Origin of the sequence: Bacillus sp. RC242 (genome assembly GCF_044908245.1) — a bacterium.
Lineage (GTDB): Bacteria > Bacillota > Bacilli > Bacillales > Bacillaceae_G > Bacillus_A > Bacillus_A mycoides.
Genome location: NZ_JBIYCZ010000002.1, coordinates 1 through 115,343 on the forward strand (window position 1 = coordinate 1; position 115,343 = coordinate 115,343).

Annotated in this window: 117 protein-coding genes, 13 pseudogenes and 1 riboswitch (1 of these 131 running past the window's edge); of the genes and pseudogenes, 36 read left to right on the top strand and 94 right to left on the bottom strand. The window is 34.1% G+C overall.

The annotated features are described in order from the left end of the window. Window positions 1–501: 501 nt before the first annotated feature. Together ABH957_RS03690 and ABH957_RS03695 are read left to right on the top strand one after the other, a co-directional pair. On the top strand, window positions 502–984 hold the full coding sequence (locus ABH957_RS03690; RefSeq protein WP_002013525.1) for a DUF2975 domain-containing protein: 483 nt from the start codon (window positions 502–504) through the stop codon (window positions 982–984). A 10-nt stretch (window positions 985–994) separates the two neighbouring features. Next, window positions 995–1,210, top strand: a complete 216-nt coding sequence (locus ABH957_RS03695; RefSeq protein WP_002084833.1) for a helix-turn-helix domain-containing protein — start codon at window positions 995–997, stop codon at window positions 1,208–1,210. A 42-nt stretch (window positions 1,211–1,252) separates the two neighbouring features. Here the strand turns inward: ABH957_RS03695 and ABH957_RS03700 are convergent, their stop codons facing one another. The 9 genes and pseudogenes from ABH957_RS03700 to ABH957_RS03740 form a co-directional block, all read right to left on the bottom strand. Then, window positions 1,253–1,564, bottom strand: coding sequence for a hypothetical protein (locus tag ABH957_RS03700; RefSeq protein ID WP_404447195.1), 312 nt, complete (start codon window positions 1,562–1,564; stop codon window positions 1,253–1,255). 106 nt (window positions 1,565–1,670) lie between these two features. Continuing rightward, entirely contained in the window at window positions 1,671–2,057 is a 387-nt protein-coding gene (locus tag ABH957_RS03705) for a DUF3887 domain-containing protein (protein ID WP_404447198.1), read from the bottom strand. Further along, window positions 2,054–2,737 carry a YhfC family glutamic-type intramembrane protease gene (locus ABH957_RS03710; RefSeq protein WP_404453347.1) on the bottom strand — a complete coding sequence of 228 codons (684 nt, stop codon included), beginning with the start codon at window positions 2,735–2,737 and terminating at the stop codon, window positions 2,054–2,056. Before ABH957_RS03710 ends, ABH957_RS03705 begins: the two co-directional genes overlap by 4 nt. A gap of 89 nt (window positions 2,738–2,826) precedes the next feature. Beyond that, the gene (locus ABH957_RS03715; protein WP_404510654.1) at window positions 2,827–4,143 is read right to left on the bottom strand and encodes a GHKL domain-containing protein; all 1,317 of its coding nucleotides are present in this window, start codon (window positions 4,141–4,143) and stop codon (window positions 2,827–2,829) included. After that, a complete protein-coding gene (locus ABH957_RS03720; RefSeq protein ID WP_404453341.1) occupies window positions 4,143–4,877 on the bottom strand; it encodes a response regulator transcription factor in 735 nt (244 codons plus the stop codon). Before ABH957_RS03720 ends, ABH957_RS03715 begins: the two co-directional genes overlap by 1 nt. Window positions 4,878–5,055: 178 nt before the next feature. Continuing rightward, window positions 5,056–5,634, bottom strand: coding sequence for an HAD-IA family hydrolase (locus ABH957_RS03725; protein WP_404490876.1), 579 nt, complete (start codon window positions 5,632–5,634; stop codon window positions 5,056–5,058). Window positions 5,635–5,669: 35 nt separating this feature from the next. After that, window positions 5,670–6,256: pseudogene (locus tag ABH957_RS03730) on the bottom strand (kinase). Further along, window positions 6,256–6,798 (bottom strand): GNAT family N-acetyltransferase, encoded by a 543-nt coding sequence (locus ABH957_RS03735; RefSeq protein WP_404453334.1) that lies wholly within the window; start codon window positions 6,796–6,798, stop codon window positions 6,256–6,258. The pseudogene ABH957_RS03730 and the gene ABH957_RS03735 overlap by 1 nt, the downstream one beginning before the upstream one ends. 15 nt (window positions 6,799–6,813) lie before the next feature. Next, window positions 6,814–7,197, bottom strand: coding sequence for a VOC family protein (locus tag ABH957_RS03740; RefSeq protein ID WP_404453331.1), 384 nt, complete (start codon window positions 7,195–7,197; stop codon window positions 6,814–6,816). 282 nt (window positions 7,198–7,479) lie between these two features. On the opposite strand from ABH957_RS03740, the gene ABH957_RS03745 reads away from it, so the two are divergent. Further along, window positions 7,480–7,728 (top strand): hypothetical protein, encoded by a 249-nt coding sequence (locus ABH957_RS03745; RefSeq protein ID WP_002013535.1) that lies wholly within the window; start codon window positions 7,480–7,482, stop codon window positions 7,726–7,728. A gap of 166 nt (window positions 7,729–7,894) precedes the next feature. Here the strand turns inward: ABH957_RS03745 and ABH957_RS03750 are convergent, their stop codons facing one another. After that, window positions 7,895–9,004, bottom strand: coding sequence for a lactonase family protein (locus ABH957_RS03750; protein WP_404510656.1), 1,110 nt, complete (start codon window positions 9,002–9,004; stop codon window positions 7,895–7,897). Between the two features lie 191 nt (window positions 9,005–9,195). On the opposite strand from ABH957_RS03750, the gene ABH957_RS03755 reads away from it, so the two are divergent. Beyond that, entirely contained in the window at window positions 9,196–9,492 is a 297-nt protein-coding gene (locus ABH957_RS03755) for a hypothetical protein (protein ID WP_404453326.1), read from the top strand. Window positions 9,493–9,609: 117 nt separating this feature from the next. Here ABH957_RS03755 and ABH957_RS03760 read toward each other — a convergent pair whose 3' ends face one another. Next, window positions 9,610–10,146, bottom strand: coding sequence for a DUF2812 domain-containing protein (locus ABH957_RS03760; RefSeq protein ID WP_404453323.1), 537 nt, complete (start codon window positions 10,144–10,146; stop codon window positions 9,610–9,612). A gap of 7 nt (window positions 10,147–10,153) precedes the next feature. Continuing rightward, window positions 10,154–10,471 (bottom strand): PadR family transcriptional regulator, encoded by a 318-nt coding sequence (locus tag ABH957_RS03765; protein WP_000991891.1) that lies wholly within the window; start codon window positions 10,469–10,471, stop codon window positions 10,154–10,156. A gap of 198 nt (window positions 10,472–10,669) precedes the next feature. On the opposite strand from ABH957_RS03765, the gene ABH957_RS03770 reads away from it, so the two are divergent. The 3 genes from ABH957_RS03770 to ABH957_RS03780 are packed head-to-tail and all read left to right on the top strand — an operon-like array spanning window position 10,670 to window position 13,843. Next, window positions 10,670–11,599, top strand: coding sequence for an AAA family ATPase (locus ABH957_RS03770; RefSeq protein WP_012261180.1), 930 nt, complete (start codon window positions 10,670–10,672; stop codon window positions 11,597–11,599). Next, entirely contained in the window at window positions 11,596–12,759 is a 1,164-nt protein-coding gene (locus tag ABH957_RS03775; protein WP_404453320.1) for a DUF58 domain-containing protein, read from the top strand. The genes ABH957_RS03770 and ABH957_RS03775 overlap by 4 nt, the downstream gene beginning before the upstream one ends. Further along, complete coding sequence (locus ABH957_RS03780; protein ID WP_404453317.1) at window positions 12,734–13,843, top strand: DUF4018 domain-containing protein; 1,110 nt, start codon at window positions 12,734–12,736, stop codon at window positions 13,841–13,843. Before ABH957_RS03775 ends, ABH957_RS03780 begins: the two co-directional genes overlap by 26 nt. Window positions 13,844–13,911: 68 nt before the next feature. Here the strand turns inward: ABH957_RS03780 and ABH957_RS03785 are convergent, their stop codons facing one another. Together ABH957_RS03785 and ABH957_RS03790 are read right to left on the bottom strand one after the other, a co-directional pair. Further along, entirely contained in the window at window positions 13,912–15,363 is a 1,452-nt protein-coding gene (locus ABH957_RS03785) for an MFS transporter (RefSeq protein WP_012261183.1), read from the bottom strand. 303 nt (window positions 15,364–15,666) lie between these two features. Continuing rightward, window positions 15,667–16,884: an aspartate aminotransferase family protein gene (locus tag ABH957_RS03790; protein ID WP_404510658.1), complete on the bottom strand. Its 1,218-nt coding sequence runs from the start codon at window positions 16,882–16,884 to the stop codon at window positions 15,667–15,669. A gap of 271 nt (window positions 16,885–17,155) precedes the next feature. Between ABH957_RS03790 and ABH957_RS03795 the strand changes: the two genes are divergently transcribed. After that, window positions 17,156–18,535 carry a catalase gene (locus ABH957_RS03795; RefSeq protein ID WP_404447228.1) on the top strand — a complete coding sequence of 460 codons (1,380 nt, stop codon included), beginning with the start codon at window positions 17,156–17,158 and terminating at the stop codon, window positions 18,533–18,535. Between the two features lie 122 nt (window positions 18,536–18,657). Here ABH957_RS03795 and ABH957_RS03800 read toward each other — a convergent pair whose 3' ends face one another. From ABH957_RS03800 to ABH957_RS03845, 10 genes are all read right to left on the bottom strand, one after another. Further along, a complete protein-coding gene (locus ABH957_RS03800) occupies window positions 18,658–19,179 on the bottom strand; it encodes a hypothetical protein (protein WP_404447230.1) in 522 nt (173 codons plus the stop codon). 113 nt (window positions 19,180–19,292) lie between these two features. Then, window positions 19,293–21,047 (bottom strand): adenine deaminase C-terminal domain-containing protein, encoded by a 1,755-nt coding sequence (locus ABH957_RS03805; protein ID WP_404510660.1) that lies wholly within the window; start codon window positions 21,045–21,047, stop codon window positions 19,293–19,295. A gap of 329 nt (window positions 21,048–21,376) precedes the next feature. Further along, window positions 21,377–22,543 (bottom strand): serine hydrolase domain-containing protein, encoded by a 1,167-nt coding sequence (locus ABH957_RS03810; protein ID WP_404447235.1) that lies wholly within the window; start codon window positions 22,541–22,543, stop codon window positions 21,377–21,379. A 452-nt stretch (window positions 22,544–22,995) separates the two neighbouring features. After that, the gene (locus ABH957_RS03815) at window positions 22,996–23,502 is read right to left on the bottom strand and encodes a DUF3902 family protein (RefSeq protein WP_404447238.1); all 507 of its coding nucleotides are present in this window, start codon (window positions 23,500–23,502) and stop codon (window positions 22,996–22,998) included. 349 nt (window positions 23,503–23,851) lie between these two features. Then, window positions 23,852–24,589 carry a signal peptidase II gene (locus ABH957_RS03820; RefSeq protein WP_404490873.1) on the bottom strand — a complete coding sequence of 246 codons (738 nt, stop codon included), beginning with the start codon at window positions 24,587–24,589 and terminating at the stop codon, window positions 23,852–23,854. 15 nt (window positions 24,590–24,604) lie between these two features. Next, window positions 24,605–25,714: a DUF58 domain-containing protein gene (locus ABH957_RS03825; protein WP_404510662.1), complete on the bottom strand. Its 1,110-nt coding sequence runs from the start codon at window positions 25,712–25,714 to the stop codon at window positions 24,605–24,607. Continuing rightward, window positions 25,711–26,667 carry an AAA family ATPase gene (locus ABH957_RS03830; RefSeq protein ID WP_265324634.1) on the bottom strand — a complete coding sequence of 319 codons (957 nt, stop codon included), beginning with the start codon at window positions 26,665–26,667 and terminating at the stop codon, window positions 25,711–25,713. The genes ABH957_RS03825 and ABH957_RS03830 overlap by 4 nt, the downstream gene beginning before the upstream one ends. Before the next feature lie 122 nt (window positions 26,668–26,789). Next, window positions 26,790–27,083 carry a putative quinol monooxygenase gene (locus ABH957_RS03835; protein ID WP_002142306.1) on the bottom strand — a complete coding sequence of 98 codons (294 nt, stop codon included), beginning with the start codon at window positions 27,081–27,083 and terminating at the stop codon, window positions 26,790–26,792. A 46-nt stretch (window positions 27,084–27,129) separates the two neighbouring features. After that, complete coding sequence (locus ABH957_RS03840; RefSeq protein WP_404453306.1) at window positions 27,130–27,768, bottom strand: nitroreductase family protein; 639 nt, start codon at window positions 27,766–27,768, stop codon at window positions 27,130–27,132. A gap of 18 nt (window positions 27,769–27,786) precedes the next feature. Next, entirely contained in the window at window positions 27,787–28,215 is a 429-nt protein-coding gene (locus ABH957_RS03845) for a MarR family winged helix-turn-helix transcriptional regulator (RefSeq protein ID WP_000204160.1), read from the bottom strand. A 264-nt stretch (window positions 28,216–28,479) separates the two neighbouring features. Here ABH957_RS03845 and ABH957_RS03850 point away from each other — a divergent pair, with 264 nt between their 5' ends. After that, the gene (locus ABH957_RS03850; RefSeq protein WP_404453303.1) at window positions 28,480–30,423 is read left to right on the top strand and encodes a GTP-binding protein; all 1,944 of its coding nucleotides are present in this window, start codon (window positions 28,480–28,482) and stop codon (window positions 30,421–30,423) included. Between the two features lie 47 nt (window positions 30,424–30,470). On the opposite strand, the gene ABH957_RS03855 is transcribed toward ABH957_RS03850, so the two are convergent. Together ABH957_RS03855 and ABH957_RS03860 are read right to left on the bottom strand one after the other, a co-directional pair. After that, window positions 30,471–31,115: an alpha/beta hydrolase gene (locus tag ABH957_RS03855; protein ID WP_404447251.1), complete on the bottom strand. Its 645-nt coding sequence runs from the start codon at window positions 31,113–31,115 to the stop codon at window positions 30,471–30,473. A gap of 21 nt (window positions 31,116–31,136) precedes the next feature. Further along, window positions 31,137–31,604, bottom strand: a complete 468-nt coding sequence (locus ABH957_RS03860) for an NUDIX hydrolase (RefSeq protein WP_404447254.1) — start codon at window positions 31,602–31,604, stop codon at window positions 31,137–31,139. 190 nt (window positions 31,605–31,794) lie between these two features. Here ABH957_RS03860 and ABH957_RS03865 point away from each other — a divergent pair, with 190 nt between their 5' ends. Further along, on the top strand, window positions 31,795–32,586 hold the full coding sequence (locus tag ABH957_RS03865; protein WP_404453300.1) for a DUF4240 domain-containing protein: 792 nt from the start codon (window positions 31,795–31,797) through the stop codon (window positions 32,584–32,586). A 59-nt stretch (window positions 32,587–32,645) separates the two neighbouring features. Here the strand turns inward: ABH957_RS03865 and ABH957_RS03870 are convergent, their stop codons facing one another. From ABH957_RS03870 to ABH957_RS03900, 7 genes and pseudogenes are all read right to left on the bottom strand, one after another. After that, a complete protein-coding gene (locus ABH957_RS03870; RefSeq protein WP_404453297.1) occupies window positions 32,646–33,683 on the bottom strand; it encodes an SDR family oxidoreductase in 1,038 nt (345 codons plus the stop codon). 182 nt (window positions 33,684–33,865) lie between these two features. After that, window positions 33,866–34,538: pseudogene (locus ABH957_RS03875) on the bottom strand (ABC transporter ATP-binding protein). Further along, window positions 34,538–35,803 carry an ABC transporter permease gene (locus ABH957_RS03880; protein WP_404447266.1) on the bottom strand — a complete coding sequence of 422 codons (1,266 nt, stop codon included), beginning with the start codon at window positions 35,801–35,803 and terminating at the stop codon, window positions 34,538–34,540. Before ABH957_RS03880 ends, ABH957_RS03875 begins: the two are co-directional and overlap by 1 nt. Window positions 35,804–35,805: 2 nt before the next feature. Continuing rightward, window positions 35,806–36,891, bottom strand: coding sequence for an FtsX-like permease family protein (locus tag ABH957_RS03885; RefSeq protein WP_404453294.1), 1,086 nt, complete (start codon window positions 36,889–36,891; stop codon window positions 35,806–35,808). A 65-nt stretch (window positions 36,892–36,956) separates the two neighbouring features. After that, entirely contained in the window at window positions 36,957–37,328 is a 372-nt protein-coding gene (locus tag ABH957_RS03890; RefSeq protein ID WP_404447272.1) for a hypothetical protein, read from the bottom strand. A gap of 130 nt (window positions 37,329–37,458) precedes the next feature. Further along, window positions 37,459–37,729, bottom strand: a pseudogene (locus tag ABH957_RS03895) (hypothetical protein); the annotation flags it as partial. 289 nt (window positions 37,730–38,018) lie between these two features. Further along, window positions 38,019–38,777: an SDR family oxidoreductase gene (locus tag ABH957_RS03900; RefSeq protein ID WP_159146809.1), complete on the bottom strand. Its 759-nt coding sequence runs from the start codon at window positions 38,775–38,777 to the stop codon at window positions 38,019–38,021. A gap of 146 nt (window positions 38,778–38,923) precedes the next feature. Here ABH957_RS03900 and ABH957_RS03905 point away from each other — a divergent pair, with 146 nt between their 5' ends. Further along, window positions 38,924–39,490, top strand: coding sequence for a TetR/AcrR family transcriptional regulator (locus ABH957_RS03905; RefSeq protein ID WP_404510664.1), 567 nt, complete (start codon window positions 38,924–38,926; stop codon window positions 39,488–39,490). A gap of 22 nt (window positions 39,491–39,512) precedes the next feature. Then, window positions 39,513–40,268 (top strand): CPBP family intramembrane glutamic endopeptidase, encoded by a 756-nt coding sequence (locus ABH957_RS03910; RefSeq protein WP_159146811.1) that lies wholly within the window; start codon window positions 39,513–39,515, stop codon window positions 40,266–40,268. A 211-nt stretch (window positions 40,269–40,479) separates the two neighbouring features. On the opposite strand, the gene ABH957_RS03915 is transcribed toward ABH957_RS03910, so the two are convergent. From ABH957_RS03915 to ABH957_RS03930, 4 genes are read right to left on the bottom strand one after another with little or no spacing between them, the layout of a single operon-like run. After that, window positions 40,480–41,421 carry a serine hydrolase domain-containing protein gene (locus ABH957_RS03915; RefSeq protein WP_404490840.1) on the bottom strand — a complete coding sequence of 314 codons (942 nt, stop codon included), beginning with the start codon at window positions 41,419–41,421 and terminating at the stop codon, window positions 40,480–40,482. A gap of 24 nt (window positions 41,422–41,445) precedes the next feature. Then, window positions 41,446–42,336 carry an AraC family transcriptional regulator gene (locus tag ABH957_RS03920; RefSeq protein ID WP_404453287.1) on the bottom strand — a complete coding sequence of 297 codons (891 nt, stop codon included), beginning with the start codon at window positions 42,334–42,336 and terminating at the stop codon, window positions 41,446–41,448. A 47-nt stretch (window positions 42,337–42,383) separates the two neighbouring features. Then, a complete protein-coding gene (locus tag ABH957_RS03925) occupies window positions 42,384–42,854 on the bottom strand; it encodes a GNAT family N-acetyltransferase (RefSeq protein WP_002066078.1) in 471 nt (156 codons plus the stop codon). A gap of 17 nt (window positions 42,855–42,871) precedes the next feature. Continuing rightward, window positions 42,872–43,279 (bottom strand): DUF3980 domain-containing protein, encoded by a 408-nt coding sequence (locus ABH957_RS03930; protein WP_404453284.1) that lies wholly within the window; start codon window positions 43,277–43,279, stop codon window positions 42,872–42,874. A gap of 96 nt (window positions 43,280–43,375) precedes the next feature. On the opposite strand from ABH957_RS03930, the gene ABH957_RS03935 reads away from it, so the two are divergent. Beyond that, the gene (locus ABH957_RS03935) at window positions 43,376–43,843 is read left to right on the top strand and encodes an NUDIX hydrolase (RefSeq protein WP_002066073.1); all 468 of its coding nucleotides are present in this window, start codon (window positions 43,376–43,378) and stop codon (window positions 43,841–43,843) included. Between the two features lie 18 nt (window positions 43,844–43,861). On the opposite strand, the gene ABH957_RS03940 is transcribed toward ABH957_RS03935, so the two are convergent. Further along, window positions 43,862–44,773 carry a DMT family transporter gene (locus ABH957_RS03940; protein ID WP_404453280.1) on the bottom strand — a complete coding sequence of 304 codons (912 nt, stop codon included), beginning with the start codon at window positions 44,771–44,773 and terminating at the stop codon, window positions 43,862–43,864. A 124-nt stretch (window positions 44,774–44,897) separates the two neighbouring features. Between ABH957_RS03940 and pdxR the strand changes: the two genes are divergently transcribed. Then, a complete protein-coding gene (pdxR, locus tag ABH957_RS03945; RefSeq protein ID WP_404490839.1) occupies window positions 44,898–46,340 on the top strand; it encodes a MocR-like pyridoxine biosynthesis transcription factor PdxR in 1,443 nt (480 codons plus the stop codon). 80 nt (window positions 46,341–46,420) lie between these two features. Beyond that, window positions 46,421–46,861, top strand: a complete 441-nt coding sequence (locus ABH957_RS03950) for a YaiI/YqxD family protein (protein ID WP_002084774.1) — start codon at window positions 46,421–46,423, stop codon at window positions 46,859–46,861. 86 nt (window positions 46,862–46,947) lie between these two features. Here the strand turns inward: ABH957_RS03950 and ABH957_RS03955 are convergent, their stop codons facing one another. Further along, a complete protein-coding gene (locus tag ABH957_RS03955) occupies window positions 46,948–47,268 on the bottom strand; it encodes a DUF3892 domain-containing protein (RefSeq protein ID WP_201031315.1) in 321 nt (106 codons plus the stop codon). Between the two features lie 231 nt (window positions 47,269–47,499). On the opposite strand from ABH957_RS03955, the gene ABH957_RS03960 reads away from it, so the two are divergent. After that, entirely contained in the window at window positions 47,500–47,697 is a 198-nt protein-coding gene (locus ABH957_RS03960; protein ID WP_033712249.1) for a hypothetical protein, read from the top strand. A gap of 340 nt (window positions 47,698–48,037) precedes the next feature. On the opposite strand, the gene ABH957_RS03965 is transcribed toward ABH957_RS03960, so the two are convergent. From ABH957_RS03965 to ABH957_RS03975, 3 genes are read right to left on the bottom strand one after another with little or no spacing between them, the layout of a single operon-like run. After that, window positions 48,038–49,141 carry a Ger(x)C family spore germination protein gene (locus ABH957_RS03965; protein ID WP_002168107.1) on the bottom strand — a complete coding sequence of 368 codons (1,104 nt, stop codon included), beginning with the start codon at window positions 49,139–49,141 and terminating at the stop codon, window positions 48,038–48,040. Then, on the bottom strand, window positions 49,138–50,238 hold the full coding sequence (locus tag ABH957_RS03970; RefSeq protein ID WP_061688485.1) for a GerAB/ArcD/ProY family transporter: 1,101 nt from the start codon (window positions 50,236–50,238) through the stop codon (window positions 49,138–49,140). The genes ABH957_RS03965 and ABH957_RS03970 overlap by 4 nt, the downstream gene beginning before the upstream one ends. 4 nt (window positions 50,239–50,242) lie before the next feature. Further along, window positions 50,243–51,778, bottom strand: a complete 1,536-nt coding sequence (locus tag ABH957_RS03975; protein ID WP_002120381.1) for a spore germination protein — start codon at window positions 51,776–51,778, stop codon at window positions 50,243–50,245. 69 nt (window positions 51,779–51,847) lie between these two features. Between ABH957_RS03975 and ABH957_RS29445 the strand changes: the two are divergent. After that, window positions 51,848–52,115: pseudogene (locus tag ABH957_RS29445) on the top strand (IS4 family transposase); the annotation flags it as partial. A gap of 63 nt (window positions 52,116–52,178) precedes the next feature. Here ABH957_RS29445 and ABH957_RS03980 read toward each other — a convergent pair. Continuing rightward, window positions 52,179–52,886 carry an alpha/beta hydrolase family protein gene (locus ABH957_RS03980; RefSeq protein ID WP_061688486.1) on the bottom strand — a complete coding sequence of 236 codons (708 nt, stop codon included), beginning with the start codon at window positions 52,884–52,886 and terminating at the stop codon, window positions 52,179–52,181. Between the two features lie 319 nt (window positions 52,887–53,205). On the opposite strand from ABH957_RS03980, the gene ABH957_RS03985 reads away from it, so the two are divergent. From ABH957_RS03985 to ABH957_RS03995, 3 genes and pseudogenes are all read left to right on the top strand, one after another. Next, entirely contained in the window at window positions 53,206–53,343 is a 138-nt protein-coding gene (locus ABH957_RS03985; RefSeq protein WP_000283272.1) for a hypothetical protein, read from the top strand. 526 nt (window positions 53,344–53,869) lie between these two features. Then, window positions 53,870–54,138, top strand: a pseudogene (locus ABH957_RS03990) (hypothetical protein). A gap of 857 nt (window positions 54,139–54,995) precedes the next feature. Then, window positions 54,996–55,106 carry a helix-turn-helix domain-containing protein gene (locus ABH957_RS03995; RefSeq protein ID WP_157380763.1) on the top strand — a complete coding sequence of 37 codons (111 nt, stop codon included), beginning with the start codon at window positions 54,996–54,998 and terminating at the stop codon, window positions 55,104–55,106. A 41-nt stretch (window positions 55,107–55,147) separates the two neighbouring features. Here the strand turns inward: ABH957_RS03995 and ABH957_RS04000 are convergent, their stop codons facing one another. The 3 genes and pseudogenes from ABH957_RS04000 to ABH957_RS04010 all read right to left on the bottom strand — a co-directional run bounded on the left by ABH957_RS04000 (window position 55,148) and on the right by ABH957_RS04010 (window position 58,842). Then, window positions 55,148–55,645 carry a DM13 domain-containing protein gene (locus tag ABH957_RS04000; RefSeq protein WP_002120388.1) on the bottom strand — a complete coding sequence of 166 codons (498 nt, stop codon included), beginning with the start codon at window positions 55,643–55,645 and terminating at the stop codon, window positions 55,148–55,150. A gap of 76 nt (window positions 55,646–55,721) precedes the next feature. Next, window positions 55,722–55,867: pseudogene (locus ABH957_RS04005) on the bottom strand (sensor histidine kinase); the annotation flags it as partial. Window positions 55,868–56,436: 569 nt separating this feature from the next. Continuing rightward, window positions 56,437–58,842 (bottom strand): PAS domain-containing sensor histidine kinase, encoded by a 2,406-nt coding sequence (locus tag ABH957_RS04010; RefSeq protein ID WP_404510666.1) that lies wholly within the window; start codon window positions 58,840–58,842, stop codon window positions 56,437–56,439. 118 nt (window positions 58,843–58,960) lie between these two features. Between ABH957_RS04010 and ABH957_RS04015 the strand changes: the two are divergent. Beyond that, a pseudogene (locus tag ABH957_RS04015) lies at window positions 58,961–59,223 on the top strand (hypothetical protein); the annotation flags it as partial. Between the two features lie 288 nt (window positions 59,224–59,511). On the opposite strand, the gene ABH957_RS04020 reads toward ABH957_RS04015, so the two are convergent. The 9 genes and pseudogenes from ABH957_RS04020 to ABH957_RS04060 form a co-directional block, all read right to left on the bottom strand. Next, the gene (locus ABH957_RS04020; protein ID WP_404490838.1) at window positions 59,512–60,513 is read right to left on the bottom strand and encodes a sensor histidine kinase; all 1,002 of its coding nucleotides are present in this window, start codon (window positions 60,511–60,513) and stop codon (window positions 59,512–59,514) included. Further along, window positions 60,510–61,181, bottom strand: a complete 672-nt coding sequence (locus tag ABH957_RS04025) for a response regulator transcription factor (RefSeq protein WP_003190126.1) — start codon at window positions 61,179–61,181, stop codon at window positions 60,510–60,512. The genes ABH957_RS04020 and ABH957_RS04025 overlap by 4 nt, the downstream gene beginning before the upstream one ends. 34 nt (window positions 61,182–61,215) lie before the next feature. Then, complete coding sequence (locus tag ABH957_RS04030; RefSeq protein ID WP_003190124.1) at window positions 61,216–62,202, bottom strand: alpha/beta fold hydrolase; 987 nt, start codon at window positions 62,200–62,202, stop codon at window positions 61,216–61,218. A gap of 107 nt (window positions 62,203–62,309) precedes the next feature. After that, a complete protein-coding gene (locus tag ABH957_RS04035; protein ID WP_061688489.1) occupies window positions 62,310–63,134 on the bottom strand; it encodes a DUF2785 domain-containing protein in 825 nt (274 codons plus the stop codon). A 275-nt stretch (window positions 63,135–63,409) separates the two neighbouring features. Continuing rightward, a complete protein-coding gene (locus ABH957_RS04040; RefSeq protein ID WP_002127972.1) occupies window positions 63,410–63,952 on the bottom strand; it encodes a GrpB family protein in 543 nt (180 codons plus the stop codon). Between the two features lie 43 nt (window positions 63,953–63,995). Beyond that, window positions 63,996–64,663: pseudogene (locus ABH957_RS04045) on the bottom strand (P-loop NTPase fold protein). 144 nt (window positions 64,664–64,807) lie between these two features. Next, window positions 64,808–65,551, bottom strand: coding sequence for a metallophosphoesterase family protein (locus ABH957_RS04050; protein WP_404490837.1), 744 nt, complete (start codon window positions 65,549–65,551; stop codon window positions 64,808–64,810). A 13-nt stretch (window positions 65,552–65,564) separates the two neighbouring features. Beyond that, complete coding sequence (locus ABH957_RS04055; RefSeq protein ID WP_404453264.1) at window positions 65,565–66,503, bottom strand: aminoglycoside phosphotransferase family protein; 939 nt, start codon at window positions 66,501–66,503, stop codon at window positions 65,565–65,567. 14 nt (window positions 66,504–66,517) lie between these two features. Continuing rightward, window positions 66,518–67,315 (bottom strand): VOC family protein, encoded by a 798-nt coding sequence (locus ABH957_RS04060; RefSeq protein WP_016120448.1) that lies wholly within the window; start codon window positions 67,313–67,315, stop codon window positions 66,518–66,520. Window positions 67,316–67,522: 207 nt separating this feature from the next. Between ABH957_RS04060 and ABH957_RS04065 the strand changes: the two genes are divergently transcribed. Then, a complete protein-coding gene (locus tag ABH957_RS04065) occupies window positions 67,523–68,425 on the top strand; it encodes a sulfite exporter TauE/SafE family protein (RefSeq protein ID WP_061688490.1) in 903 nt (300 codons plus the stop codon). A 40-nt stretch (window positions 68,426–68,465) separates the two neighbouring features. On the opposite strand, the gene ABH957_RS04070 is transcribed toward ABH957_RS04065, so the two are convergent. After that, window positions 68,466–68,915, bottom strand: a complete 450-nt coding sequence (locus tag ABH957_RS04070) for a GNAT family N-acetyltransferase (RefSeq protein ID WP_061688491.1) — start codon at window positions 68,913–68,915, stop codon at window positions 68,466–68,468. 384 nt (window positions 68,916–69,299) lie between these two features. After that, a riboswitch (Lysine riboswitch) is annotated at window positions 69,300–69,492 on the top strand. Between the two features lie 112 nt (window positions 69,493–69,604). On the opposite strand from ABH957_RS04070, the gene ABH957_RS04075 reads away from it, so the two are divergent. The 3 genes from ABH957_RS04075 to ABH957_RS04085 all read left to right on the top strand — a co-directional run bounded on the left by ABH957_RS04075 (window position 69,605) and on the right by ABH957_RS04085 (window position 72,301). Continuing rightward, window positions 69,605–71,071, top strand: a complete 1,467-nt coding sequence (locus ABH957_RS04075; RefSeq protein ID WP_404453260.1) for an amino acid permease — start codon at window positions 69,605–69,607, stop codon at window positions 71,069–71,071. 120 nt (window positions 71,072–71,191) lie between these two features. Beyond that, the gene (locus tag ABH957_RS04080) at window positions 71,192–71,497 is read left to right on the top strand and encodes an iron-sulfur cluster biosynthesis family protein (RefSeq protein ID WP_404453258.1); all 306 of its coding nucleotides are present in this window, start codon (window positions 71,192–71,194) and stop codon (window positions 71,495–71,497) included. Window positions 71,498–71,530: 33 nt separating this feature from the next. Further along, window positions 71,531–72,301 carry a DNA alkylation repair protein gene (locus ABH957_RS04085; RefSeq protein ID WP_404510668.1) on the top strand — a complete coding sequence of 257 codons (771 nt, stop codon included), beginning with the start codon at window positions 71,531–71,533 and terminating at the stop codon, window positions 72,299–72,301. Between the two features lie 64 nt (window positions 72,302–72,365). Here the strand turns inward: ABH957_RS04085 and ABH957_RS04090 are convergent. Next, a pseudogene (locus ABH957_RS04090) lies at window positions 72,366–72,857 on the bottom strand (DUF2716 domain-containing protein). 197 nt (window positions 72,858–73,054) lie between these two features. Here ABH957_RS04090 and ABH957_RS04095 point away from each other — a divergent pair. Continuing rightward, window positions 73,055–73,819, top strand: a complete 765-nt coding sequence (locus ABH957_RS04095; RefSeq protein ID WP_404510670.1) for a class I SAM-dependent methyltransferase — start codon at window positions 73,055–73,057, stop codon at window positions 73,817–73,819. Between the two features lie 82 nt (window positions 73,820–73,901). Here the strand turns inward: ABH957_RS04095 and ABH957_RS04100 are convergent, their stop codons facing one another. Then, on the bottom strand, window positions 73,902–74,426 hold the full coding sequence (locus ABH957_RS04100; protein ID WP_404453249.1) for an NUDIX hydrolase: 525 nt from the start codon (window positions 74,424–74,426) through the stop codon (window positions 73,902–73,904). Window positions 74,427–74,611: 185 nt separating this feature from the next. Here ABH957_RS04100 and ABH957_RS04105 point away from each other — a divergent pair, with 185 nt between their 5' ends. Further along, on the top strand, window positions 74,612–75,235 hold the full coding sequence (locus tag ABH957_RS04105; protein ID WP_080220981.1) for a cephalosporin hydroxylase family protein: 624 nt from the start codon (window positions 74,612–74,614) through the stop codon (window positions 75,233–75,235). A gap of 10 nt (window positions 75,236–75,245) precedes the next feature. Here ABH957_RS04105 and lepB (ABH957_RS04110) read toward each other — a convergent pair whose 3' ends face one another. The 12 genes from lepB (ABH957_RS04110) to ABH957_RS04165 form a co-directional block, all read right to left on the bottom strand. Continuing rightward, the gene (lepB, locus tag ABH957_RS04110) at window positions 75,246–75,767 is read right to left on the bottom strand and encodes a signal peptidase I (protein WP_404510672.1); all 522 of its coding nucleotides are present in this window, start codon (window positions 75,765–75,767) and stop codon (window positions 75,246–75,248) included. A 93-nt stretch (window positions 75,768–75,860) separates the two neighbouring features. Further along, window positions 75,861–78,035 (bottom strand): peptidoglycan D,D-transpeptidase FtsI family protein, encoded by a 2,175-nt coding sequence (locus ABH957_RS04115; protein WP_404453246.1) that lies wholly within the window; start codon window positions 78,033–78,035, stop codon window positions 75,861–75,863. A 226-nt stretch (window positions 78,036–78,261) separates the two neighbouring features. Next, window positions 78,262–78,987 (bottom strand): NAD-dependent protein deacylase, encoded by a 726-nt coding sequence (locus tag ABH957_RS04120; RefSeq protein ID WP_404453243.1) that lies wholly within the window; start codon window positions 78,985–78,987, stop codon window positions 78,262–78,264. Between the two features lie 75 nt (window positions 78,988–79,062). Further along, on the bottom strand, window positions 79,063–79,710 hold the full coding sequence (pcp, locus tag ABH957_RS04125) for a pyroglutamyl-peptidase I (protein ID WP_404453240.1): 648 nt from the start codon (window positions 79,708–79,710) through the stop codon (window positions 79,063–79,065). Between the two features lie 16 nt (window positions 79,711–79,726). Continuing rightward, window positions 79,727–80,689 (bottom strand): DUF979 domain-containing protein, encoded by a 963-nt coding sequence (locus tag ABH957_RS04130; RefSeq protein WP_002137085.1) that lies wholly within the window; start codon window positions 80,687–80,689, stop codon window positions 79,727–79,729. Window position 80,690: 1 nt separating this feature from the next. Next, the gene (locus tag ABH957_RS04135) at window positions 80,691–81,386 is read right to left on the bottom strand and encodes a DUF969 domain-containing protein (RefSeq protein ID WP_002127994.1); all 696 of its coding nucleotides are present in this window, start codon (window positions 81,384–81,386) and stop codon (window positions 80,691–80,693) included. Between the two features lie 34 nt (window positions 81,387–81,420). Then, window positions 81,421–82,194, bottom strand: coding sequence for a 5-oxoprolinase subunit PxpA (gene pxpA, locus ABH957_RS04140; protein WP_404453237.1), 774 nt, complete (start codon window positions 82,192–82,194; stop codon window positions 81,421–81,423). Window positions 82,195–82,212: 18 nt separating this feature from the next. Next, window positions 82,213–83,202, bottom strand: coding sequence for a 5-oxoprolinase subunit C family protein (locus tag ABH957_RS04145; RefSeq protein WP_404447343.1), 990 nt, complete (start codon window positions 83,200–83,202; stop codon window positions 82,213–82,215). Then, entirely contained in the window at window positions 83,193–83,906 is a 714-nt protein-coding gene (gene pxpB / locus ABH957_RS04150; RefSeq protein WP_404447346.1) for a 5-oxoprolinase subunit PxpB, read from the bottom strand. The genes ABH957_RS04145 and pxpB overlap by 10 nt, the downstream gene beginning before the upstream one ends. A gap of 14 nt (window positions 83,907–83,920) precedes the next feature. After that, window positions 83,921–84,673, bottom strand: coding sequence for an IclR family transcriptional regulator (locus ABH957_RS04155; RefSeq protein ID WP_002128000.1), 753 nt, complete (start codon window positions 84,671–84,673; stop codon window positions 83,921–83,923). A gap of 157 nt (window positions 84,674–84,830) precedes the next feature. Next, the gene (gene lepB, locus ABH957_RS04160; RefSeq protein WP_002013664.1) at window positions 84,831–85,382 is read right to left on the bottom strand and encodes a signal peptidase I; all 552 of its coding nucleotides are present in this window, start codon (window positions 85,380–85,382) and stop codon (window positions 84,831–84,833) included. Window positions 85,383–85,405: 23 nt separating this feature from the next. Next, entirely contained in the window at window positions 85,406–86,083 is a 678-nt protein-coding gene (locus tag ABH957_RS04165; RefSeq protein WP_404453233.1) for a copper homeostasis protein CutC, read from the bottom strand. A gap of 187 nt (window positions 86,084–86,270) precedes the next feature. Between ABH957_RS04165 and ABH957_RS04170 the strand changes: the two genes are divergently transcribed. Continuing rightward, a complete protein-coding gene (locus ABH957_RS04170) occupies window positions 86,271–86,696 on the top strand; it encodes a hypothetical protein (protein WP_404453230.1) in 426 nt (141 codons plus the stop codon). A gap of 188 nt (window positions 86,697–86,884) precedes the next feature. On the opposite strand, the gene ABH957_RS04175 is transcribed toward ABH957_RS04170, so the two are convergent. Further along, window positions 86,885–87,592 (bottom strand): ArsR/SmtB family transcription factor, encoded by a 708-nt coding sequence (locus ABH957_RS04175; RefSeq protein ID WP_404510674.1) that lies wholly within the window; start codon window positions 87,590–87,592, stop codon window positions 86,885–86,887. Window positions 87,593–87,661: 69 nt separating this feature from the next. On the opposite strand from ABH957_RS04175, the gene ABH957_RS04180 reads away from it, so the two are divergent. Further along, complete coding sequence (locus tag ABH957_RS04180) at window positions 87,662–88,132, top strand: DinB family protein (protein ID WP_404453227.1); 471 nt, start codon at window positions 87,662–87,664, stop codon at window positions 88,130–88,132. A gap of 198 nt (window positions 88,133–88,330) precedes the next feature. On the opposite strand, the gene ABH957_RS04185 is transcribed toward ABH957_RS04180, so the two are convergent. The 6 genes from ABH957_RS04185 to ABH957_RS04210 all read right to left on the bottom strand — a co-directional run bounded on the left by ABH957_RS04185 (window position 88,331) and on the right by ABH957_RS04210 (window position 92,697). Beyond that, window positions 88,331–89,479 (bottom strand): acyl-CoA dehydrogenase family protein, encoded by a 1,149-nt coding sequence (locus ABH957_RS04185; RefSeq protein WP_404453224.1) that lies wholly within the window; start codon window positions 89,477–89,479, stop codon window positions 88,331–88,333. A 154-nt stretch (window positions 89,480–89,633) separates the two neighbouring features. Beyond that, on the bottom strand, window positions 89,634–90,266 hold the full coding sequence (locus ABH957_RS04190) for a YdcF family protein (protein WP_002128006.1): 633 nt from the start codon (window positions 90,264–90,266) through the stop codon (window positions 89,634–89,636). Between the two features lie 322 nt (window positions 90,267–90,588). Further along, on the bottom strand, window positions 90,589–91,176 hold the full coding sequence (locus ABH957_RS04195) for a GNAT family N-acetyltransferase (RefSeq protein WP_404453220.1): 588 nt from the start codon (window positions 91,174–91,176) through the stop codon (window positions 90,589–90,591). Window positions 91,177–91,336: 160 nt separating this feature from the next. After that, complete coding sequence (locus ABH957_RS04200) at window positions 91,337–91,717, bottom strand: VOC family protein (RefSeq protein ID WP_002033018.1); 381 nt, start codon at window positions 91,715–91,717, stop codon at window positions 91,337–91,339. A gap of 90 nt (window positions 91,718–91,807) precedes the next feature. Next, complete coding sequence (locus ABH957_RS04205; RefSeq protein WP_404449153.1) at window positions 91,808–92,323, bottom strand: SRPBCC family protein; 516 nt, start codon at window positions 92,321–92,323, stop codon at window positions 91,808–91,810. 29 nt (window positions 92,324–92,352) lie between these two features. Further along, the gene (locus ABH957_RS04210) at window positions 92,353–92,697 is read right to left on the bottom strand and encodes an ArsR/SmtB family transcription factor (protein ID WP_012261209.1); all 345 of its coding nucleotides are present in this window, start codon (window positions 92,695–92,697) and stop codon (window positions 92,353–92,355) included. Window positions 92,698–93,155: 458 nt separating this feature from the next. On the opposite strand from ABH957_RS04210, the gene ABH957_RS04215 reads away from it, so the two are divergent. After that, a complete protein-coding gene (locus ABH957_RS04215; RefSeq protein WP_002128009.1) occupies window positions 93,156–93,548 on the top strand; it encodes an MFS transporter in 393 nt (130 codons plus the stop codon). Window positions 93,549–93,615: 67 nt separating this feature from the next. On the opposite strand, the gene ABH957_RS04220 is transcribed toward ABH957_RS04215, so the two are convergent. The 5 genes from ABH957_RS04220 to ABH957_RS04240 all read right to left on the bottom strand — a co-directional run bounded on the left by ABH957_RS04220 (window position 93,616) and on the right by ABH957_RS04240 (window position 98,476). Further along, the gene (locus ABH957_RS04220) at window positions 93,616–94,944 is read right to left on the bottom strand and encodes a YjiH family protein (protein ID WP_404453214.1); all 1,329 of its coding nucleotides are present in this window, start codon (window positions 94,942–94,944) and stop codon (window positions 93,616–93,618) included. 124 nt (window positions 94,945–95,068) lie between these two features. Next, window positions 95,069–95,947, bottom strand: a complete 879-nt coding sequence (locus tag ABH957_RS04225; RefSeq protein ID WP_404453211.1) for an aminoglycoside phosphotransferase family protein — start codon at window positions 95,945–95,947, stop codon at window positions 95,069–95,071. A 23-nt stretch (window positions 95,948–95,970) separates the two neighbouring features. Continuing rightward, on the bottom strand, window positions 95,971–96,432 hold the full coding sequence (locus tag ABH957_RS04230) for a DUF2691 family protein (RefSeq protein ID WP_404453208.1): 462 nt from the start codon (window positions 96,430–96,432) through the stop codon (window positions 95,971–95,973). A 232-nt stretch (window positions 96,433–96,664) separates the two neighbouring features. Continuing rightward, a complete protein-coding gene (locus tag ABH957_RS04235) occupies window positions 96,665–97,099 on the bottom strand; it encodes a ferritin-like domain-containing protein (protein WP_002084692.1) in 435 nt (144 codons plus the stop codon). Window positions 97,100–97,294: 195 nt separating this feature from the next. After that, window positions 97,295–98,476, bottom strand: a complete 1,182-nt coding sequence (locus ABH957_RS04240) for a YhgE/Pip domain-containing protein (RefSeq protein ID WP_404453205.1) — start codon at window positions 98,474–98,476, stop codon at window positions 97,295–97,297. 170 nt (window positions 98,477–98,646) lie between these two features. Between ABH957_RS04240 and ABH957_RS04245 the strand changes: the two genes are divergently transcribed. Beyond that, window positions 98,647–99,264, top strand: coding sequence for a TetR/AcrR family transcriptional regulator (locus tag ABH957_RS04245; protein ID WP_002084688.1), 618 nt, complete (start codon window positions 98,647–98,649; stop codon window positions 99,262–99,264). Window positions 99,265–99,321: 57 nt separating this feature from the next. Here ABH957_RS04245 and ppsA read toward each other — a convergent pair whose 3' ends face one another. Both ppsA and ABH957_RS04255 read right to left on the bottom strand, forming a co-directional pair. Further along, complete coding sequence (gene ppsA, locus ABH957_RS04250; RefSeq protein ID WP_404453203.1) at window positions 99,322–101,928, bottom strand: phosphoenolpyruvate synthase; 2,607 nt, start codon at window positions 101,926–101,928, stop codon at window positions 99,322–99,324. Window positions 101,929–102,058: 130 nt separating this feature from the next. Further along, entirely contained in the window at window positions 102,059–102,367 is a 309-nt protein-coding gene (locus ABH957_RS04255; protein ID WP_404490831.1) for a YolD-like family protein, read from the bottom strand. A gap of 293 nt (window positions 102,368–102,660) precedes the next feature. On the opposite strand from ABH957_RS04255, the pseudogene ABH957_RS04260 reads away from it, so the two are divergent. The 3 genes and pseudogenes from ABH957_RS04260 (at window position 102,661) to ABH957_RS04270 (ending at window position 104,876) form a co-directional block, all read left to right on the top strand. After that, window positions 102,661–103,175 (top strand): annotated as a pseudogene (locus ABH957_RS04260) (hypothetical protein). Window positions 103,176–103,263: 88 nt separating this feature from the next. After that, the gene (locus ABH957_RS04265; protein WP_375371240.1) at window positions 103,264–104,037 is read left to right on the top strand and encodes a sulfite exporter TauE/SafE family protein; all 774 of its coding nucleotides are present in this window, start codon (window positions 103,264–103,266) and stop codon (window positions 104,035–104,037) included. A 41-nt stretch (window positions 104,038–104,078) separates the two neighbouring features. Continuing rightward, entirely contained in the window at window positions 104,079–104,876 is a 798-nt protein-coding gene (locus ABH957_RS04270) for a sulfotransferase family 2 domain-containing protein (RefSeq protein ID WP_113935831.1), read from the top strand. Window positions 104,877–105,036: 160 nt separating this feature from the next. On the opposite strand, the pseudogene ABH957_RS04275 reads toward ABH957_RS04270, so the two are convergent. Further along, window positions 105,037–105,515, bottom strand: a pseudogene (locus tag ABH957_RS04275) (Y-family DNA polymerase); the annotation flags it as partial. A 178-nt stretch (window positions 105,516–105,693) separates the two neighbouring features. Here ABH957_RS04275 and ABH957_RS04280 point away from each other — a divergent pair. After that, on the top strand, window positions 105,694–106,068 hold the full coding sequence (locus tag ABH957_RS04280; protein ID WP_404449179.1) for a YxeA family protein: 375 nt from the start codon (window positions 105,694–105,696) through the stop codon (window positions 106,066–106,068). 126 nt (window positions 106,069–106,194) lie between these two features. On the opposite strand, the gene ABH957_RS04285 is transcribed toward ABH957_RS04280, so the two are convergent. The 8 genes and pseudogenes from ABH957_RS04285 to ABH957_RS04320 all read right to left on the bottom strand — a co-directional run bounded on the left by ABH957_RS04285 (window position 106,195) and on the right by ABH957_RS04320 (window position 114,049). Then, a complete protein-coding gene (locus tag ABH957_RS04285; RefSeq protein ID WP_404510676.1) occupies window positions 106,195–106,905 on the bottom strand; it encodes an alpha/beta hydrolase in 711 nt (236 codons plus the stop codon). A 275-nt stretch (window positions 106,906–107,180) separates the two neighbouring features. Continuing rightward, a complete protein-coding gene (locus ABH957_RS04290; protein WP_002013627.1) occupies window positions 107,181–108,023 on the bottom strand; it encodes a polysaccharide deacetylase family protein in 843 nt (280 codons plus the stop codon). 183 nt (window positions 108,024–108,206) lie between these two features. Beyond that, a pseudogene (locus ABH957_RS04295) lies at window positions 108,207–109,990 on the bottom strand (sensor histidine kinase). Further along, a complete protein-coding gene (locus ABH957_RS04300) occupies window positions 109,987–110,673 on the bottom strand; it encodes a response regulator transcription factor (protein WP_404453192.1) in 687 nt (228 codons plus the stop codon). Before ABH957_RS04300 ends, ABH957_RS04295 begins: the two are co-directional and overlap by 4 nt. Before the next feature lie 316 nt (window positions 110,674–110,989). Beyond that, window positions 110,990–111,316 (bottom strand): hypothetical protein, encoded by a 327-nt coding sequence (locus ABH957_RS04305; RefSeq protein ID WP_404453189.1) that lies wholly within the window; start codon window positions 111,314–111,316, stop codon window positions 110,990–110,992. Window positions 111,317–111,603: 287 nt separating this feature from the next. Further along, on the bottom strand, window positions 111,604–112,515 hold the full coding sequence (gene menA / locus ABH957_RS04310; RefSeq protein ID WP_404453187.1) for a 1,4-dihydroxy-2-naphthoate polyprenyltransferase: 912 nt from the start codon (window positions 112,513–112,515) through the stop codon (window positions 111,604–111,606). A 392-nt stretch (window positions 112,516–112,907) separates the two neighbouring features. Next, window positions 112,908–113,291 (bottom strand): hypothetical protein, encoded by a 384-nt coding sequence (locus ABH957_RS04315; RefSeq protein WP_404453184.1) that lies wholly within the window; start codon window positions 113,289–113,291, stop codon window positions 112,908–112,910. Window positions 113,292–113,476: 185 nt separating this feature from the next. After that, entirely contained in the window at window positions 113,477–114,049 is a 573-nt protein-coding gene (locus tag ABH957_RS04320) for a histidine phosphatase family protein (RefSeq protein ID WP_404510820.1), read from the bottom strand. Between the two features lie 212 nt (window positions 114,050–114,261). Between ABH957_RS04320 and ABH957_RS04325 the strand changes: the two are divergent. Continuing rightward, window positions 114,262–114,948, top strand: a pseudogene (locus tag ABH957_RS04325) (IS4 family transposase); the annotation flags it as partial. Window positions 114,949–115,099: 151 nt separating this feature from the next. Here ABH957_RS04325 and mntA read toward each other — a convergent pair. Next, window positions 115,100–115,343 carry the 3' portion of a manganese ABC transporter substrate-binding protein/adhesin MntA gene (gene mntA / locus ABH957_RS04330; protein WP_404453182.1) on the bottom strand. 692 nt of this gene lie beyond the right edge of the window, so the window shows 244 of its 936 coding nt (coding positions 693–936); its start codon lies beyond the right edge, outside the window; its stop codon occupies window positions 115,100–115,102.

A 115,343-nucleotide genomic window follows, 5' to 3' on the forward strand; every position in this document is an offset into this window, starting at 1 on the left:
TAGCAATTGTTTTTCCACCTTCAGTCCCCTCTAAATATCGTCTTATCGCTCGTATTTTTTCTTTTGAAGAAAGTTTAGCCATTAAAAAGTGCACCCCCGATTGTTAGACTGTGTCTAACAATCGGGGTGCACTTCAGGATAATCGGCTTTTTACTATTGATTTATTTGTAGTAGTTGAAGAAATTCTAAAGGTATAATCATATTAATTATTATCTATAAAGTGAAACTTTAATCAGAGGTTTTTTTTTCCATCCCCACTGATTATTAGCCTTCACCAATCGGGCTTTTACGGGCAGCCCGACTCCCACAAATAGCGGGATAAGAACGACTTAATCGTTACTTTTAACATAACATCATTTACAGAAAGAAGGAATGATTATCTTCATTAAAATACAAAATTGGTTTAACAATAAAAACAAGATTATAATAAATAAAAATTTATTGTTAAACGATAAATTTCATGTTAGATTAAATAGATAATTAATAAATGAGGTGCTTTATATGAAACAAGGATCAACACTCTTTTTAAAGACAGCTATTATTCTGATTGGAATCCCTGTTCTTGCTTTATGTATATTTTTAGTTCCTAACATAGGGAAATATGCAGCAGAATTGTTCCCAGATATTGCATTTATAAAATATCTTGTTTTAATCAATCTATATGCAACGGTGCTACCTTTTTATTTTGCTCTATATCAAGCCTTTAAGCTTGTAAGCTTCATTGACAAGGGTAACGCTTTCTCGAAATTATCTGTTAGGGCTTTAAAAAAGATAAAAAACTGCGCAGTAACAATCAGTATTTTATATGTGGTAGGTATGCCACTCTTCTATCTTGTAGCAGAGAGAGATGACGCACCAGGTATTATTATACTTGGCATGCTCCTAATCTTTGCTTCAATGGTTATCGCAGTCTTTGCTGCCGTTCTCCAAAGACTTTTAAAAGATGCGATAGATATAAAATCAGAAAATGATTTAACGGTCTGAGGTGAATAACATGGCAATAATAATTAATATTGATGTAATGTTAGCTAAAAGAAAAATGAGTGTAACAGAGCTTTCGGAGAAGGTTGGAATTACAATGGCTAACCTTTCTATATTAAAAAATGGAAAAGCAAAAGCAATTAGAATTACAACTTTAGATGCTATTTGTAAAGCATTAGAATGCCAGCCTGGGGATATTTTAGAATATCAACCTGAAGATAGCGAATAAAAAAGAGTCCTTCTCGTAATGAAGGACTCTTTTTATCGCTCATTACGGCGCAAAACTTATTTGCCCAGTAAACAATAAGATAATCGCGATAATCCAAAAAATAAAAAACGATGAGGAAAGTATTAATGAGATAATTGCAATTGCCTTCTTCTCTGTTTGTTTCGTCATTGTAATTATTGAAAGTATAATACCTACACCTGTAAGAGCAATCGTTACATAATCTCCAACTATATTTCCCGCATTCGCTATTCTCGTCGGAGTTATAAAAACGAATAAAAAACACATAATTCCGATGAGTAAAGATATATAGCTTATTATACTGTACTTCTTTTTGGGAACTATTTCGGTTCTCATAATACCCACCCCTTTTATATAGCTATGTGTTCATATTAGCACGAATAACCATAATTTGGTTAAAACAAAAAAACAGATACAGTGGAAACTTCCACTGTATCTGTTTTTATTTAATATATAAACCAGCTATTTCTTCTTTAGCGTTATAAGTTATGATAAAGGTACGTTGTTCTTTACTATATTTTGCTACGAGAACAACTGTATATAAACCATCTTTTTCTTCAATCGACTTTTTTTCAATCTTTTCGAATGTACCAGCTTTTTCAATTACAGGTGTAAGATCTTTCATTTTTTCTTCTGGTAATCCAGCTTTCATTTTACTATCAAATTTGTCATGCACCTCTTTATACTTAGCTTCATTTAGTAACGTTACAATTTCTTCCGCCTTCGGAATAAATTTTTTTGACGTACTTTCATCTACTTTATTACCGGTACATGCTGCAAGTGCGAACGCCGCAATAGCACTTATAATAATGAGTAACATTCTTTTCATTTTAATACACCCTTTCTTTTTAAGATGAAACTATAACTAAATAGAAGTAAAGCACAAATTGCTATTGTAACTTCTACAGTTAATATAGCCCTATCTGCTGGTACGTATAGTGGGATGATGCCTGTTAGTGCATTTACAGTCCCATGGATGAAAATTGCATATACAACATAACGAAATTTCTTTTGGACAACAGCTTGCAATACAATGAATGACAGACCGACATGGATTAACATCGCAAAGATACGTTCCACTCCACCGACAAAATAACTATCCGTATTTCCGCTAACTGTTTGCGATAATAATAGAGATACTACTGGAATACCGACTATCAATACAGCTTCAATACCACCGTGCCCTACTCCGAATAAAAATCCAGACTGCCAATCTCGTGGTTTCATAAAATAACGCATTGCAATAAAACGAGCTATCTCTTCAAAAATACCAGCTGACAAACTAAGCATAATCACAAATAATATAGGCTGCATGACACTAAACATTGAAAAAGCTGTGCTATTTCCATTTAAATAATTCAGTATTGGTATACGGATTAAAACTTGTGATACAACAAATGCCAATACGCCTAGCATATACGGGATATAACGTTTCTTCCAAAAAGCATATAAAAGTGCAACAAGCGGTAATCCTATACTTATACACGCTGTAAAAATAAGACCATTCATCTCGTTTCACCTCTTACTTGAAGTGTATAAAAACGAGTGAAGAAAGTATGTAGTTCTTTCCTATTCGGTTTCATTTTCATCATAGATGGTCATTTCATCTCTTTTAATATGAATGTTTGAGTAAAATAAGGACTTACATACGTTGTTTCTAACGTCGCATTATTTGTTTTATTCATAATACGTTTTAATGAGAATAACCCGTATCCTCTAGCCCCTTCTTTACTTGAATGGTTTTTCTCATAAATTTTTTGCAAATCAATCACTTCATCCTTTGAACTATTACGTACAATAAAATATTGTCGTGAATCCATTTCAAAGAATGCGATTTGCAATATCTTTTCCTCACTATGTACTGCCTCTTCAATTGCATTGTCTACTAAAACTGAAATGATGCGAATAAATGAAATGATCGTCATCGAAACAATTTCAATTTTCTCCGGTATATCAAGCATTACTTTTATTTGTTGTTGCTGGGCAGTACCAACTTTCGCTCTCAATACACTTCTCACTTCAGGTATATGTATACGAGATAATTTCGCAAGATCAAGTTCATGATCATTTATTGTTTTTAACGTAGGAGCTATAACGTCATAGTACACTTGCTCAATTTCTTTCACATTTTTCGTACGTATTCCCTCTTCTAACGATAGTAATACATTCATATAATCGTGACGGAAACTAGCAAGCTCATCATGCATATCCTCTAATTTCTCCACATAATCTAATAACTCTTTATCTAAACGTTTTTCATGCTCCTCCACTAACTCCTCTTTCGCCAAATGTGAACTTAGTAATACAATAAGTAGTAATATAAAAAACAATACAATTGCTGATATGTAACTTAATTCACCATATTGTTGATTTAACTTTGCTAAAAAATCAGTGGATGGTCTAGTCAAAATTAGTTCAATAATAAACCCGACAATTAACAAAATATAAGTAATATAATATAGTGGACTTCCTACTATGTACTGAGCAATGCTTTGAATTCGTTTACGAGCTAATACAATACCTATAAGAGTAAGGGTTGATACGATAAGGTGAATAATGCTACCTGTCCATAAATATAAATTGAATGGCGTTAACATAAAGATTTTCATTCCTAAATCGAAAAGCAACATTTTCACTAACGTTATAATCACCATACTCACTAGTGCAAAATATAAATTATGCTTAAATTTCAATTCATTTTGCATTAATCCTAAACTTATTAGAAATAACACAATGGTACTATTCAACTCTGGATATCTCGTTACTGTTACAACAATCGCGAGTAAAATAATGAATACCGCACTTAAAGTTATTAACATTCTAACTGACAATCTATTGTACCGAATTAATTGAATGTATAAAAACGTATGGCTCATACTAGTAAGCAGTATTGCAAATAAATCATAAATATACATTACATCTCACCCTTTAATATGTTACGTACTTTACTCAATAAACGACGTGATACTGGAATACGTTTCCCGCTTTTTAAAACTATCATTTTTTGCTTCGCATCGTAATAAGACATTTGCTTCGTATTCACGATATATGATTGATGACAACGAAATAAACGTTCATCTATTATTTCTATCTCCTTTAATGTTCCATAAAAATAAACGATACGATCTAACGTCACTAATGCTAAACGGTGCGGTTCATCAGTCATAACATATTCAACTTCATGAAACGGAACCCGCACAGTCGCATTACTATTTTCAACGATAAAATCATCAGATGGAATAATATGCTTATTACGCGCTTCATATTGGAGTAAACATTGTTCAAAAACGTTACACCTCTCCTCGTATGGCAACCCTTTATCAATAAAAGTTAAAGCTGATACCATGTATTGATATGAAATAGGCGCAAATTCAGAATGCGTCGTTACAAACACAATAATTCCTTGCGTATCATACTTTCGTATCTCTTGTGCCACTTGTAACCCTTTACGTTCTTCTCTTTTTATCTCTATATCTAAAAAATAGATTGGGATATACTTCGCCTTAGGAATGTTAGTAATGATGTTTTCACTTTTACTAGTTACCTCTATAAAATCAAAAGGCAACATATACTCCTCACAAATCTCTTCAACTAGCCGCTTCATTTGCTGTGCTTGTATGACATCATCTTCTAAAATGAAAATACTCATGTGATCACTCGCTTTATTGAAATCTTTTCATCTATAGATTTATCTATAACTATATAATTCAAATCGTTATACCAATCTCCTCCTAAGTACTAGAAAGTATTAATTTTCTATAGTTTTTATAAAGCATAGAAAATAACCTCTACTTTCAAGCAAAAAGTAAAGGTTTTATTTGAATTATTTATAAAATAACCTCTCTATCAATCACTACGTTAAAAAATTCCGAGTAATGCGATAAAGAATAATCCGCTACATCACAATTCCCTTGAAACATACATGTTGAAATACCTAATTCTTTTGCAGGTAATAAATCTAATTCTCTATCACCAATAGCTAAATCAATACTGTGCTTTTTATGCAAATGATCATAAGATAAAGTGTTCGGTTTTCGGGGGAAACCATCGTCAATTGTAACCATATCGACGAAGTATTTGTCCCAGCCGTAATATTTTAAGATTTCCATAACTCCTGCCCTATGTTTATGTGTCATAATCACGTTTTTATGTGCAAATTTCAAAATCTCTTCGACATCTTCAAATGGTTTCATATCTTTTGGAGTAAACTTTTTCTTCAAAACCTTAATCTTTTCTTCCTGCGCACTTGAAATGTTGTAATACTGGATTGCGTGGGAATATGATATTTTTAAGTTTTTGTATATTTCTTGTTTATCTACTGCATCACCTAATATTTCAGAAAGCATCATTGTATATGCAGGATACGTATTAAATAACGTCCCATCAAAATCCCATAATATATTCATTTTATACACCTTCTATTTTGTACTTACTTACATTGTTACATATTTTGTATTACTAAATCCGCCCTATCCCTCGGCAATTCCGCTTCCAAATAATGCTCCTCAGCTTTCCAATACCTACTTTGAAATTTTGAAAGATTCCTCTGCGTTTCTGGACTTTCACGTAGAAACCTTGTCTCTCTTGAACAATCCAAATACATCATATAATGAAAGAAATCTCTCCATTCTTTTCGCTGCAGAAAAACGCCTTCTATAATTATTACACCTACTAAAGGAAGCTGTATTTCTTTCATTTCACATGAGTCTGTTTCATCATGATAAAAGGTAATTCTAATTCAATGTCGCTTTGTAACTTTTGAAAAAGGTTTCGCAGCAACCAATCGATATCCCATTGAAGGTTGTAGTACTCATACCACTCTTCAAATCCAGTATTATATCGCTCGTTACGCTCGGTAATATGATCGTCAATATGAAAAATATGAAACGAGATTCCACTTCGTTTCATATTTTCTTCTAATTTTTTAACCAATGTTGTTTTACCCGAACGACTTAGTCCGTCTATACCTATTATAAATCGCTTATCTTTATGTTCCTTAATAACCTTCATTATTTCATTTGTGCTCATTACTTTTGCCAATCTTCTTTTAATAATGAATAAACGACCGTGTCATGAGCAACATCATTTTGAATCATATATTTTCGAAGTAATCCTTCTTCTTGAAATCCGACTTTTGTTAATAAATTACGGGAAGCTTCATTTTCTATATATACGACAGCTGCAATTCTTATAAATTGCAACGTTTCAAATCCGTAAGCTAGCATTGCTTGCAGTGCTTCGGTTGCGTATCCTTGCCCCCAATATGTATCATCTAGCTCATAACCAATTTCAGCCCGTTTATGATGATTGTTAATTAAATGAAATCCACACGTACCAATTAATTGATCCGTTCCTTTCTTCTCTATTCCCCAGCGAAATACGCTTCCCTCTTCATTACGCTTTCTAAACGTTTGAATTGTCGTTTTCGCTTGCTCAATATTTTCGAAAGAGTCCATTCCAAAATAACGAATAACGGATTCTTTTGAAAAATAATGGAACATCGCTTCTGCATCTAATAGTGTAAGTTCTCTTAATAGTAAACGTTCTGTCTCTAATTTTGGAAACCCCATCCTCTTTTTCTCCCTCTATTCTAATGAACTACAAATTTCAATATAATTACCGTCTGGATCAGCAATGTAAGCAATTGTTTGTCCCCACGGTTTTACGATTGGCTCAACTAGAACTTTCACCCCTTGTTCTTTTAATTTCTCAATCGTTCCCTTTACATCTTCTACAACAAACCCTAACTCAAAATGAGAAGATTGTAGTACACCTTCTGTAAGAGGTAGTCCCGTTAACTCCTTAACATCCTCTCGTGTATTCATCGCTAAAATTGTTGCTCCTGTTTCAAATTCAATATATGTACCGTGCTCTTCTCTTATTGGTAACCTTAAAATTTCTTTATAAAACTGAAGACATTGCTCAAACCTTTCTACATATAAAATAATGTATTTCATTTTTAAGTTCATAATTATTCCCCCTTAACCTTCACCTTTAAAAATTCGACAAATGTTTTTAAAAACCTTGTACCTTATTGAGATGGGCACAAAAAAATGAGGCCGATTTCTCGGCCCCCCAGCTTATTGGCATAAAACAGGAGATTTGGTTTGGACATAACCAGTTCTTACATTTATTATATTTTATTTTTTCTGAATTTTAAATATAATAAACACCTATTTATATTGAGAAAGTTTTTTTACTTGCATAAAATCATACCGCTTAAGAAATGCTACAAATGGAGGTGTATACATATGGAACCAATGCTTTGTCCAAGTTGTAAAACGAACCGAACGCGCTTTAATATTCTTGAGCAACAAGTAAAACCAGTAAAATTAAATCCACAAACTGGTCATGTAGAAGAAGAATACACGAATGAAACGATGAACGCTTTTCATATGGCTTATCAAGGACCTACTTACCGCGTCCAATGTGCTGTATGTGGGCTTGTTGAAAACCCAGAACAATTTATAAAACCTGCGCAAAATCAGTCTTTCTCTTAAACATTTCCCTACCCCCTATCAATTTTCTATAGGGGGTTTTTCCGTTTTACGTAAGTAAGGTGGACAATTGCTGTTTAATCAAAGGTTCCTAATTCATCTACATGTCTACTATTCATACACCGTTATATATTTTTCTTTTCCACACAAATATAGCGGCCCAATAGAATCAAAGAACAGCTAAGCCTTGCGACCCAAAGTAAGGAAAATTTGATGAAGCAACAACCTGCAACCTTACTAGACTACCATCACTTTGAATATTAAATACTGACACTGTGCCCTGATTTCCATTAAGGGTGTAAAAATGTCGTCCATCTTTACTCACTCCAACATCCATCGGAAGACCCGGTGCTGTCCCCGGCGGTGTACTAGTAATATGCCTTACTACTGACAGTACTCCATTGGGGGCGATTTGGTAGGTGGAGATGGTGCCACTTAAAGTGTTCGTAGTGTAGGCAAAACGTTCATCCTTCGTTGTTATAACCCAACAGGCAGTTTTATATCCGTTTTGTACAGAGCCGCTGATTACATGAAGAGTACCGTCATTGCTCAATGAATAAGATGACAACGCATTTGAAACCGCTTCTGTAACTAAGAGAATTCCGGACGATAGAAAGTAAGCACCCAATGGGCCTTTACCGTAAGAATCATTAACAATTGGTCCTGTAACCGTACCATCTTTATTTACATGGAAGATACTGAGATGGTTTGATGTAAGCTCGGAGACAACAATTTTACTACCATCCGGGGTGAAGAGCACTTGTGCAGGCTGAGCATTAAAGGTACTGAGAGCATGAGTGGATCCTGGAATAGGTGTAAGGTTTCCCTTATCATCTATGTGAAATCCAGTAATATTTGATGCAAAATTGTTTGCAGCATTACCTACATTGGAGACATAGAGAAGATTATCATACACACCAATGCTATTGGGCTGAGCACCCCCTGATGACTTTACATCCACGAAAGTCGGCACCCCGTTATCTGCTATGATAAAGCTACTAATACTATGACTGCCTGCGTTAACTGCAAATAGGAAACGACCATCACGGGACAAAGTGAGAGAACCTTGTGATGCTAGAGGATCTATACCATCGTTTGCCGTTTCTGTAGAAACTTCCTTTATACCAGTACCTCTTCCGTAAGTTCGGTAAGAACCCACAAAAGTGAGCACTCCATTCGTATCCATATGAAAAGCAACAATGTGATTCATTACTTCATTATTAGTCATCATGTATACCATACTCGCACGAGCACGAAAATAATTGTTCATTCTCTGCATTTTATGACTCTCCTCCCTTCATAATTTTATATGGTTCTTTTTCCATTTAAATTCCCCTGCAAATGGAAATTGATTTAGAAATATCTCTTACTCATCTCGTAGTTTCTTTAAGTGAAAACCTTATTCACTTCCCTATTATATTTTCAACTCCACACTCTTTTAGTAATATTTACATAAGAGAGGTGAAATAAATGATTTTAAATAAAAAGTTAATGATTCCATCTACATTTCTACTATTAACTTGTCACATAAGTATTTTTTACTTTTGGATTTTCGATTGGAAGAAGATAACAACTCCTTACGGTCTAGCTATATGGATTGTTTCTACTGTTTGCGGCTTTTTACTTTATTACCACTTTAAACATCAAAACTCTAATAAAATAGTCTTAATCAGTAGTTCATTATTATTAATCGTTTCTTCATCATTTATGATTTTTTTAGGTATTATTACTAGTATTATCTTTGTAACTGTTAGTTCTATTCCTTAAATATACAGTCTTTTATTATGTAAAAAAGAGTGAACAAAATAAAATTACATAGAAATGAAAGAAGATGATTCCCGTATAATATCTACGAAATCATCTTCTTTTAAAATCCGCTCTTTATTATAATATTTCGCTTTTCAATTTCTTAATTTTCCAAGAGAGCCTTATAAAGAGATACATCCACATACAACTAACAACCCCCACCATAACTTTCGCCCAAATAGGCACTCTTGATTCTATCGGACTTAAAAATACGTTATACATTGATGGTAATATAGTTGCTAACATAATAACAAAGAATAGTGATAACTCCTTTAGTTTTTGTATCCTCGTCTCCTTTTCTGAATATATATCCGGCAACTCATTTTCCTCTTCTACTTCCTTACAAAAATAATTCCATTTTGTAAAACTCGTTACATGTTTCCAGCCACACATTTCATATAGTTCAATATATTCTTTTTGTTTTTCTTTTGAATCTTTATAATCCAATCTAAAATCCGCTTTATATATTACATCTTTCGGCTCCGTTTTCTTAAACGTATACATCACATTGTATTTTTGTAATGCCCAGCCTTGTTGGTGCATATTCCGTAAAAAAGCTTCTTCTTTTTCTACGCTCCATACCGCGAAAGGTTTGAATATCTTCTTTGTCTCCATCTTCCATTCACTCCCCTAATATACTGTTTCCATTCCTTACAGATCTCTGCAGTCTGTTATACTCTAGCTCTAACACTTCTCTACCAAATGGTGTTAACTCGTAGCACTTCTTTCTGTCTGTAGAGGCAACTTCAACAATCAATTTCTCTTTTAATAACTTCGTAGTATTCCCATATAAAGTACCAGGACCGAGCTTTACTTCCCCATTTGTCATCTCTTCTACCATTTGCATAATTCCATAACCATGCATTGGCTTTACAAGTGACAACAATATGTAATATGTCGCCTCAGTTAATGGAATGTATTTTTGCGCTTTCGCATTCATTATAACTACCTCCGATACATCGCTTCATGATATATCGACTTACGATACATCGTATAACGATATTGTGTAATCATATTCCAAAATATGCAAGTGTAAAATTAAATATCTATTTCTTCGGATTAAAAAATCATACCAATTTTCTGAATAATTCGTTAAAATATAGAAATATCCACTTTTATTTTGAAAGGAATGATACATATGATAAATAAATTAAAAGAAAACATAGGATCTGTTTTTGTCGGTAAGGAAAATGTAATTGATTTACTCCTCGTTTCACTGCTTGCTGATGGACATGTACTGCTTGAAGACGTACCTGGTACTGGAAAAACATTACTAGCAAAAACAATCTCTAAAAGCATTGGTGGTAATTTTTCTCGCGTTCAATTTACCCCTGATGTACTTCCGAGTGATGTAACAGGTATTGAATATTTCAATCCAAAAACTAGTGAATTCGAATTAAGACTTGGACCAGTTATGACAAATATACTACTTGCAGATGAAATTAACCGCGCGATGCCGAGAACACAATCTAGTTTGTTAGAAGCGATGGAAGAACGACAAGTAACGCTTGAAAAGCAGTCTACTCCTCTTCCGAAACCATTCTTTGTTATTGCGACGCAAAACCCGATTGAATCACAAGGAACTTTCCCTCTTCCAGATGCACAACTTGATCGCTTTTTAATGACGATTTCAATTGGTTATCCGTCTCCTGAAGATGAATTAAAAATGATGCGCCGTTTTCGTAACAATGCACCGTTAGAAAGCGTCACATCTGTCATTTCTTTAGAAGACATTTTAGAAGCACAGAAACAAGTGAAAGAAATTTTCGTATCAGAACCGTTAGAACATTACATTATTAAGCTTGCTCACGCTACAAGAAATCATGATTACATTGCTAACGGTGTAAGCCCGCGTGCTACATTAGCTTTAGTACGTGCCGTTCAAGCACTAGCCTTTTTACGCGGCAGAGAATATTGCACACCTGAAGATATACAATTTTTAGTTCCTTCCGTTTGGAATCACCGTATCGTCTTATCAATGGAAGGAGCTTTACGTACGACAAAAAATGAATTAATGCAAAGGATTTTAAAAGAAGTGGACGTACCTGTGGAGATTGAACAAGCATGAATGGACAGCGCGTTGTAACTGTACCTTTATTTTTTCAACTCCATATTATTCAATTAACTGTGCCAGGCGCTATACTTTTTACGTTTTTTCTGCCGCAACGAATTATTATGTTTCTCTTTTTCTTCTACTATTTATTTGCGATTTTCATTTATAAATATGTCGCTTACTTAGAGAAAAAATTTCAAATTATAAATGAGAAACAAACAACTCGGCTTTTCCCAGATGAATCTGGACAATTTTATATTCATTTAAAAAATGGTGCAAACATACCACTTGTTAACGGCGTTTGTTATTTTCATTTAAATTCATCTCTTATACCGCATAAGGATCAAGGGATTGAACAAATATCGAAAACGTTATTTTCTTTCCCATTTTCACAACCTGCTCATTCAGCACAAAAATGGGATTTAACATTAACCGCAACGAAGCGTGGTGTGTTTCAAATTGAACAGTTCGAATGTGTTTTAAAAGATCCTTTTCATCTTTTAACTGTACATTTACCTGTTTTCGATAAGTTAAAGGCTGAAATTATTGTGTACCCTTCTCCTAAAGAGGTAGCCGGCTTACAAGAACTTCAGCAACTATTAACAGGTTCGTATCGAACGAATTTCTCTTTTTACAATGATGAAACATCCATTATCGGTGTAAAGCGCTACGAGCGTGAATCATTCCGCTCTATTCATTGGAAAGCATCCGCCAAAATGCAGGCGTTACAAGCGAAGCAATATGAACCTGTAAAAAATTATAGTTGGACGATTTGTCTTTCTTTAGCTGCTGATCGCGGATTCGGTTGGAAAGAAAATGTAGAAGACCTTATTTCATTTACAACATACATTTGTCAATTCGCAACGAAGCATCAAATACCGTTTGAATTATTTATTAGTCTATTAGCAGAAACTGGTGCATTGCATTTACCATTAAATGAAGGACAAACACATTACGGGAAGGCTTTAGAGGAATTAGCACGTATTTCAGATGATAGTACGTTACTTCCAAAACAAGGATTTCTTCACTATGTAACGAGAAAAAGGGAGCGATCCTCTACAATGATATACATCGGTATGCAGAAGAATGATCTCCCTCTTCTATCTCAGCCTACGTTCCTCATTAATAATGAAGGGATGGTGGAGAAGCTTGAAAACTTGGCTCTATCACGTTAATGACTTTATTCTGCTCCTCCTCCTTTCGTTATTAACAGAAAGGGACGAACTAGTTGGTATTGCTATATTTTTAGTGACCGGTTATGTAGGAATATTTCTTCTTCATAAATTTATGAAGAAAAAAACAACAGGTTTTGTACTACTGTTAGTTATTCAAATAATCGGTTGTTCTTTATTTCTACCTTTCTCTATTTTAGGCACAATATTATTACCACTGTTTTTCTTTATCTTACACTCTGTTGGACCGGGATATCCAGTACAAAAATCGTTAGGCGGTATTGTATGGTTTGTCGTTTCAGCTATATTTTATGCCCCCTTTCCACCATTGTGGAAATTGTTACTATTAACTTTACACATTATGATTACATTTTGGTTAACAGGTTCCAATCGTAATCAACAGCTATTACGTTTCACTTCTATTATTACGATTGGAATAATTAGCGTTTTACTTATTCCGGTATTTCCTTATATTCGGCTTCTTTTTTCTTATATCATACAAGTAGTTGCCTTAGGATTTGGTTATGCTTTAAATCCATTGTTCTCGGCAGCTGCATTAAAAGATACAGACGACTTTTGGTCGAATAAAGGAAATTTAAAAGATCCTCAAATTAAAGAGGACCTGGGGCAGCGTCCTTTTGATCCAACTCTCATAAATAGCATTACAATAATAGCCTGTACAGCCATCGCTATTTACGTCGTTTGGAAAATAGTAAAAAAACGAAAACATTTGAGTTTACCAAATATGCCTGTCTTTGAATCTACAATCATTACTGATAAAGAAGGCATTAGCCCAAAACGGTTCAAACGAAATAAACCACCACATAACGAAATTCGTAAAGAAATTTTCAAACTCGAGAGTAAACTATCCCCCCCTTTAAACCGAGAACGAGGAGAAACTGTTGAAGCTTGGCTAGAGAGAATTAATGATGAAGAAGAGGTAAATATTCAGAGTCATATTATTATAGACGCGTATAATGTAGTGCGTTATTCAAATGGTGAAAACACTGTACTTCTGCATGAATTTAAGGAAGAGGTTTATAAGCTTTATGCGTATCAGAAGAGTTTGAAGAAGAAGAGAAAATGATGTATACAAAAAGACTCCTATTAAACTAGGAGTCTTTTTGTGTAAAAGTCCACGTTGCTTTTCACAAATTATGCTTTTTTTCCTGCTTCAATTTCTAAAGATTCTTCATGCCACCAAAGTGTTTCTTCAGGATCCTCTTTAGCAATTTGATGTGCTTCTTTTTTCGATTCTACAGTAGGATAAGAACCTTTTAGTGCACGTCCTGATGTTGTGACAAACAGTACACTAAACACAATTAATCCAATTACACTTACACCTGTTAAATAAAATGCTGGTGCCAGTGGATTACCAGTAGCATGAACTAAGTATGAACATACAAGCGGCGTTGTACCACCGAATATAGATACAGAAATATTAAAGGAGATAGAAAGCGCACGATAACGTACATCTGTGAAAAAGAGTGCTGGTAATAGCGAAGGCAATGTTCCTTCATATACACTAAGGAAGAAACCTAAAATGAAAATACCCGCAAACATGGCTACAATATGTCCGTTACCAATTAATAAAAATGCTGGAATTGAACATAATGCTAAACCGAGTAAACCAATTTGTACTACGCGTTTATTACCTACTTTATCACTTAATTTACCGAAATAAAGTGCTAGTGGAATCATAAGTGCCATCGTAATTGAAATAATTAATAAGCCCGTTGTTTCTTTGACTTTTAGTACTTGTGTTAAATAAGAAGGAATATACGAAAGGATCATATAGTTTGTAATGTTAAAGAAGGCAACAATTACTGTGCTTAATAAGAAGTCTTTTTTGTGATATTTTAATATATCCATAAATGAAAATTGTTCGTTGTCTTCAGATTCCTCTTGTGCTTTTTCCATCTCTTGAAAGATTGGAGATTCATCTAAATGACGTCGTAAATATAAACCGACCAAACCAATTGGTGCAGCAATTAAGAAAGGAATACGCCATCCCCAGCTGAGCATTTGCTCATCTGTTAATAATAACGTTAAAATGGTAACAATTACCGAGGCAGCAATGTAACCTGAGAGTGTTCCAATTTCAAGACCACTACCGAGTATACCACGCTTTTTATCTGGAGAAGATTCTGCGATATAAACCATTGCTCCTGAATATTCGCCGCCTGTAGAGAAGCCTTGAATCATTCGAGCAATTAAAAGTAGTATTGGTGCCCATACACCAATTTGTTCATAGGTTGGTAGTAATGCGATGAATAATGTAGAAAGTGCCATTAAAATAATAGTTGTACTTAAAACAATCTTTCGGCCATACTTATCTCCTATTCTACCAAAGAAAATACCTCCGATTGGTCGAACGAGAAAGGCCGCTGCAAATGTACCAAATGTAAGTACAAGTTGCAAACCACTATTATCCACACCTGAGAAGAATAATTGACTTAATATTACCGCTAAATACGCGTATAATCCAAAGTCAAACCACTCCATTGCATTCCCTATACCAGTAGCAATAACTGCTTTTTTCGCTTGTTTAGAATTGACAATATTAACGTCTTGAGGTTCAAAATTCAAATCATTATTTTGTTGCATATAGTAAAACAGCCCCTTATTTAATTTAACTTCTTTAAGCACACCTTCTCTTACTAGAATAAATTCAATACGAAGCACTTAAGGAAAAGCAACGTCTCCTTATCTGTTATTATTGTTTCACATAATTAATTATTTGTCCAACGAGATGCTTCCTAGATTAAGTAATTTACTATTTTAAAAAGCTGAAGAAGGCGCTATACGAGTACCTTTTTCAGCTTTTTATTTTAATACGTAAATTTATTTTTTTCACCCCTATTTTCTTCCTATTTGAATTAAAAATAAGGTGCTTTTTTATAAAGTTTTTTAAACACTCGCTATAGCTGATAAGCTATGAATACAGGAGATAAGCTCATAAATAAATGCATCAATTTCTTCTTTAGTAATTATATATGGAGGAAGTAAACGGATGATGTTCCCTTGTGTAACATCAACTAACATTCCTTTCTCCATTAGCTCCACCTGTAATTTCTTAACATTTTCATTCTTATCATTCAAACTAATTCCAAACATCATCCCAGCATGACGTACTTCCTGAATATAATAAGAATTTTCTTTCTGAATTTCTTGCAATTTATCATTTAGATAGTGTGACATTTCATACGCTTCTTGCATTAAACCATCGTCAATCAATGTATTTAAAACCGTTAACCCTAAAGCCGTTCCCATTGAAGAATGAGCAAACGTTGTGCCGTGATCTCCTGGTGCAAATACATCACATAACTTTTCACCTACAATAATTCCGCCAAGCGGTATCCCGCCTCCTGCTCCCTTACCAATTTGAATAATATCCGGTGTAATATTGAAATTTTGATAAGCAAATAGTTTACCAGTTCTCCCCATACCACTTTGAACTTCATCAACGATAAGAATGACATTATATTTATCACATAAGTTTTGAACACCATGTAAATATTCACCCGATAAAGGGTATATCCCCCCGCTACCTAATACAGGCTCTAGCATAATCGCAATTGGATTTTCTTTAACAATTGTTTCTTCTAATTGCTCTATATTCTCGCGCTCTACTTCATATACAGGAATCGATGTTTTAGGGAAATTTTGATATACACTTTCTTGTCTCGTAAAATGAAGTGCCCCTAACGTACGCCCGTGGAAGCTATTCTTCAGCACTACGATTCCTTCACGTTCCTCATGCGTATTCGCTCTATATTTATCAATTAATTTCAATGTTGTTTCTGTCGCTTCCGTACCAGAGTTTGTAAAAAAGACTTTTCCATTTTTTAAAGAGCAATCAACTAATTTCTTTGCATACTCAATCGCAACTGGATTTAAAAAATGAAACGGAAGATGCAGAGACTTCGTAACTTGCTCCATTGTCGTTTGCACGATTTTCGGGTGATTATACCCTAATACGTTCACTCCGACACCAGAAAATAAATCTACATACTCTTTACCATCCACATCATAAAGCTTGCACCCTTCTCCTCTTTCTATTGCAACCTTCGTACGACAATACGTAGGCATCATATATTCTTTATCTAATTGAGACCAATCCGACATTTTAAATTCCTCCTAGTTATTTTCCCTGTTTATTTATGTTCATTCTCTATAAAGTCATGTATAAATTCATTTTTAAGATTGTAATTTTAATAGTAATTTTCTTCCCGATATTCATTTTTCCATAATTTCTTCTATTTCAACAGGTCCACTACATACACGTTTTTTTCATCTAGCGGTCTGTTACTATTTTGAACTTTGCGTTTCATACATAATCAAGGCTATAAAATCATATTTAGTAACAATGGAAAAAAAAGATTTGGAGGCTATATCGATGGATGAAAACTATGATAAACAGGGACAATCTTTACTAGGGAAAGGCTTTAATGAAAATGGAGAACGTAATGAACAAGCTATACTTCACTCTCAAACAGTTGGTTCACGTGGACCTATTTTAAAGCAAGATAATGTACTGCACGAGGCGTTACAAGAATTTATTCATGAAAAAATTTTAGAAAGACCTGTTCATGCAAAAGGATTTGGTGCATTCGGTTATTTTCAAACGATATATCCGATGTCTGAACATACAAAACTAAGCTTTTTACAAAATTCTAATGAGAAAATTCCTGTTATGGTTCGATTTTCATTAGCTGTTAGTACGAAAGGAACACCTGATACTTCTAGAAATGTAAGAGGTTTTGCTACAAAATTTTATACAAAAGAAGGCGTATTTGATCTTTTATGTAACCACCTTCCTGTCTTTTCTGTTCGTGATCCGATGCGTTTCCCTGAAACTATTAATGCGTTATTACCTTCACCTAAAAATAACTTAATAGACCCTGATAGATTTTGGGATTTTGTTGCTAGAGCACCCGAATCCATTCATTTTGTTGTCCGTTTATACTCTGATGCTGGTACGGCAAAAAGTCTTCGCCACATCCCAGGACATAGTGTAAATACATATGTTTGGAGAAATGCTCAAGGTTATCGAAAGTATGTAAAGTATCATTGGTATCCATTTGAAGGTGTACAATTCATTACTAGTGAGGAAGCAAATAAACTGGCCGCCGAAAATCCTGATTATAGCGGGAAAGATTTATACGATGCAATTGAGGCTGGTAAAGCAGTGGAATATGGTTTATATGTCCAGCTCATGGATCCTAAAGATGAAACACACCTTTCTTATGACCCTTTAGATGATACAAAAGTATGGGATGAAAAGGAGTATCCTCTTATACCAGTAGGCAAAATGGTATTAAATAAAAATCCTGAAAACTATAAAGAACAAGTAGAAAAAGTCGCTTTCTCCCCTTCTAATTTACTAGACGGTGCAGAACTATCAGATGATAAAATGCTACAAGGTCGTGCTAACATTTATAGTGATTCTCAAAGAAGAAGAATTGGACCTGAATTTCGTAAAATAGCGATCAACCAACAGCAAAATTGGACACCTGCTAATCAAGCAACTAGCGGTGACGGAAGATACGTTGAAGGAAAACTTGAAAGAGCTTCTATAACTAAGCAAGACGACTTTGGGCAGCCTGGTGAATTTTATGCGAAGTTACAACCGATAGAAAAAGAACATCTTGCCGAAAACTTAGCTAGTGATTTGAAAGTTATCTCCGATGATATAAGAAAGGTAGTTTTAGGGTATTTCCATGAAGTGTCAGCTGATTTGGCAAAGAGGATTGAGAGTGCGATGCAAAGGCTTTAAGAATATAAAAAAACGTCATTTTTAATGATTAAAATGACGTTTTTTTGCGAACTTACTCGTGATTTCTATCGACCAATGTACATTTATTAACGAAATCTTTCCCCTTCAAGATTTTCGTCATCTCATTTCATATTATGGTACTCATTTCTTTTTTCCAGATAATCCTTTTCACATTGTAACGGCTTGTATTCCACGATTTTCCCTTGCTTCTTTTTCGTTTCGGTAACAATCCATTCCCCTTTTTCAAGGTTTAGGCGTTTCATTACATTAGTATCGTCTATTTCTTTATAAAGTAAAAATGCTTCTTGCGCCTTCACAAATAATCTAGGCTCTCCCCTATATCCACCACTATCATAAACTTTAGTTAGCGAATTATAATAAGAATCATTTTCCCTTCCGCCATACATCAAATGTGCAGCCTCTAGGTCTCTTTTACTAATTTCCCAAAAACTATTTCCATCAATCTTTAAATCAAATGTAGATATAATGTCATTCATAATGTTTTTCACATACTTTTCATCACGAATTTTACTTTCTTCCAGACAATCCGAAGATAACCTTGGTGCATTTGACTGAGAATGTACCACATGCTGTATAGATACGCACAAAATAAATACACTTAAAACATACAATAGTTTTTTCATATTTAAGTATCACCTCAAATGATTTAGATACTATATTATTTGAGGCTTAGGATATTCTTATGCTAAGAATGAGAAAGGTCCTATAAAATAGACTTTTTATAGAACCTTTCCTTTTAATATTGATTTATCAGTTTCATCGGCGAAGCAAGTACCTTACTACTTTTCACATCATATAATCCTATAGGTGTTACCCGTATAAAAGGCAAGTGCGTCGCAGAAAAGAATAAAATCGTAAATGCCGGATCGTCATACGCGTAGCCACGCTCTTGCAATAATTTCACCATCTGTTTTTCTTCCTGTATTAATTCACTCATTTTTAAATTAGACATAATCCCGAGCAATGGTAATGCTATTTCGTGTAATACTTCATTCTTTTCAGCTATTACCATTCCCCCGCCAAGCTCTTTTACCCTATGAAAAGCTGTAAGCATATCTTCTTTACTCTTTCCAATGAGGATGATGTCACCTGTACCGGAATAGGAGCTAACAAGGCCTCCTAATTTATTTGCAAAGCCTTTTACAACTGTATTCACTCGCCAAGTACCATCACGAGCAATCATCATAAGGAAACACTCATCATGATCTAGAGAAAGTTCCTCACCGTTTAAGTCGATTTCAGTTACATATGGTTTTGAAATAACATCATTTAATAATTTTATACCTGTTGTTTCAGAAAAAATCATATCTTCTTTCTTTAAAGACCAGTCTAATGATAATGGAGTTACTTTGAATTTACTCCAGTCTATATGTAATGATGCATTTTTGTTTATTCCGTCACGCTTCATCCACTTACCCTTTGCAATTACACTTATTGGAATCGGATTTTCTTTACTTTCCAAAATATTAATATTTGCAATTCTTCCTGTCGCGATCGCGCCGTGTAAATGCTCCATATTATAATAACAAGCAATGTTATAGCTTGCCATATTATAGGCATCAATTACTGGTATTCCTTGCTTTATCGCGATTTCTATCATCCTATTCGTCATTCCGTTTTCATAAAATGACGGATGTGAACCATCTGTTGTGAACATGAATCTATCAAATTGCTTGACACCTAATTCCAGCAATTCTTTCAGTAAAACTTCTAAATCTGGACGGATAGAAGAGTTTCTAAGAGTAACGGTGTAACCTTGCATAAGACGTGTTAATGCTTCCTGCCCCGTCATCGCTTCATGATCGCAATCAGTACCTAGTAACTTTAACTTCGCTAACGTTGATTCAGACGCACCGGGAAAATGACCTTCTACTTTTTTCTGTAAGCGCTTTGTTTCCTGCACCCAATGTAACATTTCATCATCGCCATTTAATAGTTTTGGCCATGCTGTTAACTCGCCGCCCTGAAGAACATCTTCATGCTTCAGCCACTCCATTATTTCTTCACTATTAAATAAAGATTCCCCATTTTGTAGTTCAGTCTGTCCATCAAAACGACACCACCAATACATACTTGCCGGAATCTTTTCAAATTCATCTAATAAATGAAATGCTTCTTCACGTTGTAACGTGATAAATAAAGTTAAATTATCATTAATAAAAGTTGTTGTCCCAAACTGCATCGCATGATTCGCTAAAGTTTCTGGATTATACAATTGATATGGATGTGCATGCGGTTCAATGTAACTAGGAACTACATACTTTCCATCACAATCAATCACTTCACATTCATGTAGTTGCTCTGGTAGTTTTTCTCCTACATATATAATGCGGTCATCATAGATCCAAATATTTGCTTGCACCCACTCGCGCATATAGGAATTTAAATATGTTGCATTCTTGAATAAAATGTGCGGGCTTCTTGTGCCATCTATTACTTCAACATGTTCTCGTAATTGTGTGTTACTCCATCTAAACTGATTTTGTCCCAATGTATTTCACTCCACATCAATTTACTTTTATTTATTAAAACAAAAATTAATTAACTAACTAAAGTATTATCCATTCATAACTCCCCTGTATATCCCCTATACCCTTTATTATATGTAATAATTACAAAAATAACAATTTTCAAAATTCGTAATATATCTCTTTGATCCAAAATAAAAAAGATGTCATGCAACTGACATCTTTTTATACTAGACTATAAGATTGAATTACACTTGTATCCGTATTTATGTTCTACATATACTTGATTGCTGCCATACCATGAATGCTAATACTGTCCTTTAAAGCAGTATTCCATTCGCTTTCTTTTCATCTATTTCTTAAATTCAATTTGCATCATTTTATTAAACTGTGTAAAAACATCCATCGCACCTAAAGAGTTAATATTGGCAGCTAATGTATGTTTGCCTCCCATTACTCCGCCAACAAAAGTTGTAAATCCAGGAATTGCCCCTCCGTGACCCCAAACTGAAACACCGTTTGGAAGTTTAGTCTCATAGATCCCAAGCCCATATCCATCACCAACACCTTTTCCTTCTATAGGAACTGTAGTAAGCATTTCTTTTAGCTCACGTTCTTTCAGTAACTTACCACCAAGTAAAAATGAAAAGAATTTATTTAGATCGTCCGCATTAGAAATCATATCTCCAGCTGAATTAGCTAAACTCGGATTATAATACGTCATGTCTTTCAATTCACTTGTTTCTTCTATTTTCATATACCCACGAGCATGATCCTTTCCTGGAATAACGGGTGAATTCCCTGGTAAAAACGTATTTGACAGATCCAAAGGTTCAATAATTCGCTTTTCAATTTCTTCCGCATAACTATTTCCAGTTATTTTTTCAATAAGCATTCCCAATATCACGTATCCTGTGTTTGAATACAGCCATCCCTTACCTGGTGAAAAATCTGGGGGTAGAGAAAGTCCCATTTTCACTATTTCTTCTGCTGTATACGTTTTTCTCGAATTCATTATGTCAGCGTCTTTTGACTTTAAGTATTCAGCTATACCACTCGTATGATTCAAAAGTTGACGTATCGTAATTTGATTGCCATCATACCCATTTCCTTGAATGAGACCGGGTAGCCACTTTTCAATTGGATCGTCAAGTTGCACGCGATTTTCTCCTACTAATTGAAGAACAGTCGTAGCGGTAAAAGTCTTCGTCACACTCCCAATCCGAAAACGATAATCCGATTTCATTGTTTTCTTTGTATTTAAATCCGCGACGCCAGCAGTATAACTACTAATCTTTCCATTGTTAGACGTCTTCGCTAATATTCCTGGGGTTCCAAGCTGAACTGTTTCCTGCATTACTTGTTTCCAACCATTTCGGTTCTTTTGATCATGTGATTGTGACGGACTAGATAAATTTTGAACAGACTCTGCTTTCACAGTAAAACCTGGTGTGAATAGAGTAGTACCCGCTAATAAAACTGCCAAACTTGCTAACTTAATTGAATTACATTTTTTCATAAGGCTCCCTCTCCTCTATTAATATCGGATTAATTCAAGTTATACTTTAATCCTATATGATAAAACTCTCTTTTTTCTTATCCATTCCTTACGAAATACTTACGTTCAAATTTTGATACGATAAACTGCGAAAGAGCTATGCATGAAAATAAAAAGGGCATATAAAATAAGGACAGCCACTTAACTGCCCTTATTTTCATTTCACCTCGTCTTTATTATTTTTAAGATGATTCATTAATTGCGTTCGTTTCAAAGGTACATATATGTTTGTTCCAGTAACATATCTTTTTCCCAATCGAATTATCTTATAAATTTAAGGAGTTCATATTAATATTAACAATAAAAAAAGAACGTGTTTTCAATTTATCAAAACACGTTCTCTTACATACTTAAAATCCTATATCAACTTTTTATTTCATTCACTTCTTTAAACTACTAATCTTTATTCAGTTTTACCATCCTGCACTAGCATTCATACCATTTCCAATAATAGTAAAAAACAGTGGCCACAATACTGGTCCTAACGTAAGAAGTAAACTTAGAAGTATAAGTAATCTATATACCCCGGGGAAATTTTGATCTTTACGATTTACAAATACTAAAATAACTAATAATATTATGGTCGTTAAAAATAAAAGTAGAATTAGCAGCCAATACCAAACCATTAAACTGAGACTCCATGGTGTTAATAGCTCGTGTATTATACCAAATATGATTCCTAATACTCCAAAACTAAAGGTAGTAACTGTTGATTTTATAAGCACTATATTTAATGTTTTTTCGTATGTATTTTTACAATATAAATCTATTAAAGTGTATAAAGATAAATATGCCATTAATACACCTATCCAAGACAATAACCAGTCTCCGCCTCCTCTAAATAACATGAACAGCAACCAACACATCCCTACTGCAGAAAAAGCAAAGGAAATAAGTATGCTTTTCAATACCGGTTTCATTATATTTTCACACCCTTAAAAATAAATTATAAGTTTTTACTAAACTCATGTAATTTTTTATTAACATGCTACCCGTTAATCGTTTAGCTCTAATGCATCCTTTTTTCATTCTATATTAATAAAACAAAGATACACTCATGAACAATTAAAGAAGCAATACTCTACAAAGAGTTCCATATAGCTTGTATATTCTTTTTCCATTGGTAGAGATATTAAAAAATTAAGTATACATTAACATGCAATTAAATATAAGTAAATAAAATTAATTTGCAGCTAATTTTATTTACTTATATAACTTTCATATTCAGATTAACTCAGCCATCATTTTATTTTCATATAGTACATTCTACTATTCACATCGCCCTTTTCCATCCCGCTCTATCCACCGCATAGTCTTCTTAACATCTAACTCCGTATACGTCTTTTCACCATAACGAACAGACTCATATATCGGAATAATATCTCTCGTTCGACATATTCGTTTTAACCATTGTTGTATCGTTTCATAAGACCTTCTCTGTTCATGAAATGGTAAACTTCTTTCCCATTCAACTAACGTTTTCCTTATCATATCTGTAGGTAACGGTTGCTCTAACTGATGAATGACTTTTTCATCCTTTACAGTTCTTACCGTATTCTCTTTTGTTACAGATTGTTTCTCCTGCTCTATTTCTGTTTTCGTCAACCTTTTCCTAATAGATTTGTAGAGAAAATATATACTTGCCACTGCGATAATCATATAAAACGCTATAGTAATCCATGAATTTGAAAGTACAGAAAATACGTCTCCCCATGACCTTTCTCGTTCGAAAGGTGGAAATTTCCTATCCGTTGTCGTTCTTATACCTATATCTCCTGTTTCTTCATCTATAAATCTTGCAGAATCATCATACGGTTCGTCTTTGCTTATAAAGTTATAATTCTTTTCCGATCTGGTCTCAGTCTCACTAAAAAAACGCTCTTTTACTATGTCTTGTACATGCACAATACCTTGTGATAACATGATCGCACTAATCGCAAAGAAAAGCATGATTAAAGCTTTTACACTCCAAAACTTCACCTTCATATGCCGCTTTTTATTCAACATGACATAAGCCCTTTCTTATTCTTTAATTACAATCCATTTATTCGTTCTACTATATTTCCTTGGAGAAGTACCAAGAATTAAAGGAACCGCATCCAATTCCTTACGACGAAATCCAGCTGTGTAAAAATAAGAAGATGATACAGGCGTATCTTGGTCCGATATTGAGGCAAGTACCTTTAATACATTTTGCAAATGTTTCCGATTATACCCGTTCTTTACATGTAACAATCCGTTACCTTTCACACTGTTAATCCATAACTCAAATGAACAATCTTGCATGAGCAGTTGTTTGCATATGCCTGCGGTTAATTCAATAAACTCTTCAATATCATTTCGTAAAGAAACGCCACTTTTATTTTGTAAATTGAGATAAATCGCGTATTTATCAGATTGTGTTCGTTCATATTTTTTCGCAGTTATCGTCCCTGTTTTTGCTGTTGCACCCCAATGGATAGAACGAAAATCTTCATTTTCATAAGACTTCACTCCCATTACTTTCATTTCATCATATAGCGGAGAAGACATTGCTTTTCGAAATCCGCGTGACCATTCTTGTAATTCAGGAACTTGTATTTTCGGAACGGCTGGTAAAACTAAATAGGACGGCGTATCAACTTGTTTATATGTTATATGTTTCGTTATGAATCCAAATGGATCAGTAATAACAATTTCAACTTCTTCCCATTTCGCGATACCTCTTTTTAATGCTACAGCTTGTAAATCAAATGAAACGGTCTCTCCACCTTTTATATTGAAATTCAAATAATAATTTGAACCTGTACTATGATTTTTGTTTAGTTCATCATGATTCCAAGTTAGCTTGTTTTCACATTTAAATCGAAATACGATATTGAAAATAGGAAATATCGCGTTGTTTGAAATTTTTATTTTGCACGTATTCGTTTCACCTATAAAAACGTTCGAATTACCTTGATTGTATTCCCATTGAACACGAGATACTTTACGTATGTATACATGCATAGTACCTATTAAAATTACATACAAAAATACGAGAGATAATATGAGTAGATTACTTGAAAATACACATAAAATAACGGCTACAACTGACATAACTCCTATTACGAAAGGCTCGGCTAAAGGTGTATACACAAGCTGTTGATTCATCGTAGATTCTCCACTGGCACACTAATCGTATGAAGAATTTCTTTCATGATTTGTTCTTTCGTCGTTTTCATCTCCCCTTCTATCGTTAACGTTAACCTATGAGCACAAACGGATGCAGCTAGTAGTTTTATATCATCTGGTGTACAGTAATCTCTTTCATTTAATATTGCTCGTGCTTGGATTGCCCGCATAAATGCCAATGTGCCTCGCGGGCTTACACCAATTTCAATCAGTTCATGCTTACGGGTTGCTTCAATAATTTCAAGAAGATAATCTTGCACATCATTCCCTACTAACACTTCCCTTGCAAGTTTTTGTATATTTATTATTTCTTCACTTGAAATAATAGAATGTAGCGTTTCTAATGGATCATTCGTTTGGAACCGATTCATCATTTCCTTTTCCGCTTCTCTCGTAGGGTAACCTTGGCGTATAGTAAGTAAAAATCGGTCTAATTGTGCATCAGGTAAAGGAAATGTACCAGCCGATTCAAGAGGGTTTTGCGTTGCAATTACTAAAAAAGGTTCTGGTAGTGAATGTGTCTGCTTCGCAATTGTAACAGTACGTTCTTCCATAACTTCAAGTAACGAAGATTGTGTTCTCGGTACAGCCCGATTAATTTCATCAACTAATACTATATTTGCAAAAATAGGCCCTAACCTCGTTTTAAATTCCGATTCCTTCACATCAAAATATTCGAGTCCAATAACATCTCCAGGCAAAGTATCAGCTGTAAATTGAATTCTTTGGAACTTAGCGTCCACACTTTTAGCCAAACTTTTCGCTAATGTTGTTTTCCCCGTCCCAGGTACATCTTCTAATAAAATATGTCCTCTTGCTATAAGAGCTATAGCTGCTAGTTCAATCGATTCATTTTTCCCTATAATGACCTTTGAAATATTGTTAGTGATTTTCTTTAATATGTTCATATATTTCACTACCACCTTTAAAATATTTTTAAAATTAAGAATATTTATTTTCCAAATTATAAAACATCACGTTAGAAGTAAATATATTCCTATCAAAATAAAAAAGATGACCTCAGCATACGCCAAAGTCATCTTCTATAACCATATTATTTTACTAACGTTCCATTATAAGCTTTTATATCAAGCGGAGCATTTAAAAACTGTGATGCTTTACTAACGAAAGATGTGAAGTGTTCACTCGTATTATGACTCGCAACTGCTGCTTCATCTTTCCATACTTCTACCATCGTATAAACACTTTCTTTTTCAGTATCTTTATATAAATCGTAAGATACATTTCCACTTTCTTCTCTTGAACCATGAAGTAATGGCTGAATTTCTTCTAAAAACGATTGTTGTTTTGCTGGATCTACTTGAAATATTGCGTGAATAATAATCATGGTGTTTCCCCTCTCATATCTCACTTATTTCTGTTTTTTTATAAAATTACTTCCACTGGGCAACTTTTTCAACTGGAAGACGTACTGATGGATAACCACTGTCAGCAGCTTTTCCGATTGAAATTAACATAACTGGTACGTGACGCTCTTTGTCTAATCCGAAAGCTTCTGCGATTTGGTCTTTTTCAAATCCACCAATTGGGCAAGTATCATAGCCGTGAGCACGTGCTGCTAACATAAATTGCATTGCTACAAGACCACCGTCAATTAATACAGTATCTTTCATTACTTCTGGTGTAACCATTGAGAAGTAACCTGAAAGTTTTTTCATTTGATCTTCTTTTACTTCTGCTGGCATAAGTCCGCGCTCAACTGCTGTACCGTAAATTTCTTCTGCATTATCAAAGTTATTTAAATCACCAAATACAGCGATCATTGCTGAAGATGTTTCTACTTGAGATTGATTAAATTTCGCAAGTGGCGCAAGTGTTGCTTTTGCTTCGTCACTTTCAATAACTAAGAATCTCCATGGTTGCATGTTTACTGAAGATGGTGCAAGTGTTGCTTCTGTAAGAATTTCAGTCATTTCTTCTTTGCTAATTTTCACTGAAGGATCGTACTTACGGATTGAACGGCGTCCTGTTAAAATTTCGTTAAAATCATTTGTTTTTACTGAGTTAGTCATAGTTGTATTCTCCCTTTTTTAAAGTTCTTTTATATTTTCTTGAATGCGGTCTAACATCGTTAAAAGATTGTCGCGTTCTTCTTCACTTAATCCTTTAAATGCTGAAGTAGCGAAACGCTCTTTTTCCTCTTGATACACTTGAATTTTATTTCGTCCCTCTTCTGTAAGAGACACTAACGTAATTCTGTTATCATCTGGATTTTTACGTCTTGTAATCATTCCGTTTGCTTCCAGCTGTTTTAAATGCCTCGTAATCGCGGCATTATCAATATTCACTTCTTGCTGAAGTGCTTTTTGACTAATTTCATCTACTTCAAATAACTGAAGTATAAGCTCTAATCGAGACTGACTCATACCTGTACACCCTTCAAACTTCGAACTTACTTCTTTATTTAGAAAGTGTAATTTATATAAAATAATCGCTTCTTTTGAGCATGAACTTGTCAAATTACCCCTCCTTTACATCCAAATCAAAAATGTTTGATGTATCAATAGTTGATATGTCAATTAATATAATCTATATCGATTTAGAATGCAAGCATTTTGTTTTCTTTTTATTTTTTCCAAATTAAGGCGCTTTGTAGCGTTACAAAAAATGTAAATTACATTATAATAGTAATAATTTAAATGACTGGAGAGTGATTGTAATGCGGCAATACACACATAGAAATGAGGAATTAAAAATGGAAAGTGAAATGAGGATATTTATATATGACAACAATAAATATAGGGATTGTCGCGCACGTAGACGCTGGCAAGACGAGTTTGACTGAGCGAATTCTTTTTGAAACGAATGTAATTAAAGAAATTGGCCGCGTTGATAGCGGAAGCACGCAAACTGACTCAATGGAATTAGAAAGACAGCGCGGAATTACGATTAAAGCATCGGTCGTTTCTTTCTTTATTGACAGTTTAAAAGTAAATGTCATTGATACACCTGGACACGCTGATTTTATCGCTGAGGTGGAGCGATCATTCCGCGTTTTAGACGGTGCGATTTTAGTTATCTCTGCCGTTGAAGGTGTGCAAGCACAAACGAAGATTTTAATGCGGACATTACAGAAATTAAACATACCTACTATATTATTTGTTAATAAAATAGACCGTAGTGGCGCAAATACTGAAAAAGTTGTGAAACAAATAAAAGAGCTTCTTTCAAATGAAGCATCCCCCTTCTACTCTGTAGAGAACGAAGGTACAAAGGACGCTCGGATTATTGAATATAAATCCTATGACGATTGTATGGAACTGTTAGCACCATTTAACGAATCATTGCTTGAGTCATATGTAAATAACGAAATAATATCAGATACGCCATTAAGAAAAGAACTAGAAAAACAAATACAACAAGCAAATGTGTTTCCTATCTTTTTTGGTTCAGCAATGACAGGTATAGGAGTAACTGAATTACTTAAAAATATTTCAGCCTTAATTCCAGCTACTAAATCGGCTCAAGATGAAACATTATCCGGTGTTGTATTTAAAATTGAACGTGAATCTTCTGGCGAAAAGATTGCTTACGTAAGACTATTTTCTGGTTGTTTACACGTTAGAAAATATGTTGATATTCAGCGCAGTGAGTCTCTATCACATAAAGAGAAGATTAAAAAAATGTGCATATTTCATAATGGAAATGCAGTTCAAGCCTCTACTGTTCATAGTGGAGAGTTTTGCAAAGTATCGGGACTTACGAATATCAAAATTGGTGATATTATCGGTAAGCGGACGGATTATATAAAGGATATTCACTTTGCCGAACCACAAATGGAAGCTGCTATTGAAGCAGTACCAAAAGAACGAATTCATGATTTATACGCTGCACTTATGGAACTATGCGAAGAAGATCCTCTCATTAAAGTTTGGAAAGACGATGTTCATAATGAACTATACATTCGCCTTTTCGGTGAAGTACAAAAAGAAGTTATCGAAACAACACTTTATGAAAAATACAATTTACAAGTTACCTTTTCAAACACGCGAGTTGTATGTATTGAAAAACCAATTGGCATAGGGAATAGCTTTGATGTAATGGGCGAAAAAGAGAATCCTTTTTACGCAACAATTGGGTTCAAAGTTGAACGTGGCGCGCTTAACTCTGGCATAACGTATAACTTAGGTGTTGAACTTGGATCACTGCCTTTAGCATTTCATAAAGCGATTGAAGATACAGTATTTCAAACGTTAAAACAAGGTTTATTTGGATGGGAAGTTACGGACATTATCGTCACATTAACACATACCGGCTATGCAAGCCCTGTTACAACAGCGAGTGACTTTAGAAATTTAACACCGCTCGTATTAATGGATGCTTTGAAACGGGCTGAAACATGTGTATATGAGCCATTAAACGAATTTGAATTAACTGTACCAGAGCACGCAATTAGTACCACAATGTATAAGCTCGCTGCCATACCAGCAACTTTTGTAGAGCCTATATTAAATAATGATTCTTACCAGTTAACAGGATCATTACCTGTTGCAAAAACAGAGAATTTTAAACGAATGCTCCATTCATTTGCTGAAGGAGAAGGAATCTTTACAACAAAGCCAGGTGGTTTTACAAAACTTACGGCTCCCTTCCCTACTCGAAAACGTGTTGACTTTAATCCGCTAAATCGGAAAGATTATTTGCTTCATGTGTTGAAGGCTTACTAAACAAAAGAGAGGTGCAATTTGCACCTCTTTTTGCATGTGTTGATAAATTAGTTTGTCCTAACAACTTCTTTAAGTTTTTCTATTACTTTCGCTATAGCTTCAATTGAATTCTCCGTTTCAAATTCCCCAACATTTAAAGAATGGTTTGCATTTTTAACAATCTCAATCTTTAAATTGGATTGCTCTAATCGCTCCATTTGACTTGCATTGTATTGATGATCTTTGTCTCCAATTACTAAAAGCCCGTCGTGATGACTATGTAAGATGGACTCAAAAATCAAATCAAACGTCAGTAAAGGTGTAAGTAGTATCATTTTTGATTGTGCAAATTCCTCTTTCTTCATTAAATCATTTGCAATCGGGATTGTTCCGAGTGATTTTCCTAAAAACATCGAATCGTTGTATTGTCCATTTCTTAGCACTTCATTAATAATAGGATTAATATCATCCATCATTACTTTCGTTACTTCTTCCATTGGTTTTTCCATTAACTGTCCATCATAGGAATAATGAATATGTACTACATCTATTTTATTTTCAAGCATAAGCATTGTTGCATAATAGAATAATGGTTTATCATAATTGTAACCGGAACCTGAAAACATAAAGCAAACCGTATTAGAACCTTTTTCGATATGTGTGTAACGAATGACTTTTTCGTCTATATGTATTTCCTTTTTAGTCCCCTTCACCGTTTTCCCCTCCAAACACGCTTACTTTTGTAAAACGATATGTTCTGTATGAACTGATACATCCTTTACTTTATCTTTTATAAACGCTGGCTGTAAGTTATACGCATCTAACTCTTCTACCGGCACCCACTTAAATATATATTTTCTACCTGCTTCTTCAAGAATATATTGATCCGCCCCATTTGCAGGTAATTCATGCAGCTCTACTTCATAATAAAAACTAATCTCATGGAACTTTCGCTCAGAAAGGGTGAAGAAATTTTCTACTGACCATATTAATCTCTTCACTTTAATAGGAACACCCACTTCTTCTGTAAGCTCTCGTTTTAATGCATCTTCACTATTTTCTAACATTTTCACTCGTCCGCCTGGTACGTACCAATACTCTTCACCTTCATCTTGAAGGATGAGTATTTTATTATCGTGTTTACAAATTGCTCCGACTCGGTAATTAAAACATGTTTCCTCTACTTTAAACGTAAGATCCACAACAAACCCCTCCAATGTATGATTACAAAACTATTATGTATGTGCTGTACAAATAAGATTACTAAATTTTTCTATTTCATTCAATAATTTTCGAACTTTCCGAAAACTACACTTACCTTTTTGTCATTACAGGTATTTATACATATGTTACAATCACAATGCATACTAGAAAAGCAATATGGGGGTACGAATGGAAACGTTATTAATCCAGCAAACTGAGAAATCAAATAAGTTTTGGAAAATCGTTGTGAAAGATAGAGACTACGTTGTGTTTTACGGAAAAATTGGCACAGCTGGTAGTGTGAAAGCGAAAGAGTTTGAAACAGAAGAAGAATGCATAAAAGAAGCTAACAAACTAATCGCTTCCAAACGAAAAAAAGGATATACCGACCCTATTCTAGGGGAAGATTACATAAAAGAAAAAACGATAACAGAAGAAGAATTTTGGGAACTACTCGCTCGTGCAAAATCGAAAGGCGAAGACCAAGAAGAACAAATAGAATGGCTCACTTCTCACCTTGCTAAACGTACAGTACATGAAATTGTAGCTTTTGACACACATATGCATCGTACTTTAAAAGCTTCCTATACGTCTCACTTATGGGCGGCTGCTTGTATAATTATGGGCGGTTGTTCGGATGATAGTTTTGATTACTTCCGCGGGTGGTTATTATATCAAGGAAAAGAAACATACGAAGTGTGTATTGAAGATCCAGAACGGTTAATTCCTGTATTAGAAAATTTGAGCGAGTATGATGTTCCAGAAATAGAAGAACTTACACTATATTTCGGACAAGAAGTATATATGGAGAAGACTGGGGATGAAGATGATACATACTTTACACTATACCATGTCTTATCAAATGAAGAATTTGAGGAAGTTGATATCGAGTTAGACTGGGATGAAGATGACGAAGTAGGTTTGAAAAAGATGTTTCCTAAGCTATGGGAAATGTACGGGGAAGAACCGATTGAGTGGTAGATGAATATTAGGACTCTGTTTAACCAATAGACAGAGTCCTTTTTTCATAAGATTCCTATTTAAGCTCTCTTTATTTCATACCACTTATCTAACAGCACCTTTTCTCTTTCAATTGAAATACCTGCCTTAAATTCCCTACCTTTCATTTCTCTCATCCACTCATACACGTCTTTAACAGTATCTTCTAACCTTCTAAAAGTAAGACCCTCTTTAACTGCGCTCTCTATATTAATAGAAAATCCACCTTTCCACGGCTTCGTTTCACCTTCTAATGCAAAAGTTTCGGGAAGCCATAATGGCATCTCTGTCCATGGCTGTACTTTATATTCATTTATAAATGATTCATCTACCCAAACGAATTCAGCATCACTATTCGTTACCTTTTTACACGTATTTAATAATTCTTCCATCGTCAATTCATAATTCGGACCCGTTACATTAAATGTACCCGTTTTATTGTTTTCTGCCATGTTTAGTCCAAAGCTTGCGACGTCTTTTATATCAACGAACTGCACTGGACGGTCTTTTCTTCCTGGAACTAACACTTTTCCTCCCTTTTCTACACGCCCAATCCAGTATGGAAGCCGATCTGTATAATCAAACATTCCTGAAAGAAGTCCTGCTCTTACATGTAAAACACGACCCGGCCAATAATTCTCTGCTTCTTTTTCACATAATACTTTAAGCGCACCGTAATACTCATAAGGAGATATTTCACCATTCTCTACAGCTTTTACCTTATCACTTGGTGGTTCAGGTAGTAATTTATAATCTTCTTTTATGTGATGCGGGATCCAATCTTTATATACGGAAAGGCTTGAGATGAATGTATAGTGCTTTATATTATCTTTAAGTACTTCTCCTACATTCCTAATGTGATGAGGAGAAAATCCACATGTATCTATGACCATATCCCATTTTCGATTTTCTAAACTTGAAACATCATCATCTCTATCACCGATTAGCTGCTCTACTTCAGGAAAAATCTCATTATTTGTTCCGCGATTAAATAATGTAACTTCATGCCCTCTTTTTAAAGCCTCTTCTACGAAAGCTCTTCCTAAAAAACGTGTACCACCTAGAATTAAAATCTTCATGTTTCTCCCCCATTCATGATTGAAAATCCTTTCTTTTTATTAAACGATTTTTTGCTCTGAAAAGTTACGGGTGGGATGTAGCTTTTTACTACAATTTTAATTCTATAAAATAAAAAGAAACCATTTTGAAAAGTTAATCATCATGGTTTCTTAAATAATAAATAATTATTAACTCTCATTCTTTAACTCCGCACAACTTCCCCATCAACTAACTCAATTATTCTATTACACTGATTCGCTACTTTCATATCATGCGTTACAATAATAATCGTTCTTCCTTCTTCATTTAGTTGTAATAGCAGATTCATAATTTCTTCTCCGGTTTTCCTATCTAAATTCCCAGTCGGTTCATCAGCCAAAATTATTTCTGGTTCGCCCACTAACGCTCTTGCGATAGCTACCCGCTGTTGTTGTCCGCCTGATAGCTCGTCCGGTGTTTTATACAAATGTTCTTTTAAACCTACTTTTTCTAAATAGAACTTCGCCTTATTTTCTCTTTCACGTTGCTTTAGCTTTCTATATGTGAGTGGTAGTGCTACATTATCTATGTACAGTATGTTCTTTTAACAATGCAAAATATTGAAATATAAATCCAATCATTTCATTTCTTGTTTTATGAACTTTATTTGCTCTAATTTCAGTTAATGTTTTTTCATTTAACGTATATTCACCCTCATTTGGCAAATCAATTAACCCTATAACATTTAATAGCGTACTTTTCCCCGATCCTGATCGACCCATTATCGCTATAATTTCGCCCTTATTTATCGTTAAGTTTATACCGTTTAACGCGAACGTATTATGGTTTTTGTTACTATACACCTTCTTAATGTCTTTCAATTCAATTAAACTCATTATTCCATCCCACCTATTAATGTTTTCGGTTCAAGCTTTCTAATAAATAAGAAGACAATTACATTTGAGACAATGATGATCAATAATAAGAATAGAAATACTAAAAATAATATAGGCATATCCAATTTAAAGTCTAATACCGTTGCTGTTTTTAAATCCTTCGACATTTGCAATAGAGCCCCATATCTCCATGAAAAGTAAACTAGTGACATTCCTAAGCCAACTATTGCTACAATAATGTTTTCTAAAACAATTTGAATAAACATTCCAAATTTACTTTCGCCAAAAACTAATTTTATACCAAATTCCCTCTTTCTCATCATGATAGAAATAATAGTCGTTACTACAATTCCGACGATTGAGAATAAAATAAATAAGATTCCGACTATAAGTTGAGGTATTTCAGAATAGCTATCAAGAGTAACCCCTTCATTTATTTCTTCACCTAAACTTTTTAAATAAAACGTACCATCGTTTCCTTTAAGTTGAATTGATTCTTCTAGTTTCTTTATATCTGCACCTTTTTGTAAATATAAAACTGTACTTTGATGTAGTCTTAAAAACATCGCTTCATATTTTTCATATCTATTAGATGACATAGGCATTATCATTGCGTAATCCAACTTCAAATATGTGTTCGTCGTATTATTATTTACGATAAATTTATTTTCTGGCAAAAAGCCTGTAATTGTATATTGATTATTAATTGTATCCCCAACTTGAAAATATTTCTTAAAGTAAGAACCCATTAAAACCTTTGTTTTCTCTTCACTGTTTTTTTGAAAATCTTCATGTAAGAAGCCTTCTTCAAATTTCAAAGGTAAATGTAACAATTTGTAGTAATTTTCATCTACAAAAATTGTTTTAATAGTAGGTCTGTCATCGTGAAACGTTTTATGTTTCAAATCAGTAATCATACTGGTTTGAAGTGGTCTATTACTTGACTCTATTTCAATAACTCTCTGCTCGTATGTACCATACGAAATCACATCTTTATTTTGTTGAATCGTTTTATAAACTTCTTGAATTTGTTCTTTATTAAATTTTTTGCTTTGTAACCTATCTGCCGTCGTTTCAAAATTAATTAAATATGTTTTATCCACATTTAATACTGAGCTGGATTTATCGTTTAGATGGTGTAAGTTATAAAATACATTAATTGAACTCGTTATAGTTGCTAATCCAAATGTAATCTGTATTAGAAGAAGTACCGAAAATAGAAATCTCTTTTTTAATGCTAGGAACGCACTTTTTATTCTCATCATTTTTACTCCTTTAATGCTTTAGCAGGTTCACTTTTAAGCACATATACAATTGGTATTACAGAGAGGATAAAAGCTATAGTAAGTGAAAGAAATACACACATTACAATATGAGTAGACTGTAAACTAATGCTATAACTTGTAAACTCTAAAATATTTTCACTCAAAGTTTTAAAAATCCATTGTATGCATATTGCACAGGCTGATGCAGTAATTGCACATAAAAATAATTGACTAAATATAAAAATAAAAAGATTTACATTACTTGCTCCCAAAGCCTTCCTTAACGACAGGCTCTTTTTCTTCGTATAAATCCAAAAATAACTTACAATTATACTGGTAATTAAAGCTATACAAAAAATTCTATATGGAAAACTGAGTAACTCTTCTACGGCTTCACTAGAGTTTTTTTCCTTCTCATAGTTCTCTTTTTCACTAATCACTTTGGCATTTATATCTTTATTGTTCTGTTTCATATGCTGTATGAAAGTTTCTATCTCTTCTTTAGGGTTTTCGTTAGAACGAACGATCATTTGGAATGTCTTTTCATTTTGTATCTTTTGTTTCACTTCATCTGGCATGTCATGTAAAGAGACATAAATTTTCATATTATACTCATATTCGGTATTTACTCCTGCTACGCCTTTAACTGTATATTCCTTATTAAATAGTTTTATTGTTTCCGTATTTTTATAAATTTTCTTCCCCACTATTACACTATTTTCTTCATGTTGTTCCATCTGAGAACCTTTTAGCAATGGTGGAGACCAATTTTTATTAAGGAGACCATTCATTGTTATCCGCCCGATATCTGGAATAGTAATACGAATATCATTTGTAATAACGCTAGCATTTTTAAAATCAGATTCTACTAACGTCTGAAATTGTTTGAAATTGAATTCCCCCATATTAGTAAGTTGAACGGAATAGTAATAATTAAAATAACCATTTTTACTATCATAAAATCTCTCATCATAATAATCTTTCGTCGACATTGCGATAAGTATCGGCCATATTGTCAATACAAACGCAATAAATAACATAATGAATATCGCTTTGTTCACCACTATTTCTTTTAATACTAGATTCATATATCCTCCTTATTTTAAAAACCGTGAAAAAAGTATATATCCTTTTTCACGGTTTTTGTTGATTTTTATTTAATTACCATTTCCTTATAGGCGAACGCACTATCATCCTCTACGACTGACCATTCATGAGTCGAATAACCACCATTCACTTTCCCTTTGGATGAAACTTCAACATCTATACGATCTGTAATTCGTGCATCATCCACTTCTTCTTTTCTAAAAGAGCCATCACTAAATTTAGCTGTTACAATCATTTTGTACATAAGAGGTTCATTTGATTTTGCAGTGTAGGCAGTTGCCTTAGCTTTCGAACCGGATCCTGACCACCTTGCACTATTATCCCAACTAATCGAAGCAAATGAAACTGAAGAAACCATACCTAATAAAGAAGCAGTTAGTCCTGTAACAGCTAAAGTTTTTTGAAGTAAGCTTTTCATATCTCCTTAATTTCCCTTTTTAAAATATTCACTTAAATATTTAAGTATTTTTAGGCCTTGTCCTCATTATACATAAAGAAAATAATGAAATATCGAAAAATCCCAATATTTACATTCATTCACACAGAACTTACATTCCCGCGAACTTTCCGTCATTAAACAAAAAGTTAGTATTAAATTCCAAAACCCATCCCCCGGCATTTGGAATAACCTCAGAAGCAATCATCCTCACAGTTCTTTCTCTGGTACGCAGCAAATCACATTCCCACCATCGCTCATTTCACAATATGAATAAACACCCTCTTCTTCTCGTAACCAACATAAGTAAATAAGTAACAATGTTGATTTTGGATCATTTCTGTCGATTCTTTTATCCATGATTTTGATAGAATTTCTTTTCCTTCACTCATCGTATTGGGAAGTTCCCCTTACACTGTTTACGATATGATAAAGCACACGCAGGACTTTAGACGCGGGATAGAAGTATCGTTGTTTTGTAGCAAAACATGGTTTACTTTATTCATAGTCATACAAAATACGTACAAACATTTACGAACCAATAAAGATAGCTATTTAAATATTAGTGTTAATTTATAATGTAAAAATTCTTATAAAAAGGAATGCTCCTGCCAAATTGACAGGAGCATTATTTTTTCAAAACTTATTTACTTATATATATTTGAATTAAAATTAATATGAAGTCCAGCCGCCGTCTACAGAAATCACTTGTCCGTTTACGAAACTAGCTTCATCTGAACCTAAGAAGATAGCCAGTTGTGCAACTTCTTCTGGTTGTCCAGCACGTGGATTAATTGCCATACCTAATGCTTGGCGGCTCGCACCAAATTCACTCACATTTGTCATTGTAGAAGCAATGTTTGTTATGACTGCTCCAGGAGCGATACCGTTACAACGGATGTTGTTGTTCGCATACATAAAGGCAGTGTTTTTTGTTAGGCCAACGACTGCATGTTTAGATGCTGTGTAAACAGCACCAGCACGTGCACCGTATAATCCACCTGCAGAAATATTATTGACGATCGTACCGTGTCCTTGTTCCAAGAATAGATTCACTGCAATACGCATTGTTTTCATTACAGATACTGTATTCACAGAGAAAACCTTCTCCCAGCGTTCGTCTGAAACTTCACCAACAGGCTCCATTCCATCCATGATACCTGCATTATTAACAAGAATATCTAATTTCCCGTAAGCTTGTTTTGTTTCATCGAAAAGACGTTGAATATCTTGATCAGAGGTAACGTTTGTTTGAACAGCAATGGCCTCTGCACCTGTAGCTTTAATTACTTGTACTACATGTTGAGCCCCTTCTAAGTTTAAATCTGATACAACGACTTTTGCTCCTTCTTTTGCATAACCTTCTGCAATTGCTTTCCCCATGCCTGACGCAGCACCAGTGACAATTGCTACTTTATCTTTTAATCTCATTTGAATCGGCCCCCTTTGTCTTTTATTGTACAGTTGTTCAATAAAGATTATAATAATATAAAAGAGCGCTTACAATGAGCAAAAAAGTGATAAATGTTCAATAATTAACACATCGTAAGAAATGTGTTCAATAAGAGGTGAAAAAAATGATGCGTACAGATATGCGTATTGTGAAAACAAAAGAGGCGTTACATAACGCATTGCTAGAATTATTAAACGAAAAAACTTTAGAAGTCATCTCTATCTCGGAAATTTGCAGAAAAGCCAAAATAAATCGTGGTACATTTTACTTACATTATAAACAAGTGGAAGATTTATTTGGGGAGTATTTTAAAGAAATTACAGCAGATTTGACACGTTCTTATCAAGAACCTTATCGCTACGTATCAGTATTGAAAACTAGTAAATTAGATCCTTCTACAATTCGGATTTTTCATCATATCGAAAAATATAAAACTTTCTATAGAATTGTTTTTTCCAAAAAGGTTCCTTTAATGTACTATTATTTATTTTTTGAGGAAATAAAGCATTTATTATTTCAAGATAAAGGGTCTTTGCTTAAAGAAGGAGTGAATGATTCACTTTATTGTTCCTACCAAGCGAATGCAATTATTGGCATCATTATTGAGTGGTATCAAAATGATTTTTCTTATAGTACCAGTTATTTAAATAATCAACTTGTTCAAATTTTAAATATGGAAGTAGACGGTTAACACTTTATATATACTTAGGTAGGTGAACAATATTAATAGAAACATAGTTTATCATTCAACATTATGTATTTATTGTCTCACATCGCTTGTATATATCATCTTACTGAACATAGAAAATAGTCGTAATTATTTAGGGTTTACGATGGTTGTTCCGTTGTTAGCCGTTATTTTATATCAAAAAGTATATAAGAAACAAGAAATTTTCCATACATTTGGCATTTCACGTCCAACATTAAAATCACTAATTTTCCCTATTTTATTCCCACTACTTCTAGGTCTATGTCTCCATTTTTATTTTTATATTTATAATATAAAGTTCTTATTTAATCACTGCAATGAATTGGGATTTCTCATACTCATTGGTCTTACAATTGCAGCTTTGTCTGCATTTTTAGAGGAAATTATTTGGCGCGGGAATCTTCATTACTATTTACGAAAAAAATATTCATTAATACAAACTGCAATAATTACAGCTTCACTTTGGTCTTTATGGCATTTACCAGTAGCACTCTTTTATAAAAACTATGAGTTATGGTTTGTAGGAATATTAAGTTATCTATCGTTATTATTTATATTATCTATAATTTTGACGTATACGAGAGAGTATAGCCGTTCTGTGATAACACCTGCAATTTTACATGGTATGTTTAATGTATTTTATTTAACAAATGGAGTAGAAACAAAATGGGATATTAGCCTAATGGAATTAATTAAATTTATCTTGCTGGTAATTGTGTTTGGCATGATGTACCTTATACATCGAAAAGTTAAAGAATAATTTACAATAACAGAAAAAGGTGTTTCAGCTCGCAGTTTAATGTACCTTAATTAACTCATAAATACTTCAACACCTATTCAATAATCGTATAGGTGTTGAAGTTTCCTAATCTTAATTGAACGCCTCCGTTCTCACAGCACTTATTTCAATCATGGAGAATATAACAAGTATAACTAAACCTTTCATTTTCATTTTCATAAAAATACACATCTTAATCTTTTAAATAAGGAAGTATGCAGTCTTTAATTAACTTCCATCTATCTCCCACATTCGCCATAATTTCAGAAGAAATCACCACCACCAATTCCTTCTCCGGAATACAACAAATCATATTCCCACCATCGCCCATTGCACAGTATGAAAAGATTCCATCCTCTTCTCGTAACCACCATAAGTAACCATATTGATTTTGGTTCATTTTTGTCGATTCTTTTATCCATGATTTTGATAGTATTTGTTTTCCATTATGAATACCTTCATTCAAATACAGCTGTCCAAACTTTTCCATATCTCTAACCGTTAACGTCAGTCCCCAGCCACCCGTCGAAATACCATTTGGATCGTGAACCCATCCTTTTACATCTTTTCCGAATAAATCATCGAATCCAAATACTTTCATATTGTAGTTTGGAATTTCTCTCATGCCGAGTGGTTGAAATAAGTACTCATTCGCAAACTCACGCGCACTTTTGCCTGTTGCGTTCGTTATAATCGCTGATAGTATATGAGCTCCTGCAGATGAGTATTTAAAAGATCCGATTTCTCCACTATCCCCCATTCTATTAAGTGTATACTGTACCCAATCCTCTTGTGTACATAGTTCTTCTAACGGTTCCTGCCAGTCTACAAAAGGATGTGGAGCCGTCATCGTAAGAAGATGTCGTACTGTTATTTCAGATGAATTAACGTTATATTCCGGGAAAAATTCTATTACTCTTTGATCAACACTTTTTATATACCCTTTATCTACACATAGTCCAATTAACGCAGAGATTATCGTTTTGGTGACCGATGCCACATGAAATGTATCATCTGGCCCGTGTCCGTTATAATATTTTTCAAAAATAACATTACCTTTCTGTACTACTAACATACCATTAATATTTTTATATTCTTTTTTTATAATCTGATCTAACTTTTCAGCAGTTTTCATTATTCCTTCCCCTTTAACCTATGATTAAAAAGGTTCGATAGGTACATATATATCAACTATATGTTTATTTTCCGGGTGCTGCTTTGGGTCATTTTTATACATTTCAAAAGGATATGAATCTCTCGGCTTATATCCGCTATTTGGAAGCCACTCACCGTATAAGAAATCCCATGCTCCTTTATATTCATCTTGGAATATTTCAAAATGACCTACCGCATACTTTCCAGAAGGTATTACCATTATTCCAATGTCGCTCGTTTCTACTGCGGACTCATTCGGAATTGTTATACATAGACTTGTTCTTAAATGATAGTCTTCTGTGAACTCATGATGATCATGGTAAATTGTTAATACCTCCGTATCCTCGAATGCATGATAGTTTTGCTCCGATGCGTAATGAAATAGTTTTTCTATCATTTTCGGAAAATCTATAGCTAAATCTTTATATGTACCTACATGTCTTATGTATGCGACGTTTACTTTGTCCGCTGTTACAATTTCGACCTCTCCTCGAACCTTCTTACACTCATTGTATTGAGAATCTTCGCTAACGTCTTTGCAATTCTTGCTATTGTGATTTCTATATTGAGACGGACTTACTCCGTAATAACTTTTAAATGTCCGGGAGAAAACTGCTGAATCTGTGAACCCGAAGTAATACGCAATGTCTGTAATCGTCATATCTGTACGATAAGTAAGAAGGTGTGTTGCCCTCTCTAACTTCAAACGATTCACATACCGAGATAACGGCTCATCCATCATCCCTTTAAAAATTCTATGAAAATGAAATTTTGAGAAGCCTGCCACATTAGCTAAATCTTCAATTGAAAGTGAATCATTTATATGTGATTCTATATAGTCTTGCACTTTATAAATACGTCGTAAATACTCGTTTCTACTTTGAGAACTCTCCATATTTATCCCTCCTCACAACAAAAAGGCTAACTTTACGTCAGCCTACTTTACACATTTTTTAAAAATAAAACTCTACTCCCGCCGTTCCCATCATAATTTGTATGTACGGATACACCTTCTATTTCATCATCCCCAGCTTCAATTTGAAATCCGATTTCTTGATGAAATTCAATTGACTTTTTATTAACTGGTGACGTTATCGCTTTTACAACTTTACGGTTATTTGCACGGGCGACATCGAAGAAATAAGAATATAACGTCGATGCGATTCCTTTTCGTCTAAACTTCGGATTTACACCGATAAAATGAACGTACGCTTCATCTTTATGCGTCTGTGAAAAAAATCCACATAAGAAACCTAACGTTTTTCCATCTTCTTCAATGATAAAACTCGTTTCTTGAAAATGGACGAAAAACAACTTCGGCAACATACTAGCCATATCTCTTCCGCCCCACCAATCATTTAATACAGAATGAATATTTACATAATCTTCCCCTTGTATGTTTCTTACTCGCATATGTTTCTCCCTCTCACTCACTTCATTTTTTCATAAATTTTAATGACTGTTTCTACTAATAGAATGAATACCCATATCCCGCAAAATACAAGAACAGACTGGAATAGAGAACCTAGCATAACAACACTTATTAAACCTAATTCTGATCCTGAAATTGACATTTCACCAAATCCCATATTATGTATAAATGGACCCGTTGAAAAAATCATTAAAATAGATCCTATTAAATAAATAACACTCATTATTTTTAATATTTTTATAGAAAGATACGAAGTTTGTTCTTGCTCAACTTGTGATAATTCGATTTCCCCACTCGCAATTCCTTTTTGCAAACAGTCTTCACATAGAAATTCTTCTTTAATTTTTTTACCACCATGCAATGCACCTGTAATTTCTTTACAGCGCGAACACTTTCGATTTATCATGTTGTTATCACTCCACTCCTATAAGATTATACTTATATAATTCTATATTTTCCTTAATAACCCTTTTATGTATTTTATAGAGAAAGGTCGTGTTTTATGATTTCAAAACTTACATTTGGTTATAAAGAACCTACTGTTCAGTATGTATTACGGCCAAGTTGCTATGCGGTTATTTTTAACAATACTTGCTCAAAAATAGCTATCATCGAAAAAGGAGAACATTACTTTTTACCTGGTGGCGGTATGGAAGGTACGGAAACGAAAGAAGCATGTTTGCATCGTGAATTACTAGAGGAATTAGGTTGGGCGATTGAAATTGATCGTTCTATCGGTAATGCAGCACGATATTTTTATGCGGAAAAGGAAGATACATATTATTTCAATGATGGTTTCTTTTATATCGCAAATATGATACATCAGCAAATTAATAACTGTGAAGATGATCATGTTTTAAAGTGGATGTCTCCTTTACTTGCTGTAGAGCTTCTCATTCATGACCATCAAAAATGGGCCGTTGAACAAGCGCTTTTATTACGAAATAAAAAAGGATCTCCTTCTATATGAAAGAGATCCTTTTTACTGTTAGCTTACTTTTTTCAAATTGAGAGCTGGCTTTTTGATTCCGCCTTTTTTTACAACATATAAGCCGATAAAGATAATAAGTCCGCCAACGAGTTGCATCATATTGATTTGCTCTCCAATTGTTACAGCTGCAAAGATAACTGCGAACAATGGTACGAGATACATATAAACCATTACTTTCGTTGAGCCTATTTGACTAATACCGACATACCACATTGCTAGTCCGAAGATGGTCGCAAAGATGATTGAATATGCTAGTGATCCCCAGCTTGGCATATCTACTGGCCACGTTAATGTATTTACGTTGAATAAACAGTATATAACGAGAGGTACAATTCCAATTAAAGTAGACCATGATGTGACTCTCATTGCGGAGTATTTTGTAATAAGAGGTTGCGCTAAAATTGGATACCATCCCCACGCAATTGCTGCGACTAATCCAATTACATTTCCGAGCCACGCATATTCATAAGTTGCTCCTCCTGAATGCCCTGTTAATAAAACGAATGCTGCACCAATAAACGCTACTATTGAACCAATTTGTACTTTCATCGAAAAACGTTCTTGTTTGTGCAATACTGCTAATATCCCTGTAAATATAGGTGACATCGCAATTAATAATGAGGCGTTCGTTGCTGAAGTATATTTCACAGATAGCATAAACATCGTTTGGTACATTGTCGTTCCAACGATACCAACTGCTAATAATCGTAACCAATCTTTTCTTTCAATACGTAATGAGCGTTCCATAATAAATGTAATAAGTAATAATACCGGAGATGCTACTAAAAATCGTAAACTATTAAATTGAATGGATGACATAAATGCCACGCCATACTTTCCAATTGTATAATTTGCTCCCCATACTAATGCAACTGATACTAGGAGCCACTCCATTTGCCATCGTTTCATCCGAATCTCCCCTTCCCTATTTAGCATAGTAAAATTGGCTGGATATAACACCGTCCAATTGGCTGTTTTTTTACCCAGCCAATTTGTTATACTTAATGTATATAAGATTTGCGGAGGCGTTTGTATGGAATGGAAGCTAGATAACGACAGTAAAATCCCAATTTATCAGCAAGTTGTTGACTTTATTGAAAAACGTATTACATACGGAGAACTTCCCCCAGGTAGCTTCCTCCCTTCAGAACGGAAATTAGCTACGCAGTTAAATGTAAACCGAAGTACGGTAACAACTGCTTATAATGAACTACGTGCTATGGGAATTGTAGAAAGTACGACTGGTAAAGGTACACGTGTGAGTACACATATGTGGGGCGTTTCTCCAACATTAACGCCGAACTGGAGAGGTTTCGTAGAAGGTGGTACTTTCTTACCAAACTTACCGTTACTTCGCCATATTCGATCAGAAGTACAACAAAATGAGAACATTATAGATTTCGCAAACGGAGAGCTCGGTTGTAACCTCTATCCTCACGATCAACTACAAACGATTTTACGAGAACAACCGTTAACACAGTCATTAAGTTACGATCATCCGCAAGGCTATCTCCCGCTAAGACAAGCGGTAGTAAAATATATGAAGGAATATTTAAAAGTTGAAGCGACCGAACAATCGATTATGATTACATCCGGCGCCCAACAAGCACTTCACCTTATCGTACAATGTTTATTAAACCCAGGTGATGCGGTCGCTTTCGAAAGTCCATCACACTGTTATTCATTACCGCTATTCCAATCAGCAGGTATTCGTATTTTCCCGTTACCTGTCGATGAACACGGTATTAATCCAGACGATGTGCAAGAGTTATATAGAAAGCATCGTATTAAAATGATCTTTTTAAATCCAAATTTCCAAAACCCTACGGGAACGATGCTGCATCCAAACCGTAGAAAGAAACTGCTATCACTTTGCGCAGACTTACGAATCGCGATCGTTGAAGATGACCCGTCCAGTTTACTTACGTTAGAAAATAAACAACCTTGCCCTACTTTAAAATCGATTGATGAAAACGGAACAGTCATTTATGTTCATTCCTTATCAAAAATGATTGCGCCAGGGTTACGAGTTGGCTGGCTTGTCGCTCCGCAGTCTGTCGTAGAGCGATTATCAGATGCGCGTCACCAAATGGAATTAGGAATGAGTATATTCCCGCAGTGGCTTATACAACAATTTTTCGAAACTGTACCATTTCAGTCGCATATCGTACCGTTACGAAAACAACTTGCAGAAAAAAGAGGCATTATCGTTCGTGCCCTAAACGAGCAACTTCACGATAAAATCTCTTTCTCAAGCCCGACCGGTGGTATATACATATGGGGAAAATTAAACGAACCTATAAACGAAAAACAACTTATTATGCAAAGTTTAAAACAAGAAATTGCTTTTATGCCAGGTAGTATTTTCGGCGCGAAAGATGGTTATATTCGTTTATCTTATGGAAAAGTGAATATTGATCAAATTGAGGAAGGTATTTCTCGTTTGCGTGAGGCTATTTTGGTTTGTGGAAAATAACTTTAAATAAAGCTTTCTCGTTTGACAAAAGAAAAATCTACCATTATCATCAACTCGAACCTAGTTTTAGGAGTGATAAAATGAAAATTTACGTTGATGCAGATGCTTGTCCTGTAAAAGATGTGATTATTTATGAAGCTACGAATGCTGAAATTCCTGTTACCCTCGTTACTAGCTTTTCTCATTATTCTAATGCTAAGCAGCCAACAGGAGTAGAAACAATTTATGTTGATTCCGGAGCGGATGCTGCGGATTACCGGATTATGCAGTTAGCAAAAAAAGAAGATTTAATCGTAACGCAAGATTACGGTCTTGCTTCGCTAGCTTTAGCAAAAGGCTGTATCGTTCTACACCATAAAGGCTATAAGTATACGAATGAAAACATTGAACAACTATTACAAACACGGTATTTAAGTGCAATGGTTCGAAAAAGCGGCAAGCGTACAAAAGGGCCAAAACCATTTACAGCAGAAGATAAAGAGAAATTTAGAGAACTCTTTAAAAGTGTGATTACACTTTAGAAATGAACCTTCTATTTGTAGGGAAAGCTTAACAAAGAAAAGAAGAGAATATCCAAATGAACATTCTCTTCTTGAGGCTTACCCGTTTAAAAAGACGGTAAATTATCTAAGTTATTTTCCTTTATACCATCCGGTTCACTACGTATAATATCCCTACCATACTTATGAAATACGTCCACATGAGCTAACTTCCCTGATTTTGCTTCATCAAGAGCAGTAATATAATCTAACTCTCTTCCGCTACTCGTTTTAAAAGCAATTAAATCACCTTCATCATTTTTACGAACGGCAACTATTTGTTCTGCTCCTGAATCGACTTCCTGGTCCTGGACTACTTCCAATTGAGCTTGCTCTTCTCCTTGATGTAAGTATTCATTATAAACTTTTTGAAAGTCTTTTTTATCCATAAAACTCACCTCCAAAATATTTTATTAGTATGTTTGGAAGGTATTAGTTTTATGTACTTCTTCCATCAAGTTCACAAAAATACACTCCCACAAAGAGATAACCCCATTCATAATTTTTCAATCTATTACAAATTTATTTTAGAACTTTATAGAGTACCTCTCAATATAAGATACTCAAAACTGATAATATTATATCGAAAACATTTAAGAAATAGAGCTGTTCAGATGAATATCAAATGGAATAGTGAAAACATTATATTTGAGACATTGAGAGAAGCTGAAGTATGGACGGACTCAATCGGGAATGAAATATATGGACGTGTTTATGATGGTTATGTAACACCTGATTATAAGATTGCCTATGTTCTATTGGCTGAGGTCCCTCATTTTAAAGTTCATACAGAAATAGACGTAAATAATGAACCTTAGCTATATAAAGTATGGGTTATTTCATCTGCTAAAACACCATAGCAATTAGTCTACAGTGCTGTTTATTTTAACCTGTATTATAAATACCGATTCCTTAACGTACAGGGAATCGGTTAATTTGCGTCCAAATTGTGTCTAAACGTACAATTTCCCCGAAATGGTATGGTGACCCATGCGCATCAACTTAAGAAAAGTAAACACCCCAAAAAAGAAAAAAATGTAATTTTTTGTTACAGACTAACAAAAAATTACGTTCTAAGGGCGCTATGAACCTTTAAGCTGATGGAGATGTGATGCTACCCAGGAAGTTTCTAAAAAAAATTATTACTCTGAGTTCTTGTTACTTGATTGTACCCATTCCACCAATTTTAACATGTACATTAACTTTAACATCAGCCTTCGATAATGCTTTTCCCCATTTCTTTTGGACTCTTTTCCAATCTTTATATGTATAAGCTCGTGCATACAACCCCAATCCTATAGGATCAATTTCTGCTTTTTGTATTTTCTTTATTAAACGTTCTAAATCACTTTTTAACTGTTTTTCAATGCTTCTTTCTAATCTTTCTCCATCATTCCTAACATTAAAAGGAAACAGTCGTTCTGAAATTGAAATTCTCATATGTACATTTATATTAAACATAAAATGATTTTTGTATTGTACGTTTGTTTTTACTTTGGTACTTTGAGTATTAAAGCTTAACCAATGTTTTTCTTTGCTTTCAGATTGTAGCGGTACGGCAATAGTAAATGGAAATTCTCCCTGTATGTGATTCTGTAAGATACTTAATAATAAATTTTCTTTTGGTGTAATAGTTAGCTTATATCTATTCTGTTCATCAAGTAATGCTGAACCTATCAACTTTATATTGTTATTCTTTTTAAGTGCGCTAACACTCGCCGTCATTCCTTTTTCTTTTGTTTGGTTATGAAAATCTTGAAGAGTAGTTTTTACAGTAATATTTCTTCTATGTGCAGTCTCAATTAATTTTGCCAAATATATAGGAAGACGTGGTTTATTTTTGGGAGCATAATAAATTATGTCTGAAACAGGTCCATCCACAGCAACAATTCTTGTAGTAACCGTATTTTTGGGATCTCGATAAAAAGGATCTAAATAATCCGCCCACTTCTTTTGTTTTAAAAGTCGCTTACCAATCAAAATAAGTTGTGTCTTGCTTCCCGATGTCAAAGCCATAGCCATGGTGTCGAATTTTTCACGAGAGTTTCGCACTGTAACAGATTTCACACCATATTGTTCCTCTTTAATCTTGGCTTCTTTATTGAAAACAGGACTGGATAAGTATACTTTCAAATTATCATTTTCGTCCAAATCTAAACCCAGTATAAGCGTGAGTGTAACATCTTCTACATTCATTTGGTCTAAACACCCAGTGAGCAATATTAGCGGAATTAAAACACTGCATAATATTTTCTGCTTCAATGTGCTTCCCTCCGAAAGTATTTTTTGTGGATTAAGTTATATATCCATAAAAATACAGGGAATAAGAAAGCTAATACAAGTCCAGCTTTCGATGTAAGCTTTTGAAATAGTTCAGATTCATTCCATGAGGGATGGATCCAAAACGTTACTATAATTACTGCCAATAATAAAATAGCTACATGAAGAGTATGATCTTGTTTTCCAATTAGTTGACTAGAACAAAATACAGCACCGTATACACAAGGAATCCATGCAGTAGAGACGACAATTAGATAAATAGCCAATAAAATCATATCAAACCGTTCTAAAAAACGAAATTCAATAACTTTAAGCAAGTTTAGTACAGGTTGATTAAACTCTAAAATTGCATCTGGACTGAAGTACGAAAAGCAGATAAGGATAGTAAATAGATAAAATATAAATGTTAAGGTATTTGCTATAATAATTCCTTGCGTTGCATATTGCTTTTTTTGCAAAAAAGGATAAAGAAAAAATGCAATTTCAAATCCTATAAAGGAAAAGATAGTAGACGGAACAGCCGAAAAGACAGGTTTCCAACCCTCCTTTAATACTGGAAGAAAGTGTAACCAATTGCTATCTTTTAATGGTATGAATAAAAAAAATGGAATCCACATTGTCATATAAAAGCATAATTCGCAGTATCGACCTATTATCCGAACACCATTGCGTGCAACCAAAAAGGTTGGAATAGAGAATAGAAACAAAATAATATAGTCGGGTGTTTTTGGAAGGAGCCAGCCCTTAATATAAAGCATGCCATTAATTAGAACTGTCCATGCGTAAAAAGCAAAATATATCATATAAAGAATAATTACCATGGTACCAATGATTTTCCCAAACAATCGAATAAGAATTTCATATAAGGTATCATTTGGATAGTGTTTGGCTGTTTGAATTAGCAAAATACTGGCAGTCATAGCGCAAAACCAACCAATAAATAGTGCTATCCAGCTATCTGTTCCAGCTTTTTCTGCAAGTACCCTTGGAAGGGACAGAATTCCAGTTCCTACTTGTGAGGCATTAATAATAAAGATGTATTGCATGACAGTGATGTCATTATATGCATATTTTTTCATATTTTCACCCTTTATCAGGATTGGTTTCTTTGTGATTCTTCGTAATATTTTTAGATTTTCTCTTCATTGACCACAAAGGAAAGCGAACGAACGTGTCCTTCATACCTGATATTCGAAAAGGTGACAAAGGACTACCATAAGGAGTACCTAAAGACTCTAAACTTATAAGATGTGCAATTATAGTCATCCAGCCGATAATAATTCCTACAATTCCAAATAAAGCAGCTAATAACATCATAGGAAAACGCAGTAATCTTATTGCCAAACCCATTTCAAAATTAGGAACAATAGAAGAAGCTATAGTTGTAATAGCAACAATAATAATCATGATATTACTCACAATCCCTGCTTGAACAGCAGCTTGTCCAATCACAATACCTCCAACAATCCCTACGGTCTGGCTAATGGGAGTGGGTAAACGAAGGGCAGCCTCTCTCATCATTTCTAAGGTAATCTCCATAAGTAAAGCTTCTATCACCGGAAGAAACGGAACGCGTTCTCTCGATTCTGCAATTGATAAATAGAGCTGTACAGGAATAACTTCATAATTAAATGAAATAAACGCTACATATGTTGCAGGTAACAATAAGGCTATAAAAAAACTTATAAAACGTAGTAATCGAACAGAGGAAGATACTAACCAACGTGTGTTGTAGTCATCTACCCATTGAAAGAAGGAAATGAAATTTATGGGGGCAATCAAAACATTGGGACTTCGATCCACAACAATGGCGAATCTCCCCTGAAGGATGTGTGATACAGTTGAATCTGGTCTTTCGGTCAAGATAAACTGCGGAAAGGGTGAATATGGATTATCTTCAATAAATTCAATTATTTCGCCAGTATTAATAATCGAGTCCACCTTAATATTTTGAAATCTAGTTTCCAATTCCTTAAGTACATCTTGAGAAGCTACATCTCTTAAATATAAAATAGATACTTTGGTCTTCCCTCTACTTCCAATTAAAACCTCTTTTAATACTAACTCTCTATTAGGAATATATCTTCGTATTAAAGCTATATTCTGACTAGATGTTTCTACAAACCCTTGATGCGTCCCTTTTAGAGATATTTCATTTCTAGGTTCTGTTATATCTCTTTGTGGCCATCCTTTTGTATTTAGTTGATACCCTGTGTTTTGACCGTGAATTAATAAAATACTATCCCCTTGAAAAATAGCATTTTCGACTTGATTCCAAGTATTGATTGTTTGAATTTCTCCTATTGTGACAGGTAGACCATTACTAACATCAAATGGGTTATGCATCAAAGGGGGCAGTATATTATTATGAATAGATTGTTTATCTGTTAATCCAGATAAGTATATCAAAGCGGCTTCTGATTTATTTACTAGTTGAAATTGACGAATTACCAAATCAGGAGCTTGTTGAAAAAGCTTTTGAAGATCATTTGTGTTTTGGAATAAGTCACAGCTGATATTATGATTTCCCATAGTTTCTTTCTGAACATTTGAATTTCTGTTCTCCGAATCATTTATAGAATAACGTCCTTGTTTTAAAAATTTAAATATAGAAAACACAACATTGACTCCCCTCGAAAAGACTTTTCAGTATTTTTATTGTGTATAGTTTAAAAGGATTTATACCACTATTTACTTCAGCAGCAATTTTGTTCTTCAAGCAAAATTCCAACTTTGTAAACAATCTATTTTCACCATATCTTTACACTGTATTATAAAATATTTTAAGATTTTATGAATTTGCTTCTACATATCAGGATTGGATCGGAGTAGCCAAAATGCTAGTGTAAAATTTCAACTAGAGTATGCTTTACCATGTGGTCAGTTTCTACATGTTCATGTAGGATCAGGAAAGTATAATGAGAAAATTTATGGTTCCATTTGTTTAACGAGAATGCTTTGTGAATAAATCAATTGTTTTTTCAGATACATAGTCCTAATCTTTATCAAACGTCTCTTATTATTGTATATTCTTTAATAAGAATTCTGTAATCTCTTCATTTAGTTCATGATGGAAATATTCTCGATTAAAACCAGGTGGATCTTGCGACGGAAGAAAAGACGCATTCGTCATTTCTTTTGGAAACGGGCTAAGAAACGAAAAATGTCCTGCGTTCTCAACTATTTTATGTTGAATTTTAGTACTGTCAGTTATCCCGTTCAATATAATTTCCGCATGAAAATAAGGTGTAAATCGATCTTTCTCCCCAACAAGTATCAAAATAGGGATGTTTATGCCTTCCAAAGCCCCTTTTGTTTTAAACCAAACTGAAGCTGGCGCTAAAAGAACTAAAGATTTTATTCTGTAATCAGGTGTAACATTGATAAGATGAGATTTCTCATCAAAAGACTCATAAGGGAAAGAGGTTGATATTCCTCCTGATGCTGCTAATGCTGTGTATCCTCCCATAGAATGTCCGATGACTGAAACAGAATCAGGTTTTAAAACCTTTGTAAAATCTTCACTATTAAAGAACCAATCAATCGCCATAGAAATATGTTTTGGCCTAATAGTTAGATTATCGACTGTACCTTCCACTGTATTGTCGTTTCGATTATTGAATGGATGCTCAAGCATTTCCACAACAAATCCGTTACGAGCCAAGTGACGAGCAATCGTTCGATAAACTAATGGTGAACCACCAGTGCCATGAGATATTAAGACCAATGATACTTTAAATACATTTTTACTTTATTTGGATATGTACAATTACATAAAATTATGTATAATTTCGTCTAAAAAAGTCTTTCCATGTCGATTCATGTAGATTAAACTTTAAATATAATAGTTTAATGTTTTTGCTTCACCCTCTTCATAGGAGAAATGAAGGGTTGTTGTCATTTTCGTAATAGTAAGCGCTTATAAAATGTCCAATCATTTCGATATGTAATATTTCATAAAACATTGTTGGTTTATTTTTTAAAATATTCAGGGAAATAGAAGGAATTCAACAGAATAATTTATCAGACAGGGAGAAAATGATCGTATGTATCCAAAATTTATTGATAAAATAGCGTTTTCGAAGGCGCATAAAGAGTTATTAATTAAACTATATAATAAAGAAATTTCAAGAAGCGAGTATAATCAATTGGTAGATGCTTTTTATCGTCCACAACAAAAGTAAATATGAAGTACGTGTTTATTGTTTTATGTCTTTTGTAGAAACAAAGTTCGTTTTTATCATTTTTGGGACAAGCTCTTCTGCTAGGTTGATGGGCATGTGGAGGTACCCCTACTTCAAAATGTTATCTCCAACTTTTTGACACATTGTTTTTCATAGAAATCACGCCACTTCAAAAGGTGTACCCTTTGATCCGAAAATAATTCACATTAAATTATTGTAATTTTATATAAATTATTTAAAATATAACATCTATATATCAATGTTATTCAATTGACTTTATAGGATCCACAATGGTGATATTCAGTCTTTGTACAATTGGATTATTAAGTAATATAGTGAAAATAATGAATGGCACAGCGAAAATATTTAACTATGTATTATTTGTATTTATCTTATCAGCAATAATTTATTATTTATAAACTTCTTATCAAGTAGGAAGAAAAGAAAAAACACTAGCTTAATAACAGTGTTTTTTCTTTTCTATTTATAGGTCAATGTATTTTATTTGAATAAAAAAGAGGATATTATGATAAAGAAAAATAGAATAGGCACAATTATACCGATTTTAATACCGGTTTTATTGATTTTATCTATTGTTAATGTTGCATACAAAATTATTTTAACTGAATTTGTTGGAGCCTCTATACTTTTACCTGTATTTCTTTGTCCAATTGGATTTATCTTAGCTATTTTTTCCTATGTAGTAGATAAAAATATCGGAGCGAAAATCGGGATACTATTAAATGTGTTAGTATTTTGATTCCTTTTATTTGGATATTCGGAAGAATTATGTAGTTGAAATTTAATCCGGACATCTCTTCTATATCACTAAATCTATGAACATATAAAAAAGGAAGGGAATTTTTATAATTCTCTTCCTTTTTTATTTACGAGAAATTTCATGTTCATTTGCTATTTAGTACTTCGAAAAATGCTGTAGAATTTATCTCTATCATTATAACAGTATAAAAGTTGGTTATAAGATGCAATATTACATATCAAAATCTTTATTTGTTCTGTTATAATTTTAAGAGTAAATTATTCATCCATTAATTTACACCATCCATATCTACAGTTATGGAAACCCTAATTACATATAAAAAGAGAGAAGAACATTGGTGAGTTCTTCTCTTTTTTATATACTTAATATTACTATTCATTTTGACGCCCACAATTCACACATGCTCCCCGACTCCGTTGCTGATAAACCAATGTGCTGTCGCTCCCCATAATAATCCTCCTACCGTACATAGAAGTTGATTTATAACAGGCCAATCAATGAGTTGAAAATGTAGCATGAATGAATAAGCGAAATTCTGTAATACCCGGACATCAGGAATTACAAACACTAGGGTGATACACATTATCCATGCAAAATGAGCAGGATTGCACGTGGAATTATTTCTCCCCATATTCGAATTGTAGCCAATGCAATGATTGATCCAAGCCACACCCGATGCAAACGATTGCCACTCCTCCCACATCTGATTGTACGTTTGCTAAAAATGATCCCATCATAAACCCTCTGGAATCATTTTCACCAAAAGGGAATCCTGGTCGATCCAGCCTTTGAATATCAAACCCGCAACCATTATCATGAATAGAAAGATATTGTAGGCATCCTATTTAAAAATGAGGTGCACACCATATTAGTGAAGCAGGCATATATATTTCGTATCTATCCAAATAAAAAACAAGTACTATTAATTCCTAAATCTATTGGTTACTGTTATTTGGTATTTAATCGTCTTCTTTCTCTATAAAATTATACATGTGTTACACAAACCCACTTTTAAGTCCATATTTACTTCTTAAAATAAACAGCACCAAAGTTTTCATTAAACCTCTTACACCAAACAGAAACCGAACCATATGCACTTACATCTATCCCTTCAGGAATTTCGTAGTTTTGGTCTCCTTCATTTCCCTTTAATTTTCCTAATTCAATATACTGATAGTTTTTCACGTCTTCATTATTTTTCAAACGATTCGTAGGAACTAATACAACTCGCACATCCGGCCCATTAGATGTTTTAAAATCAGAAAGTCGTAAAACACGTTTTCCATCCGCTAATTGATGAATTGTTGCCGTTCCAATTGTTTCATGAACACCATTTTGAAACCTTCCTTCACTTATTACTCGATCACTTTGTTGCTTTGTTTCATTTGATTGTACTTCTGTTTGTGGCAATGCTTCATTCACTTGCTTATCAATAAATAATTTCTCTGGTCGGAACAATGACCATAAAACCCCCATTACAATTATCAAACCGCCTATAAACCATACATATTTTCTTTTCATAAAGTAAAAAGCCTCCTGTAACATACTGTGTAGTAGTATGTTAGCAAGAAGGTCTTTCATTTTTATAACATAAATATTACAAAAGTCTTTCAGCGGTCTTATTTTTTCTGATGCGATGGGAAGCGTAAACCAAAATTCACTACCCTGCTTGCCGTCTGCGCGCCCCCTCTCACCATTTTATCTCTTGTGCATTTCAATCAATGATTTTGCAATAGCTAATCCAAATTCAGGACTTTGCTTGCAAGAGTCTTAGAATTTTTTTGCATCAGAACCATTAAAAGTATAGTGAGGCCTATTCAGGAAACTTAAAAAGAGCAGTTAGTAAATTTAGTTTTTAACTGTGGCTTTAACTCAATAATCTTCTGAAGAATTAACAGTAGCAGAAATCTTTTGTTTTTCATTGCCAGAGACATGTCTCTCTAATTAAATCTCAGGTGTCGCATATTCTCCTGAGAAACCAATCTTAGTAATGACAACATCCATATTTTTTTCTGTTTTAAAGTGATTAATAGTTGCTTGATTAGCTGTTTCTTTAGTCTTTAGCTAGGCTTCTTTACTATATTCATCTATTATACCGTAATCCATAATTGCATATACATAAGCACCTCGTGTTAGTAACGTAGCACTTCCTAAGACAATGTCCATTCATAATTCCATTCTATTGTTTATTTATTTTGTTCATATAAACACTTTGAATTTTAAAGTACCTTATACGCTTTTTCTATTTCATTAGACGAAAATAGCATTATATTTTTATAAATTTCTTTAGAGAATTTTTGTAAGGAAATATATTAATTTTGAATGGTACAAATAGGGAGAGTAACTTCAACCGTTGTTCCTTTATTTATTTCACTCTCAATAAATACCTTTCCGTGATGTGTTTCGATAATTTTATAGCAGATCATTAATCCTAAACCAATGCCCTCTTCCTTAATACTGTAGAAAGGTTCTCCTAGATATGGTATACGTTCTTTTGAAATTCCACACCCTTGATCCATAAAACGAATGATTATTTGATCATTATCAAGTTTATCAATTTGAATCAGAATTTCGCCTCCCGTTGGCATGGATTCAATTGCATTTTTTAAAATATTAACAAATACTTGTTTTAATTGATTTCCTTCGCATGGAATCAATGGAATATCAGGTGTAAAATCGATTCTAATTTGTATATTATTCATCATTGCTTGAGGTTGCAGTAGCGTCAAAACTTGATCCATTAGCACACCAATATCATTAGGTTGTATCTTTACCACCTGTGGTTTAGCTACCGCCATAAATTCATTTGTAATACTTTCTATACGCTCAATCTCTGATGATACTATATTTATATAACCCTGATCATTCTCATTTCCCGTTGATTTTAGTAATTGCATAAACCCTTTCATTGCGGTTAATGGATTATTAATTTCATGAGCCATTGCAGTCGCTAATTGTCCTACGACAGCAAGTTTTTCAGATTTTCGTAGTAATTCTTCTGTTTTTAACCGTTCAGTAATATCACGAGAAATGCTTAGGAAAACTATTTTACCATTTAAGTTAAAAACACGGACACTAAACTCAGTTGTTATTATTTTTCTTGTTGGAAAAACATATTCATCTTGCAAAGTGAAGGAAGTTTGTCCCTCTCTAATTTTTTCTAGTAACCTTACGATCAATCGAGAATCTTGTGGTACAACACTTGGAAATGGCAACGAGAGCAGTTCTTCTCTACTATACCCAAATCTTTTACACCCAACAGGGTTTACCTCAATAAATCGACTTGGAACATGATCTTCATTCAGCTCTACTACATATACTGCGTCAGTTGCTTGTTCGATTAGTGCACGGTACTTCATTTCACTATCTCTTAATTGTTGGTGTAATCGATGCCTTTCTCTTTCTGCTTGTTTTCTTTCAGAAATATCTCTACATATTGCTGATAAAGCTATCACATTTCCTCTTACATCTAGTATAGGAGAAACTGTCAGACTGACATCAAGAAGACTTCCATCGTTACGTTGTCTAATCGTTTCTAATCTAGTAACTATGGATTCCTCTGTTAGAATTTTCTGGATATTTTCAAGTGATTCATCCATTAAGAAATCTGGTACACAAGGTAATCTCTTACCTATGATTTCTTGTGATGACCACCCAAATATCTTTTCATAAGCTTTATTGGCTTGTAAAATATGCCCTTCTCGATCAGATATGGTAATAGCATCTACATTATGCTTTATAAACGATTCCAGTAATTCTTTGGTAGCTCTTAATTCTGATTCTACCTTTTTCCTTTTGGTTATATCGACTGTAGAACCAACAACTTCAATAACTTGTCCATTTCGTTTAATCGGCATAAGCGCAATAAGAATAATAGTTTTATCATTTGGCCAGGGTAATTCGAATATAATTTCTTTTCCTTCCCATGCCTGAAGATAATGCTTCATCAATTGTGGAACTAAATGTGGAGGAACAATAGAAGCATCAATAGTGCGTAAGCTTTTTCCTACCACCTGTTCAGAATAAAATCCTTTTTGATAATAAAACTGCCCATCACATAAAGTGTGTATAAAGTGCTTACCCACTTTTTTAAATTTAAAAATCCCGCCTTGAAGTTCATGTACGGTATCTGTGAGTTCTTGCTTCGATTTAATTAATTCTCGATTTATTTTAGATAAATCTTGTGTTAAATAATACAATCTCTGGTAAGCTTCCATAAGAAAGAGCCCGATTAGAAGTCCTAAAGCTATATATAATAAGCCTCCAGTGTAAAGCAATGTAGTATTAAAACATAAACCAACTAACCACTTTATTCCCACAAAAACAGAAAAATATAAAGATGCACTTTTAAAAGGATGAAGGTTTTTAAAATATGTTTTAAAAGTAGCAAATAGGATACTCATACTTAAATATGCAATCACAGGTGGCTCCCAATACCCACCAATGTAAAGGATACGCATTATAATAATGCTAATTAATGTAATCCAACCAGCAATGCGACCAAAGTAAATAAAAGATAAAATAAGAGGAACAACTCTAAGATCGTAGGAAAATCCCATGTACGGAAAAGAAAAGAACATCAAAGTAACTGCGATAATCCCTCCATAGAATTTTTCAAAATATCGCCTGGAATGAATCGTAAACACTTGAATAAATATTGCTGCGCTAACTAATAGAGAAAAAATAGAAAGATTGATGAAATAATCTTTAATAATCATGTAATGTCCCTCCTTGGATTAAGTATATTCGACAAAAAAGCAGAAAATCCTACAAATAGTATAAACAGTTCTGGTGCAAAAAAATTAAAATAGATGTAAATAATCTTTAAATCTTGGACATTCTGAGATCCAAAAATTCTCTAAAGCAAATATTGAATTTACAAAAACTATGCTTTTTTAGACTCATATAATCGTATCTGCAAAAAGCAACCAAAAATATTTACTTTCATAATGGAAGTGCTCTTTTCTAGTCTAATAAAAGTAATATATCGTTTTATTGCAACAAAACTTGAAGAAAGAAATCTTCTCGAAAAGACAGAAGTACTGCATAAATTCCAAAGCACTCGGCAGAAATCAACATTCTATTTTAACAGCAATCTTATTTAGTCTGAAATTTCAATTTAAATACAAAAACGATCCTTTTTGTAGGAACCTACAGAAAAGATCGTTTTTTTAATTCTTATTCTTTGCTGAAATGCTCATTTATGATGGGATCGAGTGATGGACCAAATATTCCCCCTTTTTTAAAACCTACGCGATTTCTTCAAAGTTTCCAATATACCATCTGTAAAGGCAGTATCCCCCTCTGCTTCAGTAAAAAGGTTTGGGTTCCGTAACGACATGATAGGCGTTATTAATAAAACTTAAACTAGAAATTCAAAATGAAATTTATATATTTTTTTGAGTGTTTTTAAAAGAAAGCATCGTCCCCTCACTATTTGATTGTAAAGTGTATTTTATATTGAACATCTTTGATATACCTTCAATATTTTTTAATCCTATTCCCGTTCCTTTGACATTTATATCAAAGCCAATTCCATTATCTCTAAAGGAAACAATATCTTCATCTATAATGATTTTGAGTTTTTTAGCTTGTGAATGTTTAAGCACATTTTGAAAAATATTATCGAATAGCCTTTGAATCCATAACTCATTACTATCCCATATCAACTCTTTATCTTGTGGATTATATACTAATTCAATTTTATGAATGCTATACAAATAGCTCCATTTTTTCATCATATTTTCTATTAAATTATGTATATTCACTTCATCGTTCACAATATAAGTATTCTCTAAGGTCTCTGTAGATTGAATATTAAATTCGTTAGTTAAATTACTTATATATTGTATCTGCTCATACAGTGATTCAAGTACTGGTGCTTGTTCCTCGTACTCACCTTCTAAATAATATAATTGTAATCTAACCGCAGTTAAGGGTGTATTAATATCATGCCGTAATTTATTTAATAATTCTTTTTTTATTTGTTCCTGTTGTTGTAGTTCTAATTCTCGATAAGTCGTTCTTTCTATAAGCAAGTTTACTGATTTAATCAGTTCCCCCATCTCATCATCGATTTTGACATCTATTATATTAGGGATTTTTTTATCACTTGCTAAATCTCGAATCGTTTGATTTAATACATTAATTTTATTTAATAATGAGTTAATCGATTTTGAAAATAAAAAAGCTAATACTAATAGTGATAATAAAAATATGATTAACATAGTAGGATATGCAAAGGATTCGTGAAAAGGAATGTTTTTGTTTTTAGTTTTAAAGACAACATTATAAATAACTGATACAAAGATACTAATCGACAACAATAACAGTGGTACGCTAACAATAGCGGAGAATAGTAGTAACTGATATTTCTTCTTTAATTTCATTTCTTCATAAAGGTATTTAATCTATACCCTTCTCCATATATGTTCTGAATAATGTTACCTGTTTTATCATCGATTTTGGTCCTAATTTTCTTTATATGTACGTTCATGATATTTTGATTTCTATCTTCGAGTTGCCATAAGTAATCAAAGAAGTGTTCTTTTGTTAGAATTCTATCCCTATTTTCATACAAATAGAAAAATATTTTACGCTCAATCGCTGTAAACACAACTTCATCACGCAAACCATTAATGAAAACCCTTTTATATTCTGCATCTATAAATAAATGTTTAATTTGCGTGAAAGTACCATATTGATTATCTAACATTTTCTGAATTCTTAACAATAATTCTCGAGGATCAAAAGGTTTTATCATGTATTCTTCTCCAATGATAAGACCTTTTAGTTTACTATCCATATCATTCCGAGCTGATAGAAATATGATTGGAATATTTAATCCTAGATTTTTTATTTTCTTTGTAATTTGATAACCATCTTCACCTGGTAACATAACATCCATTATGACTAAATCTATTTCATGAATTACATCAAGAACATTCTTTCCTTCTTTTTCCCAATACACTTTATACTTCTCACGCTGCAAAATTTTTTGTAATAAATCTCCTATCATCAAATCATCTTCAACAATTAATATGTTATATTCTTTCATTATGTAGACCTTCCATCACTAAAATAACAATAGCTTAGTTCTTCACTACTTTATTATTAATAAAATCCGTAGCAAGTTTGTATATTTCATCAGGAGCGTGTAAATAAATACTATGTGTACTTTCAATTTTTTTCACATCAGCTATCAATAACTTGCTAGCAAACTCCTCATAATCTCTGTTTTTTTGCTTTGTATATTTCGAGTTTTTATTTTCCCTAGCAATCGCATCTATAAATAAAATTGGTGTTTCTTTTGGGAATGATAAGGAATTAGATTTGTTACTGTTATTGTAACTTTGTAAAAGTTCTTGCTTCATATCATCATTAAAAGCTTGTTTATATGAGAGCGCTTTATAAATATTTTTTTCCTGTTCGGTTAAAAAGGATTGCTGAATTACTTCGGGATTATAAGTAATAGAAGGAACTAATCGCTGAAAACCAATTTTCGTTAAAATATTCATTCCTTTTATTCTTAATGAATCAACCTCGTCTATTTTATGAGTTACGTACTGATTAGGTAAACCAATATCTAACGCAATAATCCCTTTTACTTCACTTGGGTATTTTTGTGCCCAATAAATAGCCTCTATACCCGATAGAGAGTGTGGCACTAAAATATAGGGAGGTTTATTTCCACTTCTAATAAGCGCTTTTCTCGTTTGTTCTAATATCTTATCAATATCTCTATCATCATGAAAAACATCACTGTATCCATAACCAGCTCTCTCAATTACAGAAATCTTGTTTTCTTTCGAAAATTTACTATATAGGCCTTTCAATTCATAAACAGGAGCGGCAATTCCAGATCCGGCCATAAATACAAACGTATCCTTCCCGCTCCCCTCATTATAAACATTCACATTTTTATTATTGAAATTAACAAGTTCACCTTCATTATTAATTAATTTCGATTCCATTCTTAATTGATAGTTATGATATATAAATACAGCGCCTATTCCAAGAAAAATAATGCTAATACACACAAAAAATATAATCTTTCCTATCTTCAATAATTTTTTCATTTGACACCCCTTTCAACTTATACTGAAAGGGTACAATGTAAAAATAAATTTCTAATAAATTTTTGAAAATTATTATTTTCTCTTTGTTTCTAAAGTATTGGTCATTTTTAATACCTACGCAATTTCTCCAAAGTCTCCAATATATCATCTGTAAAGGCAGTAGCGCCCTCTTTCTCTAAAGCTCTGAAATATAAACTTCTTAAGAAAGCTCTAATATTTTGTACTAAAATATCATGTTGAGGATGTGGGATATCTTCAACAATTGCTATACTATGTAGCCAATTGCTCCACTCTTCTTCAGTTAAAATATTTTGGTTACGCAACGACATAATTGGCGTTACTAATCTCTCATCCTCAAAGTGTATGTATACGTAGTCATTCAATCGAATCTTCTGACGAACAGCAGCTAGTATTGCATATGAAAACTCACGATTTTGTATTGTACGTGCTAAAGCATCTAGTGCATCTGCCGCATGTGCAGTAGAATGCGCCCAGCCTTTTCCTTCTACGTACCCCCTTACATCTTCTTCTAAATAGACATATTCCAGAACTTGTTCTGCTACACTGTACAGTTGTTCTTCAGATAACAATGGTTCTCTTTCATGAACAGATAAAATAAGTGGTGGAATTAAAACAGAGAACGCACGTTTAAAAACAGAATCTGTGCCCTTTTCACCAATTTTATAAAATAAATAATCAGGACTAATTGCTTGTAACATTAATCCTCGTAATTCTTTTTGTCTAAATACATCATTTGTAATCCATTTGTGAAGCGTACTATAAATCAAATCATCACGTAATTCAGCATCAGGTGATCCGATATAATCTAACATCCACTGTGCATATGGATATGCGTCTACGTCTTCTGGCACAGCATAATTATTATTTTGAATTTGTTGTAATTCTTCTTTTAGTTCTAGCACTTCTGTCATTATATTCCCTGTCCCCTTTTTACGTTTTTTAACTTATTTTCGCCTTATCCCCTGTAATTCCCCTCATAAATTAAGTCGACTTTTAATATAGTTTTAGTCCCTATCTTTCTATGAACTTGATTCAATTATATAAATTTCTCCCGAGAAATAAAAGGAAATACATTGGAACACCAAAGCTTCTCACTTTGTTTACATGCATTTTATATAAGTTTAAATTATAAAATAAAGTATGTTTTTTCATTTGTATTCAAACGTAGTTACAATCAAAAGTTGAATCATTTTAGAACTTGTTTAATAAATTCTGTTTTAGCTTTTGTATACGCTTCTCTATCTTGGTTAAACTTTTTAGCTAACTCTTGCTTTAGATTTGAATAATCATAAACTAATTGTGGATTTTCTCGTAAGCGGTTACGAAATAAAAGTTGTTGCTCCCATCGTTCAGTTCCTTTAACCATCAAATGCAGATGAGCTACACGCCTATTATTCTTCACTTTCACAAAGAACCTTCTCCAAGGTCTTTCATCTAATTCCGGGCCTACATAATGCCAATCATATATAGCCAATTTTGCTGAAATATCGAGCACTCTATCAAATGAGTCTGTTTCAGCCATTAGATCAATGATAGGTTTTGCAGGTAAACCAGGTATGGATGTACTTCCTATATGTATTACTTTGCTAATACCGAGAGGAGTAAGCAGTTCATAAAGTTGCTGTTCTTCATATCGGCCTTTATCTTGCCAATCAGGATTTGCATTAACTATCTCTACTGACTCATTCGCCCATACAGGCCAATCGTTCGGATTATCTTTTTTATCCACCCGACGCATCCCCTTTCACGAACTTTTTGTTATATAAAAGATTTTAAATTCCTTTAAATACAACTACCGGATCATCAAAATTACTATTCTGAAATATAACATTTGCACATTCTTTCGCATTATGCTCATCTATATACATCTTACAAGCCGCATGATATCTGTTTATAAACATTTTCTCTGCTTCTTCATAACTTCCAAAAGCCTCAGTCTCGCGCTCTGCACCACGTTTTCTCGCAATCTCAAAATCTGTATCTATGAAAATTTTATAGTCAAATAGATACTCAATTTTTTTTTCAATAAAAATGTTCCATCTACTATTAGCACCATATTTGGCGAGGCCACTAGCGGCGTATTATGTACAGGGATGTCCGTTATTAAGTTATGAGAAATCGTTTCATACTGTAAATTCCCGTTAGGTCCTAAAGGTTTTAATAGCCTTTCTTTGAAAGCTGTATAATCGTGTGCATCTTCATAATACCCTCTTGCTGATTCTTTGCCTTGTGTATAGCGAATCACTCTAGGGTTATGAAAATCGTCAATGCTGGCGCGTATTACTTGTACTCCCCGATTTTTCATTTCCTCTGCCAGTTCGTTTGCAAATGTTGTCTTTCCTGAAGCTGTAATACCACTCACTCCAACTCTTGTTGGATGAGTTAAATTTAAATTTAAAATATGATCAGCAATTTCTTTCATGTATTGTTTTCGGAGCATGACATTCCCTCCTGTATATTGTTTACATAATATAATTGCAGTAAATTAAATTCATTGCTATTTGTTGGTAAATCGATATATTTAAAAAAATCGTTGATATATTTTAAGTTATGATAGATATATTTTTATTGATTTATATTTTCCTTATTTCCCCTTAAACCCTCGATATAAAGCCGTCCGTAACTCTTGTTTGTATTCTTCAATTTCTGGCATATCGAGTTCTTCTGCTAGTCTGATGGCTAGTTCAATATCATATGGTACACGTGCGAGTTGAATGGAAAAGCTTGCTGCTTCTTTTTCATTGTATGTTCCTTCAAAAATTAAATAGGAAGCTTGTGTAATTTCAAGTGGATTACCTACACTACCAGCATTACATAACGTTTTCCCTCTAAAATTTTGCACATACGCCTGATGAACGTCACCGTAACAAACGACATCTGGTTTTCTTTCCCCTTCTATATTCTCTGTGAGCTCACTATTTTCGAACATACTAATACGCTCTTCTCTTGTTGCATGTGGTTGAATTCTTTCATACAAACTTCTCGGTGAAGCGTGGAACATACGAATCAGTTTCCCACTCATATAAAACTCGATTGAAAATGGTAAGCTTCTTAAATACTCATTTTGTTCTTCTGACAATTGTTTTTGATGCCATTTTAACGCTTCAAATTCAGTCGGTTTTGTAATGAAATCATCCCAGTTTCCCATTACGGTTCCTTCACATTCTTTACGAACGATTTCAATTACTTCGCTAGAATGCGGACCTTTTCCTACTAAATCTCCAAGACAAATAATACGTTCAATTCCTCTTAATTTAATATCTTTCAGTACTGATTCTAATGCCGGAATATTACCATGTATATCTGAAATTACCGCAATTTTATCCAAATGAATCCCTCCGTTATTTATTGTTTATTATATCCTCATGTTGTGATTGATACCATTTTGGAATATAAGATGAAAAATGATTATGATCTTCTATAATTCGGTTCAATCTTTCTTTCATATCCTCTACTAAATGTGGTGTAGTTCGGTTTGTCCATACGATATCCGCTGGGAATGTCATCGCTGCATATAATGAATACAGTTTCCAAAAGTGGATTGACGGATCGCCTCCGCAATAACCGTGAACTTGTCCAACCGCAAATGGTTTGCTTATTCTTGTAGTAAAAATCGCTACGTTATAAAAATCGTGTATTGGATCGCCAAAATCATATCCACTAAAATCGATAACGATAAATTCATTATTATGAATCATACTATTTGCTGGGTGGTAATCATCGTGTAAAAATGTGATAGGCCGATTTTTCAATAAGTCTTTATGATTTTCTACAAAGGTTAATACTGGCTTCAAATCCAGAAAATTCACCTCATAATCTGCTAATGCCTCTATGTACCTTTCATACTTATTCCACCTAAATATTTCCCATTTATTACTTGCACTTTCTCTTTCTATCGAGTGAATTCTCTTTAATATTTCCCCTGCTTTTCTTCCTGCATTATACTGTTCTTCCACCGATAGCTTGCTTAAGCTCTCTTGACCATTTACACCTTGGGTCCATTCAAATACTTGAACACATTTATTTAATCCCTCAAGTTTTATGAAATGAATTAACTGCGGCGTTGGAATATGTAATAACTCCAATTGTTTCATATACATATATTCTTCTTGTTTTCGTTCATAATTAGAAGAATCACACACTTTTACAAAATAAGTTTCTCGATTCTCTAGGTCAATTTTATACTTCTCTTCATGTGAAAAACCTTTTGTAATAGCTGTACATTTTACAATACGTGACCACTCTAGTTTTCTTTCTATCTCTCTTAACATTTCTTCCACAAAACTCACCTCTATTAATATACGAACAAACTACCTAACACTTCATACTCTCGTTTATTTTCCCCTTTAAACTCCACTGCAAATGGATATTCGCCATGATGCTTCAAACGTTCTAGTACTAGCCCTTCTCCAACTGGTTCACAAAACTGCACATGAACATCACCAAACGATACACTTTGACACTCAGCATTCCATTCTTCATTTTGTATGATTGAATTTGCAGTTAGCTCCATTACTTCTTTCCATTTCCGCACTGTTTCTCGAACATTTTTCACCGTATAATGAATCGTTTCAATTTCTTGTACTTTATTTTTATGTTCAGTGATCGTCCCTATTTTACGTAAATCGTTTCTTCTTTCTTCATCCGTTTCATTCCACTGTATAAAGAATGGTAATTTCGGTCCATTCTCTTCTTGCTTTACAAATAACATTTTCCATTCTAAAAGCCGGCCATCTTTTCTCATCCGTTTCCCTTCAAATGGTCCTATCGTATGTAAGCCGTGCTTACTAAATTTAACTGCTAGTTCTTCAATTGCATCTGTTCGAATTGCGATTTGTAGCATCCCTTCTCCATTTTTTAATTTCACCACTGTTTCTTGTACTAATGGATTTTCTGCTTCTTTCGCTTTTTCTTCATGCTGAACTGCTAAAAATTCTATATATGATAAATCAAAATAACATAAACTATTCCAAGTACCCCAAGTCGTATGCTCACCGCCTAATGCAGTATGAAATCCATGCTCCTGCATTTGTTTTGTTGCTTCCTCCGGTGTACAATGCACTGCGTGAACGAGATGATCAAATGCTAACATAGTCTTTCTCCCCTTTCTCTCCATCCTTTTATTGTATATTTTATTTTTCTTTCGTTCAATTCAAAAAACTTTAAAACCAAGTTGATTTATACGATTAATGTGTATTATAATAAAACAAATTTAATTATTGCTGATTGGAAAAACCAAAGGCACTTTTCTCATACGGGAAAAGTGTCTTTTTCATTTATTATTACAGGGGGATTATTTATGCAGAAATTAATTGTCTTTGCTATTATTGGATTTTTCGCTCAATTGATTGATGGCGCACTTGGTATGGCGTACGGGGTAACGTCTACCTCACTATTATTAATGTTTGGTATCGCACCAGCTGTAGCTTCCGCATCAGTTCATTTAGCTGAAGTCGTTACAACCGCCGCTTCTGGTGCATCTCATATCAAATTTGGAAACGTTGATAAATATACAGTTTCCAGACTTACATTACCAGGAGCAATTGGCGCATTTATTGGGGCATGTTTTTTAAGCAATTTACCTGGTGATGTAATTAAACCGTACATTTCCATATTTTTATTTACTTTAGGGGTTTATATTTTATTACGATTCATCATTCAAAAACAAATTGTTTCTTCAAATAAGCGTATGTCTGCTAAACAACTTGTACCACTTGGCTTATTCGCTGGATTCGTCGATTCAACTGGCGGCGGTGGTTGGGGGCCGATTACGACACCTGTTCTTCTTGCAAGAGGAAATGAAGCTAGAAAAGTTATTGGATCTGTAGATACGAGTGAATTTCCTGTTTCACTCGCTGCAACGATTGGCTTTTTCATTTCACTTGGCTGGGAACAAGTAAGCTGGGTTTGGGTATTTGCCCTCATGCTTGGTGGTATTGTTGCCGCACCAATCGCCGCATGGTTAGTACGCATCGTTCCTTCTCATTTACTTGGCGTACTCGTTGGCGGACTTATTATCTTTACGAATATACGTACACTGCTTACTATATTTAAAGTAGATCCAACTATTATTTCACTTTCTTACGTTGCAGTTGGTCTTGTCGTTATTATATCTATTTTTATTGCTGTTCGTAATCATTCCAATCGTTCTAACGTATCGACAGCCGGCTATCCGAAAGATCAAAAACAAATGCTACCATAATTAATAATAATACCGCCCGATTTACTTCGAGCGGTATTTTTTATTTTTCTATTTTCCAATTGACCATCGTTTCAGTACTATTTACTCTTTTCATATGTAATTTCTCTAATACACGAATGGAGCTATAGTTATCAAGGAGTGTCTCCGCTATAATCGTTTCCACTTCCCCTGTTTGAAAAGCCCATTTCATTAATTCACTAACTGCTTCTGTTGCATACCCTTTATTCCAATATTTCTCAATAAATCCATAACCAATTTCTACCGTATGTTCCTCGTTTGGTTTCCCTTTAAATCCTATATCACCTAGAACAACATCATCCTCTTTCCGAATAACATACCTCGGTCCCCACGGTAATGAAGCCGCATCTCGTTTCACATTTTCTATATGTCCTACAATATGCGGACCACTATTGTATCCTTGATTATCCGCAATTTGAATCCATTCTTCTGTACACGGTACTATATGTAATCTTTCCGTTTCTAATTTCATAATGATATCCCCTTTTCAATTAAACAATATCTCAATTTTACCAGAAACAAAAAGAATTTTCACTCTATTTACCGAATTTATACTTATTCTTTGAAACGAATTTAAGGAATAATCCCCTTCTGATAGTTATGTCGAATTATATTTTCTGAATTTTCTTTTAATTTTAAAGGGTTTTTCAATATTTTTTGCGAAACATTTGTATAACAATTTTTTCTTTGCTTATTGCTACATAATAGTAGGTTCGGGTGGAGTTATGCAAGCGTTTCCTATACAATAACCGATATTTTTTGACTTTTCCTAACAAAATTCCTTGCAATATATTCAGAAAGTCATTACAATTGCCATATATTAAATATCTTAGCAATATATAAATCCTCATCAATCCGATGAGGTAGAGGTTGCGACTTTTAAAAGTAAAATGGACGAGACACAGCGAATGTCACTGACTCCGTTTGAAAGGAAAAGTTGCCGAAGTTTATATTTCTTCTCTGGAAATATGAGCTGGGGCTGTCTCCGAAAGGAACAGAACTGTCACGTTTACAAAATTACCGTGTAAACGTGGTGTGCTATCTTAACGGAAGGGTATGATGGGGTGGTTATTTGTGAAACGTTCCGCCTAATTCCTTTGGCGGTTTTTTGTATTTTTCTCCCCCGCTCCTTCCTAACCTACAAGAAAAGGAGTGTTGAACATGAATAGCGCAACAAATCAATCTACCTCTAAAACGCAAACTACACAAGGACAAGGTGAATTAAAACGCGGATTAAAATCTCGTCACCTTACGATGATTTCTCTCGGTGGTACAATCGGTACCGGATTATTTCTTGCCAGTGGTGGTGTTATCCATTCAGCTGGTCCTGGCGGTGCATTAGTCGCATATGCCGCAATTGGAATTATGGTTTATTTTTTAATGACAAGCTTAGCAGAACTCGCAGCTTACATGCCTGTTACTGGATCTTTTAGCACTTATGCAACAAAATTTGTTGATCCATCACTTGGCTTTGCACTTGGATGGAACTATTGGTATAACTGGGCGATTACGATCGCTGCTGAACTAGCAGCCGTAACATTAATTATGAAATTTTGGTTCCCAGATACCCCTTCTCTTATTTGGAGTGGACTTTGTTTAGCTATTATTTTTCTCTTAAACTATTTATCTGTTAAAGGTTTTGGTGAATCTGAATATTGGTTCGCACTTATTAAAGTAGTTACTATTATTATCTTTTTAATTGTCGGTTTTATGATGATTTTTGGAATTATGGGCGGCGAAGCTGTCGGTTTTAAAAACTTCACTGTTGCAGATGCACCATTTAATGGCGGCATCATGGCAATTATCGGTGTATTTATGGCAGCTGGTTTCTCATTCCAAGGAACTGAATTATTGGGAGTAGCTGCTGGTGAAACTGCTGATCCAGAACGCAATATTCCGAAAGCAATTCGTTCTATCTTTTGGCGCATTTTATTATTCTATATTTTAGCAATTCTCGTTATCGGTTTATTAATTCCTTATACGACTGAAAGCCTTGCAGCAAGTGATGTTACAGTAAGTCCATTTACACTTGTATTTGAAAAAGCGGGCGTTGCCTTCGCTGCTTCTGTTATGAACGCTGTCATTTTAACTGCAGTACTTTCTGCTGGTAACTCTGGAATGTATGCATCAACTCGTATGCTTTGGGATTTAGCTCGCCAAGGAAAAGCACCAAAGTTCTTAGGGAAATTAGATAGCCGCGGTGTACCTGTTAACGCATTAATCGCAACATCAGTAGTTGGTAGCGTCGCTTTCATCGCTTCTTTATTCGGTGACGGTGTTGTATACATTTGGTTATTAAATGCTTCTGGGATGTCAGGATTTATTGCTTGGGTAGGGATTGCTATTAGTCATTACCGTTTCCGTAAAGCCTATATTGCACAAGGGAAAGATTTAAAAGATTTACCATATCAAGCGAAATGGTTCCCGTTCGGTCCAATCTTTGCATTTGCACTTTGTGTTATCGTTATTTTAGGTCAAAACTACGGAGCATTTACAGGAGCATCTATCGACTGGAACGGTGTACTCGTTTCTTACATCGGTTTACCACTCTTCTTAGTACTATGGTTAGGATATAAATTTACTAAGAAAACGAAAGTAATTCCACTTGATAAATGTGAACTAAAATAGAGTATAGCAAAACGAGCAAACAAATTTGTTTGCTCGTTTTTTTTATTACAATCCCATTTACTTCCCTATTTCTTATCTTTTTGCAATAATAAAGTAAATACACTTAAAGGTTGGGATCACATGAACATTCGTATTACTGATGAAGCAATAGCAGCTATACATAGACTAGAACGTGAAGACAAAAAGATCATTCGCATTAGAGGAACAATGACAAACTCTTGCAGCATTTTCGTTGATGTTGATTTAATTTGGGATACATATAATGCGGATGATGTTGTATATGAAGATGAAATGCTTATTGTACAAATGGACTCATTCACGAAAGACTACACTGGTGGTACATTAAAACTTGATTATAAGACGACTGGCTTTAGTATTACGACTCCTAGTGAGACTCTAGTTTATGGCTTGTCGGTTAAAAAATAAAAATTGTTTTTATTTGACCACTGAGGTGAAAAAATGGGTAAATACGTTCCATTAAAATTTTTATTTAACGAAGAATTAGCAGAAAAAATGGCTGATTCTATTTCTAAACATGATCCTAATTTCTCTAAAAAAAGCTTTGTAGATTCTGTAACATGTAAAGTTGAAAATTTAGAGTTAAAACAACGTGTAGAAGTAATAGCAGATGAATTACACAATGCATTACAAAAAGATTTTAATGAAGCAATACATATATTACTGAAAACATTGGGACCAGAAAATACTACAGAAGTAGGCACATTTACAAAAGGTTATATGTATATGCCTATCGCAAAATACGTTGAAAAATATGGACTTAACGATTTTGAATCCTCATTCAATGCAATGTATGAAATAACAAAAAGAAATACTGCTGAATATGCCATTCGTCCTTATCTTGAAAAATACCATGAAGAAACCTTGAACATATTGCAACAGTGGTTACGTGACGAAAACAGCCACATCAGGAGATTAGTTTCAGAAGGTACTAGACCAAGACTTCCTTGGGCAAAAAAAATAGGAGCTTTGAAAGGTGACTTCAGAAATAATTTAAAGCTTCTTGAGCCATTAATGAATGACCCTTCTAAGTACGTTCAAAAATCTGTAGCCAATCACATTAATGATATTACGAAAGAAGATAACGAACTCGTTTTTCAATGGTTGCAACAATTACTCGATAAAAACCATCCTGTTAATCCTTGGATTATGAAACATGGATTAAGAACGATGATAAAAAGTGGCACTTTACCAAAAGATTTTTGTTTTTAAGTATTTTAAACAAAAACGCTTATACTTCAAAAATGAAGTATAAGCGTTTTTTCTCTTTAAAACATTATCCCTGCCTTAAAATATTTTGAAACATTTCTGGCTTACGTTGTTCAAAGCTCTCTATTAATTCTTTTCCAAATATCGTTATACTCTCCTCCCACGGATGCCCTAAATAGCCCCACTTAAAGTCCTTCTGAATAAAGAAATAATAATCTCCATTTGGAAAAACCGGGATTGTCTACTCATCAAATTCATTTCTATCAAACTTTAAATGTGGATTCACCCAATAACACTCATGTTGCCAATCAAGTGCCATTATATATTCATTCGATACCGTATTCTCCTTAAAAACTAGTAATGCTTTTTCTTCCAAATCGTCATATACATTTAAATCTACCGATTCTCCAAAGCAATGAGAAATATCATATGTTATAAAGGGACTTGGTACCTTAAATGATGGGAATGTAGAATCACTTGGCGAAAACTTAAGTTCACTATATACCCTATCCCATATTTGGTCGTACTCTTTGTCTGTAAACTCCATCCAATTTTTCATTAAACAACTGCCTTCCCCTATAATTTCAAAGGATTTTCACTCGATACTCCCGAATATATAAATAACCATTCTCGCAAGGAGCTAATTTATATGAATCTATTCGAACACGAAACATAAAACCGTTCCACTTTAATAAGAGGTCCTCCCTTTTTCTTTTCTTACTATATCATTTATTAACGAAATAGGAGGACAACAATATGAAACGTGATCCATTATTTTCAGCACTATTAGAAAGTGCAAAGACTAACTTTAGCGGCTGGGATTTTTCTTTCATTGCAGAAACTGGCCGTATGAATAGCGAGCCTTTATCATGGTCGTACGGTAGCACTGCTTTCCAGCTTATGCAACGTGCAAAATCAATGCTAGATATGGGTACTGGCGGCGGAGAGTTTTTATCTATGTTACAACCGTTCCCGCCAACTATTTACGCTACTGAGGGCTATGCTCCGAATGTCCCAATTGCACGAAAGAAATTAGAGCCTTTAGGGGTTACAGTTGTAGAAGTGACTGATGATACTGCTTTACCATTTCAAGATGGTCAGTTTGATTTAATTGTGAATCAACATGAATCCTACGCTGCTTCTGAAGTGAAAAGAATTCTTTCCACTAATGGAACATTTCTTATACAACAAGTCGGTGGTCTTGATTGTGCTGAGCTTAATGAGCTGTTTGGTACACCGCTTAATTCAGAATTTGCAAATTGGTCACTCAAAACGGCATGTAGTGAATTAAAGCAAAGTGGATTTACAATTTTAGAAGCAAAGGAAGAGTTCCCTGTCCAACGTTTTTATGATATTGGCGCTATCGTCTATTATTTAAAAGCGATTCCGTGGCAAATTCCTGATTTTACTGTAGAAAGGTATTATGAGGAATTATATCGCATACATGAAATCATCTTGCAAAAGGGATATTTCGATGTGAAGCAACACCGCTTTATTATTAAAGCAAATTATGAAGAGTAAACCTTGAATTAGCATTCCCTACAAGAAAGCCAAACCCCAATAAAGGATTTGGCTTTTTCTTAGTATTTCAACGCACCTTATCCTATTGAGAAATGAGATGTTTTTCATATCGTTTTTTCGTATCATCTTCTGCCAAAACAGCAGTTGTGTACTCAATAATATTCCGATTATCATACGTAAATATATGATCTAAATTGTTGTCCTCTTTTAATAATATCGGTAAATATCTTTGCAAATTGCTAACTACACCTCTATTATCACCATCTAATATCCAATCAATTGACTTCCATTCTAATATACCTTCATCAGTGCTTACTGGCGTACCAATATGTACTTCATCACGTAAATCAGCAAGGAATACATACATTCCCTCTCTATCCTGGGGCTCGTCTTTGACTTTAAAAATAACATTCCCTTTATACGTTGCACTATGAAGCTCTATACCCGTTTCCTCAAACGTTTCTCTAATTATTCCTTCATATGGCGTTTCATTATCCTCGATTTTCCCTCCAACGCCATTCCACATTCCCATTGTTGGCTTTTTGTTTCTATTTAAAAGGAGTATGTTATCCCCTTTTCTAATGAAGCATATTGTGTACTTATACATATCGTCATTTCCTTTCTTTTACATCCTCTTCTGTAAGCAATTCATTTTCTACATGAGGAATTCTTATCATTTTCACGTAAAAACACTCTCCTTGTCATTGCTCCTCACATAATATACAGTACAACTTTCATACGTAAACACTTTACGTCCAACGAAAGAATCCTTTTGAGAAAGGAGAATTCAACATCGATAACATAGGAAATGAATTTTTAAAATGCTTTTATGATAGCAATGTATGGCCAAACGGTACAAACTGGCTCGGTGTCCCCATTTGCAAACTTCCCTCTGACCTTTTCTTATATCAAGAAATTATTTACGACTTACAACCGGATTTAATTATTGAATGCGGGACTTTCCATGGTGGTAGCGCACTTTATTTAGCTTCTATTCTAGATTTAATAGGAAAAGGTCACGTTCTTACTATTGATATAACGCCGCAACCAAATCGCCCATCACATAATCGGATTACGTATTTAACAGCTTCTTCTGTTTCTGTAAGTGCTGTCCAAACTATTTTAAGTATGCGAAAACCTGACGATGTTATTTTAGTTATTTTAGATTCCGATCATAGTAAAGAACATGTATTAAAAGAACTGCAATTATATAAATCAATTGTAACTACTGGTAGCTACATGATCGTCGAGGATACATGTATTAACGGAAATCCTATTCTTCCTGATTGGGGCCCTGGTCCGATGGAAGCTGTGGAAGAATTTTTAACAAAAAATAATAATTTCATAGTAGATGAGACAAAGCATAAATTTTTCATATCATTTAATCCGAATGGTTTTTTGAAGAAAATAAAATAACTAGACTAAACTAGTCTAGTATTTTCATTTTCGAAAAAGGATAGTACACAAATTCCACTTTTCCTATTATATTATCTTCTTCAATATATCCTAAACCATTTCGACTATCCTTACTTTGTTCACGATTGTCTCCCATTACAAATAACTTATTTGGCGGAATCTTTGTCTTTTGAAAATTATAAAACGCTTGTGTATTGTTATATAAATCTTTATTTATATAAGGTTCATCTTGCTTTTTGTCATTTACGTATACAGTTCCATTCGTTATGTTAATTACGTCACCAGGAAGCCCTATTACGCGTTTCACATAATATTTCGACTCATCCTCTTCCTTAATAATGACGATTTCTCCGTGCTGTAAGCTAGAAAAATGTACCGCAGCTTTATTTACAAATACGTAGTCTTCTTCATGTAAAGTTGGCTGCATTGATTTTCCTTCCACCTTACATAAAGTGAAAGACTGGTACGTTACTACTAGGACAAATATAAATAGTATGTACTTTCCCCAACCTCTCTTACTCTCCTCTTTCATATCCATTCCCACCTTATTAAAACACTTTTCAGCTCAAAAATATATCACTGCACCTGTTCATTTGCGCAGTGATATACTACAATTTGAAGTTTTTTACTGTACCTTATCCGGCTGTTGTGCTACTGGGACTGGACTTGCACCCGATCTCTGCGTTTTTAAGTCAAAATATGCATCCAAAACCTCTTTACCAATTGCAGAATTAATACCTGATTTATCATTATTTACCCATGGCACAACAACAGAAAAAGCAACTTCCGGATCAGCATCATATGGCGCATACCCGGCGAGAGTTAAATTATAACATTTTTTTCGATAGTTGTTTTCATCTCTTCCAATATCACTTTCTCCACCGTACACTGTCTCTGCTGTTCCTGTTTTCCCAGCTGGTTTATAAGGTAATCCTTTAAAAGTTCCAGCACCGGTCCCATCTACCTCTTGGAAAACTCTTCTAAACCCTTCTTTCACATGATTTATATATGAAAGATCCATATCCACTCGATTTAACACGACTGGTTCCATCGATTGCATAACTTTCCCGACTTCCTCTGGTCTATTCGGTTGCTCTCTAATTTCTTGTACAATTTGTGGTTTCATTCGGTAACCGCCATTTGCAATCGTTGACATATATTGCGCAAGCTGCAGCGGCGTATATGTATCATATTGCCCAATCGCATAATCAAGTAAAAAACCAGGTATATTATCGGTTCTACCCATTTGACCAATCGATTCATTTGGCAAGTCAATACCAGTTGGCACACCTAAACCAAATTGTCTAAAATAATAACGCATTTTATTAAACGCTTCTTGTTTAATATCTAACGGATTGTTTGGTACATAATCAATCCCCGCAATCTTTAACGCCGTATTAAACATGTAGACATTGGATGAAACTTGCAATGCTCTTAAATCATCAATATCTCCAAAGTCTTTCCACGATTTCTTCGGCTTCGAACTTCCTTTAAAGTACATTGGTGCATCGAAAAAATGCGTATATGGCTTAATCGCTTCTGTTTGATATCCCGCTAATACCGTAGCTCCTTTCACAGTTGATCCTAACTCGTAAGAACTAATCATCGTTCCTAAAGCGTAGTCTTCTATTTGCATCCCGCCGTCTTTATTTACAATTTTCTTTCCTGCTAATGATAGAATTTGACCATTTTTCGGATTCATCATAACGACGAATGCCCGATCCATCATCGGTTCAGAAGAATGAAATGCCCTTAAATTCCTTTCAAGACTTTCCTCCACCTTTTTCTGTAAATCCATATCAACTGTTAACATTAAATTATTTCCACTTTTTCCTTTTGTCACTTTTTCAGTTCGAATAATATTTCCAGCTTTATCCGTAATATTTTTAGACTGTTCTTTCGTTCCATGTAACACATCTTCGTATTGTTTTTCGATGTAACTCTTACCAATACGATCATTTCTGTTATAATCTCGCACTAAATAATAGTCTAATTGCTCCCTTGGTAATCCCTCATTTTCAGTAGAAACACTACCAAGTACAGAACGTAGTATTTTATCATTTGGATATTCGCGCTCCCAATCCACAGTCGTATCTACGCCTGGCAAGATTGATAATCTTTCACTCACTACTGCATATTCATTTTGACTTACATCTTTTTTGACGATTTGTGGCGTCATTTTATATCCCGCATTCATTTTACTTTTAATTGCTAGTACTTCTATATCCTCTTTCGAAAGCTCGTTTAATTCTTCTTGTGTAATTCTTTCTCTTCTCAATTCTTCTACTTTCTTATCTAAGTCTTTCCCTTCTATTTCCTGTTTCCTAAATTTACTCTCATCTTCTTTCGTTACTTTTGTTGCTGCACGTTTTTCGTTTAACTGCATCCAAAAGTCTTTTTTATCTGTCTCTGTTAACTTGTCCATATCTTCTTGCGGCATTTCAATTAGCTGCGCTAAATTTCTTGCCACTATTAAAACCTCTTTTGAGTCCACTCCTTTCATCTTCGTATATGTAACAGTTCGTAACGGTTTATTATTTACAATAACTTTCCCTTCCCGGTCAAACATCTTCCCTCTCGGAACTGGAGTACTCACCGTTACATCTTCCTTTTTATTCACTTCATTTCGATACGTTTCTCCGTCAATGATTTGTACTTTACCTAATTGAATAATAATAGCTGAAAATAAAAGAAAAACGATAAAAAATAGTACATTTAACCGAAACGGAATATGAGTCTTTTTCTTTTTCGACTGTTTCTGTTTCTCCTTTTTCTGTCTCATTTTGCTCCCTCGCTTCATTCTATTAACATTTCTGCGCAAAAATCATTATGTATTAAATTTATTTATATGCTATATATAGAATTTTATATTAATTACAAAAGAAATAAAAGATTTAATTTTCAGTTTTTGATTTTCTCATCCTATTTATTACCATTCCCCTTATACGCAATAACATGAATATAATTCATACAAAAAAAACTGAGGTAGACATCATTCACCTCAGTTTCTTTACGAAAACAAAAACTTATTTAATCGAAGATAACCCTTTGGCAAATTCACCAATCTTATTTTGAAAAACAAAATCAAAATTGTATTCTTGCCCTGTTAACTCTTCATTTACTAAAATTGTTGTTGCGCCTACTTCTCTCTTTGCGATTTCTGGGAATGAAGCGACAGGTTGCACTTTTAATGACGTTCCCATTACGAGAAGTACATTTGTTTCATATAAACGTTTTATTGCATTTTGATATTGTGGTAACGTATCTCCGTATAAAACAACATCTGGGTTTAGAATGAAATTACACTTCCTGCAACGCGGTACTTCATGATCAATCATATATTGTAAATCATATCCCGTTTTACACTTCGGACAATGCGCAGTTTGAAGTGTTCCATGTAAATCAATTACATGTTTACTACCACCTACTTGATGCAAACCATCAATATTTTGCGTTAAAATCGTTATGTCTTTCCCTTGTTCTTCTAGCTCCGCTAAAAAGCGATGCCCGCGATTTGGTTTATATTGATGAAACGTATTAATTTGAAAGATTTCTTTATAATGCTTCCAAAACTCTTTCGGATTTCTATTATAATAGCCTCTCGACAAATACATCTCTACATTCGCATCAGCATATAATCCATTTGCTGAACGAAAATCAGGGATTCCACTTTCTGTGCTTGCACCAGCACCTGTTAACACTGTAATTTTCTTCGCTTTTTCTAAAATTGAACGTACTTCTTCAAATTGCACAAAAATCACCTCTATGTATATTCCTATACTTATTATACCAGTTGTTTACAATAGGTGTTGTACAATTCATTTTACTTAATGCGTCGCGCCACCACATTCTACAATATCCACTTCTATTTCCGTTGTCATCTCAACTGCTAATTGTATACCTTTACTAATCGTAGAAAGTGACATACTCGGTTGCCCTGGATAATTGCTCGCTTGCTCTGGTAAGAACGGAATATGAACAAATCCGCCTTTTATTTTCTTATCATGTTTTTCTAGTTCGTGCATGAGACCATAGAATAAATGATTACAAACGAATGTACCTGCAGTTTGTGAAACTGATGACGGTATACCTTCTTCGCGAAGTTTTTTCACGATTGCTTTCATCGGAAGTGTAGACCAATACGCATTAGGTCCTTCTTCTACAACCGGCATATCCACCGGCTGATTTCCTTCATTATCAGCAATTCTTGCATCATCAATATTAATTGCTACACGCTCTATCGTAATATCTGGTCTGCCCCCAGCTTGTCCAATACATATAATCATTTCCGGTGACAACTCTTCTATATACTCTTTTAATACTCTTATTGATTTATGAAATACGGTTGGAACTTGTTTACTAATAATCTTGTACTCTCCGATTGTTTTTTCATGCAAACTTTTTGCGACTTCCCAAGCTGGATTGATACTTTCTCCGCCGAACGGATCAAATCCTGTTACTAATACTGTTTTCATAGTTTCACTCTCCTAATTAGAAACGATATACAAGGCCGTACATTATAAACATATTTATGATAAAAATTGAAAGAGCAATTGGTACTTGTGCTTTAATGACTGCATTTTTATCTTTCAGTTCTAAAAGCATCGCAGGTACGATATTAAAGTTTGCTGCCATTGGAGTAAGCAGCGTTCCGCAATATCCAGCAAACATACCTAGTGCTGCCATAATTGCTGGGTTTCCTCCGTGCATTTGAACAATTAAAGGTAATCCGATTCCGCCAGTGATTACTGCAAACGCTGCGAATGCATTCCCCATTACGACTGTAAATAGCATCATTCCTAAACAATAGGCCATAACAGCAACGAATGGATACTCTGTCGGTAACACTTGTCCGACTAATTCCGAAACGACTTGTCCTACGCCAGACTTCGCGAAAATACCACCAAGTGCAGCTAACATTTGTGGTAAAATAACTGCCCAACCGACAGCCTGTAGTAACCTACTTCCTTCTTGAACAGGCGTTGTTATTTTGGATTTTGTAATACGCATCGCCGCAATGAATGCGAGTAATGCTCCTAGCGCTAATGCAACTAATGTTACTTTATCAGGATCAACAAGTGCGACATTTCCCCATTTAATTTTCCCTAACGTTAACGTACCGATTATCGTAAAAATAGGAATTAATAGTGCAGGCATGAAAATTTTATTCTTTAATTTCTCTGCATGTTTCACACGTTCTTGTACTGGTACTTCTTTCTCCTCGGATTTTGTTACTTTATTCAATGAAGCTAAAACGACCATAGCGAGCACAATACAACCAACGTAAAACGAAGGGATTACATTTCCGAATAAAAATGTAACTGCAAACAATGCCCAAAATAAACTAGAACCGAATCGGTTTGGATGTTCACGATCAAATGCAATACGAACAGCGATAAATGCAACGATGATACCTAATACATAATAAATTGTATCCATTGTTATGATGTTCATCTTATATAGCCTCCTTCTCTTGGTTTTCTTCTGCCTTCATTGTTTTCTCTATATACTTATCAAACCTTCTAAACCTAATCCAGCTCACAATCAGTGCCGATATCGCAGTTGGAATGCCCCAAAGCGCCATATCCCATACACCGACATGCATACCTACTGAATCGAAGAACCCTTTCATTAATAAAATGGCACCAGTTGCGATAAAAATATCTTCTCCGAAAAACCAAGCTGTGTTTTCCGCAGCTGCTGCGTTTGCTTTAATCTTTTCTCTCAATTTTTCAGGGAGTTTACCGTATTTACCTTGCGCAGCCCCTTCTGCCATTGGCGCAACAAGCGGTCTTACCGTTTGCGCATGACCACCGATATTCAGTCCAAGTGCTGCTGATGATTCTCTTATCGTAAAATATGACATTAATACTCTTCCAGTTGTTGCTCCTTTTGATTTCGTTATAAGTGCTTCTGCTCTTTCTTTTAAACCATAACGCTCTAAAATTCCGATTACCGGCAAAGTTAATATGATTGGCATAGACATATATCTGTTTTCTATGAAAAATTTACCGAACATGCTGATCACATCATAAAAGCTTAAGCCTGAAACCATACCAGTAACAATACCCGCAACCATTACTACTAACAGTGTATTTAGCCTAAATAAAAACCCAACTGCAACAAGTAAAATCCCAATTAATTTCACCAATTTTAACACTTCCTCTCATTTTTAATCCCGCTAATTAAAGTTTCACTTTATTTGGTGCGCATATAGAAATACCATTAAGTTCGAATGTTCTGTATATTTTTTTCGCAAATTGTACTGCTTTCTCTCCATCCCCGTGTAAACATATCGTTTGCGCCTGAACTGCTACTTTCTCCCCATTAACCGATTCTACATACCCTTCCTTCACCATTTGAAGTACTTGTTTTATCGCTTCATCTTCATTTTTTATAAGAGCATTTTCTTCTGTACGGCTCGTTAAAGTTCCATCCTGCTTATACGTGCGATCAGCAAAAGCTTCTTGTACGAGAGTTATATTATATTTTTCTGTTGCCTTTATAAATGCCTCACTATTCGCTAATCCGTAAAGTAATAATCCAGGATTAATATGATAAATTGCCTTTGCGATTGCATCCGCAATTTCCGAATCAGTTGCCGCCATATTATATAAGGCACCGTGCGGTTTTACATGTTGCATTTTCCCTCCAGCAGCTTTAACAAATCCGTCTAATGCGCCAATTTGATACAAAACATAATCGTATACTTCACTTGCTGAAACATGCATGTTCCTTCTTCCAAATCCAATTAAATCAGGAAATCCAGGGTGTGCTCCTATTGCTACGTTATGCCCCAGAGCTTTTTCAACCGTTTGCCGCATAACGGCCGGATCACCAGCATGAAAACCACAAGCAACGTTTATAGAGGAAACGAACGGAAGAATTTCATCATCATTCCCCATTTTATAAGCTCCAAAACTTTCTCCTAAATCACAGTTTAAATCGATTGTAGTCACGATGTTTTCCTCCAAATCTCAGCTTCGTAAAGCGATGAATTTCTTTAATAGACTCATACTTGTTTCCTGCTTTATATATAATTGTGCAGCGTCTTCCATAGTTATTTTTTCAAAAGTTACATAGTCTCCTGGTTTCAGCTGCGCTAGAAGAGGTAAATCTACTGAAATTACATTTCCAATTCTCGGATAACCACCTGTCGTTTGTCTATCCGCCATTAATATAATAGGCTGTCCACCATTTGGTACTTGAATTGTTCCGAATGTAACTGGGCTCGATAAAATTTCTATCTCTTCAACTCTATTTAAAACATCTCCGTCAAGCCTATATCCCATGCGATCAGCATAATTGGACACTTTATACTCTTTCGAAAAAAACGACTTTATACTTTCTTCTGTAAATTGATCATATTCAAAGTCTGTTATGACGCGAAGAATAGGATGCTTCTTATATTTTGGTAAAGCATCGTTACAAATTGCCCACTTCGTTTTTATACGCTTTTCTTCTTGTAAATTTTGAATGAAACGACTTGCAACTTCTGCCCCTGTACCAATTTGAAAATAATCTCCTTTTTTCAGCATTCTCCCTTCAATACCGCCAAGAGCAGCACGTATGTAAGTACTTTTACTACCCATCGTACGATCAATATTTATACCACCCGCAAAAGTCACATATACTCTGCAACCACTCTTTGCTTTTCCGAGACAAAGCATGCTTCCTTCTTCAGCTAATATGGGACGCCATAATGGAATACGTTCTCCATTTAATAACGGTTCCATATCCGCACCGCCAATCGCAAGCAATGTCGTTTTCTTTATTAACATTTTAGGTCCCATTATTGTAATTTCGAGTCCAGCTTCATTCTCTTCATTACCTACTAACATATTAATCATCCTGAGCGCATTTTTATCCATTGCCCCGCCAACAGGTACACCGTATTGTTGATAATGAGATCGTCCTAAATCTTGGACTGTTGTAAACATTCCTGCATGCAAAACCTCTACATCCATTCTTTAGCCCCCTCAAGCGATACGTACTCTTCCTTTGTTATTGGTATAAACCGTAAATACATACCACTTTGAATATATGTTGGTGTTTCTTCTTTTGGATTAAATAGAGAAATAGGTGTTCGGCCGATAATATTCCAGCCTCCTGGTGTTTCAAGCGGATAAATACCTGTTTGATTTCCGCCAATACCTACTGAACCAGAAGCAATTTGTAACCGCGGTGTTTCTTTTCTAGGTGTTTCTAGTTCTTTCGGTAATCCCCCTAAATACGGGAACCCAGGCGTAAAACCTAACATATACACGAAATATGTTGTTTCACTATGTATTCGAATAACATCCTCTACTTGTAATCCTTGATAATGCGCAACCTCTTCTAAATCAGGTCCATATTCTCCCCCGTAACACACTGGTATAGAAATATGTTTCACATCTCGGTTCACTTCTTCTTTATATGAATCACACAGCTCCCGTATATACTGGCAAACATAATCATATGGTCTTATATTTCTATCATTTTTCTTCCATACTTCGTACAAATTGTAGTACACCGCTAATGAAGTAAACGACGGAACGCATTCAACCATTCCTGCAAATGGATGCCGCCTTAGCGCTTGAAATAACCGCTGCACTTTTTCGTATATATCCATCCCAATTTCTTCACCAAATGTAACAATAATTGCTTGATCCCCTAACGCAGAAAATTTCATCCCACTCCCTCTTTCTATGCCAAAAAGCCGAGTTCTTTCGAAATGCGGTATGCTGTTTCTTTCACTTTCGCAGTAAAATATAAAATGTTACTTTCGCTATACTCAATTGCTAAACCTGAAATACTAATACCTGCTACAACCGTTCCATCATTCGTAAAAATCGGAGCTGCTATAGCCGCTGTATGATTTTCTAATTCAGAATAGCTAATTGTGTATCCAGCTTGTTTTGCCATATGTAACACTTCTAGTAAATGCTCCTTATTCACAATCGTTCCATCTGCAAACTGCTTTAAATCAGTTTCCTCTACGTACTTTCTTTTCTCTTCTTCAGAAAAATACGATAGTAAAATTCTCGGACATGCACCCGCATAAAGCGGTGCTCTTCTTCCAACCGCCGTATAAACACGTACTGGCTGAACTCCTTCCATCTTTTCAACGTAAATTGCATCATTACCATCTTGAATAATTAAATTAACTGCCTGCCCTAAACTATCTCTAAGCTCTTTCATATATGGAATCGCAATATTTCTTACGGATAACCTTTGTGAAACAAGTTGACCAAATCGTAAAAAAACGACTCCGAGACGATACTTGCCCTTTTCTGTTTTTTGTAAAAAGTCCATTTCTTCTAACGAGCCAATTAAACGATAAACAGATGTTTTCGGCATGCTCGTAAGCTGAACCATCTCTGTTAAACTTAGCTCCTCATGCTCATAAAACAACTCTAAAATATCCATTGTCTTAACTGCCGTTTTATTTATACTCATCCTATCTCCTTCTTGTTCCGAATTTCGGAACTTCAATTCCGTTTTTCGAAACAAACATATAATTTAAAATTATAAAATATTCTTTCAATTCTATCAATATATTTTTCGCAAACAAAAAAAGTATGGAAGAATATTTCTCCCATACTTTTGCTTTACTTTATAACGCTCTCACTTGTTTCAATGGCCAGAAAACAGCTTGTCCTTTTCCGACAATTTCATCTTCTGAAATAAATCCAAACATACGACCGTCTTTAGAAACTTCACGATTATCTCCTAAAACAAAAACTTGGCCTTCTGGCACTTTCGTTTTCCCTGTGATTTGTTCTAACGTAAAATCAGGAGTTAATACACGACCAGACGCCTTTTCTTTAAATTCTTTTAAATACGGTTCTTCCATCGCTTTTCCGTTTACATATAAAACATCATCTTTATACTCAACTGTATCACCCGGTAAACCAATTACTCGTTTTACTAAATCGTACCCTTCTTTTCCGTGGAAGACGATAACGTCAAAACGGTCTAATCCACTTATACTATAACCAATCTTATTCACGAGAACTCGTTCGTTATTTTCTAAAGTGGGCATCATCGATTCCCCTTGTACTAATGAAGGTGTAAATAAAACACCGCGAATAATAGCGATTAATACAAGGGTAAATCCTATCGTTTTAGCCCATGAGAATAATTCTTTCTTCGTATTTTCCTTCATCGTTTCTCCTCTTTCTTAAGTGTTTATTTTATTATTTGAACTAATTCTTGTACTAAATTAGGATCAATTTCAGAAAAACATGATTTCCCTTCTCTTACCGCTGTACCGACATGAGCTTGAGAAATTCCAGTTTCATCTAGCAATTGCTTTACATTCTCTTTCGTTACTCCACTTCCGACAACAAGCTGTATATTCCCTTCACTTTCCTTCTGCATCTCTCGAAGCACCGGAATATTATCTACTACATTTCCTTGTCCGCCTGAAGTTAACACGTGAGTAACTTTATTGAATTTTTTCAAAGCTTTCATCGCTTCTACTGGATTTTCTGTATCATCTATCGCACGGTGATACGTTACATTTATTCCATCTACAACAGATAATAAATCTACTAATTTCTCTTCATCAACTTCATTTTGTACGTTTAATACACCTAATACAACACCAGCAGCTCCAAGATTTTGAGCAACTACAATATCTTCTTTCATCATTTCAATTTCTTCTTCCGTATATGTAAAAGACTTCGCATGCGGACGAATCATAACATGAACTGGTATTTGCACTGCATCTACTGCTTTTTTTATAAAAGCATAGCTCGGTGTTAAACCACCTTCCGTATATGATGAAATGAGTTCAATTCGATTTCCACCAGCCTTCTCAATTCGCTTCACATCTTCTAAACAAGTTGCAATAACCTCTAGCATGAGATAACCTCTTTTCGTACTTTTTTCTTATTATACAGTAGGTGAAATAAGAAACATAGCATTCCACTATAAAACTATAAAAAGAAGAATGAAAAGAAAGATTTATTGAATTGATAATAAATATCATATATGTTATATTTTTCTTAAAATTACACATTCTTATATTCCTATAAAAGGAGATGAATATATGATTCTTACAAAAAAACGGTTCGTTATCTCTAGTTCATTTATTGTAATTGCATCACTTTGCGCGATTACTTTATTAACAAAGCAAACTACAAAACTAGCTTCCTCACCTTCAAGTATAGAAAAAGAAACTATGACTCTTTCATCAGGTAATAAAGAAGAAATCCAAATATTTCATTCGTCTTCATTTAATAATTCACATACATTCCGCGGGGACATGGGTACTGGATTTGACTTTAGTGGCCAAGGTGACCTAAAAGTCACAGTTGAAAATGCCGGTACAAATGCATTTACATATTCAATCAAATCAAAAGATGAAGAGAAACTAGTAAGACATACAATAAAACCAAATGAAGGTAAAACATTTACTTTGCGTTCATTAGTTACCTCTCCTGAGCCAGGGTACTATTATTATATCCGCTTATAATGAAGATGGATCTGAGAGTAGTATGAGGCTTGAGGTGCAACCGGAATAATGCAAAAAGTAATATAATGGAGAGTATATCGCTAAAAGTGAAGATGGATGTTTAAACATATTTCAGTCTAATACTTACTTACATCGAATCTAAACTCACCCAATGAAAAAGTCCGTCATTTTGACGGACTTTTATAATTTCAAGCATTTCTTTCCTCAGTTTTCATATCAATGCCTAATTGATCTTCCAATAAATTTACACCTTTTTTTGTAAGATGAACGGCTCGATTCTTATCCATTTTTGTAATCCATTCCTGTTCAAAAAACAGTTTTGCTATTGCAGATCCTAACCAACCAGAAATATGGTAGCGTCGTTCACTCCAATCAAGACAAGGTTTTGCAAATACCCTCCTTTTTATATCGGCCTTATCAATATTTATTCCAAAATTCAGAAACCACTCCTTACCTTGTTCCGTTACAATATATTCTCCGTCCTCTAAAATTATAAATTCCCTATCTAGTAATTTTTCAGCTATCTCTACACCGAGTTTGCCTGCAAGATGATCATAACAAGTTCGAGCATAGCGAACTTGTTTTAGTTGACCCGATTGTTTTAAAGAGCGAACTTCAACTGTTGGTGCGATTGTCCCTAACTTTTCAATAACTTCTGCTACCTCTTGATTAGCAAGTCGATAGTAACGATGTCTACCATGTTGTTCAACTGTAAGTAGATTCCCCTCTACTAATTTAGAAAGATGAGAACTAATCGTTGGATGTGACACTTTTGCCATATAAGCCAATTCGCTAGCAGGTAGTGCCTGATTATTCATTAGACAATCTAAGATGATTGCTCTTGTAGGTTCAGCAATTAATTTAGCTATATATGAGATATTCGGATATACATTCATATTTCGATGATACCCTAACTGTTAAATTGATACAATTATTTTAAGTTTAATAGTAAAGGAGAATTTATTATGAATGCAATTGATCTTAGTATATTAAATTTGAAAGAAACGAGAAGGCGCTCAGAAAAATTATGGAATTCTCTTCCCGATAATTTTCTTAATTGGAAGCCTGATAATGAGGCTATGTCTTTTGGTGAGATGATTCGTCATGTATGGAGCTCAACTTTTTACTATCATATGATTTTAAAAAACAATGGCTCAATAAATGACATACATATCCCATATGATGACGAGCCAATTACTTGTGTAAAAAAAGAAATTGAATTGGCACAATCATACTTTACTGACTTCATAGAATATGTTCAATCAATAAGCATAGCAGAGCTAGGTTCAAGACTTATTGATCGAAGTGATGTTGGCTATCAAAGATATTTAGGCGACATGCTATTACGAATTGCCTATCATGATGCAGTCCATGCAGGTCAATTTTTACAATATTTACGAATGATAAACTTGGAAAGGCCTTTAATTTGGGATTAAAAGTTGCCAAACTAACATTGCAATAAATATTCTTTCAGCCAATAACAATCCAAAATCATGATAACCATTTATATTAAAAATCTACATCTCAATTTGGTACGTCGTACACATAAAAAGCACGTGTTCGATTACTAATCAAACACGTGCTTTCAAAACAACTATATTGTCCATAAACAATAAAATGTAAGTTTAAAAAAACTACGACCGAAACGCCGCATCCGCTAACATAGACAGTGTTGCATCATCCATCGGCGGATTGTGTAGTCCTGCTCTGACGTTTAAATAATAGTGATGAAGCGGATTTTTTTCTGATAAACTTTTCGCTCCTACGATGCGCATTGCTTTATCTACAATAGATATCGCCGCATTTGTTACCGCGTATTTCACTGCCGCAAGTTCTGCTTGCAATGATAATTTATCTTCTGCCTCATCGTATTTTTTCGCAATTTGATATAAAAAGACACGAGCTTGCATAAGCTCAAGTTCTAATTCTCCAACTAACCTTCTAACATTCGGTAATAAACTTATAGAATGATTTAAACTGTTTGGCTTGTATGATACCGCAAACTGAACTGCATAATTTCTTGCTGATTGTGCAATTCCTAAATAACATGCTGGTATATGTAGCAACCAGCCAATACCCTTAGCTTTAACTTTTGAACCCTTTATATCAGTGAAAAAGCGATCTGGTATCTCTACATTTTGTAAAACGAGATCATGGCTCGCAGTTCCTCGCATTGCGATGCTATCCCACGTTTCTTCAATTGTCACGCCTTGCGTATTCTTTGGAATGACAAACTCTCCGATATCTTCCTGGCCTTCAATACTTGCTGAAATGATAAAATAATCAAGTACTGGTGCCATTGTCGTAAACGTTTTTCTTCCATTTATAATCCACTTCTCACCTTTTTTGACAGCTAACGTCTCTGGTTTCCCGCCGCGCGTAGGACTACCTGTATTCGGCTCTGTCGCTGCTCGATTAAAAAGCGCACCATTACGTACTTCTTCACAAAACCAAGTGAACATTTCCTCATTCCAAGAACGATTTTCAGCTAATTCCTTTACAATGCCAAGGTGCCATCCAATCGATAATGCGGTAGCACCGCAGCCTTCTGCTATTTTCTCTTGAAATAAAACGAAGTCATATAAAGAAATCGCATTGCCTCCCAATTCTTTTGGCAACGTTAATTTCGTATATCCGATATCTTTCAAATTATTAATATTTTCATACGGAAATGATCCTAATTCACTTAGTTGATGCTCCCTTTCCATGAACTTCGGAATCAATTTATTTATTTTCTCAATAACTAAAGATTGTTCTTCTGTTTCAACAAATGAGAGTGCCATACATAATCTCCTTTATGTTCGATTCATAAACCGTTCATTTTGTCATTATGATTATATGAAGTTACTTCTCTATTGTTTCACTATTCCGATAAAAATACAATGCTTTTGAACAATAAGAAAAGTTCCTATAAAAAGGATAGGTTCTTTTCTTATATTAATCCCCTTTCAATGCCTTTAATGGCAAAGAGGTTACATATCCAATATACGAGCATAATTCTTTAAAAAAGAAAGGGATTTCTGTATCTAACGTTTTATACGCTGACGTTGGAGTTGGTGATGCATACGCTTCAATTTTAATATGTTTTGCAATTTTCATTGCACGTTTCATATGAAGTGGATCACTCACAATCGTATATGTGCGTATTCCGTTCTCTATTCCAACTTGCTTTGCATTCTTTAAATTGTCCTCTGTGAAAAGGGATTTTGTTTCAATTAGAATATCCTCTTCTTTCACACCATGTTTCAGTGCATACACTCTAGCAGTACGCGCTTCCTCAAGCTCTGCCTCAAACTTTGTACCACCTGTGAAAATAATCTTTTTAATATTACCGTTCTTATATAAGGAAATTGCATGATTAATTCTTTCTTTAAATACAGGAGATGGTTTTCCGTTCCATGAAGCTGCTCCCAGCACGATACCAGCATCTGTCTTCACACCATCATCTGTTTTAAAGCGATAACTCCAAATATCGTAAGCTGCATAACTTACATATAAAATAATAGAACAAATCATAAGCAAGAATACTTGCAAGATTTTTCTTTTCTTACTTTTCTTATTTTCTTTCATTTATAACTGCCTCCGTACATCATCCATACTTCTATATAAAAACGTATATATCAAATCATTTTGTTTGAATTTGTTTAAAAGAAGGAATTTTTCTTATCATATATATGCATTAAAGGGTTTTCATTTAAAATTGAGGATTATCAATTCATTTTTCGTTTGCGGTTTTCATTACATTTGTGTAATTTATAAGTTTATTACCATACAACTACATTGTAACGAATTTTTTATCATAATGGAATGATGAAACAAAAGAAGTAACTGTTTTGTAAGAAAAAAGGTATATTTTTCATCTTGACGATCAATACACCTTTAATAATATGAATTATCGTTTTTCTTTATATGACTCTAATTTTTCTAATAACCTTTCCTTTACTGCTGGCCATTCATTTGCAATAACACTATATACAACTGCATCTCTAACATGCCCACTCGGTAATTTTCTTTCGTTTCTAAGTACACCCTCTTTTACTGCGCCGAGTCTTTCAATTGCTCTTTGTGCTTTTTCATTTCGTGCATCCGTCTTAATTTGTACCCTCCGCATATGCAACTTTTCAAAAGCATATTGTAATAACATATACTTACATTCTGTATTCATACTCGTACGTTGCACACTTGGGTCATACCACGTTTTCCCTAATTCCACCGTCTTATCTTCAACTGAAATGTTATATAAGCGTGTACTTCCTACTACTTCATTTGTCTTTTGATCAACAACAACAAATGGCAAATCCTTCCCTGCCCCATATGCTTTTATCGCCTTTTGAACATATTGCTGCATATCTTGAACAGTATCCATTTTAGAGATTAAATACGCCCAAATATCTCGATTTCCTTCCACGATTGAAAACATTTTTTCGACATCATTGCTATCCATTAACCGTAACTTTGCTCTTTCGTGAATCATTTCCATTTGTAAGCCCCCTTTGTTGTAACTATATCATACTCCATTAACGTTATATCGTTATATAAGGACATAGATTTTTCTTTATGTTAAGGAATAAAATATATCTTTAAAATAAAAAGTGCGATGCCTTTTATTCAAGCATCGCACTCATAAATTGAATTGAAATTTACTTCTTTTCCATTACTGCAAAATAATTATTTTCGCTATCTGCAAAATTAAATATTCTACCTGAAGGCATATTTACAATTTCTCCGACTGTAACGTTTTTGTTTACTAAATCGCTATATAAACGATCGAATTCTTTTGAGAAGAACATTAAGGAAGGTGTACCAAGATTTAACTCAGGCTGCATTTTAGCAATTAACTCCTTATTATGGAGAATAATACTTGTTTCAGCTTCTTTAGTTGGAGCAATTTCAATCCATCGCATTCCTTGACCGTTATCTTCCTCTGAAATTACAATAAATCCTACTTTTTCTGTCCAGAATTCCTTCACTTCATCTTGGTTATTCACATACAACATGATTTGACCAACATTATTAATCATTTATTTTAACGCTCCTTTATAAACAATTTTTATTAAACTCCATACACTTATACCTAATTATCACCGAAAATAAAGTTGCGGTGCAAAAATCTATTTCAGCGACTCTAATCGCTCGTTCAAACGATCCCAAGTTTCGGTGATACCTTGTAGCATGCCCATGTCCATAACGGTCTTAAGAGCTTCTTCGGAAACATATTCAGCACGGTTTATTAGCTTTGTCTTTCCACCTAAATCGATGAATTCCAATGTCATCTCGGTTGACGGCATAGAATCATTTACATTGCCTTCAGCATCCGAAAAGTAATCGGTGTAGACAATTTTCTCTGGCTCAATAATCTCTTTATAAACTCCTTTGCCCCATGATTCCATACCAAAAAATTGCCCCAGGTTCTGATCGACACACTTCATACAGTAGTGCCAAACGCCTCCCGGACGGAAGTCGACAGTGCATGCTGGAATTTCCCAGCCCCTTGGTCCCCACCAGTGTTTCAAATGCTCTGCTTCTTTAAACATACTGAATACAAGATCACGCGGTGCATCGAAAACACGATCCAGTACTAATACTCGATCGTTCTCTACTCTTGATACCATTGTATTGTTTGACATGTTAATTCCTCCTTAAATATGAACTGATTTTATAACTTTTCCTTTTTTTGCAATTCCTTCAAATACTCATCTAAATTATCGAATCTCTCTTCCATCACACGCTTAAATGACTGCACCCAACAATCAAGTGCTTGGAAAGGCTCAGGTCGGAGCTTGTAAATCCGGCGATTAGCTTCAGCCTGCACTTCCACAATCCCTGTATCGCTTAACACTTTTAAATGTTTCGAAGTTTGTGGTTGCCTTAATCCCAAATGTTCGGCGATTTCCCCAACGGTTAAGGGACCGTCACGCAAGAGTTCAACGATATTCATACGATTCGGTTCAGATAAAGCGCTCAACGTCGTCATATTCACGCCCGGAATTTTCCCCGACATATCACTCACCTCGTTAAGTGATGGTCTCCGGTTATAACACATCAATATCATCACTAATATTATTTTCCTGTTGAATCGATTATAACCAAAGAGGAATATTCCCGTCAAGGAATATTCGAAAACTAAAGTAATACCAAATCGTTACTTAATAATAAAAATGGATTAAAAACATTTCACAAGCCTATGTTTTACGATAAAGTGATGCTTTAGTCAGTGGGTTTTGGAACGATTTCCGCGAAGGCTTTGTTTTTATCTGGTCCAAGAAAGCTTTAACACTTTTAATACTATTTAACGCTACAGTATTTTTTTTCATATTTTTATTTGATAGTTTAGTTGTTTTATTGGCAAAAGAAATGGACATACGTGATAGTTTGTTTGGAATCTTTATAAGTATCGTTGGGTTAGACGCTTTAGTCAGAGCTATAACCATTGGAAAATAGGGAAATACAGTAAACAAAATGAATATCTTAAACGGTTCAGCTATATTACTTGGAGGAATGTTGATCCTTACTGGACTTGGAGGGTTCGGCTTTTTATCGAGTAATTTATTTTTATCGTTAATCATTTGGTTTTTTATTGGTATATTTATCGCTTCTATCTCTGTATGCTATAGTTACTTACTTCAAACCCCTGCAAGATTAATGGGAAGAGTAACTAGTACCGCAAATACAATGGTGCACGGCGCTATGGTGATTTCACCTACATTAGGTTCACTTTTAGCCCTATGGATAAAAGTAAGCGGAGTTTTTCTACTCGCAGGAGTATTAATCACACGTATTGGTATGATTATATACTTAGCTCATACGTTATTTATGAAAAAATCATCTAGAGTTACTTTAGAACATAATTAACGTTATGCCATTTTCTGATTTTAATAATCAGAAAATGGCATAACTTCAGAAACTTAACTCTATATGTTTAAAGCAACAAATAAGCAATCGGCGTAATAATAAGCAACGTTAAAATCGTTCTTTGCACATATAAAATAATAAGTTCAGATACTTTTAACGGAATATCTGTCGATAATATGCAAGGGATTGATGCGGAGAAAAACAAAATGGATGAAACGGACACAACCGCAATAACAAACTTTGTAACAAGCGGTGCACTTACAACTAAAAGAGAAGGTAAAAACATTTCTGCAATACCAACTGATACTGCTTTAGCAGCTAGGTCTGCTTCTGGTAATTGTAATAGCCACGTAAATGGATAGAAAATGTAACTTACCCAATCAAATATTGGCGTAAACTTTGCTAAGACGATACCAATTAATCCTACTGACATAATTGATGGTAAAATCCCCATCGTCATTATAAATCCGTCTTTTAAATTCACTGCGATATTTTTCATAATACTTGGCGCAGACTTCGATACTTCTAATGCATCTTCCCAAGCTCGCTCTAACATTTTCTCTTTATAAACGGGCTCTGGGAACCCTTCTTTCGTAATATATGTATCTGGTTTTCTACTAAGAGGCGGGATTCTTACGGTGATAGCGGTCACGATGAATGTTACAACAAGAGTAGTCCAAAAGTAAACATTCCATAAATGCATAATATCTAATGTTTTTGCGATGATGATCATAAATGTTGCGGATACTGTTGAAAAACCTGTTGCGATAATTGCTGCTTCTTTCGTCGTATACTTTCCTTCTTTGTAAACACGGTTCGTAATTAATAAGGCTAACGAATAGCTTCCTACAAAGGAAGCAACCGCATCAATTGCTGATCGCCCAGGTGTTTTCCATAACGGTCTCATAATTGGACGACAAAACGTGCCGATAAACTCAAGCAATCCGTACCCGACTAATAACGCTAAAAATGCTGAGCCAATTGGAACGAGTAAACTTACTGATATAACTAACTTCTCATACAAAAACGGTCCAACATCTGGCGCAAAGAACCAAGCTGGTCCCACTTTCAAACAATATAATACGCCAAAAACAACACCTACTACTTTTAAAATAGAAAAACAAATATCTACAATAGATGCATTCCATTTCTTCGTATAAAATGGATAAATCGCACCAATTACCATAACAAGCAGTGCATAATAAGGTACTACCGAAGGAACCGTAGCTCTTATCCACGATACGATATGATCAATCATAATAGACGAAGCACCGTTTATCGTAACTGGTACGAAAAACATAAACACACCAACTAGACTAGCAAGTATAAACTGAAGTATAATCCCCTTCTCTCGCCCTGTCTTAATTACATTACTTTTTAACTCAATTTCATTCAAAATTAGACACCTCCTATTATCTAAATATTCTGTATATTAACGTCGGATTCCTTCTTTTAATTCGAATATTTAATCATGTAAAAAAGCCTATTTTGAAATATACAATCAAAATAAGCTTTTTCTATTACCTCTTATAATCATCCACAATTACTTGAATTACACGATAAGATTCTTCTGCCACTATCTTATTACTAGTCTTATTCGCATCATATGTAATTAACGCCTTCCAAAGCGCCCATCCTCTCGCTCTATTCCACGTTTCTTCATCCATGCGTAATACTTCTTTAAATACGTTTCTACTATTCTTATCAAAAAATGTCCAGGCCATCGCTGCATCACAAGCCGGATCTCCTACTCCTAAAATACCAAAATCAATTACGGCACAAAGTTTTCCATCCTTAACGAGTAAGTTTCCTGGTGCAACATCTCCATGAATCCAAACTGGTTTGTGGTCCCATGTTGAACGAAGTGCTACATTCCAAAGATGCTTTAATAATGTCTCATCAAAAACATCCTTATTATTTTCAATAGCCACCCTCGCTTCTTCATCGTATACAGATATAAGCCCGCCTCGGTAAAAATTATGTTCTCCAGCTATTGGCCCGTTACTCGCATCAATTGATTGTAACTCTATTAAAAATGAGCCTAAGTCCGCCGCAAATTCATTTAAGTCACGGACATTTTGTTTCGTCACGGTCTCCCCCTCGATCCACTTATTAATAGACCAAGGCCACGGATACTCTTCAGTCGGATTCCCTTTCGCAATTGGTGCAGAAATTTGTAAAGAAAGTCCCTTACTTAATAAAGGTAACCAAATGTTTTCTTTCTCTACTTGCGGTGAATATGCTGCATCACTTGGCAATCTTACACTCATCTCATCCCCTAAGTGAAACGTTCTATTATCATGACCGCTAAATTTTACAGGTTTCACTTCTAAATGTGCCCATTCTGGAAATTGTGCCCCTACTAACCTTTTAACTAAATCAGCATTAATATGATTCATTTCCTTCCCCCTTTATATACCTATCACACGGATAAACGCGTTCTACCTTCATTTTCGTCTGTAACATATTCAACATAAAACCCTTGATCAATTGCGTTTTCATACATCAATTCAATCGCTTCTTGGTCTTTAGCGTAAACTGTGACGTATGTACAATCCGCAACTAGTAAAACTAATTCACACTTACTCTCTTTAAATTCTTCATATGTTTCAATATCTACTACTTCCTCTCCTTTTGGATACGCTTTTAAATCTGCAAAAATAACATAATATATATTGTCTTTAAATAATCTTTTCAAATCTGATCCTTCCACTATACTTGGTTCTTCTGGAAATAATGCCTCATCCAATCCACCACGTGCTACTAAGTATGACTCCTCACTCCCCACCCACCAATTAAATGAAGAAATATCAATCGGCTTTAACACTTTCCAAAGTAAATTATCATATTCATTTGGAATATCTACTGTAATTCCTCTTTTCATTTGTTTGCTCCTAGCTTATTTATTTTCGTTTTCATTCCATACATTATATACCTAATTCAACTACTATATTTTGTCGATACCTATGTAACTTGTATTTCACCGCGAAAAAACCGTCCCACTACTTATGAAACGGTTTCTTTCTATTTATATTCAAGTTTTCCATTCAATTATTGCACTGCGTTTTAAAATAATTTCTAATATGTTCAGCACATCAGCCATTCATTTTTAACACTCACTTCGTTTTCACAAAATAATATAAAAACCACACCGCATGATTTTGTTCATCTGCAGCTATTCTGCGCAATAACTCTTTCATAGATGCATCTGCTGCCTCATCTGAAATTTCTAAGTAAAAATCTACGGTCTTTTGCTCATCTTGTATAGCGAACTCTAATCCCTGTAAGTACGTATTAGGGCAATTTTCCGTAATCTGTGGTTTCGGCTGTCTGCCAGTTAAATTCGTATAGATTTGTACAAAATGATGAAAATGTCTTATTTCATCATTACGGATTTCAAGAATTTGTTTTTGTTCTACTTGATTTGGAGCCATGTTAGCTAATTTTGCATAGCAGCTTATAGCGCTATACTCTCCGTTTATAGCTTTTTCAATATCACTAATTAGCTTATCATTCTGTCTATACCAATCATCATAATTCGAATTATACATCGTATCCCCTCCGTTATTTCACATAACATTTTATGCATTTCGAAATAGTAGGAGCATGTATACATAAAGGGACAGCAAATACTAGTTCTTCACTCACCTTTAAAACATCGAAAAAGCCTATCTATCATTGAATTATTTCCCTATCGATTTCATCACAAAAAACCGTTTCACTACGAGTGAAACGGTTTTTATTTCTTAAGCATTTAATTCAGTTTTGTGTCCCTTTACCGCACTACGTTTTAAAGCACTTCCTAGTATGATAAACATACTTACTACTCCAATCCAAACGAGCACTGTAGTAGGAGTATTCCAAGTTAACCCTTTCCCAAAGAAGAATATTTCCCTGAGACCTTCTATCATAAATCGCATCGGTAACCAGGAGTAAATCCAGTCTTGATAAAATGGAGACATCATTTCAGGCGCTAGCGCCAATAGCGGTGCCCCAAAGAAAAGTAACAGTGCAAATAACCCGATTCCTTTTAAACCAACTAATGAAAGCAACGCAGAAATCATTAAGAAGAAACAAAAAGAAGTAATGGATAAGAATAAAGCCGTATCCGTGAAATTCGGGATATTTAATCCTACCATTCCATCCGCAATCCATGTAAGACCAAATCCAATTACAAGTGTAGCAATTGCTCCTGTTACTATTTGTTTTAGTTTCAATACGAAGTTCTCTTTTCTTGTACCCACTTGCGTTTTACTTATCGCAATAAAGATAATTGCTGCGCTCGCTAAACTTGCAATCCATAACGGCTGGAATAAAGACATTGGCGAGTTACCGTTCGCACTATTTTTGCCGATTTCATTCACATTTGTCACTTTCTTCGTAATAGGTGTTACTACATTTGAAACTTGGTCTGCTGTTAATGTAGCTCCTTTTGCTTTCAATCCTTCTAATAGTTGTGTACGAACAGTATTGTTCATATTATCAACGATCGCATTTAACATTTGTCCTGCCATAGTTGATGCTGCTGTATTCATTCCTTGATTGATGAATATTTCTACCTCTGGCGAAGATGGCTGTGGTGTTCGTAATGATGCTTGTTTTGTGCTAAAGTCTTTTGGAATAACCAATGCTGCATAATATTCTTGATTATTTAAGCCTTTTTGAACTGCTTCTTTATTTTGCACTTCTACCCACTTCACCGCAGGTTCTTCCTCTGATTTTGATGTCTTTTTCATATTATCAACAATCGTTTGCCCCATATTCATCTTCGGTTGATTCGGAATTTCTACTCCTTGATCCTCATTTACAATTGCGATTGGTAAGTTTTTCGGCTTAGGTTGAACGGTTGGAAATAATGTTAATGAAAAAATAAAAACAACAAGTAGTGCAATAACTGGAGATAACAATAAAAGTTTGTTTTTAAACATTTTCTTTTCTCCTCCTTTAATTTGATTTATAATAACCAACAACGTGTTGTTTATTTATATTTGAATTATATGTTCGAGTTGAACCTTATACAATAATCAAAAATCGTGAATGTGTCGGTTATAAGACACATCCTTGAAATGTGTTGGCTAAAATTAAGGAGGGACATACTTTGCGCGATAGTAATTTAGATTTACGTGTTATTCGTACGAAAACTGCCATACGAAATGCATTAGTGGAATTAATTGAGGAAAAAGGTTTTGACGCCATTACAGTGAAAGATATTACTACGAAAGCAAACATAAATCGTGGTACATTTTATACACATTACCAAGATAAATTTGATTTAATGACAAAATGCCAAGAAGAAATTATGTATGAATTTTCTAGCATTGCTAAACAGAGATTACCGGAAGTTATTGCTGATCTTGGATCAAGCCCTTCCCCAACAATGCCATTTATACTTATCGCTTCTATTCTTGAATTTCTAAATGAAAATAGTGATTTTATGAAAGCTGTACTAAGCCCAAAAGGAGATTTATCTTTCCAAACGAAACTGAAAGACTTTATGTGGAAAACACTATTTGAAGATACGAATGGTCCTCTCATTAATAAGGAGAATTTACTTGTCCCAAGCCAATACTTAGCTTCTTATATGGCATCTGCTCATATAGGTGTCATTCAACAATGGTTAAATAATGGACAAAAAGAAACACCTGAGGAGATTGCTCGTATTTTATCAACAATCGCAGTTCATGGACCTTTTTATGCGGCTGGTTTAAAGAAATAAAAGTCCGCTATATAATAAAAGATCATCCACTATAATAGCGGATGATCTTTTATTTCATTACAACACTTCAATATACCCTTCTGTTCCATGTACCCGAATTCGCTGTCCGTCTTTTATTCGTTTCGTAGCATTCTCTACCCCGACGACTGCTGGTAATCCATATTCACGTGCAATAACTGCTCCGTGTGTCATCAGTCCGCCAACTTCAGTGACTAACCCTTTTATAGACACAAACAATGGTGTCCAGCCAGGATCAGTAAAGGCAGTAACTAATATATCTCCATCTTCTAAATTCGCATCTTCCATATTTAAAATAACGCGTGCTCTCCCCTCAATCACTCCTGAAGAAACAGGCAGACCTACGATTGCTTCAGCCGGGAGATTTTCTCGTTTGTACTTCCCAGTAATGATTTCTCCATCAGACGTCATTACACGTGGAGGCGTTAGTTTTTCATATAATTTGTAATCATTTTTTTGTTTATGAATAAGCTCGTAATCTAGTTTATTCGTAAGGACAACTTCGTGAAGTTCTTCAAAAGTTAGATAGTATATATCTTCTACTTCATCAATAACTTTATTTTGCACGAGTTGCTCGGCTTCTTTCAATATTGCCTGCTTATATATGAAATAGCGATTAATCATACCGTATTTTGGATATTCACGATAACCGATAAAATTCCGGATGTTACGAATCATTCGCTTCGTCTCTTCTACTTTTTGTTTACCATCCGGCAAGTGCTGTAATCGATTTAATAACTCTTCTTCTTTTTTCAAAGCTTCTTGCAGTCCTTCTTCAAACTTCCGCTTACTCGCCCCCGCTTCAAAGTCTCTTATATTATTTAAAATCATCGGGATAATTGTAGTTGGCTTTTCACTCCAGCGCGTTTTCGTAATGTCAATTTCTCCGCTACATCTCATTCCGTATTTATTTAGAAAAGCATAGATTGCATCTCGTGCTTTATCCCCGCCTTCAAACTTAACTAGCTCATCTAAAAAGCCATCATCTTCTACATGCTGTAAATACGCAATGACTTTTGGATATGGCCTAATCGCATCTGCAACGTCCAGTAATGCTAAACCCATTTCTGACGTAATATTATTTTGTACGGATTGAGAAAGCGTGTCTGCTGCATTTTTTTCACCTAGCCATTGCTCCATCTTTTCATTGATCCATGTTGAAGCATCCATACCTGCCATAATGACGGCTATACTTTGTGGGTTGAATAATACTGTTCTTAATTGCTGGATGTCTTTCAAAATAAAATCAAATACATCCACCCCTGATTTTGTTTGCATATTTCGTTTTAACTCTTCAAGTGATGCTTGACTAGTCTTTATTAAATTCGTAACGATTGCCGGATCGTTTTCGATTTGTGGTTGTGAGCTTGCAGGTGGTCCACTTTTACCAACACTCTTTTCTTTTTCATCATCTGGTAACAATTTAATAAAATCATCTCGCTCGACTACAGTTGTTAATGCATCTCGTATGAGCGGATCAGATTTTCCTAAAGTGTTTATTAAGAAATCTCTGCTAGCAGGTGAAGCTAATCTTTGTGTAGCATCAACAAATAGCCTGCCTCCCGCTTTACGCATAGGAGCACTAGTCGTTAACAGGAAAAAAGATAATCCTAGTGGTTTCATCGCATCGGTCATCATTTGCTGATGACCAACCGATATATACACATGATTTCCCTGATCATTTGCTTCTGGAATTGGATACAAAGTCGTAATCGGCCTGCTTTGGACAATATAAAATGCATCATCCACTAAACACCATTCAATATCTTGCGGACAACCAAAATAAGCTTCAATCTGCCTTCCGATGCGTGCTAGTTGTATTATTTGTTGTTCCGTAAGTGTTTGAATCTTTTGCTGAGCCGGCTCAATCTGCCCTGTCTCTGTTCCGCCCTCTTTTAAAGCATAGATAGCTAATTTTTTAGTTGCAATCATCTTTCCGGTGATTTCGCCTTCTTTTACTTTATAATTATCAGCACATACTAAGCCAGAGACTAAAGCCTCACCAAGCCCAAAACTGGCATCAATTGATAGCACCTTTCGGTTAGAAGTAATTGGATCAGCAGTAAATAAAATGCCTGAAGCCTGCGGGAAAACCATTCTTTGAACGACAACACATATAGAAACTTGATTATGTTCAAAACCATTTTGCATCCGGTAAATGACTGCTCGCTCTGTAAATAAAGACGCCCAGCACTTTCTTACATGCTGCAAAATCGCTTCTTTTCCGATTATATTTAAATACGTATCTTGTTGACCAGCAAACGAGGCATATGGTAAATCTTCAGCAGTAGCACTAGAACGCACGGCATACGCATGTTCATTTCCAAAACGTGAGAGATAATGAGCTACCGCTTCCACTACATCAGAAGGGATTTCTACTGCCATAATGACTTCTCTAATCTTCTTACTAATTCCACCAATTTGAGCCCGGTCTTCAATTTTTAACATTGCTAATTGACTCAACAAATCTTGAAACGCTTCATTTTGTTCGATGGCCTTTTCATACCCTACCGTTGTAACACAAAAACCTTCTGGCACTTGTATACCTTGAATGTTTGATAATGCCCCTAAATTCAATCCTTTTCCGCCAACGAGCGAAAGCTGCGTTTTTTCTATTTCCTGAAAATCGAGAACGAAAGAACTCATGTAACATCTCTCCTTACTATGCGTGTGTTCTTGATTGTAGCAGTAGTAAATAAGAATAAACAGTCTATTTCGAACGTGATTTACGTGATATAATTAAGTTAGGAAGAGATGATTTTTTATTTCTCCCCCTCTAATTCACTTCAATTACATCAACAAACTTAAACATCCTTTGATTATGAAAAGCATCGGTACAAGTAATCTTCTTATTTAATGGATTTATATCAGCTACTGTTATGTAATTTTTATATAGATAGCAATCCTTATAATATGTAAGTAAAACCTCTTCTTCACCTAAAAATGAACATAGCAGCTCATTTCCAATCATTCCCTTTTCATCTTGCGTTACGATTGGACGTGGGACTTTCATTTGTTCACTTATAATTTCTTTAATAACTGCGAACTGTTCTGGCATACTGGCAAACGGTTGCCACTTCACCATATTATCAAGACATTTTTCAAATTATTGTAGCTATATTAATCCCTCTATCTTTGTACACATATCTTCATACATAATTCTCCTTATAACAGATTTCTATATTTTAAAATTTGATAAGTAATTATTACGTTTCGATATGCTTAGAAAATTCAGGTACATATATAAGTTATTTTTAATACACTGGGATTTTATATGCAAATGAGTACCTTTACAGTAATGTTTAAATACAATGGTATGAGTAGTTACCATTATATTTAAGCGTTCGTTATAAATGCCCGTATGAAATATCATAAATAATGAAGGACACTGTTAAAGAATTGATTGAGTATGGTGAACGGATTCCGCACTATCATAAGGATTTCCCTATAATTTTATTTTGGAGTCACAGAAGCGGTTGAACTTCCCTGACGAATTGGTTTTTCTTCCAAATTGGGTTATATAAAGAAGCAATGAAATATGCACCATTCATTCATTACTATGAATCTGAAAACAACAATATATTGTGGGGGAAGAAAAGGTCATCAAACAAAATATAAAACTAGAGAATTTTAATACAATAATTCCGGAGCTGGAGAAAGAATATGGATTACTTTCTTCTGATATATCACTCCTTACAAACTCCACTCATCATAGGGCACATCAAATGATTTATAAAGGAAACTATGCAAATAGAGATATTACAAATCCAAAATCCCCTTCATTATCAACCTATCGAAGTTTTTATGATGAAGAAGCTCTAAAGCTTGTTTCAGAAATATATAATGACGATTTTGAAGCATATGGATATAAAAAGAATGAAATTAATTTTTAACTAATATACCTATAACCCCCACTATGCATAGAGTCTCTTTAAAAACGAAAACCACTATTAAAAGCCAGCGGTATGGAAGGGGAATATAATGAGTATTTCTATTATAATGATGGGTTTCATCATAGGGGGATTGGTTGGAGTAACAGGGATAGGTGGGGCCGCATTACTGACTCCATTTCTTCTAACATTAGGTATAAGTCCTTCTGTAGCTGTTGGAACTGATCTAGTATATAACTCTATTACTAAAATGTTTGGAATATCCCAACACTGGAAACAGAAGACCATCAATTTTAGACTAGTAAAATATCTAGCTATTGGGAGTATACCTAGTGCAATTATCGCAGTAGTAACGATTCATTTCTTACCGATCTTTCACTATAGTCGAGAAGGAATTATAAAGTATATATTAGGATATGTTCTAATCCTTGCGGCAATTTCTATTTTAATAAAGGCATTTTTCTATAATGAATCTACACAAAATTATTTTCAAAGACAGACTATGGTACAAAAAAAGAGCCTAACAATTCTTATTGGTGCAATACTCGGTTTTATCGTTGGACTTACTTCTGTGGGGTCAGGCTCTTTATTCGCTATTGCAATGATATATTTATATCAACTGAGACCATCCGAGTTAGTAGGCACAGATATTACACATGCTTTTTTATTAGTGACGGTTGCAAGCATACTAAATATGAATTTAGGCAACGTAGATTATCTCTTGTTAATTCATTTACTCATTGGTTCTATCCCAGGTGTCATACTTGGTAGTAAATTCTCCACTAAGATTCCCGTTAAACCCCTTCAAATATTTCTAGCTATCATTATTGGTGTTAGTGGACTAAAGTTAGTTATCGCTTATTAAAAAAAATTTATGCTTTTGCTATATAAGAATGGAGGTTCAAAATGGCTCATACAGAACTATATAATTTTATATACAAGCAAGGGCGTGTCCCTCATTTCCATAAAGATTTTCCCCTAATCTTATTTTGGAGCCAAAAAAGCGGTTGTACTTCGCTAGCCCACTGGTTTTTTTATCAAATTAATTTATTTAAAGAAGCGATAAAATACAACCCGTTCATTCACAACTATGAGTATGAAGTATATAAAAACTCTACACATCATTTAGCACAATTAGCTAGTGGATTACAAACTAAAGAGAAGAATACTTACAAACTAGTAAGAAATCCTTATAGAAGAGCAGTAAGTTCTTTTGTTGCTCTGATTCCGCCACCAAATTTTGAGAATCCCGCATGGAAACCCATTCGACAATTTCTGTATGGTGATGAAACCTGCAATAAACCCATTTCCTTTAAACTATTTTTGTATTATTTAAAAGCACACATGACCAAATTAGATCAAGTAGATCCTCACTTTACACAACAATATATACAAGGAGAAGAGGAATTCGTTACGAACTATATTTATCTAGAAAATTTCAACACAGGAATTTCGAAACTAGAAGAAGTATATAAATTAAAAAAATCACCATTAGATCTGTTATCAAAAGCTTGGCATTATCAAGAGAGTAAGATGATTTACAAAGGAGTTTATGCAGACGGTGATATCACAACCCCTCTTTTCCCACGATTACCTACTTATGATAGTTTTTATGATGCAGAAACAACTCAATTGGTTCAAGAAATATTTGCAAAAGATTTTAATATGTATCATTATGATTTAAATTCTTTTCTCTCAAAATAAAAGTGTTCAAAGCCACTGGCTCTATTAAGTGTTTTATCTTAAAACTGATACGACAACATCACATATTTATAAATTTCCATACACTTCTCCTAATTCTTTTTTTAGTTGTGTTTTTAAGTGCTCATTTTCACTTTCTAATAGCTTGTTCTTATGTTTTAAAAGCTACTTTACTCAATACTAAGTTTGGCCCAATACCAATCGTACTTTCGATCCGTGTACGTTCATATATTCCTCGCTTGAACTTTAATGCGAATTCGCAAACAAATGAATACTCGCAGTCATATCCATGAAAAATTCATCGATACTATATTGATGAAAATCTTCCGGCGCAACATACTGTAAAGCTAAGCCCATTATTTAATTTGAACATTTCACATACGTATGCATAATTGGATTCACAATAATAATATCTTGCCGCTTCGGTATTTCATACAAACGAGCCATCTTCTTAATTCCTAACGCTTTTAATGGCGGTGTTGCTGCCAATACGATTGATCCACTCCGATTCACATCTCCTACGACAGCCAATTTTGTATAACGTGGATCAAGTCCTTTTTTAATACATGATACGCTCGCATAAAAGCTACGAAGATCTACACATAAAATAATCCGATTTGGTAAAAGAGAATGATTATCCAAGGTTATCACTCCCAAACAAAGAACGTTGGTTCTTATCAAAGATATTTCCATGAAAATTCTGGTTAAAATAGCCAGACTTTAAAAACATATTTAAGAAAAACTTAAGGAGTTTCCCTCTATATTCATAAGAAGTTTTTTCTATACTGAAAAATGTAAATACATAAGAGGAGAAACAATCATGAAGAAATTTTTACTTTGCATAATAGGAATAAGCCTTCCTATATACTTACTACCTTTCATATTACGCGGGGATTTGGACAGATTTAATCCGATTGCTGAAGAAAAAAATGTATACGCCATTGCGAAGGGATATGGCGTTCCAGATTATCATCATAAAGGAAGAGCTATGTACTCCCTAAAAGGTGTTGATGAAGCAAGGAATGAGAACAAATATACAGTAGGAACTAATACTCCTAATGATTTCATAAGAAAAACTTACTTAAAAATTCATGTAAAAGGAAAGTATGTCTATTCTTACGACGTTATTTCTGAAAAGGACATTCCGGAGAAAATAAGGGTGCAATTGGAGATAGAAGATAAAGTGAAACTTTAATCAGTGGGAGTCTTACTGCCTGGCAAATAGCGGGATAAATAAAAGAGCCTACTCGTATGAGCTGGCTCTTGATTACCTCTCCTTTGAGGAAGGAGCATTATTTCGGTAAATTTATTAAATTAGTTATCATTGTTTTAATAACCATTGTTCAATTATTTTAGCCGTTTCATCTCGTTGTGCTTTTGACGTAATTAAGCTAGCATTATCACCTTTTTGCTCACCATACATGCCAAAATTAGCATGGTTTCCCCCTTTTATCATGTGCATAGTTGTATTATTTGACATTAACTTTTTACTGTTCTCTATTTTTTCTACTGTTGCTAAAGCATCTACTTCCCCATAAATTGATAACATTGGAATCGATTTTGTAGAGAAATCATCTGCAGGATAAGAACCTAAGAAAATGATCCCGTCTACCTTGTCTTCATGTTGAAAAGCATACTTAGAAATCATAGCTCCCCCCATTGAATGCCCCGCAACATACCATTTTTGAACTTCAGGATACTGTTCCATTACACTGTCTACCACATTGATTCCAAATATCGCTAAATTTAATGGTAACTTAGGCATTACTACAACATGCCCCTCTTTTGCAAGAGCTTTTCCTAAGTAACTATAAGCCTCAGCTTCTACTTTAGCTCCTTGATAAAAAATAACCCCTATTTTAGCATCTTTCTCTCCAAATACTATATTACCTTCATCTTTTTTATCATCTACTAACGACAAACCCTCTTTCGTTGGTTTATAAGTAAACTGAGACCAAGTCAAAAACGTAATACTTCCTATAAGTAAAATACCTAGTAAAGAGTAAAGAACAATTTTCATCCACTTCTTCACATATATGCCCTCCCTAAGATGTGTATATTTTATACTTTAAATGATTATTTATATAATTGTCGAATAATCTTAACTAATAAATTTAGAAAAAATAATACGAGCCCTCAAATGCCGTTTTAAAATGAGTTCAATATATTCATCCTAAAACACAGGCTTCATACACAAAGTAAAATTCCATAAAGAAAAAGCCGATTTCTTTATCGTATAGGAAATCGACTTTTGGCTTAATTATTGATTTAGTAATAAAAACACCTTTTAAAATAACTATGTTTATACTATAGACGTTGATCTTTTTGGAAGTTTAGACGAAAATGATCCTCATCATTATATACCCCAAATTCATACCCTTGCTCTTTATAAAATTTAATAATTTCAGGAAGAGCTTGTAATGTTTGTGCTTTTTCATGCATTAAAACAACTTCTACTTCTTCTGTTGTCTGTTTTTTTACATTTTCGATAATCTGAGTTGGATTATCTTTTAATTTCCAATCATTTGAGTCTATTGTCCAATCCCAAACTTTTATTGCTGCTTCTACAATTTGATTACGAATTTCCTCGCCCTTTAATCCTGGTGCAGATCCATATGGCGGACGGACTAGTTTAGGAGTTGTCCCCGTAATATTATGGATAAGATCTAACGTTTCTTTCATCTCTGGTACAAATTGTCCCTTTTTGTATAACTTATCACTATTATGTGTCATACTATGTGCACCAATATAATGTCCTTCTTTTACTGCTCGTTTTACATTTTCCTGAAAACCTGTATTTTGTAAATTACTACCTTGCATAAAAAATGTCGAAGCAACATTTTGCTCTTTTAGTACATCTAAAAATTTTCCAGTCAATTCGCTAGGACCGTCATCAAATGTTAAATAGACAACTTTTCCTACCGGTTTTCCATCAGGTCTTTTTTGTTTTGCTGGTGATGTTTCCTTTTTCTTTTCTTGTTGTTGCGTATTAACTTGTTTCATACTTTCATTAGCTACTCCCTTCGCTGGGATAGAGTGCCATTTTCCAATTAAAAAGAACGTGAAAAAGGTCGTTGCTAAAACAACTCCTAGAGATATTATTACCTTAGTTAATCGACTTGTTTTTTTCTTACTTTGTGATTCTTTCATTATTTTTCGATCCTTTCCCTATTAATTTTCATATTCATTATTTATAAGGCTGAGCCTTTACTCGACTGAATCATTAGTTTCAACCGGTATCTACAATAAATAGATTAATAGAGACGGATAAAGATAAAATGCAGATAATGTCGATTTTGTTTAAAAATGATAAAAACGTGTAGAACGAAAATTCTACACGTTTTTATTTAAATAAAAGAAAAATAATACTCCATCTTCTGTATTCAAAACACCATATTCCGCGCCATGCAGCTCTAATATATTTTTTGAAATAGCAAGGCCCAATCCTGTTCCACCTTTGGAGCGTTGACGAGACGTATCTCCTCGATAAAAACGATCCCATATTTTCTCTAAATGTTCTAGTTCAATATGTGCTCCTTTATTTTCTACACATACTTTTACACGTTCATTCTCTTCTATTGTAGAAATAATAATATTCTCCTGTTCTGGTGTGTAACGAATCGCATTCGTAATAAAGTTAGTCACCACCTGCTCTATTCGATGTGGATTTGCAACTACCTCAGTTTTAGAAAGTTGTTTATGGACATGTAATTGCTTAGCTGTTATATCCGAGGTTAATTGCTCACATATATAATCAATCATCTCATCAATATGGAAAACATCCATTTCCATCTTATACGTACCAGACTCGAATTTTGCTAACTCCAGCATATCAATAATAAGCATATCCATTTTATCTACTTCTTTTGACATTGCTTTAAAGTAATAATCCTTTTTATTACTAGCAACACCATCCTCCAAAATTGAAATACAGCTCTTCATAATACTTAAAGGTGTTTTTAACTCATGTGAAACACCCGCGATAAATTCTTTACGTGTATTTTCTAATTGCTTTTCTTTCTCTATATCTTGCTGCAATTGATTAATATACGAATGCATAGCCTTAGAAAGTGTATTAATATTTTGTGATAAAGCACCTATTTCATCCTTTGTAGTAATAGGTATCGTCTCTGAGAAATCTAAACCAGCGATTTTTTTGTAGTATCATTTATTTGTAATAGTGGTTTGGCGATTTTATTTGAATAATAGAACGATATCAAAACGATTAAAATCAAAACAAAGATAATTAAATATACATAATAATCCTTTATCATTTGCACAGCTTCATCAACTGGCTGTAATGATGTCATAGCAAATATATAATTCACCTTACCATCTGCATCTATTGTTGGTTTGATTAATAGTTTATATTTAATATCATTTTCTTCATAATCCACTATTTCTGTAGAAGTAATATTATTTGGTTGTTGATTTAATATTAAATCAACCTGAAATTGTTTTATTCTATCTATTAACACACGATTTCCATAAATAGAGTTAGTTCCTACAGTACCCTCCGGTAACTGTACATTCTTAATGCTCCCTGCTAAATATACTTGTGAACTTTCTTTTGAAGATACGGCTTTTGGGCCATATAACTTCTCTGACAACTGCTTGTTCTCCAAACCAACATTCTTCTCTTTTATTGTTAACATCGCAGGGACTACTGCATCACCTTCCTGCACTCCATCGATAATAATATGATTCCCCTGTTCTAAACTATCTTTTATCCTTTGTATATCTTCTAAATTAACAAAACTATACAACGGTATCTGAATTAAACGTTCAGAAAAGGTGTTATTTCCGTTAGGATCTAACTGAATTTCTAAAGAAAAATCACTTGCATATTTTATATTCCCTACACTATCTAACGTTGTAATCCATGTCGCATTATCTTGATAGAAATTTTGTTCCAACTCTTGAATCCTTTTCGCGTCATCTCCAGCTTTTATATATGCCTTTTCAAAGAATTGAATATTCGTTTTAATATCATTAACTTTTCGATTCGAATAATATTGCTTGAAAAATATGGTTTGTCCAATAAAAATAGTCACTAAAATAAGTGTACATAATGCCGTTGTTAATATAAATAACTTTAATACAATTCCTTTTTTCATACCTGTCCCTCAAATTTATAACCAGCTCGCACAACGGTTACAATACAAGTCGCTTTTTGCCCTAATTTATGACGCAAGTTACGGATATGACTATTAACAGTACGATCATCCCCAGCGAATTCATAACCCCAAATTTTAGTGATTAGTTGTTCTCTCGAAATTACAATCCCTTGATTTTGCATGAAATACGTTAATATTTCAAATTCTGTATGTGTCATACTTATGTCTTCCCCATCTACAGTTACTGTACGAGAAGGGAAATGTACATGGATACCACTACTAGTTAATGTGTCTGCAGTAGATACATTAATAGTGGAAAAATATCGGCTTTCAATTAATCGTTTTGCCCTTGCCAATAAAATAGAAGGACTATATGGTTTTGTAACATAGTCATCCGCTCCCATTTCAAATCCCAGTAAAGTATCATCTTCATCCACCCGAGCCGTTAGCATAATAATAGGTACATTAGATTTCTTACGAATTCGCCGGCAGACCGCCCAACCATCTAATTCCGGTAACATAATGTCTAAAATAATTAAATGTACCTCATGTTCTTCAAATATAGATAATGCTTCTTTCCCATCAATCGCCTCTAAGACGTTATATCCTTCGTTTAGTAGGTAATCCTTCATTATTTCACGTAAAATATCTTCATCTTCTACAATTAAAATTGTTCTTTGCATATTTCATCTTCCCCACGATTAATTTTATTTTTATGAAGAAATAGTTCATTTTATATTTTAACCAATTAGAAATCTTTCACTATTTCTGTCACTACTAAATGCAACATAGTTATATCAAGATAATAGCATGCTAATATAAAGATAAAATGCAGAGATAACTGTAATTCTTCAGCAAATAATGAAACTCATCTTGAATCGAAAGATCCATACAAAAACGCCATCCTTTCTGTATATTTCTACAAACAGGATAGCGTTTTTTCATATTAAAGGTAGAATTCTATGATGAATAATATCAATTATACGTAATAATTGATATTTAATTGATATTAGAACTTATTACTTTATATTTATCGTCTTTTGCAACATCTATAATTGCATCAATTTTTTGTTGTTCATTATTCAGCTCATGTCCTGCGATCCAAACTTTATATCCTATTTCTCCCACTACTCCAACTTTAGTTATAACAACATCTAACTGTTTTTCTTTTTGAAAATATTCAATAGCAGTTGCCTTTGCTTTTTCTTGAGTTTTTGGAAATTCTTTGTCACTTAATGGATCTTTCGTTGTTAATGTAATGTAAGAGACAAAACCAACAATAATTAAAGTTATGGTAGAAAGTCCAATTAAAAATATTTTTTTCATTCTTCTTCATCCTTGTCTATCTTTTTTTAAAGATTAACATGTTATTTATTGTTTTTCAATAAAAAAATATTGTATTTTGTTATTTTTTTATTGAAAACCTCTATAACTTAGACAAATATAAAAATCATTCCTCTAACTATCCTGATCTTTATCTCAACTAATCTATTACATAATGTAGAGTTATAAAAGAGTTTGATCATTATTAAAGAACTACAAAAATAAAAACCCCAATCTCTCTATATTAAAATTGAGAAATTGGGGTTAAGTTATTTAACAATAGTTTTCATTTAAAACAAGTAACTAATTAATAAGCCTGCCGATAATAAGAAGCCGAAAATCGTATTTGTCATCGCTGTTGATTTCATTGCGATGCGCATATATCCGGGATCCTTTGCTCCTTTTTGGAAACTTTGAATAGCAGAGATTGGCTTTCTCAAACCTAGGAACATAACTAATGCCCAAGGGCTTATATAACCCATCAATACAATTACGGCAATCCATAAATAAGCAATGAAAAAGGCTACAGCTAGTGTTACCACTGCTTTTTCTCTCCCAAGGAGGATTACCAACGTCTTTCTTCCACCTTTAATATCTTCTTCGATATCTCGGATGTTATTCGACATGTTAATTGCACCTACTAAAATTCCAATTGGAATGGAAATCAGTATACTTTCAATCGTTATAGTATTCGTTTGAATAAAGAAAGCAATGAGTACAAAACATGTCCCCATTAACAATCCAGAAACTAATTCTCCAAACGGAGTGTACGCAATTGGTAATGGACCACCTGTATATAAATAGCCAACCGCCATCCCAATTAAACCAATGACGACTAACCACCAGCTGCTATTCATACAAATATAAATTCCAATAAATGCTGCTACCACATACAATAAAAGCGCAACTGTTAAAACATTTTTTGGTTTCAATCCATGACGGACAATTCCACCACCGATGCCAACAGAATCAGCTGTATCTAATCCACGTTTGAAATCATAGTACTCATTAAATAAATTCGTTGCTATTTGCAATGCTAAACATGCAACCATCATCGCAATAAATAAAAGCCAATGAATGTCTGCAACATAAAGTGATGACACTGTTCCTAAAATTACAGGAGAAAACGTCGCCGTTAATGTATGCGGGCGCGTCATCTTCCATATTAATTTAGCGGAACTAATTTCTTTTTCATTCCCCATAACTCTATTCAATCTCCCTACATTTTAAGTATAAATGACTAGCAGTATCTTTCTATCTATTTTCTGCTTCATATCTATTATATCAAAAAAAGAATTGATGATAGAACTGTAATGCTCTTGCTTGCACCATAACTTTGCATCAAAATATCGTTTTTCTAATATGGGGTACAGCCGCATGTCCGTCAACTTAAGAAATTGGTAGTTCCCCAAAACGAAGAAAATTTTCGTTTTGAGGACACTTCAAAATATTAGCTTGAGGGCATGGGACTGAACCCCTAATGCTTTATTTTAATAATAATTCTTTTCATAAAATAAAACCCATTTATCAGTCTAAACCATTTTTTAGATTTAACAATAACAAGTGTACATTTTTACCTTTCAGATGGTCTCTTTTATTCTAATTTCTTCATTTCTTTCAGCCGTTCTATATCCTTTTCTGAAGCCTTTTCTATTTTATACAATTCATAGCTACCTTTTGTCTCATTTATTACTACAAATTCAATTTCATTCCGAATATAGCTTTTAGTTTTTCCTTTTTTATAACCAATAACATTATCTAATATAGTTTCTCCACTATCTTTTTTATATAAATTATAGCTAACAGGTGGACGACCAATTACATACTTATTATCAGAAAATCCGACTATATCATCTCTCCCTAATCCTGTCGAAACACTCCAGACAAAAATAATCTGAAATATAGAAAAAACAACCATACCGCATAAGAAAACAAATAGGATTGATTTAAAAAATAACTTTAAAAATATCCTGCCCAAAAACATTCCCTCCCATTTCACCTCGGGATAGCAAGAACAAAACGTGAATTTTGTACGCTAAGAAACCGAATTTTTATATTGTTGAACTCAATCCCCGTCAGTGCCATAAGAAAAAGGGTTACCGCAGTAACCCTTTTTCTTATAATACACGTCATTTAGGTAAGCTATGGATGAATAAAGTCAATCTATGAAATTTCCCACAATCTTTTAACTTCCACCAATTCCTGCCCATTGAATTCCATTCTATATATATCTGGTTTTGATGTCTGTAGTAAAAAATTCAAATCATACTTACTGTCATAATATCCCATCATCAAAGTCATTACAGCTCCATGAGTGCCTAATACTACTTTCTGTCCTCGATAGGTGTTTAATAATTCTTTTAAAACTTTTATAGCACGTTTCTGACAGTCGACATTCGACTCTCCTCCCATTAAAGCAAAGTCGGGGTCTAAGAATGACTTTTCTATCAAAGGGAATAATTCTTTATCCGACATTCGTTCCTCTTCAGCAATAAAAATTCTCTCTTTTAAGTCCTCAAATACTATAACTTCTTGTCCTATTTGCTTCGCTAACTGCTGAACAGTTAGAATTGAGCGATTGTATGGACTTGAGATAACAACGTCGATTCCCTCACCTTTTAATGCATCTGTTATTCGTTGAACATCTAATTTTCCTTTTTCAGTTAATCCTCTTGTCTCTTCTTTTCCAAATTTCGGTGAATCCCCGTGTCTCACCATATATATGAAAGTTTTCATAATTACCTCCATTTTTCCAGTTCCCTTTACAATTCCTCCCTGATGTTAGCATATATATCCAAGTTTGTCTCCTTTAATTAACAGAAAACTGTGCGAATTTAAAATGAATTCACGATATTTGTAAGAAAGACGCGAAGTTTTCACTATCCTCAGGTATAAAAAAACGTTATTCTTTCTAAACAAGCTTGATTATTAGAAAGGATGAGATTTTTATGAATCTTTCGATTCGAAGCGAGCTACAATTATTTGCTGAAGAATTACATCAACATCTTACCCCATCATTTTTAGAAAAACTCGCTAGAGAACTCGCTTTTGTACAACGAAAGCGTAAATTTTCAGGACGTGATTTAGCTATTATTTGTGTATGGATTAGTCAACGTGTAGCGAATGATTCCTTAGTTCGACTGTGTAGTCAACTTCATGCTGTTACAGGAACTCTTATGAGTCCAGAAGGACTAAATAAACGCTTCAATAAGAAGGCTGTTTGCTTTTTAAAACATATCTTCTCTATATTATTTAAAAATAAAATTTGTGAAACATCAGTGATTCCAAGCTCTTCAATTACCTATTTTCAACAGATTCATATTTTAGATGCGACGATTTTTCAAGTGCCAAAACATTTAGCTAGTGTGTATCCTGGATCGGGTGGTTGTGCACAAACAGCAGGTATAAAGATTCAATTAGAATATGATTTACATAGTGGACAGGTTTTAAATTTTCAAGTTGAACCGGGTAAGAACACTGATAAGACCTTTGGAACAGAATGTTTAGCAACATTACGACCTGGCGATTTATGTATTCGGGATTTAGGCTATTATTCACTGGACGATTTAGATCAAATGGACCAACGAGGCGTGTATTATATATCGCGACTTAAACTAAATAATTTTGTACAATTACATCCGATTTACATTGGATACATCCTAATTATTAAACATAGAAAATTAAAACATAATACATAAACGAAAGGGCCAACTCCTAGGAGTTGGCCTTTTTTCTCTTATTTTAAAAATCTTCAATAGTTACTCTACCTTGATAAACAGATAGATTTTACTTTTGTAACCCATTAATAATTGTATCTGTATTCCATTTCATCATTTTCAAATACGTATCTCCATCCTCGCCTGTTTTACCTAGTGAGTCTGTAAAAATTGTCCCTGCAATCGGCACGTTTGTTTCTTTTGAAACAGTTTCCATGCTACGTCGATCTACACTTGTTTCTACAAATAAAGCTGGAACTTTGTTTGTTTGAATTACACTTACAACATCTCTAATTTGATCTGGCGTACCTTGG

Bases quoted from the DNA above. Each gene is read 5' to 3' on its own strand.
- ABH957_RS03900 (WP_159146809.1), bottom strand. From the start codon at position 38,777: ATGAGATTAAAAGATAAAGTAGCAATTGTCACTGGTGCTGCGTCAGGC.
- ABH957_RS04010 (WP_404510666.1), bottom strand. From the start codon at position 58,842: ATGATTATTAAAGATTATTTCATCAATCTTTCTATTTTTTCTCTATTA.
- ABH957_RS04095 (WP_404510670.1), top strand. From the start codon at position 73,055: ATGAAACGTGATCCATTATTTTCAGCACTATTAGAAAGTGCAAAGACT.
- ABH957_RS03825 (WP_404510662.1), bottom strand. From the start codon at position 25,714: ATGAATCAACAGCTTGTGTATACACCTTTAGCCGAGCCTTTCGTAATA.
- ABH957_RS04085 (WP_404510668.1), top strand. From the start codon at position 71,531: ATGGGTAAATACGTTCCATTAAAATTTTTATTTAACGAAGAATTAGCA.
- ABH957_RS03865 (WP_404453300.1), top strand. From the start codon at position 31,795: ATGGAAACGTTATTAATCCAGCAAACTGAGAAATCAAATAAGTTTTGG.
- ABH957_RS04200 (WP_002033018.1), bottom strand. From the start codon at position 91,717: ATGATTAATAATGTTGGTCAAATCATGTTGTATGTGAATAACCAAGAT.
- ABH957_RS03985 (WP_000283272.1), top strand. From the start codon at position 53,206: ATGTATCCAAAATTTATTGATAAAATAGCGTTTTCGAAGGCGCATAAA.
- ABH957_RS03840 (WP_404453306.1), bottom strand. From the start codon at position 27,768: ATGACTAACTCAGTAAAAACAAATGATTTTAACGAAATTTTAACAGGA.
- ABH957_RS03930 (WP_404453284.1), bottom strand. From the start codon at position 43,279: ATGATAAATCGAAAGTGTTCGCGCTGTAAAGAAATTACAGGTGCATTG.
- ABH957_RS03700 (WP_404447195.1), bottom strand. From the start codon at position 1,564: ATGAGAACCGAAATAGTTCCCAAAAAGAAGTACAGTATAATAAGCTAT.
- ABH957_RS03790 (WP_404510658.1), bottom strand. From the start codon at position 16,884: ATGTCGGATTGGTCTCAATTAGATAAAGAATATATGATGCCTACGTAT.
- ABH957_RS04300 (WP_404453192.1), bottom strand. From the start codon at position 110,673: ATGCAAAGAACAATTTTAATTGTAGAAGATGAAGATATTTTACGTGAA.
- ABH957_RS04230 (WP_404453208.1), bottom strand. From the start codon at position 96,432: ATGAAAAGAGGAATTACAGTAGATATTCCAAATGAATATGATAATTTA.
- ABH957_RS04020 (WP_404490838.1), bottom strand. From the start codon at position 60,513: ATGAAATTAAAGAAGAAATATCAGTTACTACTATTCTCCGCTATTGTT.
- ABH957_RS03915 (WP_404490840.1), bottom strand. From the start codon at position 41,421: ATGAAAACTGCTGAAAAGTTAGATCAGATTATAAAAAAAGAATATAAA.
- ABH957_RS04320 (WP_404510820.1), bottom strand. From the start codon at position 114,049: ATGAAAACTTTCATATATATGGTGAGACACGGGGATTCACCGAAATTT.
- ABH957_RS03920 (WP_404453287.1), bottom strand. From the start codon at position 42,336: ATGGAGAGTTCTCAAAGTAGAAACGAGTATTTACGACGTATTTATAAA.
- ABH957_RS04130 (WP_002137085.1), bottom strand. From the start codon at position 80,689: ATGAACATCATAACAATGGATACAATTTATTATGTATTAGGTATCATC.
- ABH957_RS04255 (WP_404490831.1), bottom strand. From the start codon at position 102,367: ATGGTGAAGTGGCAACCGTTTGCCAGTATGCCAGAACAGTTCGCAGTT.
- ABH957_RS03870 (WP_404453297.1), bottom strand. From the start codon at position 33,683: ATGAAGATTTTAATTCTAGGTGGTACACGTTTTTTAGGAAGAGCTTTC.
- menA (WP_404453187.1), bottom strand. From the start codon at position 112,515: ATGGGGAATGAAAAAGAAATTAGTTCCGCTAAATTAATATGGAAGATG.
- ABH957_RS03795 (WP_404447228.1), top strand. From the start codon at position 17,156: ATGGATGAAAACTATGATAAACAGGGACAATCTTTACTAGGGAAAGGC.
- ABH957_RS04035 (WP_061688489.1), bottom strand. From the start codon at position 63,134: ATGACAGAAGTGCTAGAACTAAAAGAAGAATTACAACAAATTCAAAAT.
- ABH957_RS03705 (WP_404447198.1), bottom strand. From the start codon at position 2,057: ATGAAAAGAATGTTACTCATTATTATAAGTGCTATTGCGGCGTTCGCA.
- ABH957_RS04235 (WP_002084692.1), bottom strand. From the start codon at position 97,099: ATGTATAATTCGAATTATGATGATTGGTATAGACAGAATGATAAGCTA.
- ABH957_RS03835 (WP_002142306.1), bottom strand. From the start codon at position 27,083: ATGATTATTATTCACGCAATATTTCAAGTAGATCCAGCAAAACAACAA.
- ppsA (WP_404453203.1), bottom strand. From the start codon at position 101,928: ATGAGTTCTTTCGTTCTCGATTTTCAGGAAATAGAAAAAACGCAGCTT.
- ABH957_RS04290 (WP_002013627.1), bottom strand. From the start codon at position 108,023: ATGAAAGAATCACAAAGTAAGAAAAAAACAAGTCGATTAACTAAGGTA.
- ABH957_RS03850 (WP_404453303.1), top strand. From the start codon at position 28,480: ATGACAACAATAAATATAGGGATTGTCGCGCACGTAGACGCTGGCAAG.
- pxpB (WP_404447346.1), bottom strand. From the start codon at position 83,906: ATGAAATTTTCTGCGTTAGGGGATCAAGCAATTATTGTTACATTTGGT.
- ABH957_RS03950 (WP_002084774.1), top strand. From the start codon at position 46,421: ATGAAAATTTACGTTGATGCAGATGCTTGTCCTGTAAAAGATGTGATT.
- ABH957_RS03885 (WP_404453294.1), bottom strand. From the start codon at position 36,891: ATGAATCTAGTATTAAAAGAAATAGTGGTGAACAAAGCGATATTCATT.
- ABH957_RS04030 (WP_003190124.1), bottom strand. From the start codon at position 62,202: ATGAAAAAATTATTGAAGATAGGAAAGATTATATTTTTTGTGTGTATT.
- ABH957_RS03765 (WP_000991891.1), bottom strand. From the start codon at position 10,471: ATGAATGCGAAAGCGCAAAAATACATTCCATTAACTGAGGCGACATAT.
- ABH957_RS03720 (WP_404453341.1), bottom strand. From the start codon at position 4,877: ATGAGTATTTTCATTTTAGAAGATGATGTCATACAAGCACAGCAAATG.
- ABH957_RS04100 (WP_404453249.1), bottom strand. From the start codon at position 74,426: ATGTATAAGTACACAATATGCTTCATTAGAAAAGGGGATAACATACTC.
- ABH957_RS04205 (WP_404449153.1), bottom strand. From the start codon at position 92,323: ATGTCAAACAATACAATGGTATCAAGAGTAGAGAACGATCGAGTATTA.
- ABH957_RS03770 (WP_012261180.1), top strand. From the start codon at position 10,670: ATGATAAATAAATTAAAAGAAAACATAGGATCTGTTTTTGTCGGTAAG.
- ABH957_RS04145 (WP_404447343.1), bottom strand. From the start codon at position 83,202: ATGGATGTAGAGGTTTTGCATGCAGGAATGTTTACAACAGTCCAAGAT.
- ABH957_RS03725 (WP_404490876.1), bottom strand. From the start codon at position 5,634: ATGAATATATTATGGGATTTTGATGGGACGTTATTTAATACGTATCCT.
- ABH957_RS03775 (WP_404453320.1), top strand. From the start codon at position 11,596: ATGAATGGACAGCGCGTTGTAACTGTACCTTTATTTTTTCAACTCCAT.
- ABH957_RS03810 (WP_404447235.1), bottom strand. From the start codon at position 22,543: ATGAAAAAATGTAATTCAATTAAGTTAGCAAGTTTGGCAGTTTTATTA.
- ABH957_RS04175 (WP_404510674.1), bottom strand. From the start codon at position 87,592: ATGAATGTATATCCGAATATCTCATATATAGCTAAATTAATTGCTGAA.
- ABH957_RS04065 (WP_061688490.1), top strand. From the start codon at position 67,523: ATGCAGAAATTAATTGTCTTTGCTATTATTGGATTTTTCGCTCAATTG.
- ABH957_RS03740 (WP_404453331.1), bottom strand. From the start codon at position 7,197: ATGAACTTAAAAATGAAATACATTATTTTATATGTAGAAAGGTTTGAG.
- ABH957_RS04060 (WP_016120448.1), bottom strand. From the start codon at position 67,315: ATGTTAGCATTTGATCATCTCGTTCACGCAGTGCATTGTACACCGGAG.
- ABH957_RS04070 (WP_061688491.1), bottom strand. From the start codon at position 68,915: ATGAAATTAGAAACGGAAAGATTACATATAGTACCGTGTACAGAAGAA.
- ABH957_RS04165 (WP_404453233.1), bottom strand. From the start codon at position 86,083: ATGCTAGAGGTTATTGCAACTTGTTTAGAAGATGTGAAGCGAATTGAG.
- ABH957_RS03925 (WP_002066078.1), bottom strand. From the start codon at position 42,854: ATGCGAGTAAGAAACATACAAGGGGAAGATTATGTAAATATTCATTCT.
- ABH957_RS04225 (WP_404453211.1), bottom strand. From the start codon at position 95,947: ATGAATCATATTAATGCTGATTTAGTTAAAAGGTTAGTAGGGGCACAA.
- ABH957_RS03905 (WP_404510664.1), top strand. From the start codon at position 38,924: ATGATGCGTACAGATATGCGTATTGTGAAAACAAAAGAGGCGTTACAT.
- ABH957_RS04270 (WP_113935831.1), top strand. From the start codon at position 104,079: ATGGCTCATACAGAACTATATAATTTTATATACAAGCAAGGGCGTGTC.
- ABH957_RS03715 (WP_404510654.1), bottom strand. From the start codon at position 4,143: ATGTATATTTATGATTTATTTGCAATACTGCTTACTAGTATGAGCCAT.
- lepB (WP_002013664.1), bottom strand. From the start codon at position 85,382: ATGAAGGAAAATACGAAGAAAGAATTATTCTCATGGGCTAAAACGATA.
- ABH957_RS04210 (WP_012261209.1), bottom strand. From the start codon at position 92,697: ATGTCGGGGAAAATTCCGGGCGTGAATATGACGACGTTGAGCGCTTTA.
- ABH957_RS03820 (WP_404490873.1), bottom strand. From the start codon at position 24,589: ATGTTGAATAAAAAGCGGCATATGAAGGTGAAGTTTTGGAGTGTAAAA.
- ABH957_RS04190 (WP_002128006.1), bottom strand. From the start codon at position 90,266: ATGAAAGAAAATAAGAAAAGTAAGAAAAGAAAAATCTTGCAAGTATTC.
- ABH957_RS04025 (WP_003190126.1), bottom strand. From the start codon at position 61,181: ATGAAAGAATATAACATATTAATTGTTGAAGATGATTTGATGATAGGA.
- pdxR (WP_404490839.1), top strand. From the start codon at position 44,898: ATGGAATGGAAGCTAGATAACGACAGTAAAATCCCAATTTATCAGCAA.
- lepB (WP_404510672.1), bottom strand. From the start codon at position 75,767: ATGAAAGAGGAGAGTAAGAGAGGTTGGGGAAAGTACATACTATTTATA.
- ABH957_RS03750 (WP_404510656.1), bottom strand. From the start codon at position 9,004: ATGCAGAGAATGAACAATTATTTTCGTGCTCGTGCGAGTATGGTATAC.
- ABH957_RS04305 (WP_404453189.1), bottom strand. From the start codon at position 111,316: ATGAAAAAAATATTTTTAATTGGACTTTCTACCATAACTTTAATTATT.
- ABH957_RS03955 (WP_201031315.1), bottom strand. From the start codon at position 47,268: ATGGATAAAAAAGACTTTCAAAAAGTTTATAATGAATACTTACATCAA.
- ABH957_RS03935 (WP_002066073.1), top strand. From the start codon at position 43,376: ATGATTTCAAAACTTACATTTGGTTATAAAGAACCTACTGTTCAGTAT.
- ABH957_RS04000 (WP_002120388.1), bottom strand. From the start codon at position 55,645: ATGAAAAGAAAATATGTATGGTTTATAGGCGGTTTGATAATTGTAATG.
- ABH957_RS03800 (WP_404447230.1), bottom strand. From the start codon at position 19,179: ATGAAAAAACTATTGTATGTTTTAAGTGTATTTATTTTGTGCGTATCT.
- ABH957_RS03745 (WP_002013535.1), top strand. From the start codon at position 7,480: ATGGAACCAATGCTTTGTCCAAGTTGTAAAACGAACCGAACGCGCTTT.
- ABH957_RS03735 (WP_404453334.1), bottom strand. From the start codon at position 6,798: ATGGGGTTTCCAAAATTAGAGACAGAACGTTTACTATTAAGAGAACTT.
- ABH957_RS04170 (WP_404453230.1), top strand. From the start codon at position 86,271: ATGATTCTTACAAAAAAACGGTTCGTTATCTCTAGTTCATTTATTGTA.
- ABH957_RS03890 (WP_404447272.1), bottom strand. From the start codon at position 37,328: ATGAAAAGCTTACTTCAAAAAACTTTAGCTGTTACAGGACTAACTGCT.
- ABH957_RS04185 (WP_404453224.1), bottom strand. From the start codon at position 89,479: ATGGCACTCTCATTTGTTGAAACAGAAGAACAATCTTTAGTTATTGAG.
- ABH957_RS04115 (WP_404453246.1), bottom strand. From the start codon at position 78,035: ATGAAGCGAGGGAGCAAAATGAGACAGAAAAAGGAGAAACAGAAACAG.
- ABH957_RS03940 (WP_404453280.1), bottom strand. From the start codon at position 44,773: ATGAAACGATGGCAAATGGAGTGGCTCCTAGTATCAGTTGCATTAGTA.
- ABH957_RS03695 (WP_002084833.1), top strand. From the start codon at position 995: ATGGCAATAATAATTAATATTGATGTAATGTTAGCTAAAAGAAAAATG.
- ABH957_RS03815 (WP_404447238.1), bottom strand. From the start codon at position 23,502: ATGAAACCGGTATTGAAAAGCATACTTATTTCCTTTGCTTTTTCTGCA.
- ABH957_RS04180 (WP_404453227.1), top strand. From the start codon at position 87,662: ATGAATGCAATTGATCTTAGTATATTAAATTTGAAAGAAACGAGAAGG.
- ABH957_RS04155 (WP_002128000.1), bottom strand. From the start codon at position 84,673: ATGAGTATAAATAAAACGGCAGTTAAGACAATGGATATTTTAGAGTTG.
- ABH957_RS04195 (WP_404453220.1), bottom strand. From the start codon at position 91,176: ATGGAAATGATTCACGAAAGAGCAAAGTTACGGTTAATGGATAGCAAT.
- ABH957_RS03710 (WP_404453347.1), bottom strand. From the start codon at position 2,737: ATGAATGGTCTTATTTTTACAGCGTGTATAAGTATAGGATTACCGCTT.
- ABH957_RS03755 (WP_404453326.1), top strand. From the start codon at position 9,196: ATGATTTTAAATAAAAAGTTAATGATTCCATCTACATTTCTACTATTA.
- ABH957_RS03970 (WP_061688485.1), bottom strand. From the start codon at position 50,238: ATGAAAAAATATGCATATAATGACATCACTGTCATGCAATACATCTTT.
- ABH957_RS03880 (WP_404447266.1), bottom strand. From the start codon at position 35,803: ATGATGAGAATAAAAAGTGCGTTCCTAGCATTAAAAAAGAGATTTCTA.
- ABH957_RS04215 (WP_002128009.1), top strand. From the start codon at position 93,156: ATGAATATCTTAAACGGTTCAGCTATATTACTTGGAGGAATGTTGATC.
- ABH957_RS04075 (WP_404453260.1), top strand. From the start codon at position 69,605: ATGAATAGCGCAACAAATCAATCTACCTCTAAAACGCAAACTACACAA.
- ABH957_RS03690 (WP_002013525.1), top strand. From the start codon at position 502: ATGAAACAAGGATCAACACTCTTTTTAAAGACAGCTATTATTCTGATT.
- ABH957_RS03785 (WP_012261183.1), bottom strand. From the start codon at position 15,363: ATGCAACAAAATAATGATTTGAATTTTGAACCTCAAGACGTTAATATT.
- ABH957_RS03760 (WP_404453323.1), bottom strand. From the start codon at position 10,146: ATGGAGACAAAGAAGATATTCAAACCTTTCGCGGTATGGAGCGTAGAA.
- ABH957_RS04080 (WP_404453258.1), top strand. From the start codon at position 71,192: ATGAACATTCGTATTACTGATGAAGCAATAGCAGCTATACATAGACTA.
- ABH957_RS04240 (WP_404453205.1), bottom strand. From the start codon at position 98,476: ATGTTTAAAAACAAACTTTTATTGTTATCTCCAGTTATTGCACTACTT.
- pcp (WP_404453240.1), bottom strand. From the start codon at position 79,710: ATGAAAACAGTATTAGTAACAGGATTTGATCCGTTCGGCGGAGAAAGT.
- ABH957_RS04265 (WP_375371240.1), top strand. From the start codon at position 103,264: ATGAGTATTTCTATTATAATGATGGGTTTCATCATAGGGGGATTGGTT.
- ABH957_RS04280 (WP_404449179.1), top strand. From the start codon at position 105,694: ATGAAGAAATTTTTACTTTGCATAATAGGAATAAGCCTTCCTATATAC.